At 69.0% G+C, this 83,324-nt stretch carries 71 protein-coding genes and 1 pseudogene; 20 read left to right on the top strand and 52 right to left on the bottom strand.

Annotation, left to right across the window (positions count from 1 at the left end; all coding sequences use genetic code 11):
* Positions 1–225: 225 nt before the first annotated feature.
* From IPN47_22775 to IPN47_22760, 4 genes are all read right to left on the bottom strand, one after another.
* The gene (locus IPN47_22775) at positions 226–564 is read right to left on the bottom strand and encodes a hypothetical protein (protein ID MBK9410821.1); all 339 of its coding nucleotides are present in this window, start codon (positions 562–564) and stop codon (positions 226–228) included.
* 439 nt (positions 565–1,003) lie between these two features.
* Positions 1,004–2,143: an FAD-dependent oxidoreductase gene (locus tag IPN47_22770; protein ID MBK9410820.1), complete on the bottom strand. Its 1,140-nt coding sequence runs from the start codon at positions 2,141–2,143 to the stop codon at positions 1,004–1,006.
* A gap of 95 nt (positions 2,144–2,238) precedes the next feature.
* Positions 2,239–3,486 carry a P1 family peptidase gene (locus IPN47_22765; GenBank protein ID MBK9410819.1) on the bottom strand — a complete coding sequence of 416 codons (1,248 nt, stop codon included), beginning with the start codon at positions 3,484–3,486 and terminating at the stop codon, positions 2,239–2,241.
* 93 nt (positions 3,487–3,579) lie between these two features.
* Positions 3,580–4,902 carry an aspartate aminotransferase family protein gene (locus IPN47_22760; GenBank protein MBK9410818.1) on the bottom strand — a complete coding sequence of 441 codons (1,323 nt, stop codon included), beginning with the start codon at positions 4,900–4,902 and terminating at the stop codon, positions 3,580–3,582.
* Positions 4,903–5,077: 175 nt separating this feature from the next.
* Between IPN47_22760 and IPN47_22755 the strand changes: the two genes are divergently transcribed.
* Together IPN47_22755 and IPN47_22750 are read left to right on the top strand one after the other, a co-directional pair.
* Positions 5,078–5,353 (top strand): hypothetical protein, encoded by a 276-nt coding sequence (locus tag IPN47_22755; protein MBK9410817.1) that lies wholly within the window; start codon positions 5,078–5,080, stop codon positions 5,351–5,353.
* A gap of 83 nt (positions 5,354–5,436) precedes the next feature.
* A complete protein-coding gene (locus tag IPN47_22750) occupies positions 5,437–6,537 on the top strand; it encodes a membrane dipeptidase (protein ID MBK9410816.1) in 1,101 nt (366 codons plus the stop codon).
* Here IPN47_22750 and IPN47_22745 read toward each other — a convergent pair.
* The 13 genes from IPN47_22745 to IPN47_22685 all read right to left on the bottom strand — a co-directional run bounded on the left by IPN47_22745 (position 6,516) and on the right by IPN47_22685 (position 18,676).
* Complete coding sequence (locus IPN47_22745; GenBank protein ID MBK9410815.1) at positions 6,516–7,313, bottom strand: hypothetical protein; 798 nt, start codon at positions 7,311–7,313, stop codon at positions 6,516–6,518. The two genes, IPN47_22750 and IPN47_22745, sit on opposite strands and share 22 nt — an antisense overlap.
* A 145-nt stretch (positions 7,314–7,458) precedes the next feature.
* On the bottom strand, positions 7,459–7,932 hold the full coding sequence (locus IPN47_22740; protein MBK9410814.1) for a hypothetical protein: 474 nt from the start codon (positions 7,930–7,932) through the stop codon (positions 7,459–7,461).
* A gap of 107 nt (positions 7,933–8,039) precedes the next feature.
* On the bottom strand, positions 8,040–10,571 hold the full coding sequence (locus IPN47_22735; protein MBK9410813.1) for a serine/threonine protein kinase: 2,532 nt from the start codon (positions 10,569–10,571) through the stop codon (positions 8,040–8,042).
* Between the two features lie 158 nt (positions 10,572–10,729).
* Positions 10,730–11,659 carry an alpha/beta fold hydrolase gene (locus tag IPN47_22730; GenBank protein ID MBK9410812.1) on the bottom strand — a complete coding sequence of 310 codons (930 nt, stop codon included), beginning with the start codon at positions 11,657–11,659 and terminating at the stop codon, positions 10,730–10,732.
* A gap of 88 nt (positions 11,660–11,747) precedes the next feature.
* Positions 11,748–11,987, bottom strand: coding sequence for a hypothetical protein (locus IPN47_22725; protein MBK9410811.1), 240 nt, complete (start codon positions 11,985–11,987; stop codon positions 11,748–11,750).
* Positions 11,988–12,106: 119 nt separating this feature from the next.
* Positions 12,107–12,712 (bottom strand): sigma-70 family RNA polymerase sigma factor, encoded by a 606-nt coding sequence (locus tag IPN47_22720; protein ID MBK9410810.1) that lies wholly within the window; start codon positions 12,710–12,712, stop codon positions 12,107–12,109.
* A 126-nt stretch (positions 12,713–12,838) separates the two neighbouring features.
* Positions 12,839–14,035, bottom strand: coding sequence for a S8 family serine peptidase (locus IPN47_22715; protein MBK9410809.1), 1,197 nt, complete (start codon positions 14,033–14,035; stop codon positions 12,839–12,841).
* Entirely contained in the window at positions 14,032–14,472 is a 441-nt protein-coding gene (locus IPN47_22710; GenBank protein ID MBK9410808.1) for a hypothetical protein, read from the bottom strand. The genes IPN47_22715 and IPN47_22710 overlap by 4 nt, the downstream gene beginning before the upstream one ends.
* Before the next feature lie 110 nt (positions 14,473–14,582).
* Entirely contained in the window at positions 14,583–15,887 is a 1,305-nt protein-coding gene (locus IPN47_22705; GenBank protein MBK9410807.1) for a tetratricopeptide repeat protein, read from the bottom strand.
* A gap of 71 nt (positions 15,888–15,958) precedes the next feature.
* A complete protein-coding gene (locus IPN47_22700) occupies positions 15,959–16,552 on the bottom strand; it encodes a DUF4331 family protein (protein MBK9410806.1) in 594 nt (197 codons plus the stop codon).
* A 45-nt stretch (positions 16,553–16,597) separates the two neighbouring features.
* The gene (locus tag IPN47_22695; GenBank protein MBK9410805.1) at positions 16,598–17,353 is read right to left on the bottom strand and encodes a DUF4331 family protein; all 756 of its coding nucleotides are present in this window, start codon (positions 17,351–17,353) and stop codon (positions 16,598–16,600) included.
* A 205-nt stretch (positions 17,354–17,558) separates the two neighbouring features.
* The gene (locus tag IPN47_22690; protein ID MBK9410804.1) at positions 17,559–17,951 is read right to left on the bottom strand and encodes a hypothetical protein; all 393 of its coding nucleotides are present in this window, start codon (positions 17,949–17,951) and stop codon (positions 17,559–17,561) included.
* Positions 17,952–18,070: 119 nt separating this feature from the next.
* A complete protein-coding gene (locus tag IPN47_22685; protein ID MBK9410803.1) occupies positions 18,071–18,676 on the bottom strand; it encodes a HupE/UreJ family protein in 606 nt (201 codons plus the stop codon).
* Between the two features lie 232 nt (positions 18,677–18,908).
* Between IPN47_22685 and IPN47_22680 the strand changes: the two genes are divergently transcribed.
* Both IPN47_22680 and IPN47_22675 read left to right on the top strand, forming a co-directional pair.
* A complete protein-coding gene (locus IPN47_22680) occupies positions 18,909–19,511 on the top strand; it encodes a sigma-70 family RNA polymerase sigma factor (protein ID MBK9410802.1) in 603 nt (200 codons plus the stop codon).
* Complete coding sequence (locus tag IPN47_22675) at positions 19,508–20,338, top strand: anti-sigma factor (GenBank protein MBK9410801.1); 831 nt, start codon at positions 19,508–19,510, stop codon at positions 20,336–20,338. Before IPN47_22680 ends, IPN47_22675 begins: the two co-directional genes overlap by 4 nt.
* Positions 20,339–20,424: 86 nt before the next feature.
* Here the strand turns inward: IPN47_22675 and IPN47_22670 are convergent, their stop codons facing one another.
* The 3 genes from IPN47_22670 to IPN47_22660 all read right to left on the bottom strand — a co-directional run bounded on the left by IPN47_22670 (position 20,425) and on the right by IPN47_22660 (position 25,941).
* Positions 20,425–22,491: a S9 family peptidase gene (locus IPN47_22670; protein MBK9410800.1), complete on the bottom strand. Its 2,067-nt coding sequence runs from the start codon at positions 22,489–22,491 to the stop codon at positions 20,425–20,427.
* 151 nt (positions 22,492–22,642) lie between these two features.
* Positions 22,643–24,256 (bottom strand): D-aminoacylase, encoded by a 1,614-nt coding sequence (locus tag IPN47_22665; protein ID MBK9410799.1) that lies wholly within the window; start codon positions 24,254–24,256, stop codon positions 22,643–22,645.
* 107 nt (positions 24,257–24,363) lie between these two features.
* Complete coding sequence (locus IPN47_22660) at positions 24,364–25,941, bottom strand: amidohydrolase family protein (GenBank protein MBK9410798.1); 1,578 nt, start codon at positions 25,939–25,941, stop codon at positions 24,364–24,366.
* A 529-nt stretch (positions 25,942–26,470) separates the two neighbouring features.
* Between IPN47_22660 and IPN47_22655 the strand changes: the two genes are divergently transcribed.
* A complete protein-coding gene (locus tag IPN47_22655; protein ID MBK9410797.1) occupies positions 26,471–26,653 on the top strand; it encodes a hypothetical protein in 183 nt (60 codons plus the stop codon).
* On the opposite strand, the gene IPN47_22650 is transcribed toward IPN47_22655, so the two are convergent.
* A complete protein-coding gene (locus tag IPN47_22650; GenBank protein ID MBK9410796.1) occupies positions 26,631–27,368 on the bottom strand; it encodes an ankyrin repeat domain-containing protein in 738 nt (245 codons plus the stop codon). The genes IPN47_22655 and IPN47_22650 overlap by 23 nt on opposite strands.
* A gap of 168 nt (positions 27,369–27,536) precedes the next feature.
* Here IPN47_22650 and IPN47_22645 point away from each other — a divergent pair, with 168 nt between their 5' ends.
* Positions 27,537–28,079: a DUF4112 domain-containing protein gene (locus tag IPN47_22645; protein ID MBK9410795.1), complete on the top strand. Its 543-nt coding sequence runs from the start codon at positions 27,537–27,539 to the stop codon at positions 28,077–28,079.
* 40 nt (positions 28,080–28,119) lie between these two features.
* On the opposite strand, the gene IPN47_22640 is transcribed toward IPN47_22645, so the two are convergent.
* Positions 28,120–28,398 (bottom strand): hypothetical protein, encoded by a 279-nt coding sequence (locus tag IPN47_22640; GenBank protein MBK9410794.1) that lies wholly within the window; start codon positions 28,396–28,398, stop codon positions 28,120–28,122.
* Between the two features lie 19 nt (positions 28,399–28,417).
* Entirely contained in the window at positions 28,418–29,452 is a 1,035-nt protein-coding gene (locus IPN47_22635) for a zinc-binding dehydrogenase (protein ID MBK9410793.1), read from the bottom strand.
* Between the two features lie 126 nt (positions 29,453–29,578).
* On the opposite strand from IPN47_22635, the gene odhB reads away from it, so the two are divergent.
* The 5 genes from odhB to IPN47_22610 all read left to right on the top strand — a co-directional run bounded on the left by odhB (position 29,579) and on the right by IPN47_22610 (position 35,088).
* Positions 29,579–30,934 carry a 2-oxoglutarate dehydrogenase complex dihydrolipoyllysine-residue succinyltransferase gene (gene odhB / locus IPN47_22630; GenBank protein ID MBK9410792.1) on the top strand — a complete coding sequence of 452 codons (1,356 nt, stop codon included), beginning with the start codon at positions 29,579–29,581 and terminating at the stop codon, positions 30,932–30,934.
* Between the two features lie 252 nt (positions 30,935–31,186).
* A complete protein-coding gene (locus IPN47_22625) occupies positions 31,187–31,621 on the top strand; it encodes a hypothetical protein (GenBank protein ID MBK9410791.1) in 435 nt (144 codons plus the stop codon).
* A gap of 117 nt (positions 31,622–31,738) precedes the next feature.
* Positions 31,739–33,148 carry a dihydrolipoyl dehydrogenase gene (gene lpdA / locus IPN47_22620; protein MBK9410790.1) on the top strand — a complete coding sequence of 470 codons (1,410 nt, stop codon included), beginning with the start codon at positions 31,739–31,741 and terminating at the stop codon, positions 33,146–33,148.
* Between the two features lie 84 nt (positions 33,149–33,232).
* Entirely contained in the window at positions 33,233–33,970 is a 738-nt protein-coding gene (locus IPN47_22615) for an HAD-IB family phosphatase (GenBank protein ID MBK9410789.1), read from the top strand.
* Positions 33,967–35,088: an alanine--glyoxylate aminotransferase family protein gene (locus IPN47_22610; protein MBK9410788.1), complete on the top strand. Its 1,122-nt coding sequence runs from the start codon at positions 33,967–33,969 to the stop codon at positions 35,086–35,088. Before IPN47_22615 ends, IPN47_22610 begins: the two co-directional genes overlap by 4 nt.
* Before the next feature lie 341 nt (positions 35,089–35,429).
* On the opposite strand, the gene IPN47_22605 is transcribed toward IPN47_22610, so the two are convergent.
* Positions 35,430–38,135 (bottom strand): hypothetical protein, encoded by a 2,706-nt coding sequence (locus IPN47_22605; GenBank protein MBK9410787.1) that lies wholly within the window; start codon positions 38,133–38,135, stop codon positions 35,430–35,432.
* Between the two features lie 27 nt (positions 38,136–38,162).
* Here IPN47_22605 and IPN47_22600 point away from each other — a divergent pair, with 27 nt between their 5' ends.
* The gene (locus tag IPN47_22600; protein MBK9410786.1) at positions 38,163–39,119 is read left to right on the top strand and encodes an EamA family transporter; all 957 of its coding nucleotides are present in this window, start codon (positions 38,163–38,165) and stop codon (positions 39,117–39,119) included.
* Between the two features lie 11 nt (positions 39,120–39,130).
* Here the strand turns inward: IPN47_22600 and IPN47_22595 are convergent, their stop codons facing one another.
* The 3 genes from IPN47_22595 to IPN47_22585 all read right to left on the bottom strand — a co-directional run bounded on the left by IPN47_22595 (position 39,131) and on the right by IPN47_22585 (position 42,995).
* Positions 39,131–40,327: an FAD-binding oxidoreductase gene (locus IPN47_22595; GenBank protein MBK9410785.1), complete on the bottom strand. Its 1,197-nt coding sequence runs from the start codon at positions 40,325–40,327 to the stop codon at positions 39,131–39,133.
* Positions 40,328–40,465: 138 nt separating this feature from the next.
* Entirely contained in the window at positions 40,466–41,821 is a 1,356-nt protein-coding gene (locus IPN47_22590; protein MBK9410784.1) for a hypothetical protein, read from the bottom strand.
* 772 nt (positions 41,822–42,593) lie between these two features.
* A complete protein-coding gene (locus IPN47_22585; GenBank protein MBK9410783.1) occupies positions 42,594–42,995 on the bottom strand; it encodes a VOC family protein in 402 nt (133 codons plus the stop codon).
* 173 nt (positions 42,996–43,168) lie between these two features.
* Here IPN47_22585 and IPN47_22580 point away from each other — a divergent pair, with 173 nt between their 5' ends.
* Complete coding sequence (locus IPN47_22580; protein ID MBK9410782.1) at positions 43,169–44,983, top strand: acyl-CoA dehydrogenase; 1,815 nt, start codon at positions 43,169–43,171, stop codon at positions 44,981–44,983.
* An 18-nt stretch (positions 44,984–45,001) separates the two neighbouring features.
* Here the strand turns inward: IPN47_22580 and IPN47_22575 are convergent, their stop codons facing one another.
* Together IPN47_22575 and IPN47_22570 are read right to left on the bottom strand one after the other, a co-directional pair.
* Positions 45,002–46,342: an MFS transporter gene (locus IPN47_22575; GenBank protein ID MBK9410781.1), complete on the bottom strand. Its 1,341-nt coding sequence runs from the start codon at positions 46,340–46,342 to the stop codon at positions 45,002–45,004.
* An 87-nt stretch (positions 46,343–46,429) separates the two neighbouring features.
* Complete coding sequence (locus IPN47_22570) at positions 46,430–47,416, bottom strand: aldo/keto reductase (GenBank protein ID MBK9410780.1); 987 nt, start codon at positions 47,414–47,416, stop codon at positions 46,430–46,432.
* A gap of 254 nt (positions 47,417–47,670) precedes the next feature.
* Between IPN47_22570 and IPN47_22565 the strand changes: the two genes are divergently transcribed.
* On the top strand, positions 47,671–49,338 hold the full coding sequence (locus tag IPN47_22565; protein ID MBK9410779.1) for a serine hydrolase: 1,668 nt from the start codon (positions 47,671–47,673) through the stop codon (positions 49,336–49,338).
* Between the two features lie 1,228 nt (positions 49,339–50,566).
* On the opposite strand, the gene IPN47_22560 is transcribed toward IPN47_22565, so the two are convergent.
* The 8 genes from IPN47_22560 to IPN47_22525 form a co-directional block, all read right to left on the bottom strand.
* The gene (locus IPN47_22560) at positions 50,567–52,081 is read right to left on the bottom strand and encodes a sugar ABC transporter ATP-binding protein (protein ID MBK9410778.1); all 1,515 of its coding nucleotides are present in this window, start codon (positions 52,079–52,081) and stop codon (positions 50,567–50,569) included.
* Positions 52,082–52,107: 26 nt separating this feature from the next.
* The gene (locus tag IPN47_22555) at positions 52,108–53,151 is read right to left on the bottom strand and encodes a substrate-binding domain-containing protein (protein ID MBK9410777.1); all 1,044 of its coding nucleotides are present in this window, start codon (positions 53,149–53,151) and stop codon (positions 52,108–52,110) included.
* 5 nt (positions 53,152–53,156) lie between these two features.
* A complete protein-coding gene (locus tag IPN47_22550) occupies positions 53,157–54,311 on the bottom strand; it encodes an alcohol dehydrogenase catalytic domain-containing protein (protein ID MBK9410776.1) in 1,155 nt (384 codons plus the stop codon).
* The gene (locus IPN47_22545) at positions 54,308–55,651 is read right to left on the bottom strand and encodes an L-fuconate dehydratase (protein ID MBK9410775.1); all 1,344 of its coding nucleotides are present in this window, start codon (positions 55,649–55,651) and stop codon (positions 54,308–54,310) included. The genes IPN47_22550 and IPN47_22545 overlap by 4 nt, the downstream gene beginning before the upstream one ends.
* A 42-nt stretch (positions 55,652–55,693) precedes the next feature.
* Positions 55,694–56,485, bottom strand: coding sequence for a glucose 1-dehydrogenase (locus tag IPN47_22540; protein MBK9410774.1), 792 nt, complete (start codon positions 56,483–56,485; stop codon positions 55,694–55,696).
* A complete protein-coding gene (locus tag IPN47_22535; protein ID MBK9410773.1) occupies positions 56,482–57,339 on the bottom strand; it encodes an amidohydrolase family protein in 858 nt (285 codons plus the stop codon). Before IPN47_22535 ends, IPN47_22540 begins: the two co-directional genes overlap by 4 nt.
* A gap of 20 nt (positions 57,340–57,359) precedes the next feature.
* Positions 57,360–58,337 carry an ABC transporter permease gene (locus IPN47_22530; GenBank protein ID MBK9410772.1) on the bottom strand — a complete coding sequence of 326 codons (978 nt, stop codon included), beginning with the start codon at positions 58,335–58,337 and terminating at the stop codon, positions 57,360–57,362.
* A gap of 293 nt (positions 58,338–58,630) precedes the next feature.
* Positions 58,631–58,948 (bottom strand): antibiotic biosynthesis monooxygenase, encoded by a 318-nt coding sequence (locus IPN47_22525; GenBank protein ID MBK9410771.1) that lies wholly within the window; start codon positions 58,946–58,948, stop codon positions 58,631–58,633.
* 237 nt (positions 58,949–59,185) lie between these two features.
* On the opposite strand from IPN47_22525, the gene IPN47_22520 reads away from it, so the two are divergent.
* Both IPN47_22520 and IPN47_22515 read left to right on the top strand, forming a co-directional pair.
* Entirely contained in the window at positions 59,186–61,663 is a 2,478-nt protein-coding gene (locus tag IPN47_22520) for a TonB-dependent receptor (GenBank protein ID MBK9410770.1), read from the top strand.
* A 13-nt stretch (positions 61,664–61,676) separates the two neighbouring features.
* Entirely contained in the window at positions 61,677–62,552 is an 876-nt protein-coding gene (locus IPN47_22515) for a DUF4249 domain-containing protein (protein ID MBK9410769.1), read from the top strand.
* 17 nt (positions 62,553–62,569) lie between these two features.
* Here IPN47_22515 and IPN47_22510 read toward each other — a convergent pair whose 3' ends face one another.
* A complete protein-coding gene (locus IPN47_22510) occupies positions 62,570–62,962 on the bottom strand; it encodes a hypothetical protein (protein ID MBK9410768.1) in 393 nt (130 codons plus the stop codon).
* Between the two features lie 24 nt (positions 62,963–62,986).
* Positions 62,987–66,424 carry a ThuA domain-containing protein gene (locus IPN47_22505; GenBank protein ID MBK9410767.1) on the bottom strand — a complete coding sequence of 1,146 codons (3,438 nt, stop codon included), beginning with the start codon at positions 66,422–66,424 and terminating at the stop codon, positions 62,987–62,989.
* A gap of 219 nt (positions 66,425–66,643) precedes the next feature.
* On the opposite strand from IPN47_22505, the gene IPN47_22500 reads away from it, so the two are divergent.
* Entirely contained in the window at positions 66,644–69,016 is a 2,373-nt protein-coding gene (locus IPN47_22500) for a hypothetical protein (GenBank protein ID MBK9410766.1), read from the top strand.
* Between the two features lie 33 nt (positions 69,017–69,049).
* Here the strand turns inward: IPN47_22500 and IPN47_22495 are convergent, their stop codons facing one another.
* From IPN47_22495 to IPN47_22485, 3 genes are all read right to left on the bottom strand, one after another.
* Positions 69,050–70,141, bottom strand: a complete 1,092-nt coding sequence (locus IPN47_22495) for a membrane dipeptidase (GenBank protein ID MBK9410765.1) — start codon at positions 70,139–70,141, stop codon at positions 69,050–69,052.
* A gap of 150 nt (positions 70,142–70,291) precedes the next feature.
* Positions 70,292–71,452, bottom strand: coding sequence for an aminopeptidase P family protein (locus IPN47_22490; GenBank protein MBK9410764.1), 1,161 nt, complete (start codon positions 71,450–71,452; stop codon positions 70,292–70,294).
* Positions 71,453–71,526: 74 nt separating this feature from the next.
* Complete coding sequence (locus IPN47_22485; protein ID MBK9410763.1) at positions 71,527–71,838, bottom strand: DUF2834 domain-containing protein; 312 nt, start codon at positions 71,836–71,838, stop codon at positions 71,527–71,529.
* A gap of 104 nt (positions 71,839–71,942) precedes the next feature.
* On the opposite strand from IPN47_22485, the pseudogene IPN47_22480 reads away from it, so the two are divergent.
* Both IPN47_22480 and IPN47_22475 read left to right on the top strand, forming a co-directional pair.
* A pseudogene (locus tag IPN47_22480) lies at positions 71,943–72,744 on the top strand (helix-turn-helix domain-containing protein).
* Positions 72,745–72,782: 38 nt separating this feature from the next.
* Positions 72,783–73,913, top strand: coding sequence for a DNA alkylation repair protein (locus IPN47_22475; protein MBK9410762.1), 1,131 nt, complete (start codon positions 72,783–72,785; stop codon positions 73,911–73,913).
* A 72-nt stretch (positions 73,914–73,985) separates the two neighbouring features.
* Here IPN47_22475 and IPN47_22470 read toward each other — a convergent pair whose 3' ends face one another.
* Positions 73,986–74,435, bottom strand: a complete 450-nt coding sequence (locus IPN47_22470; protein MBK9410761.1) for a hypothetical protein — start codon at positions 74,433–74,435, stop codon at positions 73,986–73,988.
* 306 nt (positions 74,436–74,741) lie between these two features.
* Here IPN47_22470 and IPN47_22465 point away from each other — a divergent pair, with 306 nt between their 5' ends.
* Positions 74,742–75,185 (top strand): hypothetical protein, encoded by a 444-nt coding sequence (locus IPN47_22465; protein MBK9410760.1) that lies wholly within the window; start codon positions 74,742–74,744, stop codon positions 75,183–75,185.
* A gap of 51 nt (positions 75,186–75,236) precedes the next feature.
* On the opposite strand, the gene IPN47_22460 is transcribed toward IPN47_22465, so the two are convergent.
* The 9 genes from IPN47_22460 to IPN47_22420 form a co-directional block, all read right to left on the bottom strand.
* A complete protein-coding gene (locus tag IPN47_22460) occupies positions 75,237–76,904 on the bottom strand; it encodes a hypothetical protein (protein ID MBK9410759.1) in 1,668 nt (555 codons plus the stop codon).
* Positions 76,905–77,097: 193 nt separating this feature from the next.
* Positions 77,098–77,661, bottom strand: a complete 564-nt coding sequence (locus IPN47_22455; protein ID MBK9410758.1) for a DUF4256 domain-containing protein — start codon at positions 77,659–77,661, stop codon at positions 77,098–77,100.
* A 136-nt stretch (positions 77,662–77,797) separates the two neighbouring features.
* Complete coding sequence (locus IPN47_22450) at positions 77,798–78,547, bottom strand: hypothetical protein (protein MBK9410757.1); 750 nt, start codon at positions 78,545–78,547, stop codon at positions 77,798–77,800.
* 150 nt (positions 78,548–78,697) lie between these two features.
* The gene (locus IPN47_22445; protein ID MBK9410756.1) at positions 78,698–79,537 is read right to left on the bottom strand and encodes an amidohydrolase family protein; all 840 of its coding nucleotides are present in this window, start codon (positions 79,535–79,537) and stop codon (positions 78,698–78,700) included.
* Positions 79,501–79,746 carry a hypothetical protein gene (locus tag IPN47_22440; GenBank protein MBK9410755.1) on the bottom strand — a complete coding sequence of 82 codons (246 nt, stop codon included), beginning with the start codon at positions 79,744–79,746 and terminating at the stop codon, positions 79,501–79,503. Before IPN47_22440 ends, IPN47_22445 begins: the two co-directional genes overlap by 37 nt.
* Before the next feature lie 172 nt (positions 79,747–79,918).
* Complete coding sequence (locus IPN47_22435; protein MBK9410754.1) at positions 79,919–80,254, bottom strand: hypothetical protein; 336 nt, start codon at positions 80,252–80,254, stop codon at positions 79,919–79,921.
* Positions 80,251–80,433, bottom strand: coding sequence for a hypothetical protein (locus IPN47_22430; protein MBK9410753.1), 183 nt, complete (start codon positions 80,431–80,433; stop codon positions 80,251–80,253). Before IPN47_22430 ends, IPN47_22435 begins: the two co-directional genes overlap by 4 nt.
* A 930-nt stretch (positions 80,434–81,363) precedes the next feature.
* Positions 81,364–81,708 (bottom strand): hypothetical protein, encoded by a 345-nt coding sequence (locus IPN47_22425; protein ID MBK9410752.1) that lies wholly within the window; start codon positions 81,706–81,708, stop codon positions 81,364–81,366.
* A 15-nt stretch (positions 81,709–81,723) separates the two neighbouring features.
* Complete coding sequence (locus IPN47_22420) at positions 81,724–82,140, bottom strand: amidohydrolase family protein (protein ID MBK9410751.1); 417 nt, start codon at positions 82,138–82,140, stop codon at positions 81,724–81,726.
* Positions 82,141–83,324: the final 1,184 nt, after the last annotated feature.

Genomic DNA, 83,324 nt, shown 5'->3' with positions numbered 1-83,324 from the left:
CCAGCACGGGATGGACGGGGTGCGCTTCTACACGAAGCAGAAGACGGTGACCTCGCGCTGTCCAAAAGGGGGATCGGGGCGGGAGTTCAAGATCCTATCAGTCGCCAAAACCCTCGGACGTAGAGGACTGGGAAGAACGAGAGACGGGAAGACGAGATAGCGACCCTCGACCGCCGCACTCAGCTCCGGGTACGCCCTTCTCGTCTTCTCGTCTTCTCGTCTTCCCTATCTGAGTTCTCGCACCGCACGCCACGCCATGTCGATCGCGGCGTCGGTATACGCGTACGCCGCCGCGTCGGGTTCCGCGATCAGGACATTGCCCGGCCCGGCTGAAGACCCGATTTCGCGGCGACTCGCATGGCGGGCCACGTCCGGGTCCCAGAGCGAGTTGTACTCGTAAGCGTAGCCGTGCGACCAGCGGTTCACGGTGATCGCCGCGATGTCGCGGGCGGGGTCGAAGCCGCCCTTGCCTAACATGCGGGCGAGCTGATCGCGGACGTTGCGTTCATAGGTCGCGTAGGGCGTGGCGAACAAGTTCGCCGCGACCGGCCCGTTGCTGGTCACGCACGGGGATTCCGGGACGCAGGGGTGCGGTGCATGGTCACCGCGACCAGGTCGCTCGGAGCCGACTTCGCATACTGGTGCCGCCCATGCTCACCGAGAAGTCCATCGACATGTCGTAGAAGTAAGACCCGGGGCAGAAGATCGACGTGGTCCTGGAGCTGTTCAGCGCCTTCCAGTTGCAGCGCGACGTTTGGCGTAAACGAAGGCACCTTGGACCCATACCGCAGGGCGGCCGCCTGCCGCGTCTCGACTTCCGGGAACGATGTGCGGGATGATGCAGTTCCAGCAAGCCATCACGCAGCGCGCGCCCTTCACGCGCTCCGCGCGTCCGTTGCGCGCATAGGTCGCACCTGGACGCCGCTGGCCCGAGTTCTGCACGTGCACCGCGGTGGCGCTGAGTCGAGGCGCACGCGTTGCGCGGGCGATCGAGCGCCGTAGTTCACGCCGGCTCACGACGTCGTACATCGTGCGCCCGGGGATGCTCCCGGGGACGAGCCCGCGCACGAGGAGGCGGGCGATGGTCGCGTTGCCGTCGGGGAAGTGGAAGATGTACGGCTCGTCGTTGGAGTGCAGGATCGCCGAGCGTCCCATGCCGGGAGCGGGAGAGTCGTCGAGGCCTAAGCCGGCGAAGCCGGGCAGTTCGAGCGGCACGCAATCGCCGGCGGGCACGGCGTCGATGCCGACGCCGAAGAGGTCGTGCGTGAACGACTGGAAGTATGTGAGCGCCCCCTTGGAGAGGTGGCAGTACTTCGACAGGTAGTCGGCGTAGCTGGTGCGGGCGAGCAGTGCCTTCTTCTCCGGGATGCTGCGTCCGGGGAGGTAGTCGGTGGGGGTGACGTATAGCCGGGCGATCTCCTTCTTCACCGAATCGGCGAGCGGCGTGCGCGCCAGGTACGCGGTGATCGGCTCTTCCTCGTCGTGCAGCACGAGCCCGTCGCTGCCGAAGGTCTCGCGGTTGAAGAAGACCCGTCCTCCATCTGGCGACTGCGAAGAACTCCTGGTCGTATGCCTTGTAGAACGGCTGCGTGTCGATGCCGAGTTCTCGCAGCAGGCGCTTGGCCTCGGGCGAGTACTTGCTCGGCGTGTCGATCGACTGGGTGCCCCCGTACGAGATGAGCGACTTGCCGTCGACGGTGAACTCGTTGCGCCTGGCGTGGCCGCCGAAGTCGTCGTGGTTGTCGAGGATGAGGATGCGCGCCGAGGCGCCGAAGCGTTGGCGGTAGAACCACGCCGCGCTCAGCCCCGAGATCCCAGCGCCGACGACGATGAGGTCGTACGACTCCTTGAGGTCGGCCGGCGTGCTCCACTCCCTTGGCGCCATCCCGTCACGCACGCGATGGGCGTTCTCGAACGCGCCGTCGTGCGAGCCACGCAGCCCCGTCATCGCGGGCGGATAGTCACCAGTCGCGACGGCGGCGCGTTGGTCGAGTCCCCCGCTTCGCAGCAGCTCCGCCGGCGAGAGCGCGCCTAACGCGCCGATCCCGATCGCCATTCCGTTGAGGAAGTCCCGCCGGTCGATCGGCCGATCGAGCCCGAGGTCGCGGTCTTCCGGCGAACGTGTGTGGTGCTCGTCAGGCATCGTCGCGCCCCATGGTCAATGTGAAGCCAGGCGGGGGCCATGCGGTCAGGCGCGGCGTGCCACCGCACCTGCCCCGGCTCCCGTCTCCCCTTCCGCTACTTGATGCGGCCGTACTTCCGCATCGCCGCCATCATGCGATCGACGGGCATGGCGAAGACCCGCAGGTCGTTGGCCCCGGTCGTCGTTTCCGCCGCGAGGAGCGCGTTCGTGATGGCCGCCTCCGTCGCCTGCGCCGTGGCCTGGAAGAGCGGCGAGATGCGGTCGTTGGTCAGCATGGCGAGCGTCGTCGTGGTCTCCGACGACCAGGTCTTCGGGTTCGCGGTCGAGAAGGCGATGAAGATGTCCCCCGAGCCGTTGCCGCCGAATCCGCCTTGCCGTCCGATTCCCAACGAGACGCGCGTCGCGATGCGCTTGAGTTGGTGCGGGAGGAGCGGCGCGTCGGTGGCGACGACGACGATGATGGACCCCTGCTCCGGCGCGTCGTCGTTGCGCGGCGTGGGCTGGCCGCAGCGGCGACGTGCCATCAACTCGTCCAGCGCGACCTCCGGCCCGACGGCATAACACGAGGCGAGGTCGGGGATCTCCTCACCCACCGGGACCCCCGCGATGCGCAGGTCGCGCCGCACGCCGTAGTTGCACTGCACCAGCACGCCCACCGTGTACCCGCCCTGGCCCTCGGGCAGGACGCGCGACGCCGTCCCGATCCCGCCCTTGAAGCCGTGACAGCTCATCCCCGTCCCGCCGCCCACAACCCCTTCCTTCGGCAACCCACCGCTGGCGTTGTCGAGGGCCGCCAGGACGTGCTCCTCCTTCACATGGAAGCCGTTGATGTCGTTCAGCCCACCGTCATACGTCTCGGCGACCACCGGGAGCCACCACGGCTGCAACATGTTCTTGCGCGTCACCTCCCACTTGATGATCGCGTCGCGCACCACGCCCACCGAGTGCGTGTTGGTGATGGCGACCGGCCCCTCGAGGTAGCCGCTTTCCTGCACCCAGGTCGTCCCGGTCATCTCGCCGTTGCCGTTGAGCGTGAACCAGGAGGCAAAGACCGGGTCGTGATTGTCCTTGCCCCGGGGGTGCACCACCGTGACCCCCGTGCGCACTGGCCCCTTCCCCACGACCAACTTGCCGCTGCCGGTGATCAGCGTCGTGTGCCCGACCTCCACCCCCTTCACGTCGGTGATGGCGTCGAGTGTGCCGGGGGTCCCGCCGATCGGGAGCCCGAGGTCGCGCTCGCGCGGCTTCGCCTGCGCGAGGAGCGTGACCGGGACGACGAGCCCCGTGAGCGTCGCACGGCGCAGCGCGCGCGCGCACCGACCCTTGGTTGCAGGTGACGACATTGGTGCGGTGATGGCAGGGGGTGAAAAGGGAGATCGCCGGGGAACATCGTCCCCGGCGATCGGTCCCGCCAGATCGGCCTTCGCCGCCGGTGCCTACGCCAGCCGGTCGAGCGCCTTCCCGAGCTTGTCGATCAGCTCATCGACGTGGGACTTCTCGATGATGAGCGGCGGCGAGAGAGCGATGATGTCGGCCGTCGTGCGGATGAGCAGTCCATTCTTGAAGCAGTCGATGTGGCAGTCCATCGCGCGGGCACCGACCGCTCCGGCGCGGGACTCCAGCTCGATCCCCGCCACCAGGCCGATGTTGCGAATGTCGATGACGTGCGGCTTCCCCCGAAGCGAGTGGATCGCCTCCTGCCAGTAGGGGGCCATCGCCGCGGCCCGCTGGAAGAGCCCTTCCTCGGCGTACACGTCGAGCGTCGCCAGGCCGGCGGCGCAGGCCAGCGGGTGTCCCGAGTAGGTGTAGCCATGGAAGAACTCGATCCCGGCCGGCGAGGCGTTCACCACGGTGTCGTAGATCCCGTGGCGCACGAAGACGGCGCCCATGGGGACGTTGCCGTTGGTGATCCCCTTGGCGACGGTCATGAGGTCGGGGACGACGCCGAAGTAGTCGGCGGCGAAGGGCGCCCCTAACCGCCCGAAGCCAGTGATCACCTCGTCGAAGATGAGGAGGATGCCGTGCTTGTCACAAATGGCGCGCAACCGCTCGAGGTAGCCCACCGGCGGCACCAGCACCCCCGTCGACCCGGCGACCGGCTCGACGATCACCGCAGCAATCGTGTCCCCCCCATGCTGCACCGCGAGGTCCTCGAGCGCGTCGGCCAGGTTGGAGCCGAAGCCGGGCTGCCCCTTGCTGAAGAGATTCTCGGTGATGCCGTGCGTGTGCGGGAGGTGGTCGACGTTAGGCAGGAGATGGTTCAGGTACGCCTGCCGGTTGGGGGCGATCCCCCCGACCGAGATCCCGCCGAAGCCGACGCCGTGATAGCCGCGCAGGCGACCGACCAGTCGCGTGCGCTTGGCCTCGCCGCGCGACTGGTGGTAGGCGATGGCGATCTTGAGCGCCGAGTCGACGGCTTCGGAGCCGGAGTTGGTGAAGAAGACGTGATCGAGGTCGCCCGGAGTGATCTCGGAGAGTCGCGTCGCGAGCTGGAACGAGAGCGGGTGCCCCATGTTGAAGCCCGGCGCGAAGTCGAGCGTCTTCGCCCCCTGCGCGATCGCGTCGACGATCTTCTCGCGGGCGTGGCCGGCGTTCACGCACCAGAGTCCGGCCGTCCCGTCGAGGATCGTGTTCCCGTCGACATCCTGGTAGTACATCCCCTTGGCCGAGGCGAGGAGACGCGGAGCCTTCTTGAACGCCTTGTTGGCGGTGAAGGGCATCCAGAGCTCATCCAGTGAGAGCGCGGTGGTGGCGGACATGTTTGGGGAGGACGGGAGGACGAGAAGACGGGACGCATGCCCCAGCGAACGCTGGGGACGACAGTCTCCGGGCTCGGGGGAAAGTGTCGCGTGCGAGGCGGGGCGTCCAGCGGGAAGTGGGCGTCGAATGCGTCGGCATCTGGGCGCTACGTGCCGTCGCCGTCGCGAGCGCCGCTTGGGTGATGCGCCTCCTCGTCCCCACCGCGCCACCCGGAGGCCCCTCCCCGCGACAGGGTTCCCGAGGCCCCTCCCCGACGCGGAGCTGTGCACCATCCTCTCGGCGATCCTGCTGGGCGGGCTGCTGCTCAACGCACTCGTCGGATGGTGGTGGGCCGACTCCGTCGCCGCCCTGGCGATGGTCCCCCTGGTCACCATCGAAGGGGTGCGTGCCCTGCGCGGTGAGCCGCCCTGCGGCGACAGTTGCGGCGGCGCCTGCCACACGGAAGGTTAGGACTGTCACCAGACGACGAGGCGAACCGGCCGCCAAGCTCTCACTCGTCTTCTCGTCTTCTCGTCTTCTCGTCCTCTGGCCCCATGGACCGTCGCACATTCGTCCTCGCCGCTGCCGCCTCGGCCGCCGCCACGCGCCTCGGCGCCCAGTCCGCATCGCCGGCCCCATCGCCAGCCGCATCGCCAGCCGCAACGCGCCAGCAGCGGCGCAACACGCTGGTGTTCGACGCCATGGGCGAGCTTCGTCCGGAGTACACCGACGACATCCTGCGCGCGATGCTGCGGAGCGGGATGGATGCGATCACCATCACCCTGTGCGATCCCAAGCCCGAGGGTGACGAGGCACTCGCCCTCGCCGTCGACTCGCTCATCGAGCACGACAAGTACCTCGCCTCGCGCCCCGACCTGTTCGTGAAGGCGACGAGCGTTGCCGACCTCGATCGCGCGCGGCGCGCCGGCAAGCTCGCGGTCTTCTATCTCTACCAGAACACGGTGCAGTTTGGCACCTCGCTCGACCGCGTCGACTTCTTCCATCGGTTAGGACTGCGTTCGTGCCAGCTCACCTACAATACGAAGAACCACGTCGGCGTCGGCTGCTGGGAGCAGGGCGGCATCACGCCATTCGGGCGCGAGCTCATCGCGCGCATGAACCAGCAGCGCATGCTCATCGACCTCTCGCACGCCAACGCGCAGACGATGCGCGAGACGATCGCCGAGTCGAAGCAGCCGGTGATCATCTCGCACACGGCGTGCATGGCGGTGCACGAGAACCGGCGCAACACGCCGGACGACGTGCTCAAGGCGATGGCGGCGCGTGGCGGGGTAGTCGGCGTCTGCCAGATGCGCCCCTTCCTGACCGCGAAGCGTGGGAAGGAGGCACTCCCGGCCTACTTCGACCACATCATGCACGCCATCAAGGTGGCCGGTGTGGAGCATGTGGGGATCGGGAGCGACCGCGACCATCGCGTGATCACGCTCTCCCCCGAGTACATCGCCGAGTTGAAGAAGGAAGAGGGGGCCCAGGTGCGGGACAATGAACTCCCCTACTTCATCGACGAGCTCAACGGCCCGAGCCGGATGGAGGTCGTGTGGGACGGCTTGGTCGCGCGTGGGCTCCCGACGCGCGATGTGGAACGCGTGATGGGCGGGAACGTCTCCCGGATCTACCGCGAGGTCGTCGGCTGACCCGGGGTGCCTGACGAGGAGGGGATGCCGGCGGCCGGCATCTCCTCGGTGCGGTCTTCGGCCGCCATCTCGGCGTCTTCCTGTTCCTCGCGCTTCTCCACCTCGCGCTCGATGGCATCGCGCTCGGCGCGGTAGCGCTTGTACCACTCGCGGGTGACCTCGCCGGCGAGTTCGCGATTGCCGAGGCCGAAGGCGAGCGCGAGGGCGAGGGCGACCGCGCCGAAGAGGATCGCGAAAGCCGTGGTGACGATGTCCGAGGCGATGCCCAGCTCTTGCAGCGCCATGAAGACGGCGAGGACGACGACCATCCACCGCCCGATGCGGGCCAGCGTCGGCCCGCCCTGCACCGCCCCGGCGGAGGCCATGATGAGGCCACCGGTGAAGCGTCCGAGCACGATGCCGACGATGAGGATCACGATCGCCGACATCAACGACGGGATGTAGCCCACCAGCTCGGCGAAGACCGACGCCAGCGACTCCATGCCTAACGCGTTGGCGGCGACCATGATCACCGCGAACATCACGAACCAGAACAGGACCTTGCCGATGACGCGCGTCGGGTTGAAGTGCGACCCGGTGCGCTCGACCGCCTCGAGCACCCCACCACGCTCGAGCCACTGGTTGAGGCGCATCTTGCGGAGGATGCGCTCCGCGCCCTTCTCGACGAGCTTGGCCAGCAGGTAGCCGGCAAAGAGGATGACGAGCGCCCCGGCGAGAGCGGGAACGATCTCGGCGAGCTGGGCGAACGAGTCCTGCAGGCGTTCGTAGAACGTCACGGGATTGGCAAGGCGGCTGCTGGGGTCACACGGGAGTCGGGAAAGCCGACTCCGGTGACGGAGAATCTAACGCAACCGTGGATCGCGTGTGGGCAGGCCGGCCTTCCTCCCCGAACGGGGCTCCGGCCTTTACCCAACGGGGCGGCTACGGAGCGACGGTCAACCGCCGCGCGAGGTAGTCCTCGACCGCCCCCTCGCTCGCGCGCTCCGAGAGCACGGTGCCGACGTAAGCGTCGCGCTCGAACGCAACCACCTGAAGGTCCCACACGCAGAACGATTCGCTTCCGCGTGCCGCGCGCCAGGCAGCTCCCGGCGAGTGGTCGCGCACGAAGACCCGGACCGGTAGCTCATTCTCGCGATCCCACCACCCCAACACGATGTAGTCGGCGCCGTTGCCACGGTGCTCGATGACAAATCCGACCCCCACACGGCCGGCGGCGTGCACCGGCGATGGCAGCGCGGCGTGTGCAAGCCGTCGCCCCGGTTCGAAGTCGGGCCATTCGCCATGCGACTCGGAGTCCGGGGCGGTGTGACGCACGATCGTGTAGCGCTTGAGGCGCCATTCGCCGTAGAGCGTCACGCCGCGCGGGTGGATGGGGCGAGACTGGAAGGGGCGCATGCCGGGTCTGGTTGTTGGATGCTGGTGCTCAGGATGAGCTGCCGGGCCACCTGAACTCGTGCCTGCCGTCCGCTCGTGGCGCGCGCCGTCGGTGCGACGAGGGGGCGCTACCGACGCACTGCCGGTCCGGAGTTCAGAAACGCGCGTGCCGAGGCAGTCACCGGGTGATCGAGACCGTAGCCACTTGCCAGCGCCGTGAGCGCGCGCTGCGCCGTGCGTGACGCGCCGCTTCGGTCACCGAGCGCCTGTTGAACGCGAGCATGCAGATAGTCCGCGTGCCCGACAATGGCGCTCCGCGCTCCCGCCAGCGAGTCTACCATCGCCATCGTCCGCACGCGAGAGGCGACGGAGTCGGCGCCCCGCACGTCACCAGCCGCCAGACGCCACTCGCCGAGTGTGAGCAAGGGAAAGATGAAATGCATGCGGGGAATCGAGGCATCGGGCCACAGCGAGTCGATGGCGAAGGCCAGACGCCTCATCGATGGCACGGAATCACCGTCGTGTCGCGCGATGCGCAGGCGCACCCACTCGCGAGTGAGCCAGTGCCAGGGATACAGGGTGCCGGCACGCGCGGCGCGCACGCTGGCCTCCCGCATGCGGCCGCCCTCCAGCGCGGCCCAGGCGGCGTTGACGTCGGCCGTGACTTGTGCGTTCCCTTCGAGAGGGCCCTTCGCTGCTCGCGCGAGCCAGTGACTCGCAGAATCTACCTCCCCCGCGCGCAGCAGGATCGTTCCGTAGAGCAGGGCCAGATACGGCGGCACCGTCTCAGCACCGCCCTGACCTTCCACGCGACGCACGATGGCACCAAGGGTGGCCACGGCCTCGCGCATCTCGCCCAGCTCGAGGAACATGAGCGACATCGGCGCGGCGACGTTCGGCAGGATGGCGGTCCCTGGATACCCCATCGAATCGACCCCCGCGACAATCGTGCGCTGCAGCACGAGTGCATCCCTCGGCCGTCCAGCCCGTTGGAGAACGGGCGCGAGACCGTTCAGAATGGCAAGCCGGTTGAGCGATCGCCTTGACGCACCCTCGAGTCTCTCACCCTCGTCGAAGACGACAAGCGCCTGTTCCAGGCGCGCGATCGCGCGATCCTTGTCGTTGTCCAGCATCGCGAGGTCGCCCTCGGCTTGCAGGCACAGGTAGTCCTCGGCCTTGGGCCCAATCCGCGCCAGCGCCGATCGCCCGTGCTCGACCGCCGCACGGGCGGAGTCGACCATCCGCGTCTTGAGAAAGATCTGGGCGCGTGTGCAGGAGATGGAGGACTCGACGTCGAACAGTCCCGCCCCGTGCGCGATGTCGCGTGACCTCGCGTCCAGCGCGAGCGCACCGGCGGCATCGCCACTCTCGAACAGCTGTGTCGCCAGGTCGGTCATGACCACGGCGACGGTGCGCGGATTGGTGCTGAACTGCGTCTCCACGACGTCCACGGCGTGCAGCAGCCGTCCCCGCGCATCGAGCGGCTTGCCGTCCGGGCCCAGCGCGTCGGTGGCCAGTACCTGCGCGGCAGCGAGAAAGCCCTCCTGATTGCGGAAGTTTCGCTCGGCTACGCTTCGCTGTCGCTCGGCTTCCAATAGTTGGCGATATGAGACAACGGTGGCGGTGACCAGCGCGGCACCAACGACACCAGCGATGGCGACGCCAGTCCGGTATCTCTGCACGAACCTCGTGGCGCGATAGCTCAGGCTATCGGGACGGGCCGAGACCGGTTCGTGGTTGAGCCATCGACGGAGGTCATCGGCCATCGCGGCAGCCGTCTCATAACGTTCGCCGGAGACCTTCCGCAGCGCCTTTCGCAGAATCGCGTCGAGATCCCCCAGACCGGTTGGCGCGGGCTCCCGCTGCAGCGCGCCTTGCGCGAACTCAACGCTGGTGCGCGCGCCGTCCGAGGTCGGATGACGGTCGGTCAGCAGCAGGTACAGCATCACACCCGCGCTGTAGATGTCGGACGCCGGACCAATCGGCTCGCCACGGAACTGCTCGGGTGACGCAAAGGCGGGAGTCAGTGCCTGATGCCCCTGCTCCGTTACCTCCGCGGAGCGCTCGTCGGAGGCGATGAGGCGCGCGATGCCGAAGTCGAGCAGCTTCACCGTGCCGTCTTTCGTGACCAGTACGTTCGACGGTTTGAGGTCGCGATGCACGATCAGGTTGGCATGCGCATGACCAATCGCGGCGAGGACCTGCAACATGAGTTGCACGCGCTGCGCAGCGCTGCCGGTCGCGCGTGCGGCATAGGCATCGATCGGTTCGCCGTCTATGTACTCGAGGACGAGGAACGGCTGGCGCAGCTCGCTCACGCCCGCATCGAGGAGGCGCGCGACATTCACGTGTGAGAGCCGGGCGAGCGCCGTCCCCTCGCGACGAAAGCGCTCGAGCCCCGCGCGTCCCATCAACGACAGATTGAGCAACTTGACCGCGGCCAATCCCTCGAAGCTGCCGTCGGCCCGCGTCGCGAGCCACACGCTCCCCATGCCACCTTGGCCGATGGGGCGATCGAGGGTCCAGGCACCAATCCGCACACCGGCCAAGGAAGGCTCGCCCTCAAGCCGCGGGGGCAGCGGCGGTAGCGACGCGAGCGGCTCCGAACCGCCGCCCTTCCACGTGTCGCCCGACAGCAGAATCTCGCTCAGTGCCTGCACAACACTCACGCTCTCGCGCTGGAGGTCATCAACCCAGCGAGTCCGCTCCTCGGGGGAGAGGTCGAGCGCCTGATCGAGCAGCGGACTCAGTCGCGCGTACAGTGATTCGGACAACGCTGACATGATTCCGTTGTTGAGGAGGTGGTCCGCTCGGCGACCTATGCCACGTCGGCCATCACGGTCTCCCCCAGAATCACCTCGGGAGCGACGGCCGCCAAGTGCCGGGCGAAGAATGCGCCGACCAGTGCCTCGTACTCACGACCGGCCACACCAAACGACGCGAGATGTCGGTTGCCCGGGGTAATCCACACCGCGCTCTCTCCCGCCTGCGCCAAGGCGTGCGCATGATGAACCGGCACGAAGGGATCGCGTTCCGCGTGAATCACTAGCGTCGGCCGGCCGCGCAGCTGCAACATGTTGACGGCCGGCGAGTGATGCAGCAGCGACTCACCGGTGAGGACGCGCGCCGCGAGCAACGCGCCGGACAGCACGCACGTCGGGAGGCGGGTGAGCCGCGCGAACTGCGCGTGCAAGACATCATCGAGCCTGGCGAACGCACTGTCGGTGACCAGGGCGCCGATGGCTGGTTCCTCGGCGGCCGCCGCAATGGCACTCACGCCACCCATCGATGCTCCCAGGATGCCGATGGATCGTGGCTGGTATCCGCGCGCCAACAGGAAGTCGACGGCGCCCAGCACGTCGCGACGCTCACGACGGCCGAAGGTCAGACGTGCCGCTTCGCTTTCGCCATGCCCGCGCAGATCGAGCATCACGACACTCAAGCCCCGTGCGGCCAGTTCCAGCACCAGCGAGACCGTCGTCCCTCGGAGTTCATCGCCACGCGACGCGTCGCGTCCATGGACGAGGATCACCGCCCCCGTCGCGCCCGTCGTGCGCCGATACGATGCGGCGAGCTGCAATGCTTCGTCGCGGGCGCAGAACTGCACGCGCTCATACAACGCCCCAACATGCTCCGGCGACAGCACCCGCTTCGGCGTCGTGAACCGGTGGGCCACCACGACTGCCAACACGAGATACAGCACCGTCACACTCAAGACCGCGCTCGCCACCAGGGCCATGCCCGACATGCTGCCTCCGTCGTCCGCATTGAATCGAAACTCCCGTGCTTGGGAGATCGGAAACGGCGACGGAAAGGCGACACATGTGGCTCGCCGCCTAGCCGCGAAGGCCGAGGGACTGGGGCGAGCCAGGGACGACGTCGCGCAACTGGGCGACAGAACATCTGCCGGCTTCGTCCAGCTCAGGACGCAGCAGCAACTCCAACTCTCGCACAATGGTCGGGCAGTCGGCGCGCATGTCGGCCAACCAGGCGAGGCGCTCCGCCGGCTCGAGGTCGAGCGCGCGATTCAGCAACGGTTGGAGGACGTTCCAGACGTGACGCTTGAGCGTGAACATCTCGGGCTCCGATCTCGGGTCGCGCGTCCGGGGCTGGTGGTCGCGTACCCATGTAATCGGAAACCCGCGCAGAAACCCGACACCGACTGGAAGCGGTTCGGTGGGGCGAGCGGGTGTGCCTAGCGACCGTCCATCTCCTGAGCCGAACCGGTGTTTCCCTCGTCGTCGCGCATGACGCGATGCAGTAGCAGGCGCGCCTTTCGCCAGTCGCGCTGCACCGTGCGCTCGGACACGCCGCGCATCGCGGCGATCTCGCCAAACCCGAATCCGCAGAAGAAGTGAAGGTCCACGAGTTCGGCGAGGGGTGGATCGAGCCGGGATAGCCCCTCCAGGGCCTCGCCGAGCGCCTCGAGCTGCACCGTCCCGTTCGCGTCGGCCGCCACCATCGGCACGGCGTCGTCGATCGACGTGATGTGAAACTCGCCGCCGCGCTTCTGCGCGCGCCGCTGGCGCCCATAGTCAATGATGAGTCCACGCATGGCCCGGGCCGCATACGCCAGGAAATGCGCTCGATCCGGAAACGACGCACCCGACCGGTCGGCGATGTTGATGTACGCCTCGTGCAACAAGGTCGTCGTGCCCAGCGTCAACTGATTCCCGTTGCGTACGAGCTGACGCTCCGCGAGCCGGTGCAGGTCGTCATACAAGGCCGTAAAGAGTCGGTCGGCAGCGGTTCGGTCGCCAGCCTCGGCGTCACGAATGAGCGCCGCGATGCTCGTGTCCATGCCGTCGGGATTCGGGGAGGCGACTGCGCGCACTGCAATGTACCGCACCGTCAGTGCCCGCCGTGGATCCGTCATGTCGTTCCGATCCCGGCCACGCGCGACGTGCCGCCATCCGCGAGTTCGACGTCAGCGCCCCCCGCGCATCCCGCGCGCCGCCTCCACCGCACGCTTCGTGTGCAGCAACCGCTGGCCCGTCGCATTGGTGTCGGCGGTCTGCTCGAGCAGTCGGCGCAGCTCGGCGCCGGTGAGTCGCGGGTTCTCGGCGAGCACCTTGGCCGCGGCATTCGTCACGACGGGCGCTGCCATCGAGGTCCCGGTTCCAAACGCCGGTGCGCCGCCCGGCAGTCTCCCCGGGACGCGCCACCCGTTCGCGAACAGCGTCACCTCCGCCCCGGTGTTGGTAAAGCGCGCGACCTCGCCGTCCCGATTGACGGCGCCCACGATGAGGAAGTTCGGCAGCGCGAAACGCGTGGCGGGGTTCGACTGCGCCATCGTGGTCCCTTCGTTTCCCGCCGCGCCGACGAAGAGCGTCTGCGGTGCGCGCTGCATTCCGGCGCGCAGGACCGCGCGCAGCGTGTCGACGGTGTAGCGGGCGATGGCACGACGTTCCTCGATGGGGAGCGCGGGGGCGCACTGCTCGAGGTTGCGCAGGTAGCTCTGCTCATGGCGCCCCCACGACATGTTGACCACGCGTGCCCCGCTCTCCACGAGATAGTCCAACAGGTCACGCAGCGACTCGGCTTCGCGATGTGCGAACTCGCGCGACCAGCACGGGACCGGAGGATTGCCGTGCCACCACTCCATGCGGGCGATGACGAGGTCGGCCCGCGCATGCCCGGCGAGCGCGGCATCGGCGACCGACGTGCCGTGGATGTAGCCGGCCCAACGATCGAACGCATCTTCGAGGAGTGCACGCTCCGCTGGCGGGAGGGTCTTCTCACGTTGCTGCACCGCGCGCGCCTTGGGGCTGTCGACGCCGGTGTCGAGGTCGTCGTACCCCTGCGTCATCTCGTTCAGCTCATCGCGCCTGACGAGCAGTGCAGCGGGGAGGACTTCCATCGGCGTATCCAGGCGCCGCTTGAAGGCATCATAGCCTCGGATGAGCGCGCGCCCGGCGTCGTCGCGCGCCAGCCGGTCGGCGAAGAGTGTCGTATCGACGCCACTGTCCCAGATACCGACGCGCACCCGCACGCCCCCCGGCGCTGGGGCAATGGTGACGTCGCGGTCGGGCCAGATGTCGCGCGGGGTCGCCTGCGACTGCGCGACGGCGCGGGCGTGGAGCAAGAGCGCGGCGAGCGTCAGCAGCGCGAGCGCCTTCGTCATCGGGGCACGCGCTTCCGGGCCGGCTTCGCCGACTTCGCCGACTTCGCCGGCTTCTCCGTCTTCGCTGACTTCCCTGTCTTCGCCTCTGCCGGCGCCAAGCACCGCCACCCCTCTGTGATGAGGATGCGCAGGTCGCGCACGGTGACGGCGTCGAGACGCACGAGCACCGCTGGATAGCCGTTGTAGTGCGGCTCGGTGAAGAAGCGCACGGGGTCGGAGGCGAGGATCGTCTCCTTCTGCCCTAACGAGGCGACACGCACCGCCAGCACCGTCGCGTTGGGGACGCGGGCCTTCTTGGGTGCGAGTCGTTCCAGCCAGACCCAGGCGAAGCCTCGCATCTTCCCCTTGTACGGCACTTCGAAGGCGAATCGCCCGGTCGCCTCGACGGCTCCCGGGAGTGCAAGTGCGATGCGACGAACGTCAGCCTGGGTCGCCATGCGCGAGCGGTGAGAAGTGGTCGACTGCCCTCGGGAGAGGAGCTATCGCTCCCCCCGCGAGCGGGCAAGGGGCGCGCCACCCACCGTCACACCGGACTGCCCCGCGTGGATCAGCGGGGTGACGGCATTTTCGTGGGCCGCGCGCCCTCCCCCTCGACCGCAACGGGATGTCCGATCGCTCGCTCGATCGCCGCCGCATGCGCGAGCAGCTGCGGATCCTCGGTCTGTTGCGTGAGCGCCTGGCGCATCGCCGCGGCGGCCGCGGTGTGGTCGCCCGTGCGGTGCAGCGCCCACGCCAGCAGGTCCAGACCATACACATCGCGGCGCTCGCGCAGCTCGTCGCGCGCCCTGGCGAGCACCATTCGCGCATCGCGCGCCGTCCCGTGGTCGAGCAGGAAGAGCCCCCACGCGCGATGGATCGGCCCCGGCTGCTGCAACGCCGCCGTCGCCATCGCCTCCGCAAACGCCGTCGCCTGCGCGCTGTCGCCCATCGCGCCGTACGCTTCGCTGATCGTCCCGAGCGTCGCGGGATCGAGCACGATCGCCGTCGCGCGTTCGCCGAACGAGACGGCCTCGGCGTGCTCACCTCGGGCAAGCGCTGCGCGCGCGAGTGCCCCCAGGATACGGTAGTCATCCGGAAAGATCTCGAGCCCTCGCCGGAGCGACGAGTCGGCGGCCGCGTAGCGCCCCGACCGCAGGTCGAGCTCCCCCAGGCGCAAGTGAAACCAGGCGACCTGTTCCCGTGGGAGATCGTCGCGTCGCTCCACCGCGCGCACCGCTCGTTGCAGGAGTGCACGCGCCTCCGCCGTGCGCCCCATGATCTCGTGCCACCGCGCGACGCGCGCGGCGACGGTGAACTGGTCGCGACCGACCCACACGCCGGCAAAGTGTGTGTTGGCCGAGTCGTAGTCGCCCATCTCCAGCTCGATCTCGGCCAGCTGTGCCAGCGCAGCGGCGTCGCCCGGACTGAGCTCCACCGCGCGTTGCGCTGCCTCCCGCGCCTCGCCGAAGGCGTGCCGCGCCAGCAACGCCGATGCGAGCAGTCCGTAGGTGTGCGCGTTGCGCGCCGATCGCAGCGCCAACGAGCGGCGCGCGAGCCCTTCCGCCCGCTCGAAGTCCTGGAAGGAGGCCGTCGCGCGCGCCCGTGTCATGTACAGCTGTGCGACCATCGCATGGTCGCCGGCACTCTCGGGGTCGTTCGCCAGTCGCGTTTCGTAGAACGCCAGGTCGGCGTCGAGCACGGCGGCTTCCGATCGCACCGCATCCAGTCGCCCCGCACCACCCGCCGACGTCGCCGGGCCCACCGTTCGCGAGGCGGTGCGGGACGAGGCACCACCCAGATACCACGCCGCGGCCCCGGTGGCGACGAGCGACGCGGCGACAAACCAGACAATGGCAGGACGGGGGGCACGCATGTGCATTCTCGTTAGGGTTGGCGCCCGCCGCGCGCCGGGTCGTCCGGCGCGCGACGGGGGCGACCGTGGGACTACCGCCCGGTGTGCGGCGCGGCGAGGTACGGGAAGCTCCCCAGGAACGCCTTGTCGTTGACGCCCACGTTGTCGGTGCAGAGGGGCAACGTGAAGGGCGCGCAGAGGGCGTCGTTAGGGTCGAGGAAGCTGCTGAAGATCGCCGAGAGTCCGAGGTCGACGACGTCGTCCGACAGGTTGCGCCCACCCCAGCCGCCGGCCAGCGCCCAGCTCAGCCACCCGGATGTCGACGGGCTCTTGGACGGATCGACGATGAGCATGTCGGGATAGAGGACGCTCCCGAGCGTGCTGGCGAGCCCCTGCGAGCGTCCGAAGCTCTTGATGAAGGCTTCGGTCTGCGGGCGATAGACGCCCGACGTGTACGGCATCGTCTCGTTGTAGCCATCGTGGTTGGCCTTGACGATCGTCACCTCGGAGACCAGCGGGTTGCCGAGAAACTCGACCTGGTCGTAGGTCACGTTGTTCGACTCCACCGCCGCCTCGTTGGCGTCGGGCGCCAGCAGCGCGGTCGAGTCGCCATCGTTGCAGCCGACGATAGTCACGGCGAGCAGGAGGGCACCCAGTCCGGTGCGGCCTCGAAGAATCCAGTTCATGTGAGCGTGCTCCTTGGGATGTAGGAAGAGGGTCGCGTTTGCGTGTTACTGCCCACGGGGACGGCTGGTGGTCCCCCACACGCCGAACTTGCCGGGGTTCTTCGGGTCGGCGACGAGCATGCTGGTGGGAAGCTCGATCACGATCGCCATGTCGTTGAAGCCGCGGAGGTAGTCCTTCGCCTGCCCAACGGCCCGGAACGACGAGGCGCTCGGCGTGCTCGGCAGGGCGGCGAGCGGCCCTCCCACCGGCTTGCGATCGGGGACGATGCGGAAGAAGTACTCGAGGTCGAGGAAGAAGGGATCGTCACGCGGCCCCGCGAACAGCTGCACCCCGTTCGGCGATCCGAGGACGGTGTTCGTCCGGCCGTAGAGCGTGGATTCGCCCCGCAACATCGTGTTCGCGGTTCCCGTCTCGTTGGGCTTCATCGGTCCCTTGAGCCGCACCATCTGGTTGCGTTCGGGGCCGGTGAAGGTGACCTGGAAGACGAGGTCTTCCACGGCATCGCCGTTGTTGTCGATCTTGAGCTGGTATAGCTCCTTGTCGCGCGTGCCGAACGTCGCGCTCGGCGTGCGGGCCGGCGTGAGCGGGGAGGCCGTGCTCAGGGCGAGCACCGTTCGTCCGGCGACCGGCGACGGGAAGGCATACACGTCGTTGACGTCGTAGCGAGGACTGAGCTCGACCGTCGGTGTATCCTGGTGATCGGAGGCCTTCACGACCCCCGCAACGGTCAGTCCGGCCACGACGACCGCCGCTGTGATGCCTGGCACGATCCAGTCGCGCCGGAATGTCCACGTGTGCATTGCGCCTCCTCATTGAAGCGTTGTGGGAGCGATCGGCGGGCGTCTCCCCTTCCCGGACGTCGCGCCATGGGTGACAACCCTCGCCCTGCCTGTGCAGGGGTTCGGCTGCCGTCGCGCGTGTCGCGAGGAGTACGTCGGGCGGCGTGCCACTGGATCTGTGTCGCGTGCACGTCGCGTCAATGCGCCGTGTTCACCCGCGCACCGCCTAACGGGCGCCCAGCACCATCGGCTTGCTGCTCGCGGTGAAGACGTGCGTGCGGCGCGCCGAGGCACCCTGCACCTGCACGATGTTCACCTGGTCACGGTGCACCTCCGTGAGCAGGAGGTTGCGGGCGCGAAGGGTGGTGACGCCTGACGGCACGCGGGCACGAAAGCACAGGAGGTAGGCATCGGCGGTGCGCTGCACGCCGCACGGCTCGAGGCGTACGCCATCGATGGTCAGGCGCGCCTGCACGTAGCGCGTGACGTCGTCCGCCGTCACCGTCGAGTCGCGAGGCGCCGGCTTCCCGGCAGCGCGCGCCACCGCCGCGGAGAAGTCGTCGGCGAACGCGCGAATGCTCACGTCGATCGTCCCACGCGCCACATCGTGCGACAGCACGGTGAGCGTCGTGTGAATCGGGTGCGCGCCCGCGACGGCGCTACCGACGGACAGCAGGACGGCACTTCCCGCCGCCGCGACTCGGGCGACGTGCCCAACGCGCGTCCAGCGCCCCCCCCTCAACCCGGCCATCGTTCCCAGGCCCACACCACGGCGACCGCGGTCACGACCGCCGACACCCCGACGAGCCGCGCCTGGAACGGCGCCCCGCGCACCACGCGATGCGGCGCGACGGCGAGCAGGCGGTCGCCTACCCAGAAGCAACCGAACGCGACCGCGAGCACGACCAGCTGCCCGCATTCAATCCCGACGTTGAACCCGAGGAGCGGGAGCGCCAGCTCATCGACAAACAGGCTCCGCAGGTAGTCCGCGAAGCCGGCGCCGTGCACCAGGCCGAAGATGCCGGCGAGCACGGAGCGATGCCCCGAGGTGCGTCCCGATTCCGCGCGTTGGCGCGCGAGCAGGTTCTCCATTCCCGTGAGCACGATCGTCACGGGGATGAGGAACTCCACGATCTCCCTCGGAAGCACGAGCTGCGTCGTGACCGCCAGCAGGAGCGTCAGCGAGTGGCCGACGGTGAAGGCGGTAACGACCCAGAGCAGCGCGCGCCAATCGCGACCGCGGTAGATCGCCGCGAGCGCGAGGAGGAAGAGCACGTGATCGGCGGCATCGAGCGCCACGATGTGGCGAAAGCCGACGTCGACAAACGCGAGGAAGTCTGACATCGTCTCCAGATCGCTCCGTGAACGCGAGGGGATGCCGGGAGTACGACACGACGCACGGAATCGGATCTCTCGGCGCGGGCGCGCAGATCCGACGGGCGCGTTGCCAGCGTAGGACGGGACAACCCGGAGGGTCGTCTTGTCGCTGCAAGCGCCGGGGGTGTATGTTGCCGGTCGCATCGCCCACGGGGTGTCGATGCGAGCGTCATGCGCCTCCACTCAACCATCGTACCCAATGCCTGACGGGGCCCCGCGCGTGGCGCGGAGCGATGCGGAGCTCGTGTCCGCGATGGCGCACGGCGACGAAGGGGCGGCCGCCGCGTTCTACGATCGGCACGCACCGACGGCGATGGCACTCGCATTTCGCCTGTTGCGCGAGCGCGCCGACGCCGAGGGGGTCGTCCTCGAGGCGTTCATGCAGGCGTGGCGAGACGCGGCGCGTTTCGATGGTACGCGCGGCTCACCGGTGAGCTGGCTCCTCACGATCACTCGCACACGCGCGTTGGACCACCTGCGCAGGGCAGGTCGCCTCGCCAAACGCACGGCGGCCAACGTCGAGGAGGTCCCGGCGGAATTGCTCGCCGCGCCCGAACAGGCTGGCCACCCTGGCTTCGACGTCGAGGAAGCAGAGCAGCGTCAGGCGGTCAAGCACGCGGTGCAGGCACTCCCCGACAACCAACGCATTGTCATCGAACTCGCCTACTTCGCTGGATTGTCGCAGTCCGAAATCGCCGAGCGACTCTCCGAGCCGCTCGGCACCGTCAAGACACGTGCCCGCCTCGCGATGATGAAGCTGCGAGAAGGACTTCGGGCCTTTCGGGAGGACGCACGGTCGTGAGCGACTACACGCGCGAAGAACTGCTCGACCTCGCGGCCGCGTATGCGCTTGGCGCCGCGTCGCCTGACGAGCGGGCGGCCGTCGAGGCCGCGCTGCCGTCGATGCCCGAGTTGGCCGCCGAGATCGCCGCCTACGGTGACGTCACGGTCCAGCTGGCGCAGCAGCACAGCATGCAGCCATCACCGGACGTGCGTGCGCGCTTCCTGTCGAGCATCCAGGAGGACAAGGCAGCGACACTCCCCGTCGCGCCGCGCTCGGCCGGGCCGTCGTCTCAGCCCTCACAGCAACCGTTCCAGCGGCCGTCCCGGTGGCCGCTGGTCGCCGTCTCCATGGGGCTCGCCGCCTCCGTCGTCTTTGCCGTGCAACTCTCGCGCGAGGTCTCACGCCTGCGCGCCGATCTCTCCGAGCGCGATCGCGCGGTCGCCTCGGCGCTTGCCGAGGCCACAAAGCGCGACCGTCAACTCGACGTCATCCTCGAAGGGGAGCGCGACCTCGTCGTCGTGCACCTCAAGAGTGCCGACTCGCTGGCCGGCCCCGGGTTGCAGCTGTTCTGGAACCGGAAGCAGCAGCTCGCCATGGGGCATGCCTTCCGCCTCAAGCCCGCCGCCGCCGGACGCGCCTACCAGGTCTGGTTCATCGTCGGGGGCAAACCCGTCGGCGTCTCGGTCTTCAATTCCGACCCTGACGGGCACGCGCTCTTCGAGAACTTCACGCTCCCCGCGGGACTCGACGGGGTGACCGACGTCCTCGTGACGGAGGAGCCGGCCGGGGGCTCACCTCAGCCCACCTCGACGCCGTTCATCGGCGGCCGCGTGTCGGCGCTGTAGTCGCACCGGCCACACGAGACGTCGCGGTCGACCGATGCGCGTCCCCCTCGAGGAACGCGCATCAGCCCCGCGACAGCTTGGCGCCCCTAGTTCATCGCTGCCTTCTCGCGCTTGTGCTGCTGGTACCACGACATCATGTAGAGCTGCGTTCGCATGAAGTTGGACGGCTTGGATCCCGTTCCGTGGAACTCGCCCTGGAAGCGCAGCAACGCGCTCGGGACGCCACGCTGCTTGAGCGCCATGTAGAACTCCTCTGACTGCGCCATCGGCGTGCGCAGGTCGAGTTCACCGGTCATGATCACCGTCGGCGTCGTCACGTTGCCCACGTACATCAGCGGCGACTGCTCGAGCCACGGCTTGGGGTCTTCCCAGTACGGCTTCTCGAACCAGGCCTGCGTGAAGTAGGGAACGTCGGCGGTGCCGGCAAAGGAGATCCAGTTCATCACCGGACAGCGCACCGCGGCCCCCGCAAACCGGTTGGTGTGGCCGATGATCCAGCTGGACAACACACCACCGCCCGAACAACCGCCGACGTACATGCGCGACTGGTCGACGTATCCACGCCCCACGACCGTGTCGACCGAGGCCATCAGGTCATCGTAGTCGACGCCGGGGTACTTCTTCATGATCGCATTGCCGAACGCGGAGCCGTACCCCGTCGAGCCGCGCGGGTTGGTATAGAGCACCACGTAACCGTTGGCGGCGAAGTTCTGGTACATGTAGCTGAAGCCGACGTTGTACATCCCGTGCGGCCCGCCGTGAATCTCCATGAGCAGCGGCCACTTCTTGGACGGGTCGAAGTTCGGCGGCTTGATGAGCCACCCCTGCACCTTGGTTCCGCCGCTCGACGTGATCCACAACTCCTCGATCGCGCCCAGCTTCTTGTTGGCGAGGATGTCGGCATTCACGCTCGTCAGGCGCGTGAGCTGTGACGGGTTGGTGAGCGGGAAGCGGACCACATCGGCCGGCTCCTGCGCGGTGGAGCGCGTCCCGACCACCGTCCCGTTCGACGCGATGGAGCCGAGGGAGAACATGTGCTGCCCGGCGGTGATGGGGCGTACGACGCCGGCCGCGCTGGCAAAGAAGAGCTGGTTGGTCCCGCGATCGCTGGCCGTGAAGTAGACGCCGCTGTTGTCGCGCGCCCACGTGAGGTCGCCCACGTCGCGGTCGAGGTTCCCGGAGATCTTCTTCATCCCCGAGCCGTCAGCGGCCATGACGAACAGCTCCGCGGTCTTGTAGGAATCCCGGGTCGACGCGTGGCCCGCGAAGGCGATCCACTTCCCATCGGGCGAGACCGCGGGCGACGACCAGGATCCGCGCTGCGCGGTGAGCTTGCGCATCACCCCCGTGGCGATGTCGACGACGTTGAGATCGCTGTCGCGGTAGTTCTTGTCGCTCGTCTCCTCCATCAAGCCGTCGAAGACGATCGACTTGCCATCGGGCGTGAAGTCCCATCCCACCGATCCGGGCTGCCCGTCGAATCGCGACCCCGCATTCCACTCGCCCTTGGTGAGCTGGCGCGGCGTCCCCCCGTCGGCGGGGACGATGTACAGGTGCACGAAGCCTGGCTCCAGAAAGCCCTGCCGGTCGGCGCGATAGTGCACCTTGTTCACGTAGCGCGGCGGTGCCGTCCACGTTGCGCCTGGCGGCGGTGCCGGCAGGTCGATGGCCCACGAGTCGGGCTTGGGCTGGTACATCGCGAAGCCGATCGACTTGCCGTCGGGCGACCACTGGATGTCGGCCGGCGCGTACGTCGCGCGCGTGACCTGCGACGTGGCCCCCTCGGCGTTCATCCAGCGCACGTACACTTGCGCCCCACCCGGCGCCCCTTCGGCGAGGTAGGCGATGCGCGTCCCGTCGGGCGACCAGACTGGACTGCCCCCGCGCACCAGGAACCGGTTCTCGCTCCCGTCGGCGTTCATGATCCAGAGCGATGACTCGAACGAGTCCTTCTGCTTGTCGACGAAGCGGCGCGTGTAGATGATGCGCCCGCCATCTGGCGAGACCTGTGCCCCCGAGACCGTCTCGAAGTCGAGATAGTGATTGACGGTGAGGAGCGAGTCCGACGGCTTCTCCTGCGCCGTCAGCGGCAAGGCGAACGATAGCGCGAGCAAGGTGGCGGAGAGGATCCGCAGCGAGTGGAGTCTGGGCATGGGCACCATTCCTTGGGGGCGGGAGACGGAAGAGGGGAGGCGGGAGATTTCGCTGCTGCAGTGTGGGGGCACGTGGCTCGCGCCCTGGCCGGTGTGAAGCAATGAGACGGCGTGCGGGAGTTCGGTCATCCCAAGCATCGCCTCGCGATGTTCATGGTCGCGCCCCGGGGCCCTTGAGGACCTGGCCGGGGCGGGCGCCGGTGTGCGTTCCGCGATCGATGACGAGCGCCCCATTCACCAGGACGTAGCGCACGCCTTGCGAATAGTGGTGCGGCGACGTGAAGGTCGAGCGATCGATGATCGCCGCCGCGTCGAAGATCGTGAGGTCGGCGGCCATCCCCTCGCGCACGAGCCCACGATCCTGCAGCCCGAGTCGTGCCGCCGGGAACGACGTCATCTTGCGCACCGCGTCCTCCAGCGACAGCACGTGTCGCTCGCGGACGTAGCGTCCCAGCACCCGCGGATACGTGCCGAAGGCGCGCGGATGCGGGGCCCCGTCGCCCAGCCGGGTTAGGCTGCCGTCGGAGCCGATCATCCCAAAGGGCGACTGCATCAGGCGCTCGACGTCGGGTTCGTCGTACGCGTGGAAGATCGCGCTGCAGCCGCCCTTGAGCTGCAAGTCGATCACCATGTCGGCCGTCGCCGACTGCGTCAGCGGACGCCCCGCCGCGGTGAGCAGGTCGGCGATCGTCTTGCCGCCCAGCGACGGATCGAACGAGCAACGCGCGAGCTGGATACGCGCCGGATCGTCGCCGAATCGTTCGTCGATGAAGTCGAGCATCCCGCGCTTCACCTCGTCGCGCACCTTCGGGTCCGTCAAACGCGCATTGAGCCCGTCGTCGGCCATCGCCCAGCGCGGAAAGATCAGGCTCAGCCCCGTATGCGACGCGGTGTACGGGTACACGTCGAAGGTCACGTCCACGCCGCGCGCGCGCGCCGACTGGATGAGTGCGAGCGTCTGCACGCTCTGTCCGAACTGGCGCCGCCCGCCGACCTTGTGGTGGCTGATGTGCACGGCGATGCGCGCCGCCTCGCCAATGCGAATCGTCTCCTGCACCGACGCGATCACCCCGCCCCCCTCATCGCGCATGTGCGAGGTGTAGATCCCGCCATGGGCGCGCGCGACCGCCGAAAGGGCGACGACTTCGTCGGTGGGGGCAAAGGTGCCCGGGACATAGGCGAGCCCGGTCGACAACCCTAACGCCCCCTCGCGCATGGCCGTCGCCACGAGCGCCTTCATCGAGTCGAGTTCGGCCGGCGTCGCCTTGCGATTGGCCGAGCCCATCACCTGGTCACGCACCGTGCCATGCCCCACGAAGAGCGCCACGTTCGGCGCGAAGTGCGCCGCCGCGGCCCGCGCGAGGTAGGGAGCCACCGGGAGCGGCGAGCTGCCGTCATTCCCGTCCACCACGGTGGTGATCCCCTGCAGCAGGTACCCCTCGGCGGTCGGCAGGTCGAAGAGTCGCTCCCGCGCATGCGCGTGCGGGTCGATGAAGCCCGGCGCGACCACCAGGCCGGTGGCATCCACTCGGCGCGTCGCCGCTGCCCCTGCAAGCGCGCCGACGCGCACGATGCGACCGCCGACGATTCCGACGTCGGCGGTGAACCACGGCGCCCCGCTTCCGTCGACGACGCGCCCGCCCGTGATGATCACGTCGTAGGTCGCGCCCTGCGCCAGCACGGTGCTTCCTCGCACATCGATCGCGGGGCACAGCGCAACGCCGAAGACGCCGCCGAGCAAGAGTGCCCCAATCGCGTTAGGCATCAACCGTCGTCGCAACGCAGTCCCCCTGTCGGTGGTCCGTCATCCGTCCCCGTGTGTGGCCTGCACTCGACCCTGCCAGAGTGCCGCCCTTGCCCTGCGAGCCGGCATCAGCGCGCCGGGAAACGACTCCTCCCCCAGAACCCCTCGGGCGTCGCCGTCAGCGATTGCAACCCGGTGCGCGCCATGGCCGCATCCGCCTCACGCTGGGCGAGCGTCAGCACCTCGGCTTCGTTCACCGTCAGCACCGTCCGGTCGCGCATCACCACGCGCCCGTTCACCAATACGGTCGAGACGTCGTTGCCGTTCGCGAAGTAGGCCACGCGATAGAGCGGCATGTTCATCGGCATCATGTGCGGCCTGAACCAGTCGATGAGGATCAGGTCGGCCTTCTTCCCCGCCTCCAGTGAGCCGATCTCCCGCTCCATCCCCAGCGCGCGCGCTGCGTCGATCGTCACCATCTCCAGCACCTTTCCCGCCGGGAGGACGTTCGTGTCCCGGAAGTGGAAGCGATGATAGTGCATCGCCTGGAACATGTGGCGGAACATGTCGAAGCTGCGGTCGGGCGCCACGCCGTCGGAACCCAGCATCACCGTCACGCCCGCGTCGAGCAGCTCGACCAGCTGGAACCGGCGACGGATGGCCGCGTTCGCGCTGGGGTTGTGCACGATCTTCGTCCCCGTCTTCACGAGGATCCCGATCTCCTCGTCGGTGAACTCGGTCGCGTGCGACAGGATCGCGTCGGGGCCGAGGATCCCCAGCTGCTCGTGCGCGAACTTCACCGTCCCGGTGGTGTGGCCGTCCTGCGTGAAGACGAGCTTGTAGCGCCTGGAGAGCTCACGCGTGGCACGCGCCTGGGCCTTGAGCTCCGCGAGTGCGGCGCCAGAGACCGGCGTCTCATCCTGATGATGCGTGGCGAAGGTGACGGCGAGGTTGATGCGCCCATCGCCCGCGCCGTGCCACTTCTTGATGAGCGCCTCCGACACCTCGAGCTGCCGCTCGAACGACACGTCGCGTTCGATTGCCGAATCGCCCTGCCATTCGGTGAAGCGCTTGGGAAACGGCGGACGCCGCGGCCCCACCGCGAGGAAGTAGCGGAGCCCCACCTCCTGCGTGGCCTTGAGATAGGCGTCGCCGTATCGCACGTCGTCGGTCCGCATCACCATGTCGCCGCCACCGAAGAGCGAGAGTGCCGTCGTCACGCCGAACCGCACGCGCTCGACCCCCGTCAGCAGGGCCTCCGCCCGCCAGAAGTCGACGGTGGATCCGTGCGCGTAGATCTTCTCGGTCGCCGGATACCACTCCTCGGTGTCCATCCCCAGGCTCTTCACGAGACCGTGTCCGGCGTGCCCGTGTCCATCGATGAGGCCAGGCATCACGATCTTGCGCCTGGCATCGATGGTCTCGGTGGGGGCGAACCTCGCCGCGAGTTCGCTCGAGCTGCCGACAGCGACGATGCGATCGCCGCGGATCGCCACGGCGCCATCCTCGATGACGCGCCGGGTAGGGTCCATCGTGATGACCGTTCCGCCGGTCACCAGGATGTCAGCGCTCTCGCGCCCCGACGCCCCACCCCCACCCTCCGCCTGATCGCCGGCCTTTGCCGCCGAGCAGGCCAGCAAGCCCAGAGAGGCACACACACCGATCAGGACCGACGACTTCACGAACCGCGTCACGAACAGCGTCATGGACGGGGAAGAATGAGGGGGAGAGGGGAGGCGAGAGAAACCGGCGGGGATCGATGCGGCTGACGGTACGGCACGAGACGCCGGTCCGGCCAGCACCAACGGCAGCGGACGGGCGAATCCTCTGATCGGACTCGAGTCATAAAAAAGGCTTCAGTAGGACTCCCGTTCCTATCGCACACCCACCACCTTACGCTCGAAGTAGGTGGAACGCGGATTCATGAACAGTCAATCGCGACCTGACATGTGCATGGCGCGAGGAGTCTCGTGATGGCACGACCACCGAACGGGGGGACAGGGTGAGCGACTCCGACTCGCACACCGCGCAGGCGTTGCCCGACGGGCCGGCGAGCGCCCCCCTTCGCCGAGCACCGCCCCCTCGCCGAGCACCGCCCCCTCGCCGAGCACCGCCCCCTCGGCGAGCACCGCCCCCTCGGCGACACCGCCCCAGAGCGGGACGAAGTCGCCGGCGGCGACCCCTCCCAAGGGGCCCGGCTCAAACCGACTCGACCACGAAAGTCGCCGCAAGCTCTTGTCGCGGATTGCGGCGACCGCATCGCAGCGCGAGTTGCGGGAGATTCAGTCCGAGGTGATCGCCGCGTACCTCGGCATGGTGATTCGACGCACGGGGGCCGACGAGACCGTCGAGCAGGTGCGCGATGCCGCGCGGGCGCGGCTGCGGCTGATCGACCCTAACGTGCCGTCGGGCGAATAGCGCCCGCCGACTGCAACCACGAGACCAACTCGCGGTTGCCGCTCTCGTACGCCACGTCGAGTGGCGACTTGTGGTCGTGCCCGATCCAGTTCACGTCGCCCCCTCGCTCCGCCAACAGCACCGCGACCGCGTGTTGACCACCGCGGCAGGCGTGCCAGAGTGCGTTGGTGATGGCCTCGGCCGACGGCGGCGTCGCGCCGTGGAGGGCGAGCTGCACGCGATCGATCACCCCCAGGGCCGCCGCCTGCCAGAGCGTCGTGGAGGCGCCGCGGTCGACCAGCCGGCGCGCGGCGCGCCACTGCGCGAAGACGACGGCGTTCGACATGGCCGTCCCTCCCGTGAAGGGTGCGCCAGGCGCCTCGATGTCGGCGCCACCGTCCAGCAGGGCGTCGACCACGTCGACATCGTCGCTGCTGGCGGCCCAGTGCAGCGGTGTTTCCCCGGGCGGTGCGGGGGGCGCCGGCACGAGCCGGACGTTCGGGTTGGCGCCAGCTGCAACGAGTACGGCCACGCACCGGGCGGCATTGGGAAAGTGGCCTGGCCAGTCGGCGACGACGTGCAGCAGCGACCGCGACACACCGCGCGCATCGACGATTGACGCGGCGGCGAGCTCGGGGTGTTCGCGCAGGTGGCGTTGCAGCGTCTCGAACTGGCCGGCGCGAATCGCCGTCGTGAGCGCGATGGCGCGAGGATCGTCGGCGTGAATGGTCGGCATCGGTATCGGCCTGGCGGTGAGGCGGGAGCGACGAGAGGAGAGCGCTCGCGCGCCGATCCGCAAAACGAATCTGTGACCAGGGAGCGAGGCAAGACAACCGACCACGATGTGCGGGGTATGAGCACCTTCGCGCACGTGCCCACGGCGTCACCCACGGCTTATCGTTGCATGACCGACACCAGCGGCGCCACGCCCGTCACCCGTTTCTCCATGAAGAGTGCGACGCCAACGCGCGTTCCCCTGCCGTCGAACCGGCTGCAACACCTTCGTCGCCTCGCCTACTGGCTGGACGAGGGGATCGGGATTCCCGGGACGCGCTTTCGCATCGGACTCGACCCGATCCTGGGGCTCATTCCCGGGGTGGGCGACGCGGCTGGGGCGCTGCTCGGCGCGGCGATCCTCATGGAGGCGGCTCGACGCGGCGTCCCGCGCGGCGTGCTCGTGCGCATCACGGCCAACCTCGTGCTCGATGCCGCGTTAGGCTCCGTTCCGCTGCTCGGCGACCTGTTCGACATGGCGTGGAAGGCCAACGTGCGAAACCTTGCGCTCCTGGAGCGAGAGGCGCTCGGGGCGCCGGCTACCGCGCGAGCGGACACGCGGCTGGTTGTCCTGCTGGGCGGCGCGGCCGTCGTGGTCGTGGCGACAGTGGTGGTGGGGGGCGCCATGCTCACGTGGCGACTGCTGCGGGGTGCGCTGGGCGGGGCGCCGTAGCGCGACGACCGGGAGCCGTCGACCGCTGGTGAGATGGCTCCTAGTTCCGCGTCCCGCGCTTGAGATCGAAGATCACCGACCGGTGGCACGAGGGGCAGAGGAACCACTCGCGCCGCCGCGCATACCCCAGCCCGAACGACCCACCCCCGATGGAGCGGCGTGTCATCCGCACCGCGCAACGGGGACAGGTCGCCCCCTCCCCGGCAGCGACCGCCGCCCGCACCGCCGCCTCTTCCTCGGTGGAGTACTTCGCCCCCTCGCTCACGAACGCCCCCCTCCCAGTGGTAGGGCGGGTGGTGTACGTCGGGGTCCCTGCCACGCGGCCAAGGTCGCTACCACTAGAGGGAGACCACGACCTTCCCGAACTGCTCGCCCGACATCAGGCGCGCGTATGCATCTGCGCCGTGCGTGATGTCGTGGACGGAGTCGACGATCGCGTGCAACTGCCCCCGCGCAAACTCGCCCGCCGCCGCCGCAAACTCCTCTTCGTTCCCCATGGTCGAGCCCATGATGGTCCACTGGTTCCAGAAGAGGCGCCGCACGTCCATCTGCAGCATCGGCCCTGACGTCCCGCCGCAGGTGACCAGGCGTCCGCGCTTGCCTAACGCGAAGAGCGACTGCCCCCAGGTCTTTTCCCCCACGCTGTCGATCACGACGTCCACGCCGCGCTTGGACGTGCGGTTGCGGACCTCCTTGCCCACGTCGACCTGTGCGTGGTTGATCACCTCGTCGGCGCCTAACGCCTTGGCACGTGCCAGCTTGTCGTCGCTTCCCGAGGTCACCCAGGTGTGCGCGCCGAGCGCCTTGGCGATCTGCAGCGCCTGCAAGGCAACGCCGCCGCCGATCCCCCAGATGAGGACGTGCTCGCCCGCGCGCACGCGCGCCTTGCTCACCATCATCCGCCACGCCGTGAGCGACGCCAGCGGAAAGGCCGCCGCCTCGGTCATCGGGATGTGCGCGGGGATCGGGACGACGTTCCATTCGGGGACGACGAGCTGCTCGCAGATGGTCCCCGAGTAGTGCTCGCCCATGATCCCGTACTTGAGGCACAACGGGGAGTCTCCGCTGGTGCAGTACTCACACTGCCGGCAGCTCTTCCCGGGGTTGAGCACCACGTGGTCCCCCACCTTCACCGACGTCACGGCGTCGCCGACCGCCTCGACGACCCCCGCCCCGTCGGAGCCCACGATCCAGGGCGGCGCGATCTTGATGTGGGGGAGCCCACCGAGCATCCACAGGTCGAGCCGATTGAGCGCCGCCGCCTTCATGCGAACCCGCACGTCGGAAGACGCCGCGATCTCGGGGGTGGGGAGGTCGTCGCGGAGCTGGAGTTGTTCCAGTCCGCCATGTGCCGATATGGTCAGAGCGCGCACGTGGTCCCGTAGGGTTGAGTGGTCGGGGCGAAAGCACTGGAATAGATTCCGGCACCCTTACTGCGGCATCTCGCCGTCGTGGCCAGCCGCGGGCGTGTCACCTCGTCCCAGTCCGGAAATCAGGCAATGCTCTCGATCAAAGTCCCCGTGCTCGGTGAGTCCATCGTCGAAGCCACGATTTCCCGATGGCTCAAGAAGGAAGGGGACCGTGTGAACGCGGGCGACACGCTGGTCGAACTGGAGACGGACAAGGTAACGGTCGAGGTTCCGGCGCTGAAAGCAGGTGTTCTGGTTCGCCGCGCCAAGGCCGAGGGCGATGTGGTGGCGGTGAACGACGTCCTGGGCGACATCGACGATGCCGCCGCCGGCGCCGCGAGCGCGAGCGAACCCGCGCCCGCCCCCCTCGCGGTGGCCCCCGCTGTGGCCCCCGCGCCGGCACCGGCCGCTGCGGCGCCAGTCGCGGCCGCTGCGCCCGCGGTGGTCGCCCCGATCGCGACGTCGTCGGCAGAGAAGAGCTCGCCCGCCGCCCGCCGTCTGGCGGCCGAACAGGGCGTCGACCTCTCCCAGGTCGCCGGCACCGGCCGCGGTGGCGTCGTGAGCAAGCCGGACGTCGTCGAACACTTGGCCGCAGCGTCGACGTCGGCGATGCCGGCCGTCTCGGCTCCGGCCGCGGCTCCAGTCGCGGCGCCGGTCGCAGTGCCTGCCCCGCCGACTCCCGCACCGTCGGCCGCCGCAGCGCCGGCGCCGGCCAAGGCGTCGACACCGGCCCGCCCTGCCGTCGGTGGCCCGCGCGAATCGCGCGAGAAGATGACCACGCGCCGACGTCGCATCGCCGAGCACCTGCTGGAGGCGCAGCACGCCACGGCGCACCTCACCACGTTCAACGAGATCGATCTCACCGCGGTCGAGTCGCTGCGCGCGCGGATCAAGGAAAAGGTCGAGAAAGAGCACGGCGTCCGCCTGTCGATGATGCCCTTCTTCGTGAAGGCGGCGTGCATGGCGCTCAAGCAGTTCCCGGTGGTGAACGCCAAGGTCGATGGCGATCACATCCAGTATCACCACTATGTGAACATGGGGATCGCCGTTGCCTCCGATGCCGGGCTCGTCGTCCCCAACCTCAAGGATGCCGATTCGCTGAGCCTGCTCGACATCGCGCGCGCCATCACCGCGGTCGCGAAGAAGGCGCGCGACGGCAAGCTGACGATGGATGATCTCACGGGCGGGACGTTCACGATCACCAACGGCGGCGTCTTCGGCTCGCTCATCTCCACGCCCATCATCAACTTCCCACAGGTCGGCATCCTCGGCCTGCACAAGACGCAGGATCGCCCGATGGTGGTGAACGGCGAGATCGTCGTGCGCCCGATGATGTACGTCGCGCTCTCGTACGATCACCGGATCATCGACGGTCAGCAGGCGGTGCTCTTCCTGGTCAAGGTGAAGGAGTTGATGGAGGATCCCGCCTTGATGGTGGTGGAGTAGTCTCAGCAGCCGGACGGGCGAGTCGACGAACAATCACTTGAACACGCAGCGGGGGCGGCGCCGAATCTGGCGGCTGCCCCCGCTTTGCACGTTCACCCGTGGCAGTCACCTGGCCTGCGCGCCCGCTTCACCTCCGCGGGGCACGTAAACCATTTCTCTCGTCGGGGCATCAAAAGGAGCAGCGAGTGAGAAATGCGCGGATGCGAAACTCCGCCGCCGCCGCTCCCGTACGACGATCAGAGGACCCGCCCAATGACCAACTACGCTTTCACCCCGCTTCCGCCTTCTCGCCACGACCCGCGTGTGGCCGCGGCCATCGGCGCGCTCGCCGGGAACTGGCGTGGTGAGATGGTCATCGATGGAACCGGAGAGAAGGTGCCGTTCACCCTCCTTCGCGATCACTCCAGCGATGCCGCCGTGGCCGGGCGCTTCCTCTTTTTCGCCACCAGGGACGTCGCTCCGACTGGGATGAAGCTGCTCGAGGCCGCCAACGCTGTCTTCGTGGCGCTCGTGGGTCCGTACTACTGTCCGCGTGAGAACGCCGACGTCATGACGGTCTTCGAGGGAACGCGCCAGGGTGAGAGCATCGAGGGGACGTTCTACACGCGCGTCCAGAATTGGCGGAACACGTTGCGCAGTGGACGATTCTCGGCCACACGCGCCGACAGCTCCACGCGAGCGGCGTAACACACGACGGATTGGGGCACCGCAGGGGACCGCGGTGCGGGGGCGGGTGTGGTCGCGATGAGCGGCCACACCCGCTTAATTTTCGCCCTCCCCTCCTCTCACAGCCCAAGCCTCCAGATGGCGAACGAACTCCTTGCCGCCGACGTGGTGATCATCGGCGGCGGCCCCGGCGGCTACGTCGCCTCGATCCGCGCGGCGCAGCTCGGACTCTCGACCGTGTGCGTCGAGATGGACAAGACGCTCGGCGGAACCTGCGTCAACGTCGGGTGCATCCCTTCAAAGGCGCTGCTTCAGTCGTCGGAGCACTACGAGTTCGCGCGCTTGCACGCCCACGAGCACGGCCTCGCGTTTGACGGGCTGCGCTTCGACCTGGCGACGATGCACAAGCGGAAGGACGAGGTGGTCTCGGCCAACACGCGCGGGGTCGAGTTCCTGTTCAAGAAGAACAAGGTGACCTGGGCCCGCGGGCGCGGGACGCTCAAGGCGGGGAACGTCGTCGATGTCACGGCGCATGACGGATCGGTGACGAGCTACCAGGCCAAGCACGTCATCATCGCCACTGGCTCGGTCCCGTCCGAGCTCCCGTTCCTCAAGTTCGACGAGCGGCGCGTGCTCTCCAACGTCGGTGCGCTCGCGATCCCCGAGGTGCCGCGCCACCTCGTCGTCATCGGTGGCGGGGTGATCGGGCTTGAGCTGGGTTCCGTCTGGCGGCGGTTAGGGGCCAAGGTGACGGTCGTCGAGTTCATGCCGACGATCCTCCCCGGCAACGACGACGACATCACCAAGGAAGCCGACCGCATCTTCCGCAAGCAGGGGCTCGACATCCGCACCGGGACCAAGGTCACGGGGGCGACGGTCGAGGAGTCGCGCGTGTTGGTCACCATCGAGAAGGGTGGCACCCCCGAGGTGCTCGACGCCGACTACGTCCTCGTCTCCGTGGGACGGCGCCCGGCGCTGCACGGGGTGAACGCGGCCGCGTTAGGCCTGCAGATCGGGCCGCGCGGCGAGGTGATCGTCGATGACCAGATGCGCACCAACCTGCCGAACGTCTTCGCCATCGGCGACGTGGTGGGGGGAAAGCTCCTGGCCCACAAGGCCGAGGAAGAAGGGGTGGTGGCCGCCGAGGTGATCGCGGGCAAGCCGGCGCACATGCACTATCGCTCGATGCCGGGCGTCGTCTACACCTGGCCCGAAGTGGCGACCGTGGGCCTCACCGAGCAGGAAGTGAAGGCCTCCGGCCGCAAGTACAAGGTCGGGAAGTTCCCCTTCTCGGCCAACGGTCGCGCGCGCACGATGGCCGAGACCAATGGCTTCGTGAAGATGATCGCCGATGCCGAGACGGATGAGTTGTTAGGCTGCCACATGATCGGCGCCAACGTGTCGGACCTGCTGGCCGAAGTGGTGCTGGCCTTCGAGTATCGCGGTTCGTCGGAAGACATCGGGATCACGGTGCATTCGCACCCGACGTTGTCGGAGACGACCAAGGAAGCGGCGTTGGCGGTGCTCGGGCGGGCGATACACATCTAGCATGGGGAAGACGAGAAGACGAGAAGACGAGAAGACGAGATGGACGGGCGCTGAGTTGCGGCGTTCGGCTCGGAGACTCGTCTGATGTTTCGCACGGTTCTTTTCGACTGCGACACCACCCTCTCGGCCATGGAGGGGATCGACGAGCTGGCGCGTGAGTATCGCGACCAGATCGTCCCGCTCACCGAGGCGGCGATGCGCGGGGAGGTGCCGCTCGAGTCGGTGTACGCGCGGCGGCTGGCCATCATCAAGCCCACGCGCGGCGAGATCGAGCGCATTGGCCGCATGTACGTCGAGCGGCTGGTGCCGGGGACGCGGGAGACCGTCGACGGGCTGCATCGTGCCGGCGTCGACGTACACATCATCTCGGGCGGGTTGCGCCCGGCGGTGCTGTACGTCGCCGACGCACTCGGCATCGCGCATGACAAGGTGCACGCGGTGGATCTCTCCTTCGACGAGGCGGGACACTACGCAGGCTTTGACGAGGGGTCGCCGCTCACGCGCGACGGCGGCAAGCCGGCGGTGATCCAGGCGTTAGGCGCGCTGGCGCGACCGGTGATGCTGGTGGGTGACGGCAACACCGACCTCGATGCCAAGCCGATCGTCGACTGCTTCGTTGGCTTTGCCGGTGTGGTCGCGCGCCCGCGCGTGGTCGCGGAGGCGCATGTGGTGGTGCACGCCAACTCGCTCCTTCCCGTGCTGGCGCTCGCCCTGGGCGACGACGGCGCCGCGCAGCACCCAGAACTGCTTTCACTCCTCGACGCCGGGCGAGCGCTGCTCGCGGCGTCGGTTCACCTTCCGCCGGACCGGGCTGCCTCATGAGCACCGTCATCGAACCCACCGCCACTCCCGCCGTGAGCGTCAAGGCGCCGCCGTTCGGGAAGTTCTTCCTCCCCGGCCCCACCGAGGTGCGCCACGACGTGCTGTACGCGATGACCCAGCAGATGATCGGGCACCGCGGCAAGGACGTCGAGGACCTCATGGCGCGCGTCGCCCCCAAGCTGCAGGCGGTCTTTCGCACCACGCGTCCCGTCTACACGGTGACGTCGTCGGCCACCGGGCTCATGGAAGCGGGGGTGCGCAACGCGACGCTCAAGCGCGTTCTTTGCCTCGTGAACGGCTCCTTCTCCGAGCGCTTCTACAAGGCCAGCGTCAATTCCGGGATCGCGGCCGACAAGCTCGAGGTGCCGTTCGGAGAGTATGTCTCGCCCGAACTCCTGGCCGACACGCTCAAGCAGAAGGAATACGACGTCGTCACCATCGTGCACTCGGAGACGTCGACCGGGGTGCTGAATCCCATTCGCGACCTCGCGGCTGCGGCACATGCGTCGGGCGATGTGGCGGTGGTCATCGACACGGTGTCGTCGCTGGCGGCCGGTGCGGTGGAGAGTGACGCGTGGGAGCTGGACTATGTGCTCACGGGCTCACAGAAGGCGCTGGCGCTCCCGCCGGGGCTGGCATTCTGCACGGCGAACGAGCGGGTCTTCGCGCGTGCGCGGCAGAGCGAGCGTCGCGGGCTGTACTTCGACCTGCTGGAGTTCGACGAGTACTTCAAGAAGAACCAGACGCCCAACACGCCGGCGGTTTCGCTGCTGTACGCGCTCGATCTGCAGCTCGACCACATGATGGCCGAAGGGGTGGAGGCGCGGTGGGCGCGCCATGCGGAGATGGCGGCGTACACCTGGGGGTGGGCCGAGCAGCGCGGGCTCAAGGTGTTTGCACCTGCCGGCTACCGTTCGCCTGGTGTCACCTGCATCCTGATGCCCGAGGGGACCAAGGGGTCTGTCGTGGTGGGGGCGATGAAGGCCAAGGGCTTCGTGCTGGCCACCGGCTACGGCGCGCTCAAGGACGACATGGTGCGCGTCGGGCACATGGGCGAGCACACGTTAGGCGAGGTGCAGGGGGTGCTGGAGGCGTTGGGGGAGGTGATGTCGCCGTAGCCCTCACCCACCTCGGCGTGACGGACACGACAACACCCCTGGCAGCTTTCGCTGACCAGGGGTGTGCCGTATGTGGCGCTCCCCCCAGAGACGCACACATCCTTGCGACACGATCAGTATCGTCGCCTAACGTCCGAGCCGTCACCTGCACAGCTCGAGCATGGCGGGTTTCACAGGATCTTCACACGGCAGGCCGCATCAGCCGACCGCACGAATTCCCCACTTGTTCTGGCCACGGCACGGCGTCGTCGGTCCTTCCACTGCATCAGACGTCGTCGCTCCGTTCGTGTTAAGGGACACGCGATCGCGTGTCCCCCCCTACACCCCGGCGCGTTCCCGCGTCAGGAAGCTGCAAAGACGAGGTCGAGGGAGACAAAGCCGTCGGCATCGCCCCCTTGTGAGGGGAACTCGACGGTCAGGTTCACCCACCCGGCGTGATCGGGATCACTCATGCGGAGCGGCATCATCGCCTGCTGGGCCGGGAGGACAGTGACGGCCGACGGCGCGCCGCGCGGGGCGCGGAGGCGCAGTGTGTACACCTGCCCGGCACGTCCCTCGACGCGTACCACATAGCGCCCCCCCTGCACGCGTTCGCGCACGATGCGCAGCGCTGCCGATCGGTCGCCGATGCGCGGGGCCTGCCGCGGCGGCGTGACCTCCCATCCTCCCTCCCAACGTACCGCCAGCTGCACTGCGTCACCGAGGGCCGCCGAGTCGCGGGGGATGACGGCGCCGGGCAACGCCTGCGTGGCGAGCGACGCCCCGTCGCGATCGCGCACCACGGTCGCTGCCCCGAGCGGGAGCGCCGGCGCGAACTCGACGGTGATGGGTCGCCCCTTCTCGATCCCCTCGCGCGCCACCGTCAGCGTCACCGTGCGCCCGTTGCGCACCAGCTGCAACGAGAGCCTGGCGTCGCCCACCGCCAGGTGCTCGACCCGCACGGTGTCCCAGTCGGCGGGCAGGTGCGGGGCCACGCGCAGGCGCCCCGCCGGCGCGTCCACCTCGATCCCGAGGAGCCCGCGCACGAGCGGCGTGAGCACCATCGAGGTTGCGAAGAACTGGTGCGGGACCGCCGTGTCGAGCGGCTTGTAGACGCGCCCCGAGATAACCTCGGGGTTGCGCCCCAGCGCCTCGTCGAAGCCGGTGCGCGCGATGGCGTCGAGCGCGAAACGCCCGGCGTGGGCGTTGTGATAGCGGTACTGCGCCAGCGCCACCCATCCGGTCACAAAGGGCCACACTGCACCATTGTTGTAGTGCAGCGGATCGAACAACGACGAGCGCGCCGAGAGCGGCCTCGCCCCCCAATCGGTCATGATCTCGTTACTCGCCAGGCGCCCCACCATCTCGGCGCCGCGCGTGGCATCGAACACGTCGAACGACAGCGCCGTCGCCGGCCACGACGTGAGGTTCTCATTGACCTTCTTCCCCTCGAGGATGGCGAAGGCGTACTGCCCTTGCTGCGGCATCCAGAGCGCCTGCTCGAGCGTTGCCAGCGCCTTGCTGCGAATGGCGCGCGCCTCGCTGGCGAGCTTGGGTTCCTTCATCGCGTCGGCCATGCGCGCGAAGCGATCGAGCGCCGCGATCCACACGCCACTCAGGTAGACGTCGGAGACGATCCCCTCCTGCAGGTCGCCCACTTCGAGCGCCCCTGCCCCGGCAATCGTGTTCTCCATCAAGCCGTCGCCATCGCTGTCGGCCGCGCGCGACCACTCGAATGCTCTCCGCAGGTTGGGCCACAACTCGCGCACCAGTGCGGTGTCGGCGGTCTGCTTCCAGTACTCGCCGAATGCCAGCACCCAGAACGGCGTGGTGTCGCCGTGATAGAAGGCGTACGGGTACTTCCCGAACCAGTCGACCTTCCCCGCCCCCTGCGAGATCTCGTGGGTGATCTTGCCGTCGGCGCGCTGGTACTTGGCAAAGAAGCGGAACACCCCATCGCGCACGAGGTCGCGCTGCCCGACGCCGCTCATGCCGAACGAGTTGATGGCCGCGTCGCCACCGAAGAACCAGCCGAAGCCGGGGCGATCGCTCGCCGCCCCGGACAGGCCGTAGCCGGCGACGAGTCCGCACCCCAGGTCGGGGTTGCAGACCATGGCTTCGTCGAGGTTGACCTTGGCCCACTCGAAGGCGCGATTGAGCGCCTTGTCGGGGGTGACGATACGAGTGGTCTGCGTTCGAATCGAATCGAAGTGCGCCACGCGCTTGCGCCACTCCCTTTCGGCGGCGCCAGGGGCCACGAGCCGGTTGTACAGCGCCCGCGCCGAGTCGCGTGGCATCTCGCCGCCAGCCATCACGATGGGGATGAACCCCTCGTGGATGTTGATGTTGCCGCCGGGGGGCTCGCCCAACCGCGGCTCGGTGTAGCGCTCCGTCGCGCTCCCCACCCCAATGACGAACTGCGGCAGCGCCGCCGAGAGCATGTGGGCGGGGACGTCCGACGCCTGGGTCACGTTGGGCGATCCGAGGAAGCCGTTGACCTGGCGGCGGGACTCGGAGAAGACGAAGGCCTTGGCCGGTGCATTCCACGCGATGTACTGCCCCCCTAACGACGCCGGCCACGCCAGGTGGATATCGGGGGAGAAGGTCGCGACGATTTCCATGGGGCGGATGGCGTCGACCTCGAGCAGCATGATGGTCGCCGGCTGGTCGAGTACGGCAAAGACGTGCTGCTTCACCGTGAAGGTCTCGTACGCGTACTCGATCGTGACCCCTTCCGGTCGCACACTTACCCAGCGCGCCACGTCCTTGCCCGGGATGGGGGCCGTGTACTTGGGGACGCGAAAGGACAGCTGGAAGTCGTGCAGCCACTTGTAGGGCCACGACCAGAGTTCGAAGCGTCCATCCTCGGTCCCCATCGCCACCGACTTGCGTCCCACCGAGGCAAGGTAGACGCCCGGGCGCGCAGGGCCGCGCAGTTCGAGCGCCGAGCGACCGAGGTCGAAGAAGGTGTTGCGGGGGAGCGGTTGGGTGGGCGGCTGGGCCGGCTGCTGCGCCTGCAGCAGCGTGGGCACGAGTGCCGCAAGCGGAACGAGATGGCGAACGCGCATCGTCGGGATCGTCGGGATCGAGTGGGGGTGACCGGCTGGAATGTGGGCGTGCGCGGCGAGGCTGTCGAGGAAGCGCCGGGCGGGCGAGATTCCCCCACCATGCCGCTGAGCGCGATTGCCCTCGTCCTTCTCTCGGCGCTCCTGCACGCCTCGTGGAACCTCCTGCTCAAGCGCGCCGGCGGGACGCAGGAGGTCGTGGCGCTCAGCAAGATCGTCGAGGTCGTCCTCTTCGCCCCGGTCTTCGTCTGGGGCTTTGCCGCCGACCTTCCCGAGGCGGCGACGGTCGCCTGGTTCACCGCCGTCGCGGCCACCGGTGTCGGGCTGAACTACCTGTTCCTCGCGCGCGCCTATCGCCACGGTGAGCTGTCGGTGGTCTATCCCATCTCGCGCGGGGCGATCCTTGCCTTCCTCCCGGTGGCGGGGTGGTTCGCGTTAGGCGAACGGGTCGCCCCGCTGGGCGTCGCGGGACTCCTGGCGATCGTCTGCGGGATTCTCGTCCTCAACCTCCCCGAGTGGTCGCGCTCCGCCGTTCGCGGGCTCGCGACGTCGCTGCGCGGGCGGGCCACGCTGTACTCGATCGCGGCGGGCTTCGTCGCCGCCGGTTACACCGTCTGGGACAAGCGCGCAGTGGCCGTCATGGCGCCGTTCGCCTACATGTACCTCTACACCGTCCTCGTGGCGCTCGGCTACGGTGTGTGGCTGGCCACGCGGGTTGCATCTGGCGCGACTCGACAGGCGTGGCGCGCACACGCGCCGAGCATCGTCGGCATCGGGGCGATGAACACGGCGTCGTACCTGCTCATCCTGCTCGCGTTGCGCACCGGCGTCACCAGCTACGTGCTGGGGATGCGCCAGGTGAGCATCGCGGTCGGGGTGTGGATGGGATGGGCGCTGCTGCGCGAGCGGATGTCGGGTCCACGCCTGGCCGGGGTCGTCCTCATCGTGGCCGGGTGCCTCGCGGTGACGCTCGTCGCGGGGCGCTAGCGGGCGACGCGCTAGAAGATGTTGGTCTCGATTGCGACGGACCGCCGTGTGAAGCGCGAGATGCGCAGCTCGTCGATGTCGATCGTGTGCGCCCGTCCATCGAGGATCTCCTCGGCCATCAGCAGGCCGGTGGCCGGAGAGTGCATCACCCCGTGCCCGCTGAAGCCGCTGGCATCGATGTAGTTGAGGAGGTCGGGGTGCCGGCCCAGCACCGGCATGTGATCTGGGGTGACTTCGTACAGCCCGGACCAGCACTTCTTCTGCGACAGCTGTGCGTCCTGCAGCTGCGGAAAGCGCCGCACGCCGTGGTGGAGCACCGTCTCGAACCACTCCCAGTCCACGTCGAGCCGTTCGCTCGACGGCTCGTTAGGGTTGGTGAGCCCGAAGATCAGCCCGCGCCCTTCCTTGCGCATGTAGAAGCCGCTCGCCACGTCGAACGAGAAGGGGATGTCGTCGGGGAGTCCGGCAAACGGCTCGGTCATGTAGATGGTGCGACGATACGGCTGCACCGGGATCGACAGGCCGGCGAGGGCGCCTACCTGGCCGGCCCAGGCGCCCGCGGCGTTGACCATCACGTCGCAACCGATCGTCTCGCCTCCTGCCTCGACCGCGGTCACGCGCCCGGCCGTGACGTGCAATGCGGTGACGGGCAAGGAACAGCGGACCCGCGCGCCCAGCTCGCGTGCGCGCGTGAGGTACCCCATCGCGATCCCGTACGGATCGCAGTAGCCGTCCCGCGGGCAGAACGTGGCGCCGACGACGTCGTCCACTACCGTCCCGGGGACGAGGCGCTCGGCTTCAGCCGCCGTCAGCAGCTCCGTGGGGACGCCGAGCCGTCGCTGGAGTTGCACCTGCTGCTGGTAGCGTCCCCAGGTATCGCCATCCGTGATGAGGAAGAGGTAGCCGACCTGCCGGAGCTGGGCAAAGCCGCCGATTTCCTCCGTGAAGTGCCGCAGCCGCTCGATGCCGTACTGCGACAGCCGGATGTTCACCTCGGTGTTGAACTGGTGCCGTACCCCCCCGGCTGATCGGCCGGTGCTCCCCGTCGCGGGTGACTCCCAGCGCTCGAGGATGAGGATGTCGCGGCAGCCGCGTACCGCGAGGTGATAGGCGATGGAGGCGCCGACGATGCCGCCGCCGATGATGACGACGGCCGCGCCGGACGTGCCGGCGGTGCGCGGGGCACCCGGCGCAGCGGGTGAAGGCAGGGGAGTGGTCACAGCGAGGAAACTTGCATCGCTCGAGGCCGCGTAGCGAGGGTTGCGCGCGAGGCCGAGCGCCAACGAGGGGCGGCCCTGGGAGCCGCCCCTCGTTGTACCAACGTTCGACGGTGACGCGACGGTCGCCTAACGCACCGTCACCGTGACCACCGACGACGTGTCGGCCGCGCCCTTGGCGTCGGTGACGATGAACTTCACGCCGTAGGATCCGCGCGCCGCGTACTTGTGGCTCAGTGTCACGCTCCCGGCCGTCGTCCTGGTCCCGGACGAGGTGCCGTTCCCCCAGACGAACTGGTAGCTCCACGGGCCGTTGTCGGGATCGGTGAAGCTGCCGCGCATGGTCACCTTGCCCCCGGCCCTGATCCGCGTCGAGGTCGTGGCGACGAGCGTCGCGTTAGGTGCGGTGTTCCCGACGGGCGGCGGGGGCGGCGGGCTCCCGGTCGTGACCTTCCACAGCAGGGCGTGCATTGGCCCACCGGGAACGAGCGGCCCCTCGCCGACGATCTCGCCGTTGTTGTTGATGCTGCGCGCCATGGTCTGCGTAGCGCCCGGCCATGCCGGCAGGAGGTAGCCCACCCCGTTGCGCCAGAACGCCGAGGCGTAGAGCACTCCCGCCGCGCTCGACGTCCCCCAACCGATGATGTCGCCCGCATCGTTCACGTCCACTGGCTGCGGCTGGATCACGCCGGCCGGAACGGGGAGGGATTGGATCGCCCCGTTGACCCAGCGTACGGGGAAGCCACCGTTGCTCGTCCCGACGACCGTGCCGGTGTTGTTGACCGCGGTCGCGCTGGACGCGGCTCCGGCCACCAGCGCGCCGAGGTTGGTGAAGCTCCCGTTCTGCCAGGAGAAGGCGGTCGAATTGAAGTTGGTGGTGCTGGTCGAAATCCCGACGACCTGCCCGAGGTCGTTGATGTCCTGCGGATTGGTCGACTGGAAACCGGCCATCGCCCCGAGGTCCTGCACGAAGGCACCATTCTGCCAGAGAACGCCGTGCGTCGTCATCGCGAGGTTGGGCTCACGCACCATGCCAGCGATCGAGCCACCGGCGTTCATGCCACGCGCATAGACGCGCAGCACGTCGCCGCCGGGAAACGGCGGGAGTCGGTTGAATGTCCCGTTAGGCTGGCGCCAGATGGCGTAGTTGATCGACGTCCCGCCGATGGACTCGTTGAGGATCATGTCCCCGCCATCGTTGATCCGGACCGGGATCAGCAGTCCGGACGGGTCGAAGTTGGGGATCGTGACGAAGCTGCCGCCGGTCCACAGCAGGGGAGCCAGTGCCCCCGCCGCGTTGGACGACATCCCGGCAACCTGCCCGAGGTTGTTGATCGCGTAGGCGGAGGAGTAGGTCCCCCCGGTCGGAACGCCTAGATCGGTGATGGTGACGGTGTACGGGCCCATCGCCACCGTCGCAGCCGCCTGCACCGCCGCCGAGGGCTGGTCCAGCTCGTCGGGTGACAAACGAACCGGAGACGGCATGGTCGGATCGGCGCACGCGGCCACCATGGCAGCAAGCGCCACCAGGCTGAGTGCACTCGCGCTGTTTCTTCGGAGCATGAGGGTCGGCTCTCTCGTTTGGTGTCGCGGATCAGCGGTGCGGCGCGGGGACTGCGTCCGCGCGGGCGAGGGCACCATGACCGCCCAACAGGTCAACACCCATGCGCCGGATCGGGGGGAGGGCTCGGTCACCGTCGCCGAGTCGGTCTCCAGCATGGCAGGGGCAGGGCGCGTCGTTCCGATCAGCACGGGACGAGTCGCCGGGGAACTATGTACCGGCGGAGCGCAGCTGCAAGTGTCGCAGATCACGGGAGTGCATTGCAGCATTCGCATGGCGGGCCTGTCAGCTGCAACGATTCGCCTCGTCCCGACGTGCGCCGACGACAGCCACGTCGCCGGGGACCGCTGCGAGCGCTGCCACCTCAGCGACCTCTCTGCATCATGGCGATACAGCGTTGCAATGCCCTGCATCGGCACGCGTCGCCCCCGTCAGGCACTCCGGAGCCAGAAGTCGCTGTCGTGACTGGACTTGCCTGACGGTCGCGCGTGGGCCCCTCGATTGCACTTCCTCGTGGCGCGGACGAACACCGCTGGGCAACGAGGTGTCAGTACAACGGCGATCCGGGGGGATCGTGGGAGTGTGCTGGCACCGCGTTGTCCGGCACGACGCCGCGTTAGGCCCGCGCGACGCGATCCACGTCGCACGCATACGCACGCGCGCGCTGACACGCGCACGGGCGCGCACAGGCACGCGTCACACGGCGCGCGGCCCGAGCAGGTCCCACGCGTTCCCCTCGCAGTCCCGAAAGACCGCGACCATCCCATAGACCTCGCGGCGCGGGGGCGACACGAACGTCACCCCCGCTCCCTGCATGCGGGCGTACGCCTCGTCGAAGTCGTCCACGCGCAGGAAGAGCCCGACGCGACCCGCGAACTGCGCCCCGACCGCCGCCGACTGCGCCTCACCATCGGCGCGGGCCAGCAGGAGCCCCGTGACCCCACCCGGGGGGCGCACCACGACCCAGCGTTTGGGACGCCCATCGTTCGTCAGCGATGGCACATCCTCGACGAGATCGAAGTGGAGGACGTCGACGAAGAAGGCGATGGCCGGGTCGTAGTCCCGCACGACGAGGGTCACGAGGTCGAGGTATGCCATGCCGGATGCTACCCCTCGCACGCGCCCGGCGCGAGCCGTCACCTCCCAGGCCGTCACTCCGCACGACGCTCGGCGTCGCGCGCCCGGGGTCGTGCTTGAGAACCGGGGCCGGGCGCGTACGTTTGCCCCGCGCGCGCACTCGCGCTCGTGCCCCCCCTTCCCCTGTACTCCGCATGTCGATCTCCCGTCTCAATCCGCGCGACCTCGAGTTCCAACTGTACGAAGTCCTGGACGTCGAGACGCTGACGGCGCGCGCGCGCTACGCCGACCATTCGCGGGAGACGTTCGATGCGGTCCTGACCACCGCGCGCGCCCTCGCCGAGTCACACTTCCAACCGCACCACCGCGAGAGCGACGAGCACGAGCCGTTCGTGCACGACGGCCGCGTGGTCACTCCAGACGCCGCGCACGCAGCGCTGCGGGCGATGGCCGAGGCGGGGTTCATCGCGGCGACGCACGATGAAGCGTCAGGGGGGATGCAGCTCCCGCGCGTCGTCGCCTCGGCCGCGCTCCTCTGGTTCGACGCCGCCAACGTCGCGACCGCGTCGTACGCGCTCCTCACCACCGGCGTCGCCAACCTCGTCGCGACGTTCGGCACGCCGGACCAGCGTGCGCGCTACCTCGATTTGCTCCTGACGGGGCGCTACTTCGGGACGATGGCGCTCACCGAACCCGATGCCGGCTCGTCGCTCGCCGACCTTCGCACCCGCGCCGTCCCAGCCGGGGACGGCCATCCCCCCGGCACCTACCTCATCAGCGGGACGAAGATGTGGATCTCCGGCGGCGAGCACGAGATGTCGGAGAACATCGTGCACATGGTGCTCGCCCGCATCGAGGGGGCGCCCCCGGGTGTGCGCGGCATCTCGCTCATGCTGGTGCCACGCTATCGGCGCGACGATGGCGGCGCGCTCGTCCCCAACGGCGTGCGGCTCGGCGGCCTCATTCACAAGATGGGATGGCGCGGCACCACGAGCACGATCCTCAACTTCGGTGAGCAGGAGCCATGTGTCGGCGAGTTGGTGGGTGAGCCGCATCGTGGGCTCGCGTGCATGTTCCAGATGATGAACGAGGCGCGCATCGGCGTGGGGCGCGCGGGGGCGGCGATGGCCGCGGCCGCCTATCAGCACGCGCTCGACTACGCGCGCACCCGCCGGCAGGGGCGCCTCGCGGGTGAGAAGGACCCGTCCCGCCCGCCGGTGACGATCATCGAGCACCCGGACGTGCGCCGCATGCTGCTCGCGCAGAAGGCGACGTCGGAGGGGGCACTCGCGCTCGTGCTGCAGTGCGCGCGGCTCGTCGACGAGGAGCGCACCGCCCCCGACGAGTCGTCACGGCGCGACGCCTCCGCCCTGCTCGAGGTCCTGACCCCCATCGCCAAGGCGTGGCCAGGCGAGGCCGGGCAGGAGTCGATCTCGCTCGCCATGCAGACGTTAGGCGGCTACGGTTTCGCCCGCGAGTATCCCATCGAGCAATTCTACCGTGACAACCGCCTGAACCCGATCCACGAGGGGACCAACGGCGTGCAGGCGCTCGACCTGCTCGGGCGAAAGGTGCGGCAGGACGACGGTGCCGGGTTCCGCGCCCTCGTCGCGCGCATGCGCCTGGCGGCTCGCGACGCCGGACAACTCGAACCGCTCGCCACACTCGGCGACCAGTTCGGCCAGGCCATCACTCGGCTCGAGCGCGTGACACAGACGCTGCTGCTCTCGGGCGCGACGACCGACCCGTCGCTCGCGCTCGCCAACGCCAGCGCCTACCTCGACCTCGTCAGTCGCACCGTCATCGGGTGGCTCTGGCTGCGCCAGGCCACCGTCGCTTCGCGCGCCCTGTCGTCCGCGCGTTCGGCACCCGAGGACGCGTTCTATCGCGGCAAGCTGCAGGCGGCGCGCTACTGGTTCGGCTGGGAGCTGCCGCGCACCGAGCAGTTGGCCACGCTGCTCGAGCGCGGCGACACCACCCCGTTCGACATGCAGGACGCCTGGTTCTAGCGAGCCGCGCGCCGACTCCTACTTCGCCGCGCCACTCCCGGCGCGCTCCAGCTTGGCGTAACTGCGTCCCAGCCACACCGTCAGCAGCAACCAGAGCGCGGCAAACGGCACCATCGTGAAGGCGAGCCCCGAGGCACCCAGCCCGAAGACTGCCATCCCGGTGTACGACCACGCCCCTACCTGATCGCCCAAACGATAGACGAAGGTGTCGCTGAAGTTCTTCGCCTTGTACTTGTCGGTGCGCGGCAGGACGGTGAACAGCGCCTCGCGACCGGGGCGTTGAATGGCGAAGTTCCCGGCGCGGCGCGCCACCTGGAAGACGATCAGCACCGAGAGCACCGGCGCGATCCCCAGGATGCCGAAGCCGAGCATCGTGAGCACGGGGAGGAAGGCCAAGGCCGCGCCGACGCCGAGCCACTTCATCACGCGACCGGTGAGGAAGAGCTGGGCGATGAGCGTGAGGCCGTTGGTGATCAGGTCCATGTTGGCGAAGACGCGCGTGCGCTCGTCGCGATTGTCACCGAACGCGGCCGCCACGATGTCGGCCTGCTGGAAGTACAGGAAGGTCGACGAGATGGTGTAGAAGAGGATCAGCGTGGCGATGCCGAAGAGATACGGCGACGAGAAGGTGTGCTTGATCCCGTCGAGGATCCCGCCACCGATCACCTCCTTCGACGTATCACGCGTCGCGTCGGAGGCCCGCTCCCCTTCGGCCAGCGCCGCGCTGCGCATCGCCCCTTCGTGCTTGTCGATCACCAGCGCGGCCTGTACCGCCAGCTCGAGGATCACGGCCGAGACGAGCATCAACCCGACGCCCCCCACGACGCCGACGAGCGACGAGGTGATGGTGGCGCCGAGCATCGCGCCTAACGTGCCGCCGACGGCGACGAAGCCGAAGAGGCGCTTTCCCTGTCCCGGGCGAAAGAGGTCGGTCGTGAGCGACCAGAAGACCGAGACGACGAAGAGGTTGAAGACGGACGTCCAGATGAAGAAGATGCGCCCGGCCCAGATGGCCTGCGCCGGGTCGGCGCTGCGGAAGTAGAGGTAGAACGCCACCAGGTTGAGGGCGAAGAAGCGATACGCCCACGAGACGAAGCGCCGTCGCGTGACCTTGGCCACCACGGTCGTGTACAGCGGATGCGCGAGCAGCATCCCGGCCAGCGTCCCGGTGAAGAGCCACGCCAGGTTCTCGGCACCGCTGGCCGCGCCGATGTCGTCGCGGATGGGGCGGATGACGTAGTAGGCGCAGAGGACGAGGAAGTAGTAGGCGGTGGACCAGAGGAGGACCGCCCCTTCGCCGTCGCGTGCGCCGACCGCGGCGCGCAAGCGCGCCGACAACCCGTTGGTGGTGCTGGTCATGTCTGGTCCCGAGTGTTCGTGAGGGGGGCGATACGGCGGGAGGGGGGCCGACCCACCGCGCGGCGGTGCCGGCCCGCCGCGTGGTGCCTAACGGCCGCGCGGCGGTGCCGGCGGAAGTGCATCGACAAACTCGATGATGCGCTGCCGTGTTGCGGCATCGGGGAGGCGACCCACGCCGCCGCCGATGTTGTCGAGCATGTGCCGGGCCTGGCTCGTGGCCGGCGTCACCGCGGTGATCGCCGGGTGCGAGATGACGAACTTGAGCAGGAGCTGGGCCCACGTGGTGGCGTCGAAACCGGCGGCCCAGTCGGGGAGCGGTCGGTCGCCGATGCGACGGAAGAGCGAGGTGCGGCCGAACGGCGCATAGGCGAGCACGGCGATCTTGCGCTCCTGCGCCAGCGGGAGGATGACCTCCTCCACCTGCCGGTTGTCGGCCGCGTAGTCGATGCCGATGAAGTCGAGCGGCTCGTTGCGCATCACCTCGATGAGCCCCGGGTACTGTGGCTCGAAGGTCGTCGTCACGCCGATGTAGCGCACGCGCCCCTGCTTCTTGTAGTCCTTGAGGATGCCCAGGTGCGTGGGGACGTCGGACATGTTGTGGACCTGGATCAGGTCGATCTTCGGGCGCTTGAGCAGTTCGAAGGAGCGCTCGACCTGGGCGCGCGCTGCCGCCGGGTCGGTCGTTGCCCCCGCGCCACGTCCGGCGGCGTTGAGCTTCGTCGCCCAGAACATCTTGTCGGCGATCCCCAACTCGTTCACGATCTGGCCGGCCACCTGTTCAGAGGCGCCGTAGCTCGGCGCCGTATCAAAGAGCGTCGCGCCGCGATCGACCATCGCACGAAAGACCTCCTTGAGCGCGCTGACCTCTTCGCTCCGGGCCACGCTGGCAAAGGTGGCCGAACTCCCGAGCCCGATGACGGGGAGCAGTTCTCCGGTCGCCGGAATCGCCTTCTTGAGGAGCGTCCCCTGCAGCGGGGACAGCAACGGCTCCAGCGCCTGCAGCAGGCGAGGGGCGAGGGCGAGCGCTGCGCCGCTTCCCGCGGCCGATCGGAACCACGCGCGACGGTTGAGCATCTCAGGTCTCCGAGGTGTGCGTCTGGTGTGCGTGCCGACGGCGTGCCGTAGACGTCCGGCGGGAAGCAGCATGTCGGCGCGAAATACTACGCATGGGAACAGTCCCGCGCTGCCCCGGCGGGACCGGTCGCCGTCACGAAGTGCACGGCGTCGGAGGTACCACTGACGAATCGTCGGATCGGAAGCGAACGTAGGGATCGCCGTGCAGTTTGCCACGTCTCGCCCGCCCCACCACCCTCGCGCCATCGCCCGCCATGCGCCCGCGCCCCACTCCCTCGCTCGTTGCCACCTGCATCGCCGTCGTCGCTTCACTGGCGACGCTGGCCCCTATCGCCGCGACCGCGCAGTCGCTCCCCGACTCGACGGTCCGTCGCATCGACCAGCTCTTCGCGCGCTTCGATTCGACCACCCCGGGGTGCATCGTGGGCGTCGGGCGAAACGGGGCGGCGGTCTTCAAGCGGGGGTACGGGATGGCCAATCTGGAGTACCGGGTCCCGCTCACCGGCGAGTCGATCTCCGAATCGGGATCGGTGGCCAAGCAGTTCACCGCCGCGGCGGTGGCGTTGTTGCAGCTGGAGGGGAAGCTCTCGCTCGACGACGACATCCGGAAGTACCTCCCCGAGCTCCCTGACTTCGGGCGCCCGATCACCATCCGCAACATCCTGACCATGACCAGCGGGCTGCGCGACCAATGGGCGCTGCTCGTCCTCATGGGGCGCGGCCCTGGCGAGGAGGTGCATACCAACGCGCTGATCCTCGACCTGGTGAAGCGGCAGCGCGAGCTCAACTTCGCTCCCGGCAGCGAGTACCTGTACAGCAACACCGGCTACGTGCTGGCGACGCATATCGTCGCACGCGTGAGCGGGATGCCCTTCGCCAGGTTCTCCGAGGAGCGCCTGTTCAAGCCGTTAGGCATGCGACACACGCAGTGGCGCGATGATTATCGCCGAGTTGTCCCGGGGCGTGCCACGGCGTACGCCTTCGAGCGCGGGGCGTGGGTGCAGGACATGCCGTTCACCATGGTGCACGGCAACGGCGGGTTGCTGTCGTCGCTCGACGACCTCCTCAAGTGGAACGACGCGCTCACCGACGGACTGCTGGGCAAGCCCGAACTGACGCGCCTCCTCGAGACGCGGATGACGCTGAACGACGGGCGCGCGCTCACCTACGCGCTGGGCCTGCAGGTCAGTCCGTGGACCGCGGGGGTGCGCGAGGTGTCACACTCCGGCTCCACCGCGGGCTATCGCACCTTCCTGGCGCGCTATCCCGAGGCCAAGGCATCGGTCGCCGTCTGGTGCAACGCCGCACCGGCCAACGCCGTGCAGCTGGGGCGGCAGGTGGCGGCCCTGGTGGTACCGCGGACCGCGCCGGCGCGCGGGGCCCCGGCGCCGATTGCCGCGGCCGAACGCGGGCTGATCGTCGGGCCGTACCGTGATCCGCGCACCGACGACTGGCTTTCCATCAGCAGCGTCGGCGAGTATGCACGCGTCATCGGCCCCTCGGCCGACTCTCTCCGGAGCGACGGCGCGCCCGGACGCTACATCGCCGGAACCGGGATGAAGCTGACCTTCACACCGGCCGGTGCCAAGGCCACCGCGCTCCGCATCGAGTCCCCCGATGGCGACCTCACCGAGATGGTCGCGTCGCCGCCCCCGGCGGCTGCCTCGATACCGTTAGGCGACTATGCCGGCACGTTCCGCTCACCGGAACTCGATTCGCGGATCGTGATCCGCCTGGACGGCGCGAACCTGCGGGCCCGTATCTCGACGGACGACGAGTTGGCGCTCATCCCGTTCTACGCGGATGGTTTCCGTGTCGGCGGGGCGACGCTGCGCTTCGTGCGCGACGCGGGGGGGAAGGTGACCGGGCTGCGGGCGTTCGCCGGGCGCGCGAGGAACGTCCGGTTTGATCGGGAGGGGTGACGCCACGGGGACGCCCCGCCGGCCCCGTCGAAGGGGCCGGGGCGCCGGGCCGCGAGGGCCCCCCCCGGCGCCCCGCCGGCCCCCGCCCCCCGCGCGGGGGGGGGGGCCGGCTGGCCCGCGTGCGCGGGGGGGGCCGCCCGGCGGGGCTGGCGGGGGGTCTGCCCCCCCCCCCCCGTGGGCGCCCCGCGGGGCGGGCCGCGGGGCCCGCCCCGGGCCCCCCCCCGGTCTCCCCCGGCCCCCCCCCCCGGCCCCCCCCCCCGTGCCCCGCCCCCGGCCGGCTCGCGCCCTGGGGCGTGGGGCCCGGGGGGGGGGGGGGGTGGGGCGGGCTCGGGCCGCGCGCCCGCGGGGGGCGGGGGCCCGCGCGTGCGCTCGCGCGGGCGCGTGCGGGTGGGCGGGGCGCCGGCGGCCCCCCCCGTCCCCTCCCCCGTCCCGGGGGTCGCCGGGGGGGGGCCGTCCTCTCGCCGGCGCTGTTCCGGCCGGGGTGGGCCCCGGGGGTCCTCGGGTCCCCGGCCGGGCCGGGCCCGCGGTGGGCGTTTCCCGGTGGGCGCGGGGGGGGGCGCCGCCGGCTGCTGCCGGGCCGTCTGGCGGGGGGGCCCGTCGGGGCGCGGCTGTCCCTCTTCCGGCGTGTCCCGCTCCCGCCCACGCCCCCTCCCGGGGGCGGGGCCCCTTGGGCTGCTGTCCGTGCGCGGTCCTCTCCTGGGGGGGGGTGTGCGGGGGGCGCTCCCCCCTCCGGGGCCCCCCGGCGGGGCCCCGCGGGGCCGGGGGGGGTGCGGGGGTGGGGCCGGCCGGCTGCGGGGGGGGGGCCTTTGGCCCCCCCCCCCTCCGGCCGGGCCGCCCCGCCCGGGGGGGGGTGGGGGGCGGGCGGCGTGGGCGTCCGCTTGGCGGGCGCTTTCGCCCCCCGTGGCGGCCCCCCCGCGGGCGGCGGTCCCGGCGCTGGGTCGGGGTGGTCTTCTCCCCCGCCCCCGCCGCCCGGGCGCGCCCCCCCCGGGGCGTGGCCCGCGGGGGGGGGGGGGGGGGGGGGGCCGCGCCCGGGGGGCGGGCGGCGGCACCCCCCCCCGCCCCCCCCGCCCCCCGCCGCGGCGCCCACCCCGTGTACCCTGGCTGCGACAACAGCGCCGAAGCGGGGAGGAGACACGCCGCCAGCGCACACGTGGGGGTTCGCAGGAGTCGCGCGATCATGGAAGTCTCCGTTCGATGGGGAATGAAACGGCGCCGTTCGACCGCCGGCTCACGTCGAGTCGCCAATCGCCGTCGCGAGCACCGACTCTGCCGTCCACGCGCCGACGGGGCGCGCCTCGCTCAACCGGCCGCGGCACATCACCGCCAAGCGGTCGCACATGCCAAACAGCTCCGGCAGGTCGGAACTGACGAGCAACACCGCACACCCTGCGGCCGCCTGCCGCGCGATCACGTCGTAGACCTCGGCCTTGGCCCCGATGTCGATCCCGCGCGTCGGTTCGTCGAGCAACAGGACGCGGGCCTCGCCGTGCAGCAAGCGAGCGATCGCCACCTTCTGCTGGTTGCCGCCCGAGAGCGCGGTCACCCGCTGCCATGGCGATCGCGCCCGCACGTGCAGTTCGCGCATCCAGTGGCGGCTGCGCTCCGCCATGCGCGGCAGGTCGAGGATGCCAAGCGCCTCCACGCGCCGCTCGGGCCGCGTGGCACAGACGTTGTCGGCGATCGACCGCGTGACGGACAGCCCTTCGCCCTTCCGGTCCTCGCTCACGTACCCGACACCAGCACGCACACGCGCGGCGGTCGTCGCCCCCGTGATGGCGCGCCCGTCGACGTCGATGGTCCCGCGCGCGGCACGATCGAGGCCATACAGTGTGCGCAGCAACTCCGTGCGCCCGGAGCCTAACAAGCCCGCGATGCCGAGTATCTCGCCGCGTCGCAGGGTGAAGGTCGCCTCGTGCAGCTTGGGCGGCGAGGCGAGGCCGTTCACCGCGAGCGCGACCTCGCCCGCGGCAGTTCCGGCGCGCACCGGGTAGAGCCCGCGCGCGGTGCGCCCCACCATCGCCGCGACGAGCGCGTCGTTGTCGGTATCGACGATCGCGCCGGTGGCCACGCTGCGTCCGTCGCGAAGCACGGTGTACCGGTCGGCGATGCGCCGCACCTCCTCGAGGAAGTGCGAGATGTAGAGAATGGCCACCCCGCGCGCCTTGAGCCGTCGAATGAGTGCGAAGAGATGCTCGACGTCGCCGCCCTGCAACGAACTGGTGGGCTCGTCCATGAGGAGGACACGCGCATCGGCCGCCAACGCCCGGCAGATCTCGACGATCTGGCGCGCCGGGAGGCTCAGCTCGCGCAGGGGGCGATCGGGGTGGATCTCGGGGTGCGGGAGTTCCTCGAGCAGGGCACGCGCGCGCGCACGCGAGGCGCGAGCGTCGATCCATCCCCAGCGCGACGATTCGCCGCCTAACAGGATGTTCTCCGCCACCGTGAGATGCGGGCAGAGCGACAGCTCCTGGTGAATGAGCGCCACCCCGCTGCGCCGTGCATCGAGCGGGTTCGCGGGCGCGTACGGCGCCCCGTCGAGCGTGAGCGTCCCGGCGTCGGCACGAAGCGCCCCCGCCAGCACCCCCATCAACGTGCTCTTTCCGGCCCCGTTCTCTCCAATCAGCGCGTGCACCTCGCCCGGGCGCACCTGCACATCGACGCCGTCGAGCGCGAGCGTGGCCCCGAAGCGCCTGACGATTCCCGTCACGCGCAATCCGTCGCCAGTTCGCCCCCGGTCGGCCATCGTCGACGCGGCGTGCACGCGCTCGCTCAGCTCCCCTTGAGGTACTTGTCGATCGGTGGGTGGATGATGTCCTGCACCTCGGGCCGGTCGAGCGTCTCAGGCGTCACCATCGTGACCCCGGTGTCGATCTTCTTCTCGAACGGCTGCTGCCTTAGGTGCGCGACCATCGTCTTCACGCCCAGGTAGCCCATGCGCATCGGGTTCTGCACGGCGATCCCGTCGAGCTGCCCCGCCTTCATGGCATCGATGAGGACCTGCGTCGCGTCGAAGCCGACGAAGCGGATCTTCCCCGCCTTGCCGATGTCCTGCAGGGCGAGCAGCATCCCGACCGTCGACGATTCGTTGGCGGTGAAGATCCCCTGCAGGTCGCCTCCAAAGCGATTGAGCAGGTTCTCCGATGCCTGCTTGGCCGTCTCGCGCGTCGCCCCCGCGTACTGATTGGACGACACCACGGTGATCCCGGGGTACTTCGCCGCCAGCTGCGCCAGGAATCCATCCTCACGCGCCGTGGTACTCGCCGAGCCTTCCTGGAGGCGCAGGACGAGCACCTTGCCCTTGCCGCCCAGCAGTTCGCCGAGTCGGTCGGCGGCGAGTTCGCCCCCTTTCGTGTTGTCGGTCGCGACGTAGCTCACGATCGCGTCGCTCTCGAGCCCGGAGTCGATGATGACGGTCGGAACGCCGGCCGCCTGCGCTTCCTCGACCGGACGCGACAGCGCGCGCACGTCGAGCGAGGCCAGGACCATCCCGTCGACGTGCTGCGAGGTGAACCCTTCCACGACTTGCACCTGCTGGTCGCGATCGTCCTCGCGGAGCGGCCCCTTCCAGATGAGCGTGACGGTGTCCCCGGCGGCGGCCAGTTCCTGCCCCGCCTGCTCGGCCCCCGCATGAATCGCCTTCCAGAACTCGTGCGTCGTCCCTTTCGGGATCACGGCGATCGTCAGCCGCTTGGTGGTGCCCGTGACCGCCGACTGTTCGCCCCCGCCTCCACCGCCACCGCACGCGGCCAGGGAAACGGCGGCGAGGAGCACTCGTGCGGCGAGCGCGAAACGCCCGGCGTGACGGAACGGCATGTGGCTCATAACGTGAGAACTCCCTTCACGAAGTCTGGGTGCCGGTAGGCGCCGGCGAACACCGCTGGCAGCGCCTCCAGCGACGAATATCGGTGAGTCACGATCGGCGCAACGTCGATCACGCCGTCCTCCAGCAGCTGCAACGCCCGCACGTACGTCAGGGGACGCCCATCGGCGGCATGCCCGCCAGACGCACCCACCGGCGAGACGAGCGTCGGCTCCATGAATTGCACCTGGTTGAGCACACTGAGATCATCCCCCGCGTGGCCGTGTCCGTAGAGCAGGATCGTCGACTGCTTGCGCACGAGCCCAGGGATGAGGGCGAATATCCCGCCGGCGCCCGACGCTTCGATCAGCAGCTCCGCCCGGCGCCCCCCCGTACGCGCGCGCACCTCCTCCTCGAGGTCGGCGGCGACGGGATCGATCGTCTCGGCGCCGAACCGTTCGGCGAGCGCGCGGCGCACGGCACTCGGTTCGCTCACGATCAGCCGTCCGTCGAAGCCGGCCACGCGGCGGAGGTACTGTACGAAGAGCAGCCCTGCCGGTCCGCCGCCGCACACGAGGATCGTGCGCACCGCGCGATCGCCCGCCGCGCCGATCGCATAACGAGACGTCGCGCGCGCGACGCAATCGGTCGCGTGCAGCACGCACCCCAGCGGTTCGGCGAGCGCGGCGAGATCGGGAGCGATCGCCCCGCGCATACGCACCGCATTGACCGCCGGAACCGTCACGTACTCGGCAAACCCGCCGGGGAGCCCGGTGATCCCGTGCTCGCGGTACGACTCGCACTGGTGCGAGTCGCCGGTGAGGCAGTACTCACAGCGCGGATCGCGCCCCTCGCTCACGCAGCAACGCCCCTGATCCACGACCACCCGGTCGCCCGGCGCCAGGTCACGCACCGCGCTCCCACACTCCGCCACGACGCCGGCGATCTCGTGTCCGAGGATCTGCGGGGCCTCCGTCAGCGGGCGCGGGCGCCCGTGCTCGTCGGCATTGTAGTTGGCGTGCCCCGCGACGATGTGAATGTCCGTCCCGCAGAGCCCCACCGCCTGCACGCGTACCAGCACTTCGTGCGGCGCGGGAGGGATGCGCGGCACGTCGCGCACCTCGAAACGATTCACGTCGATGAGCACCGCCGCCTTCATCGTGGCGTTGTTCATGACGCACCCCCTGCGCGGGCGCCTGACGCCCGCGCGCGTTCTCGCCACACGCCGCCATCGGGATAGGCGTGCTCGGCCAGGCTCGCCGCCTTCATCGTGATGCTGTACCCCGGTGCGGTCGGCGGGAGGTAGCGTCCGTGGCGCATCACCACCGGGTCGACGAAGTGCTCGTGCAGGTGATCGACATACTCGACGATGCGATCGTCGAGCGAAGCGCTCACGCACAGGTAGTCGAAGATCGCGAGGTGTTGCACGTACTCGCACAGCCCCACGCCGCCGGCGTGGGGGCAGACCGGAATCCCGAACTTGGCCGCCAGGAGCAACACCGCCAGCACCTCGTTCACGCCGCCCAGGCGGCACGCGTCGACCTGGCAGAACCGAATCGCCTCCGCCTGCATGAGTTGCTTGAAGACGACGCGATTCTGGCAGTGCTCGCCCGTCGCCACGCCAATGGGTGCGACCGCGCGGGCAATCGCCGCATGACCCAGCACGTCGTCCGGTGACGTGGGCTCCTCGATCCACCACGGATCGAACTGCGCCAGTACCTTCATCGATGCGATCGCCTCGCCGACGTCCCATACCTGGTTGGCGTCCATCATCAGCTTGCGCTCGGGGCCGATGACCTCGCGGATGATCGCCGAGCGTCGCACGTCGTCGGCCAGGTCACGCCCGACCTTGATCTTGAAGTGCGACCATCCTTCGGCGATGCCGTCGCGGCAGAGCTGGCGGATCTTCTCGTCGGGATAGCCCAACCATCCGGCAGAGGTCGTGTAGGCCGGATAGCCCTCGCGCGCGAGTTCCGCCTCGCGCTCGCCGCGCGTGGCGTGGTGGCGCCGCAGGATCTCCAGCGCTTCGTCTGGCGTGAGGGCGTCGGTGATGTAGCGGAAGTCGATGCACCGCACGACCTCCTCGGGCGACAGGTCGGCGAGGAGCTTCCACAGCGGCTTCCCTTCGACCTTGGCCCATAGGTCCCAGACGGCATTCACCAACGCCGCCGTCGCCAGGTGGATCACCCCCTTCTCCGGCCCCACCCAGCGCAGCTGCGAGTCGCCGGTGATCCGCCGCCAGAACGCCCCCATGTCGGCGGTGATGTCCTGCAGCGACATGCCACGCACCAGCGGCGCCAGCGCCTCGACCGCGGCCACGCACAGTTCGTTGCCGCGACCGATGGTGAAGGTGAGTCCGTGCCCCTCGATCGCGTCGCCGGCGTCGGTCTGGAGGATGGCGTACGCCGCCGAGTAGTCGGGGTCGGGGTTCATCGCGTCTGAGCCGTCCAGTCCCTGGGAGGTGGGGAACCGGATGTCATACACATCGACGCGGGTGATGGTGCGTGCAGGCATCGTCAGCGCGCGCCCGTTAGGCAGGAGACATGCATCGCACCCTCACATCTTGAGCGACACGAAGCCGCCGTCGATCGGGAAGTTGCTCCCGGTGATGAACGCGGCCGAGTCGGAGCAGAGGAAGAGCGCCAGTTCGGCGATCTCTTCCGGTCTCCCCATTCGCCCGATCGGCTGCGTGCGCGAGAGCGCCTCGAACATCTCCGCCTCGCGCCCGGGGTACGACTTGGCGAGGAAGCCATCGACGAACGGCGTGTGCACGCGCCCCGGCGCCACGCAGTTGCAGCGAATCTTCTCGTGCACGTAGTCGCGGGCCACCGAGTACGTCATCGTCAGCACCGCCCCCTTGCTCATCGAGTAGGCGAAGCGGTCGGCGATCCCGACGGTGGATGCTACGGAGGCGATGTTGAGGATCGCCCCGCCACGCCCCTTCATCGCCGCGACTCCGGCGCGCAGGCAGTTGTAGACCCCCTTCACGTTGACCGCGTACACGCGATCGAGATCGGCCTCGGATGTCTGTTCGATGTTTCCCACGTGCGCGACGCCCGCGCTGTTGACCAGGATGTCGACCGGCCCCAGGCGCTCGGCCACCTCGCGAAAGGCGGCGTCGACCGCGTGCTGATTGGTCACGTCGCACGTCAGGTGCAACGCGTGCGCGTGGTCGGCTCGGATGCCATCCGTTGTTTCGCTCGCGTCGGCGAGGTCGAGGATGGCCACGCGGGCGCCGCGGCGCGCGAAGAGGCGGGCGATGGCCTGCCCGATCCCCGACGCACCGCCCGTGACGACGGCGACGCGCCCGCTGAGGTCGTGAATGGACGAAGGCTCGGTGGCTGTCATGCCGGCGTATTGATGGAAAGTCGATAGGCGCGAACCGCGGTCCCCCCGAAGATCTCGTCGCGTTCGTGGCGCGAGCAGAGCCCGCCGACGATGTCGCTGACGATGGTGTGCCAGTCCTCGGCGCTCCCGGCGAGGGTGCACACGGGCCAGTCGGAGCCGTACATCACGCGCCGCGGACCGAAGGCCTCGACCACGTGCTTCACGTATGGACGCAGTGTGTCGGCGTCGCATCGCCCAGGACCGGCCTCGGTGAAGAGCCCGGAGAGCTTGCAGCAGACGGTGTCGAATTCGGCGAGTGCATCGATCCGGTGGCGCCATTCATCGAACGAACCGCGGGCGATGTCCGGCTTGCCACAGTGATCGAGGATGAAACGAATCTCGGGGCAGCGCTTGACGAGCGTCGTCACCTCGGCGAGTTGCGACGCGGTGATGCACAGATCGAATGGGAAGTCGGACACCGCCAACATGCGCACCCCGTTCACGAACGCCGCGTGCGTGGCGTAGCCGGGCGGATGCCCCTGGATGTTGTGGCGCACCCCCACGACGTGACGGTAGCGCTTGAGGTTCCTGACGGCCCACTCGCAGGCGATGGGGTCAGGCACGTCGACGAACGCCACGATCCCCGCGAGTCGACTATCATGGCGCGCGACCTGCTCCAGCCACGACGCCTCGACGCTTCCCGCCCCCGCAACGACGTTCGCTTCCACCACCACCACGGCATCCACCGAGCGCGCGTCGTCCCGACCTAGGCCGGGATAGTCGTGCATCGCGAACGGGCGCTGCAGCGCAGGAATCCCGTCGAGCCACGGATACGCAAAGAGCGCGGGGTCCCACAGGTGAACGTGGGCATCCACTCGCGGCACGCGCGCCGACATCACGTCGCCGCACTCCGCTCGGCCCACGCCAGTCGCGCCCGGTCGAGCGCCACCGCGAGCACGATGATCACCCCGATGATGATCTCCTGGATGTAGTTGGGCCATCCCATCTGCTGACAGCCGTTGCGCAGGAAGGCCATGATCAGCGCGCCGATGAGCGAGCCGGCGATGCTCCCTTCACCACCGTTGAGGCTCCCGCCGCCGATCACCACCGCGGCGATGATGTCCAGCTCCACGCCGTTGGCCACCGTGGGATCGCCCTGTCGCAGGCGGGAGACCTGCATCACCCCCGTGAGACCAAACAGGCACCCGGCCACGCTGTACATCGCCAGCTTGAGACGCGTCGTGTCGATGCCACAGGCTCGGGCCGCCGCTTCGTTGGAGCCCAGGGCGAAGATGCGCCGCCCAAACACGGTGTAGCGCAACATCAGGGCGGCAAGGATCGCCAGCACGATCACCACCCACACACCGATCGGGAGGATGAGCCACGCGGGCTTGGGCATCGTCACCACGAGGTCGTTCACCCACGACGGCGGGACGTTGACCGTCTGCTCGTTCGCCAGCCACTTCGCCGTTCCGCGCGCGGTGCCCAGCATCCCCAGCGTGACGATGAACGGCACCACGCGAAGCGTCGTGATCACCGCCCCGTTCACCAATCCGATGAAGCCGCCAGCCGCAACCGCCGCCGCCACCGCCAGCGACGGTGACCACCCGTCGCGCAACCCGAGTGCCGCTAGCACCCCCGTGAGCGCGATCGCCGCGCCCACCGACAGGTCGATGCCGCCGCCCACCACGATCATCGTCATCCCGATCGCCCCAAGCGCCGTGATGACCGTCTGCGAGAGGACCACCCGCAGGTTGAACGCCGAGAGGAAGCGCCCTGGCTCGTCCGCCAGCACGGCGAAGATCAGGACGACGGCGACCAGCCCCAGCACCGGGGAGAGTCGCGCGACGAGCCCGCGGGCCGAGGCGCGCACAGCTGGTTCGGCGTCACCACGCGGCGCGGGAGAAGACGTGTCGAGAGACAACTGGGACAACTGAGGTGGGACTCGGGAGGGCCAGTGGACGGTGACGCAGCCGGCCTCGACTCTCGCGCCGGCTACGCGCGCACGATCATATCGCCTCGGCCAGCGCTTCCGCCAATTCCCTGTCGGTCAGCAGGACCCGATTCCCCTGGATGATGCTCGCCGAGCGCGCGTCCCGTCCCGTCCCGTCCGCGCGACGCGGCCCGACGGGAGCCACTGCGCGGTGGGCGGCGCCGAGCGGAGCGTCAGCGCGGGTACTCCCACCCCTCGGGCCCGGGGGCGATCTCCCGGTACTTCGTGCTGCGCCGCGGCTCGGCCATCATGGGCTCGACCGCATCGCGCCATGCCGCGTAGTGCGCGGTCGCCTTGTGCTGCGCCGGGGCGTCGGGATCGCGATAGATCTCGACCAGGACGAAGCGCGCGGGATCATCCTCCTGCTGAATGAGGTCGAACCGGACGACCCCCGGCTCCTGAACGCTGTGGCGCGCGTTCTCGAGCGAGGCCGCCACGAAGGGGTCGACGCTACCGGGAAGGACGTGGACGAAGACATGGACGATGAGCATGACCGGGTCGGTGAGAGCGACGTGGGGTGGAGCGCACGGGCCGGAATCTAGGACCCAAGACCGCGGACGACCCATGCCACGGGGCAGAATCCTCCCGTGTCCAGGACCCGTAGGTGGACCAGCCCTTTCCGTCGAGCGGATCGTCCGTGTCCGGGCGGGGGTACGAGTGACGCCACGTACAGTGCCGTCACCTGCAATGTACGGGTCACGCTGCGCGCTCCCCCAACTCCACGTCTCGTGTCGCTGCCGTTCCGCACAGTACGTGCGTTCCTCAACATCCTGCAGAGCCCGCTCGTCTTTCCGACGCTGCTGGCTGTCGCCGCACCCCTCGTCGTTTCCCGCGCGCTCAGCGCACAGGCACCCGCAGCGCCCCGTCCGACGCCTGCAACCGGCACCCCGCTCCGTATCAGCGGCACGCTGCGCAGCGCCGAATCGCGGGAAGTCGTTCGGCACGCGCGCGTCGTCGCCGATCGCACGGTGTCGGTCGAGAGCAACGAAGAAGGGGTGTACTTCCTCACGCTCGCCGCGGGCACACACCGGCTGGCGGTGCGCGCGATCGGCTTCGCCCCGTTCGACACGACGATCGACCTGCGTGCTTCGCAGACGCTCGACATCGCCCTCCAACGCTCGCAGGTCACGCTCGCCACCGTCGCGGTGACGGCGACGAGCGAACAGGCCGACATCGATCCCAAGTCGCTGGACATGAGCATCGCGCGACTGGACGTGACGACGCTGCGCCAGGTGCCCGCGGCGCTCGGGGAAGTGGACCCGATCCGCAGCCTCACCCTGCTCCCCGGCGTGTCGTCGTCGAGCGACTTCACGACGGCCATCAATGTGCGGGGCGGCGGGGCCGACCAGAACCTCATCCTCCTCGACGAAGCCACGATCTACAATCCGGCCCACATCCTGGGCTTCCTCTCGGTCTTCAACTCCGACGCCGTCGACGACGCGACGCTCTACAAGGGGGCAATCCCGCCGCGCTTCGGGGGGCGCCTCTCTTCGGTGGTGGACCTGCGCCAGCGCGAGGGAAACGCCAACGACTTCGCCGGGAGCGCGACAATCGGGCTCCTGGCGTCGCGCCTCGCGGTCGAGGGGCCGCTCAAGGGGAAGGGGTCGTGGCTCATCGCCGCGCGCCGTTCGTACGCCGACCTCTTCGCGAAGGCGTCGAGCGACCCTGATATCAAGAACTCCATCGCCTACTTCTACGACCTCAACGCCAAGGCGACCAAGCCGTTAGGCGACCACGGCACGCTCGTCGCCTCGGGCTTCCTCGGGCGCGACCGCTTCGGCGCCGGCGACATGTTCAGCGCCGGCTGGGGGAACAAGTCGGGGACGCTGCGCTGGAACGAGATCGTGCGCGAGCGCCTCTACTCCAAGGTCACGCTCGCCGCCAGCGACTACGACTATCGCCTAATGTTCCCCATCGGGCGCGATTCCGCGCAGTGGGTCGCGCGGGTGAAGAGCCTCGACTTCAAGGTGGACGAGTCGTTGCACCTGTCCGCGGGTCATCGCCTCGAGTTCGGGTTGCAGGGGACGCTGCACGGCTTCAATCCCGGCGAAGTCTCCCCGCGGGGGAGCTCGAACATCTCGCGCAAGCAGGTCCCCGAGCGCAGCGCGACCGCGGGGGCGCTCTACCTGGGTGAGGAGCGCGAGTTCGGCGAGCGGTGGGCGCTGCGCTACGGCGCGCGCCTCTCCGGCTTCGTGCGCACCGGGACGGCGACGATCTTCCAGTACGCCAACAACGCTCCCGTCGTCTACGACTCGCTGCTCGGACGCTACGAGCCCGGCGTGGTGGTCGACAGCACGCGCTACGGCGCGGGCGACAAGGTCAAGGCGTACGGTGCGATCGAGCCGCGCGCCTCGGTGCGCTTCTCGCTCTCGGAGGGAACGAGCGTCAAGGCGAGCTACGCCCGCACGGTGCAGTACCTGCACCTCGCCTCCAAGACCAACTCGCCCACGCCGCTCGACGTCTGGGAGCCGGCGGGGCCGTACCTCCGCCCACAGCGCGCCGACCAGGTGGCGTTCGGCGTCCAGCGTATCACCCCGGGTCAGGCGTGGGACCTCTCGGCCGAAGCGTTCGTCAAGCGCTCGCACGACGTCGTCGACTTCGTCGATGGCGCCGACGTCATCCTCAACGAGAAGCTCGAGACGCTCATGCTGCAGGGCGAGGGGCGTGCCTACGGCCTCGAACTCTTCGCCCGCCGGCAGGTGGGACGCACGACGGGATGGGTGAGCTACACGCTGAGCCGCGCCGAGCAACGCTTCGGCTCGCGGGCCGTCGCCTCGTCGAGCACCAGCGCCCCCGGGATCAACGGTGGCAAGTGGTACGCCTCGCCATACGACAAGACGCATGACCTCTCGGTCGTCGCCATGCGCCCGCTCAGCCGCAAGTGGAATGCAGGGGCGACCTTCACCTTCGCCACCGGGCTCCCCGCGACCTACCCCGAGTCGCGCTACGTAGTCGACGGCCTCATCCTCGCCGAGTACGGCCCGCGCAACGCCGCGCGCCTCCCGGCCTACCATCGCCTCGACCTGGCCTTCACCCGCAAGACGAAGCGCGGGGAGTTGCAGCTGGGGGTCTTCAACGCCTACAACCGTTTCAACGCGCAGTCGATCTCCTTCCGGCAGTCGGAGAAGAACCCGCTCACCTCGGAAGCGGTGCAGCTGTCGGTCTTCGGCGTCGTGCCGAGCATCTCCTACACCCGCCACTTCTAGCCGGGAGCCCAGCATGCGCCAGAACCATCGCGTGCGCCTGACGGCGCTTCTCCTCCTGTCGCTCGTCCTCACCGCGTGCGAGCGCGTCGTCGATGTTGACGTCGCCGCAGGCGACCGCCTGCTCGTCGTCGAGGGGCGCCTCGAACGGGTCCTGGGAACGGCCGCCGTGCCGCAGCGCGTGCGCCTGACGACCACGGATGCCTACTTCAGCAATGCCGCGCCGCCGCCGGCCGCCGGGGCCGCGGTACGCGTCACCGACGACGTCGGCACCACGCTGACCTATGCGGCCTCGCCCAACGAGCCGGGCCTCTACCTGTCCCCCCCGTTCGCGGCCCAGGTCGGGCGGCGCTACACGCTGCACGTCACCTGGGAGGGCGAACAGTATGAGGCAAGCGACCGGCTCGAGTCGGTCGCCCCGATCGACTCGCTGTACTTCATGGAGCGCAACAGCGTCATCGGCCCCCGCGAAGGGCTGCGCGCCACGATCGACACGCGCGACCCGGCGGGGCAGCGGAACTACTACATGTGGGACCAACTCGTCGACGGCGTGCGCCTCATCGCAGCCGACAGCGCCTTCAAGGCCCGCGTGATCGCCAACGACGACCTGGTCGAGGGGAAGCAGGTGAGCGAGTTCCAGCCCTACGGCGGGATCTCGGTCGCCCCGGGGCAGGTGGTCACGGTGCGCCAGATCGCGCTCTCCGACGCGGGCTATCGTTACTACGTCGCGCTCACCGATCAGGTGGTGAACGACGGCTCCCCCTTCGCGGTGGCCACGGCCAGCGTGCGCGGCAACGTCGCCAACCGCACGCGCCCGGCGCGGCGCGCGTTAGGCTACTTCATGGCCGGTGAAGTGTCCGAAGCGACGCGCACGGTGCCGGCCACGAAATGAACCGGTCTTGAGGCAGTCTATTCGACTGCCTCGCGCACCTGGATCACGTTCCCCTCGGGATCGTATCCGTCGCAGGCCCGAAAGCCGCGCGCTTCCCACTCCTGCTCAGGCAACTTGAGTCCGCCTCCCAGCAGGGACGCGGTCGTCCGCGCCGCGGCAATGCTCGCGACGGGGAGGGCGAGCTTCCAGTACGAGTCCTCCCGCAACGCCGGGCGGCCGAGGGTATCCGTCGTGACCGGAGGCTCCCCCCGCAGCTGGTGCACGACGAGCTCAAGGCCATGGGTCGCGAGGACGACGTGCGCGTCGTCCTGGTGCAGGAGCGTCATCGACGCCAACTCGCGATAGAAGGCGCTCACGCGTGGCACGTCGACGACGAACAGGACGACGGATGGTACGGGAAGACGAGGCATGTCGGTCGGACGTCGGGGTCGGTATCAGCGTTCGAGGTGTAGTGTCGAGAGAAAGAACAGCAACTGTCCGCTCGCCGCCTGCGTATTGCGGAAGATGAGGTACACGTCGTGCACCCCCGGCGTTGGCGGTACCGGCAGGCGCAACGTGTCGAGTCGCTTGTCGCCTTTCGGGCGCAACGCCTCCGTCGTGCCGAGCAGCGTCCCTGTGGGCGAGTCGAGCCGGACCTCGATCGTTCCGCCAGCGGCATTCTCCGGGGCGAGCGCTACGCCGGTGATCAGCAGGCTGCCGACGGCCGTCAGGTCGATGCCCCTGATCCGCGCGTGGGCGCCCGACCGACTCGCCGCCACCAGATCACCAGGAATGTCGGCAACCTCCCGCACCGCCGCCCCTTCCGACAGCTCACCCTCGGCCAGCGACAGCGTGGGCGCACGCAGCAGCAACGACGTCTCCGTCGTCACGCCAAGCCTGCCGTTGGCGCCGTTGTCGGTGTATGCCGTACGCAGGACGATGGCCCCGGACGTCGCACTCGCCGAGTCGGGGGGGAGGTAGCGCCCGCGCACGGGGAGCGGAGTCGCCTCGCTCGGCTCGCGTTGCCCCAACCCGAGGATGTAGCGCGCCATCAGTCGCGCGTCGCGATCGGAGAGCTGCGCGTGCGCCGGCATCATCACCTTTCCCCACACCCCGGTCCCGCCGGCGCGGATCTTCGCCGCGAGGCGCGGGAGGGCCGTGGAGTCGCGCGCATACTTCGCCGCGACCGCCGCATACGCGGGGCCGATCGACACCTGATCGACCTTGTGGCAGCCGAGACAGTCGCTCCCCTCGATCAACGCCAACCCGTCGGCGTTAGGCACCGCCCCCGCGCCGCCCCCCATCGCCGGCGCCTCCGCGAGATACTGTGCCGACACGCGCACGCGCCTGGCGGCGATGCGCCCGCTCTTGAGTGAGCCATCCTCGCGATCGGTCACGCGCACCGCGTAGTGCACCGGCGTGTGCGGCCAGTAGAACGTCGTGTTGTCACCGGCGACGTCGATGGCCACCGCAGGCGGCTCGTTCCCCGCCGTGAGGTAGAGCTGCGACGTGGAGGTCGCGCCCCGCGCGTCGCGGACCGTCAGCGTGGCCGAGTAGGTGCCAGGGACGGGCAACGTTAGCGACGGACGCTCCCCCGTCAGCCGGCGCACCACCCGACCGCCGGCCCCGGTGATGGTCCACGCATACGTGAGCTCGTCGTCGTCGGCATCGGTCGTCGCGGAGGCGTCGAGCGCCACGCGCATCGGCGTCGCCCCGATCGTCTTGTTGGCACGTGCCACCGCCACCGGCGCGCGATTGCCCGCGTTGAACTCGATGCGGACCAGGCGCGCATCGTCGTTTCCCTTGAACCACGTCGTCCCGTACTCCATCACGTACAGGTCGCCGTTAGGCCCGAACTCCATGTCGACCGGGTTGGCGAACTTCGCACTCGGGAGGAAACGCTCCATGGACGCAAAGTTGCCAGACGAATCCATGGTCACCGCCATGATCCAGCCCCGCATCCAGTCGTAGGTGAAGAGCTTCCCCTGGTACCACGCGGGAAAGCGGCGTGCCGCACGGGCGAAGTCCTCCCCGTAGAACACCGGCCCCGCCATCGCGGTGCGCCCGCCGGCGCCGACCAGCGGAAAGTCGCCCGAGGGGCCGTACGGATACCAGATGAACGCCTTCTGGGCCGGCGGCAGCTCGGTGAGCCCGGTGTTGTTCGGCGAATCGTTATGCGGACGCTGGGGATCGAACGGCGGTCCGATGTGCATCGTCGCGTAGTCGACGTCGCGGTACGCCTTGTTGTCGCCGACGAAGTGCGGCCACCCGTAGTTGCCAGCACGCGTCGCTCGCCCCACCTCGTCGTAGCCGGCGGGGCCGCGATCGACCGAATCGACCGAGGCATCGGGGCCGACGTCGCCCCAGTACAAGACACCCGTGTGCTTGTCGACCGCGATGCGATACGGGTTGCGGTGCCCCATTGTGTAGATCTCCGGGCGCGTCTTCGCCATCCCGGGGGGAAAGAGGTTCCCCTCGGGGATCGTGTAGCTCCCGTCAGGCTCGGGATGGATGCGGAGGATCTTCCCGCGCAGGTCGTTGGTGTTGGCCGACGACTTCTGCGCGTCCCACGGCATGCGCCCCGGGCGCTCATCGATGGGGGCGTAACCGTTCATGAACGGGTTGGAATTGTCCCCGGTCGACAGGAAGAGATTCCCCTTGGCATCGAAGGCGATCGACCCGCCGGTGTGACAGCACTGCTCGCGCTGCACCACCACCTCGAGCATCACGATCGCGTTCGACGTGTCGACCGAGTCGCCGCGCATGGTGTAGCGGGCGAGGACGTTCTTCGGCTCGGCCCCAGCCTTCGAATAGAAGAGGTAGAGCCAGCCATTGGCGGCGAAGCCCGGATCGATCGCCAGGCCCAACAGCCCGTCCTCGGCCTGCCCGCCATCGAGGTAGGTGAGATTCACGGGGATGAAGCCGACCTGCTTGATCGTCCCCGTCGACGGCGTGTAGAGCTGGATCGCCCCCTTTCGCTCGATGAAGAGCACCCGCTCGTCAGGCAGGACCGCCATCTCGGTCGGCTCGTTGAGCTTCTCCCCGAGCACGACCCTGGTGAATCGATTCTCCTCGGGGCGCGCGCGCCGATAGTCCATCGCCCCGCTCCCCATCGCGTGGCGAATCCCGCCTAACAGGTGCCGCAGGAAGAGCGGCTCGGCGAACGTCGCCTCCGTGTGTCCCATGTTCGTGTACCAGGCACGCCCGCCATCGAAGTCGTGGTACCAGCTCATCGGGTGATTCGCGCCGTTCGTCCCCCCTTCGTAGCTCGTCTCGTCGATGTCGACCAGGACGTGTATCGCCGGATTGATCGACTTGAACGAGTAGAACTCGTCCTCGCGCTCCCATCGCGCCGGGAGCCCCTGGGTCGAGGCGTGCCCGCCATCGCGCACGCGGAACGTCCCCTTTCGCACGTTCGGGTTCCCGGGGTGCCCGTCGAAGTAGGCGCCGGCGAGCTTGCCGTACCACGGCCAGCCGTACTCGGTGTCGGTCGCGCTGTGAATGCCCACGTAGCCGCCGCCGGCCTGGATGTAGCGCTCGAAGGCGTGCTCCTGCGTGGGGTTGAGGACGTCGCCCGTGGTGCTGAGGAAGACGACGGCGCGATAGCGCTTGAGGTTGCGGTCGGTGAAGGCGGCGGCATCCTCGGTCAGGTCCACCGCGAACCCGTGCTCGGCGCCAAGCCTGGTGATCGCCGCCGCTCCAGTCTCGATGGACGCGTGGCGGTAGCCGGCGGTCTTGGAGAAGACGAGGATGCGCGGCGTCTCTGGCGCGCGCGTCGCGCGTTGCGCGAATCCCGGCGCCGGTGCACCGCTCATCGCGAGGGCAAGCGCAAGCACCGCGATGCCTGCAGGGCGAAGTCGTGCCACGCGGTTGGGAAGAGAGGCGAAGCGCATGCGAAACTCGTCGGCGAGAAGCGCGCGGCACGGACCACGCGCGGCGCGAGGGGGGATCGAGATTGCGTCGGGAAGAAGCTACTCCTCGAGTCGCCGCGAGCGAGGGGGCGCGGCAGAGCGAGCGCGGCGGGACCGGCACCTCCTCTCGCGCCAGGGTACTGCCCGAGCGATACTCTCGCCGCAGCCGCTCGATTCCTTCGTCACTCCCGGAAAGGCCCCATGCGCCGCACCGTGCTCCTTTTGCTGGCCCTGGCTCCACCCCTGCTGCAGGCGCAGGTCACGCTCACCGCCGGCTCGCTCCGAGTGGCCATCGACGGCCGCGGCACCATCACCGCGCTGCACGGCGGTGTCGCCAGCCGCAACCTCCTGGCCTCCGACACCACGGCGTCGCTCCTCACCGTGGTGAGCGACGGCAGGCGCGTCGCGCCCACCGCCCTTGCCGTGCAACGGCGCGACGGTGCCACGCAGCTCACGCTCAGCTACGCTTCCCTCGGCGCTCGCATCGTCGTGCGCGCCCGCGAGCGCGCGAGTCATCTCACCCTCGAGATCACCAGCGCGACCCCCGCCAGCCGTATCGATGCCGTCATCTGGGGGCCGTATCCCAGCACGATCGGTACGACCGTCGGCGAGGTGATCGGCGTCGTGCGCGACGGCACCACCGCCCTCGGGCTGCAGGTCCTCAACGCGAGGACGCTCGGCGGCGCCCTCCCCAACCGCGAAGGGAGCACCTGGGCACGCGGGATCGCCGCGACGCCGCGCCCGTGGGGGAGCACCCTACAGGCGTACAGCATCAATCGCGCGAAGCCCCGTACCGTCGATGCCTGGGGGGGTGCGCACCGCGACATGCCCGTCCCCCCCATCCCCGGCGAGACGGTGGTCGGGAGCGCCATCGCCCTCTTCTCGGCCGCCGAAGCCGAGGTGCTCGACGTGCTCGAACGCATCGAAGTCGCCGAAGGACTGCCGCACCCCACCATCGACGGCACCTGGTTCAAGCGGTCGCCGCGATTCGGACAGTCGTATCTCATCTCGACCTTTGGCGAGGGCGAGGTGGACGAGATGCTCGCGCACACCAGGCGCGCCGGCCTCATGTCGCTCTACCACGAGGGGCCGTTCAAGAGCTGGGGGCACTTCATCGTCGACTCGGCACAGTTCCCCAGCGGGCGCGCGGGGCTCAAGTCCGCTGTGGAGAAGGCGCGCGCGCTCGGGCTCCACTTCGGCGTGCACACACTCACCAACTTCATCAACACCAACGACCCGTACGTCACCCCGGTCCCCGACCCCAGGCTGAGCGTCACCGGCACATCGGCGCTCGTACGCGCCATCGACGCCACGGCGCGTACCATCGAGGTGCGCGCTCCGACCTTCTTTTCGGATACGGCCAACAACTCGCTGCACACCGTCCGCATCGGGGCGGAGCTCATCCAGTACCGCGCCGTCTCCGCCGTGCCGCCGTATCAGCTCCTCGACTGCCAGCGCGGCGCCTTCGGGACGACGGCGTCGGCGCATGCCGCCGGTGACTCCGTGGGGAAGCTCTTCGACCATCCGTACAACGTCTTCTTCCCCAACTTCGCCATGCAGCGGGAGGTGGCGCGCAACCTGGCCGACTTCCTCAACGAGACCGGCGTCGACCACTTCGACTTCGACGGCTTCGAGGGAGGGCTCGCCTCCGGGCAGGGGGACTACGCCCTCGAGGTCTTCGCCAACGACGTGCGCACTCAGGTGCGCCATGAGCTGATCTACGGCACCAGCATCAGCAAGTCGTTCTACTGGCACACGGGCTCGTACTACAACTGGGGGGAGCCGTGGAACGGCGGCTTCACCGAGAGCATGCAGCAGTATCGCGTCGACAACCAGGCGTTGTTCGACCGCAACTACATGCCACACATGCTCGGCTGGTACCTGCTCACCGAGCGCACCACGCTCGCCGAGATGGAGTGGATGCTGGCGCGCGCGGCCGGATACGGCGCGGGCTTCGCGATGGTCGCGCGTCCCAAGGCCCTGCGGGCCAATCCGCTCACCCCCGCCTTGCTCGACGCGATCCGCGAGTGGGAGCAGGCGCGCCACGCGGGGGCCTTTTCCACCGAGCAGCGCGCACGGCTCAAGGACGCGCGCAACGAGTTTCACCTCGAGGCCACCGGCGCGGGGACGTGGGCGCTGTCACAGCTGCTCGAGTCGCCGCCCTTCTCGCATGCGGCAGTCGAGCGGCAGCCGGGCGAGCCGACGCACGCGAGCTTCACCTTCGAGCAGTCGTGGGGCGCGCAGCCGCTGCAGTTCCGGCTCGCGGCCCTCGGGGGTGATGGGTCGGCCAGCCGAATCGAACTGCGTGTCGACGGTTACCTCACCGTCGAACTTCCGGTACAGCTGCGCGCCGGCGAACGGTTGGCCACCGACGGTGCCGGAGGGGTGCAGCTGTACGATGCCAGCGGCAAGGTGCGCGAGCGGGTTACCCTGCGCAGCGCGCTCCCCACGCTCCCCTCCGGGCGACACACCATCACACTGGATGCGCGCTTCGCCGGGGATGTGCCCCCCACCCTGGAATTGCGCCTGCGCGGCTCAGGGACGCCCGAGGTCGCGCGCGCTGCCTCGCGTTGAGCGCGCGACCGGCGCATGGCCGGTCGCACGCGCTCACCCCGTCACGCGCTGCAGCACCCGCACCATGTTCCCTCCGGCCAACTTCTCCACCTCGGCGGCGCTGAAGCCGCGCGTGCCGAGCGCCTTGATCCAGTCGGGGAACTGCGTGTACGTGGCCAGCACGGGGCGCAGGTTGGCGTCCATGTCGGTCCCCAGCCCCACGTGGTCGACTCCCACCACGTCGACCAGCCGCTTGGTGTTATCGACGAACTCGTCGAAGCTCGCGTTGGTGGCGCTGGGCCACGCGCCGATCACCCCGCCGGTCTGCGCGACGAGCTTCGCATGCTCCGGCGAGATGGCGCGCACGTTGAGCGGGCGCGCGTCGTCGATCTTGAGGATCGAGTGCGAGAGCATGATGGGCGCCGACGTGAGCGAGACCACGTCCTTCACCGTGGCGAAGGCGGCATGCGCGACGTCGATCACCATCCCCTTCGCATTCATCCGCTTCACCATCGCCTTGCCTAACGGCGACAGGCCGCCGTGCGCAGCGGGCTGCGTCTGCAGGTCGCCGGCGGCGTTCGGGACGTAGTGCACGACCTGGATCGACCGGACCCCGTCGGCGTACACGCGGTCGATGCGCTCCGGGTCACCATCCAGCACTTCGCTCCCCTCGCACGACAGCCACGCCCCCACCAGCCCGTCGGCGTGCGCCCGTTCCCACTCGGTCACCGACGTCACGATGCGCGCCTTGCCCTTGGGGAGGAGGTCGCGCAGCAGCGCGAGCTGTCGTTCGTACTCGCGCACCGCCTCGCCCGGCTCGAAGGCGCCGCGCACGGTCACGCCGTTGGCGCCGATCTGGATGAGCGGCGCGTCGGACACGACGCTCATGAAGCCGCCGTGCATGCCGCCGGCGCGCATCTCGGCCAGCGTCTTCATCACGAAGTCGTCGCCGGCGTACTGCGGCGCCCCCTTGTAGAAGAAGGCACCGGGGTGCAGGTGCATGTCGAACGTCAGCGCGTCGGCGCTGGGCATGAGCGACGGTCCCGACGCCGCGTGCGCGCGCGACGCGCCGGCGACGAGCGGAAGCAGCGTGGCGCCGGCAACGGCGGCGAGGGAGCCGCGAACGAAGGTGCGGCGCGAGTGCATGGTTTCCAGAGAGCGAGTGGGCGAGCGGCGCCTCAAGGTTACCGCACCCGACGCACGCCGGCGAGCGGTCGCCGTCACGATCGCTACCGTGGGCGAGGGAACGCGCCCCCTATCCGATTCCTCGCGCGAGCGACGGACTTCCACCACAGACTACGCGATCGTGAGCGCCTCTAGCGTCTCGGGCGCCTGCGTCAGGCTCACGCAGCCGTCAGCCGTGATCAGGACCGTGTCCGAGTGGCGGAAGCCCCCACGTCCGGCAACGTAGATCCCTGGCTCGATGCTGATCAGCATCCCTTCTCGCAGCGCCCGTTCATCGCCGAGCGCCACATAGGGGCCTTCGTGGCCGGTGATCCCGAAGCCGTGGCCTGTGCGATGCAGGATGCAGTCGCCGTAGCCATGTCGCGCGATCACCGCTCGCACGGCGCGATCGATCTCCGCGAGAATCGCCCCTGGGCGCGCCATGGCGTACGCCGTCGCCCGCGCCTCCAGCATCGCGGCGAAGGGGGCCGCCGCCCACTCGGGGACGTAGCCGAGGAAGAAGGTGCGCTCCAACTCCACGCCATAGCCGTCCACCTGTGCCGTGACGATCGACTCGTGCGGGCCGCCGTTCTCCATCGGCATTCCTAACGATGGGATGCGGTGCGGGTCGAACGAGATGGACGGCGGCCACACCGCGGCCTTCGCGTTGGTCACCATGATGTTCGCCGTGGGGATGTCGCGAAACACCATCGCCATCATGAACTGCGTCACGCCACCGTAGATCACCGCCTCGGGGACGCCGGGGCGACACAGCTGCAGCAGCTTCTCGTGCCCCGCCGTCACGATCTGGCAGGCGTGCACGTTGCGCGCGATCTCGTACGGTGTCTTCACGAGTCGCGCCTCCTCGATCACGTCGACCACAACCTTCGTCCCAGGCGTGCGCTCGAAGATCCCGATCGGCATCGCCGACTCGACCCCCACCCGCGCTTCCGTGGGAATCAGCGTTCGGAACACATCGAACCAGTTCGCGCCCGCCGGCGCGGGAAACTCGGCGTACGTCGCATACGCCAGGTCGCAGCCGGCGCGAGCGCGCACGTGGCTCGTCTCGAGGAGCGGCGCCACCATGACCGGGAGGCCGTCGAGCGGGATGACCAGGAGAAAGGGTCGCTCGTGGACGTAGTTGGCGAAGTTCGTGAGGTAGTAGATGTTGACCGGTTCGAAGCTCACATACACGTCGACGGCGGCGCTGCGCATGCGCGCGCGCACGCGGTCGAGGCGCTCGGCGAGTTCCGCGCGCGACGGCGCCGCGGTCGTGGCGACTGGAACGGTCATGGCGACAGGCCTTCGAATGGCTCGGGCGATCGGTGGGCGTGACGTCCAGAAGCTATGCCCGTCGCCGAGGGGCGTTAAGGGAGTTTTCCCTGAGCGCGCGCGCGCGTGTCGCTGCGCCGTGTGAGCAGGTACACGAGCGGGCCAAACGACCCGGCGATGAGCGTGGCCACCACCCAGGGGAGGGGATTGCGCCCCGTCGCCTTCGCGTCGCGCCACATCCAGGTGATGACGAGCGTGAGAGCGATCACCAGGTCGGCGAAGACCTGCCCTGCCCCCCAGCTCTTGAAGTGCGGTGCGATGATCCCCCAGAAGCCGTGGTGCCAAAGCGCGATGCCACTCAGCACCGCAAACGGGAGGAGGATCGCGAGCAGGATGCGCCTGGACATGGTCAGTCTCCGCGGAAGGGTTGCCGCAGGGTGACGCCGCGCGCGCGGCGCGGCAATTACGTCGGAGGTCATTGCCGTCGCGCCATCGCGGGCAAGATTTCGTCATGCCGAACGAGACACCTCCCCTCAGGCGTGCCCTCGTCGCCGCACGCAAGGCACGCCGACTGAGCCAGCTGCAGCTCGCGCTCAGGCTCGGCGTGTCGCAACGCCACGTGAGCTTCGTGGAGAGCGGTCGTGCCGCGCCCAGCCGCGAGCTGCTGGCGGGGTGGCTGCACGAGCTCGAGGCACCACTCGTCGTCCGAAACGAGGCGATGCTGCAAGCCGGCTACGCCCCCGTGTATTCCTCGGCGCCGCTGCACGACCCCGCGCTCGCGCGCGCGCGTGAGGCACTCGATCGTCTCGTGCAGGCGCACGATCCCCTACCCGCCCTCCTGCTCGACGCGGAGTGGAACGTGCGCGGGGGGAACCGCGGGGGCCACTGACTCGCGTCGCTCCTCGTACCACCCGCGCTCCTCGCCGCGGCGGCGCCGCTCAACCTGCTCGACGCCTTCGTGCATCCGGACGGAATCGTCACACGTGTGCGCAACCTGGCCGAGGTGGGCCCCGCACTGCTCGCGCATGTCCGACACGAGGCGCTCGGCGTCCCTGCGCTGGAGGCTCGCGCCGAGGCGCTGGCACGTGTGCTGCGCGAGCGCCTGGGTGAGAAGGGGCTGCGCGGGCGCGTGGGGACCGCACCGGCCCCCGTGCTCGCCGCCACCTACACAACGGCAGCGGGCAACCTGTCGTTCTTCAGCCTCTTCACGACCTTCGGCACCCGCAGGACATCACCTCGCGTCGCTGCGCGTGGAGCACCTGATTCCGGCTGACGCATCGACGCACCAGGCCGTGGTGGCGAGCGTCGGCTAGCGACGCGCATATTCAGCACGCCCCCGCACGGAGCCTCCCTGGCCGAGCCGTTCAAGCACCTCATCAAGCCCGCGCTGGTGCACACCGCCGCGCGGCAGCTGCAACGCGTGTGGCCCGCGTTCGACGCACCGCGGTTCACCGCGCTCAGCGTGCGCGGGCTGGAATCACTCGAACTCAAGGCGCGCGCCATGCAGGTCGCCGACGCGCTCGAGGCGACGCTTCCTGACGATTTCGCGCAGGCGGCCGGCATCCTCGAGGGCGCACTCGCGCCAGCCGAGTTGGGGGATAGCATGGCAGGGCTCCAACTCGCCGATGACGGCCTCAAGGGGTGGATCCTCTGGTCGGCGGGCGAGTACGTGGCACGTCGCGGCCTCGCCCAACCGGAGCGCGCACTGCAGGCGTTGCACGCCTTCACGCAGCGTTTCACCGCCGAGTTCGCGATCCGCCCGATCATCGTGGCCCATCCCGAACTCGCCTTTGCCACGCTCAGGCGGTGGACCACCGACCCCAGCGCCCATGTGCGGCGCCTGGTGAGCGAGGGGAGCCGCCCACGCCTCCCGTGGGGGTTGCAGCTCAAGGCACTCATCGCCGACCCATCGCCCACGCTCCCGCTCCTCAGCGCCCTGCAGGATGACCCGAGCGAATACGTGCGACGGAGCGTGGCCAATCACCTCAACGACATCGCCAAAGATCATCCGGCCATCGTTGCGCGGTGGCTCGAGGAGCACCTGAAGGATGCCAGCGACGAGCGGCGCGCGCTGTTGCAGCACGCCAGCCGCACCCTCATCAAGCGCGGCGATCGCCGCGTACTGGCAGCGTGGGGGCTCGGGCGGGACTTCAGGGGGACGGCGGCGCTGACCATCACGCCGCGCCGGGTGGCCGTCGGCGAGTCGTTCACGATGACGCTGACCCTGCGCTCGACCGCCCGGTCGCCGCAGCCGTTGGTGATCGACTACGTGGTGCATCACCAGAAGCAGGACGGCCGCACATCACCCAAGGTCTTCAAGGGATGGCGCGTGACGCTCCCCGCCGGTGGCGAGTTGCACCTGACGAAGCGGCACTCCCTGAAGGTGGTCACCACCCGGCGCTACTACCCCGGAAAGCACGCCGTCGACATCAACATCAACGGCACGACGGGCGCCAGCGGGCACTTCACCCTCACGCGGTGACGGAGGCCGCGCCAACCAGGCGCGTCGCGCCCCACGCGCGTCGCGCCCCACGCGCGTCGCGCCCCTGACGTCCTAGTCCTCGTCCTCCACCCAGAGCAGCGCCGTCACGCCGTCGCCCACGCAAATGATCCCGGCGTCGAGCGCGGCATCGGAGATCGGATCGAAGCCGACCGAGTCGAGCGACTCCAGGTTCTCGCTGAAGGCCTCCGCCCAGTCGCCGTTAGTGAAGCACGTCATGGGCTGCGGCACCTGCGACAACAGCTCGCTCGCCAGCTCGGCGGCCAGCGCCAACGGCATGATCTCCGTGTGATAGGCGAGGTCGCGGTGCAGAATGCCGGTCGCGATCGACTCCGCGTCGCTCTCGCTGATCTCGAGCCAGGCGTCTCCGAGCGCTCGCAGGCCAACGCTCTGCACCGCGAGGTCGGCCAGATCGGTCGCGCTCGCCGCGCCGGCATGCGGCAGAAGCACGCACGAGACGCGGCCCGACGTGCGATGTTGGCGAATGGCATCGACGGCGTTCATGGGAGACGGCTCCGGTGGTGAGCGAGGCGTGGGTCGAGCCCGCGCGGTCGAGTGATCGCGCGTCGCGCACGGCGAAATCTCATGCGGCACGATCTGGCAGCGAGCAGCGAGCAGCGAGCAGCGAGCAGCGAGCAATGTACGTCGGCGGCGAACTTCTGCGCGTCTCGCCCAGCGTTGGACGGTCGCCCATCCCCGCCGCTCGATCGTCAGGATCGCCCTCGCGGGGGGGAGCCGTCGCCGTGGCCGTGGGGCACTACCTTTGGAATCGTCGTGCGTGAACCGCCGAGTCGATTCAGGCCCATCATCATGACCGAGTCACGACCGCCCGCGCGCCGCACCCTGCTGCGACGACCGTGGGTCCCCGAGTGCATCGGCTTCTTTGCCGTCCTTTGGCAGGAGGCCGTGCGCCTGGAACTCAGAACCGCGCATCGGGTGCTCCCCTTCTCGCCTCGCGTCACCGCGGCGTACTACTACCAGTTCGGCGATTTCGCGAACGGATACGTCAACGCGTTTCTCATCGACGGGATCACCGAACTCGCCCGTCGGTGGCTTTCCCCAGACGCACTCCGTTCACCACGATCCCGCCAGCGGCAAGCGGTCGTCGCGTCGCTCCTCTCGGCGCTGGGCATCATCGGCATCGAGCTGATTCCCTCCGCGCTCAACAGCCCCGATGTGCGCGACATTCCCGCCGGGGTACTCGGCGCCGTGCTGTACCTCGCGATTCGGGTCGCCGCGCTCAAGTGGCAGTAGCGTGCGCGGGTGAGTCGTGCCTCGGAGTGCCGGTGCCGACGCAGCCTTCGCTCAGTCCGGTGGAATCGTCGGCAGCGGCTGAATTCGCGGCATCGCCGGTAAGGCCGAAAGGGACTCGCGTCCACGGGGCCGCGGCGACACGGCCGTGCGGCGCGCGGGCTTCGCCTGCGTTAGGCCAACGGTGACCACACCTCCCGCGCGCTCAATCTCCCCGCCGCCGAGCGTGGCCAGGGCGGCCAACAGGCTGTCGGCTGGCTCGAGCGGGACGTCGAGCGTGACCCGCTCGCTGGAGGCACGAGGCGAGGCGAAGCGCACCTCGAGGCCATACCACTGCTGGATGCGCTCGCGCAGCTGGAGCATCGACGCGTCGCGCAGCTGCAATCGCCCGCGTTGCCAGGAGAACGCTTCGTCCTGCGCCGCGCCCTCGACCGGAACGATGGAACCGTCGGCCGAGACCGCGACCGTGCGTCCGCTCTCGATCGATGTCCGGTTCTTGCCGGCGACGAACGTGACGACTCCGCTGTCGACCTTCGCCAGCAGGCGCTCACCGTCAGGCGCAAAGGCGACCACCCCTTCGTGCATGACCCAGCGATGCGCTCCCGTGCCGAAGGCGACGGGTGCACCCTCGCGATCGGCCACGGAGACGCTGACGGGCCCGGCGATCGTGAGCGCACGTGCACCGTCTCCAAAGGTGGCACTCGCTTTGATCGACGCCCCCGCTCCCAGCCGGGCGATTGAGCCACCTGGGAGCGCCAGCGTGAGTTGTTCCCCGTCCTTGGTCGCCCCGGACGCTCCGCTCGGTGCGTCGAGCGCGGCGATCGCGACCGACTCGGCCGAGTCACCGCCCAGGGCCTTCCATGCCAGCACCGCGCAGACCGCCACGAGGGCGAGGGCGCCCGCCACGACGCGCGGCCGAAAGCCCTTGCGGTCTTCGTGCGTGATGAACGATGCCGCGCGCAGGTGCGGACGCTCGCGTACGGCAGACGAGCGCCTAACGTCGGACGGTCGCGCGACTCCCGCCCCGACCGCCGGCTCGGGCGTCGCAACGATGCGCCGCGGTGCATCGGTAACCACCACGGGCGCGGGCGCGGGAGTCGACCGCCCTCGTGCCACGCGAGTGGCGTCGACGTGAGCAACGGTGCTGGACGATGCGTGCGCGCTCGCCGATGGCATTGCGAGGCTCGGACCGCCGGTGACTTCGGATGACCGCGCCGCCGATGCTCCGGGTGAAAAGCTCGCTGCCGGTGACGCCGATGGTGCCGATGCTGCCGATGCTGCCGGTGCTGCCGGTGCTGCCGGTGCGAACGCCGGAGCGATCGTCGGCGGCGCTACGACGCCGATACCAGTGGCCGACCCATGCTCCACCAGTCGACGATGCACCTCGACGGCCGACATGGCATGCAGGTCTCCGGGCAACGGGAGCATGCGCTGCGTGTCATCGTCGAACTTCGTGACGTCCAGCCGACGTTCCGCCTCGCGCGCGATCGCGTCGCGCGCCGCGTCGCGCGCGTGCCGCAGGAGCGCGTCGGCGGTCGCGAATCGATCGCGCTCGTCCCACGCGCGGCGCAATACCCGTTCGACCAGGCGCGATGAGATCGCGGCATCGCCGAGCTGAATCGTTGCTTCCCAGGCGAGCGAGGCGTACAGCCCCTCCACGAACCGATCGGCTGTGAAGACGGCGATGCTATCCGCGGCGGCGGTCGAAGTGGTGGTTTCCATGTCGCAACAGTCTGGACCGGCCAGTCTCGACCGATACAGCAGTGTCCAAGCTGAGGCGATCACGTTACGAACCGTGATCGCGGCCGTGCGCGACCGACACAATTCCTGACGCGCCACCACGCGCTGCCGCGCTCTTCGTGCTGCGGCGTCGCCGGCACACCGTTCATGGATCGGCGCACATGGCGCCGGGCACTCACACCGTGAGCAGCCCTCGGAACCCCCGCGCGGCATAGTACGACTCCGCCCCGTTGTGATACACGAAGACCGTGTCGTAGCGGCGATCGCAGAAGACCGCGCCGCCGAGCGCTCGGATGTTGGCGGGAGTCTTCACCCAACTCGACGTCTTCCGGTCGAACTCGCCCAGCGCCTGCAGCGCGCGATACTGCGCCTCCGTCAGCAGCTCGACGCCCATCCGGCTCGCCATCTCCGCCGCGCTCCCCTTGGGCTTGTTCTCCTTCCGCGCTTCCAGCGCCTCCTGATCGTAGCACAGACTTCTCCGGCCACTCGGGCTCTCGGCCGAGCAATCGACGAAGTGGTACTCGCCCGTGGTGGCGTCCACTCCCACCACATCAGGCTCGCCGCCGCTCTGTTCCATTTCGTTGAGCGACCACAACCGATCGTCTGCGCCGTCCAACTTCGCGTACACCTTGGCCCACGCGAGACCGGCATGCCGCTGCATGTGCTGCTCGAAGCGGGCCTTCAATACGCTCAGCAGCGCCTCGCGCTGTTTCGCGGTCAGGGACTTTGCCTTTGCCATCGTGCAACCCGCCTCTCCCGGGAGTTCGTCAGCGCCGCTCGCCGGACGTTCGTCGCGGTGCGCGCGTCCGCACTACGTTAGCCGCCGCCTCAGCCTTCGCAACCAAGCCGCACGCAACGAAGCGCGGGAGCGGGGATCACCCGCCCCGAAGGTAGCGGTTAGGCACATTGAGATCTGAAGGGATCCGGCGACCGGCAGCGCCGAGCATGGCGATCACATTGGCGGCAACGTCGGTCTCCGCGCGCTGGAACTGCGGCAGCGCGCCCAGCTGCGCGTACGCGATCGGCGTGACGTCGAAACAGGTCGTGGCCCACGGAAAGCCGTGTCCCCAGGTGATACCGGGGAGCAGAAGGTCCGTGCGGGCCCCGTGCGCCAGCAACAGCTCCATCACCGGCGCCGACCGGTTGGCATTGGCATTCACGGTGTGGAACAGCGGCGTGTGCCCGTTGAGCCCGTCGGCATCGACCGCGGCGCGTGCGTTTACGTCAGCCCCGTGTGCGATCAGAACTTCGGCGGCGGCGCGGTGCCCGTACTCAGCCGCGACGTGCAACAGCGTGGCACCGATGAGCGGCGTGAAGGCGCAGCGAAGCGAGGTGCGATGGGACACCAACTGCGGATCGCGCGCGATCGCGTCGGCCAGCATCGCCGCGTCGTTCAGGAGCACGGGGGCGAGCCGCGGATCCTCGAGCTCGGCGCCGGCGCCGAGCAACAGCGCGAGACAGTGGGGAAAGTGATCCGATCGGAAGTACATCTCGACCAGCTGCATCACGGGACTCGTCCCGTCGATCGGGGCGTGGACATCGAAGCCGGCGTCCAGCACCGCCCGCAGGCGCGATGGCGAGTGCATCTCGCAGGCGATCAGGAACTCCTGGGTCAGCGCATCCATCACGACAATCCTCCGAAATCAGCCGTGTTGATGCGGCGACGCCTCACAGGTCAACGAGTGAGCGCGCGCCACCGTTCACGGCACCACCTTCTTCGGCGTCTGCTGCTCGATCTTCCAGGTACTTCTGGAAGAAGAGCTTGTGGATGTCCATCATGTTGATCTCGCGCCCTGGATGTACGACTGGATGATGTTGCTCGTCATGTCCAGCGGCGTCCCCGTCGTGATCAGCAGCGTCGCCTCCTTCCCGACCTCCAGCGACCCCACCTTGTCGGACACCCCGAGAAACTCGGCGGCGTTGATGGTCACGGCCTTGAGCGCCTCCTCTTCCGGCAACCCGAAGGCAACCGCAACACCGGCCTCCCACGGCAGGCGATTGCTGTAGAGCCCCCCCGAACCGCCGGAGATGGCGAACCTCACGCCCGCTGCATGCAGTTTGGCCGGCGTCGCATATGCCCCGTCGTACCCTTCGTAGTCCCGATCCGGGGCCGACATCGTCGATGTGAGAATCACCGGGACGTTCTCCGCCTTGAGCCGGTCGGCCACGAACAGCGCGTCGCGCCCGCCGCGGATCACCAGCTTCACCCCCTCGGCCTTGGCCCACGTGATCGCGTCGTTGATCTGCGCCGCCCCTTCGGCCGCCACCACCACCGGGATCGCGCCGTTGAGTGCCGGGACCATCGCCGCATAGCGCGAATCGGTGCGCACGTCCTGCCCCGACTTCACCGCATCACGATACGCCCGCGCCTCGCCGAACCAGTCCTTGATCTGTTGCACCTGCTCGGCGTAGCTCTTGGGGCGGACCGCCGGCTCCGCGACTGCCCGGCCACCACCAAAGCCACGGCGTGGCTGCGCGTTGGGGTCGGGCCACTTCACGTTGAGCGCCGCGGCCCCCTTCATCGACATCTCTTCCCACGTCCACCCTTCCAGCGACAGCGCCGACGACAGCCCGGAGATCACCCCGCCCTCCGGCGTGCTGAAGGCGACGAGCACGCCGGCGGAGCGAGTGGTGCCGATGTGCCGGCTCGGCGTTCACCGCGACTTCGGCGCGCACGTTCGGGTTGAAGTCGCCGGAGTTCGTTGATGTCGTTGGAGACATCCACCGCGCCGATCTCGGTGATGCCGACCGTGCTGTAGGCGTCGACCAGTCCGGGATAGATGTGCTTCCCGCTCACATCCACCACCTTGGCGCCCGTGGGCACCACCACCTCGGCGCCGCCGATGGCCGTGATCCGGCCACGGTCAAAGACGATCGTCCCGTTGGTGATCGTCCCCTTGGTGACGGTGTGGATCGTCGCCCCGCGCAGTACGAAGGGCCGATCCTGCGGGGGACGGTCGTATGCGCTCCGCGCGCAGCAGCGACCGGCGCGAGCGTCATCGACGCAGCCAGCGCGAGCAGAGCGCTGCGCACGGTGCGCATCGAGGGAGAGGTCGCGGTGGAGCGCGCATGATGCGCAGGGTTAGGCGTCGGAGAAGGAATGAGCGGATCATCGGCGCGAGCCCTCCGTGCCACGGGGACGCGCGGGGCGCCAGCCCAGGCGCGTTCTCCGCAGGCGCTGCCGCCAGCACCGCCTGGATGATCTGCGCGCGCTGCCGGGTGATCTCCTCGCGCAGCACCTTGTCCTCGTCGAGCGAGAAGTAGCGACGGCCTTCCACCCACGTCTGCTCGGCCTTGGTGAACTGCGACAGCGGGTTGCCGTTCCAGATCACGAAGTCGGCATCCTTCCCCGATTCGAGCGACTGACCTGACTGTCGATCGCGATCGCCTTGGCCGACTGGTTGGTGACGGTGGAGAGGGCGGCGATCTCGTCGACGCCGGTGCGGAGCAGCTCTGCCTCCCAGTTCATGCGCGTCGAGATCTCGGCGTTGTCCGAATGCAGCGACGTCACGACGCCCCGCTTCCATCAGCAGGCGCGCGTTGTACGTCGTGTGTCATACGCCTCCATCTTGAACGCCCCCAGTCCAACCAGACCACGGCGGCAACGCCTGACGCCTTGAGCTCACTGGCGATCTTGAACGCTTCCACGCCGTGCTGCAGCGTCTGGATCCGGAAGCCGAACTCTCCGCCAGGCGCACGAGCGCCAGGAACTCGTCGGCGCGATAGCCGTGCGACGACACCAGCAGCTTCTGGTCGAGGATGTCGAGGATCGCCTCCATGCGCAGGTCGCGGCGCGGCGGGATCCCTGCCCTCCTTCTCCCAGCGCTTCCATTCCTTCTGCAGTCGCGCGCAGCCAGGAAGTGGTCGCGAATGATCTCCTGCACCCCATGCGCGTGTTGGGATAGCGCGTGGGGAGCGCTTGGGTTCTCCGCCGAGCGCGAACTTCACCGTCCGCGGCGCCCCGGCAATCTTGTACTCGTCAGGCAGCGACCCCAGCGGATCTTCACGTACACGTTCTCGCTGCCGATCGGGTTGGCCGAGCCGTGCTTGATCATCGTGGTACAGCCCGCCAGCGAGCCGGCGATAGAACCAGATGTTGTTGTGCGTGATCACGTCCCCCATCTGCACCTCGGGGACAATGGCGAAGCCGCTCTCGTTCACCGCGCTCACTCCTGAGTGCGTATGCGGATCGATGAGCCCAGGGGTGACGTGCTTCCCCGTGGCGTCGATCTCGACCGCGCCGGTGGGGCCGAGAGCTTCTGCCCCACGCGACCAACTTGCCGGCCTGCGCCAGCAGGTCGGCGTTCTCCAGACGGCCCTGCCCCCCCTGCGTCCACACCGTGGCGTTGCGCACCACCACCGCCGCCGGCTGCACCGGCGGCGCCGTGCGACCGAACCCCATGGAGGGTCGCAGCGAACGGCAGGTCGAGCTTGGGGACCTTCACCGCGACGGCGCCGCGGGCAGGCCCTTCGTACGTCCCGGTGCGCGTCCCCGATACGTGGCGTCGGTCCCGCTAGGCAGCGACAGCCAGGCGAAGAACTCCGCCTCCCGCACCGACCCCGCCAGCAGCATCGCCCCTTCCAGCCCCACCGCCTCCCCGGGGAAGGTCGCCTCCAGGCGCCCCGTCTCGGCGGTGATGCGCGCCGACGTCAGGTTCACCGGACGACGCCCGGCAATCTCGATCGTCCCGCGAATGCGATTGAGTGGCTCTTCCAGGCGCAGCGTGGCGCTGTTGAAGGTCCCGGCGTCGGACGAGGTGATCGTCCACGTCCTGCGCGGATCCACCTGCGGTGGGCACGCCTAGCGCGTCCCCTGCACCCACACGTCTCTGGCACCGCCGGACTCCTGGGGTGAAGAGGTCCCCCCGCTCACCACCAAATTGGCCGCCTTGCCGACCGCGATCGTTCCGTGCGTCTTCTCGATCCCCAGCCATGCCGCAGGAATCGTCGTGAGCGCGGCCAGCGCCTTGTCGGGCGCGAGCCCACGCGCAACGGCAGTCCGCAGGTTGGGGAGGAACTGCGCCAGCGACGAGAGACCATCCGCCGTGATGGCGAACGGCACACCGGCCGCCGCAAGCTGCGCCGGGTTGGTCGGGGCCAGGTACCAGTGCCGCAACTCCGCCAGCGTCGCGTTGGCCGCCGCCTCGGGACCCGACACGTTAGGCGCATCGGGGAAGGCGAGCGGCACCACCAGCGGCTGCGTGCGCCCCTTGAGCACGTCGATCAGTCGGTATTCCTGCCCGCTCCCCCGAAACCACGGGGTGAGCTTGTAGTCCTGCGCGAGCTTGTACGCGCGGAGGTATTCCTCCTCGCTCCCTGTCTCGAAGAAGACGGGCTGCTGCCTTCACCGCCTTGCTGAGCGCGGCGCGAGCGCCTCGCTCGTCTCCGGCGGAGCAACGCGCGCCCGCTCCCCTCGTACGCCCCCAGGCGCGGATGTACCACTCCGCATCCATGAAGGCCTGGTTTCATCAGCGCAACTGTCCCCATCGCCGAGTTGGGGTGATATCCCGCCCAGCGCGAAGGAGCGCTGAAACCGATCGCCTGCGCGAGGTCGGGGCGCATGGATCGCTTGCGCGCGCCAGCATCGCTGAGGTTGAGCACTGAAGCGTTGCCGCGGGAAGATCCTTCGCCTCGGCACCGCGAGCGCGGCGCCGGAGGCCGAGCGAGCGAAGCGCGATGCGCCGCGTGGAATCGTCCCTTGAGGTTGGCCGTCGTGTCTGAACCAGGCGCGTACCCGTGGATTCCAGTGCGGGGGCCCACGTCGTTTCTGCGGCGGCGCATCGCCACCGAGGTCCGCCGAGGCGTCGATGAAGCTGGGATAGACCGGTGAGCCCCTTGAGGTCCCATACCGGGCACCGGCGGCGCGCTCAGGCCGGCGCCCACCTGCGGTGATGACGCCGTTCCGCACGACGATCGTCGCGTAGTCGAGCGTCGGCCGGGGCAGTGACGACGCGCGGCCCCCCACCAGGGCGTGGTAGCCCGTGGCTGTTGTCGCGCAGCCCGGTGACCGGCCGCGGGACGACTGTTGGGCCTCGGAGCGAGCCGGCGGCGAGCGCCGATGCCGAGGGATGAAACGAGACGCTCTCACGAAGGGCTCCGGGGATGGCCGGTGTTGTGGTCGTCGGTGGAGATGTACGGGGAATAAAGCTTGCCGCGCGCTGGAGGCGGGACGCGTGGCGGAACGCACCCTGATATTGTTGGCGCCGATCGCGGCGCGGGGCAAATGGCTGCGGCGGCGGGCGAAACCAGAATGAGCCGGATTGCCGGGAACCAACGCTTGTTGGGTAGACACCCCGCCTCTCACGCTCACCGGAGTGCCCACATGCCCCTCTCCCCCTCCCCTCGTGGCTTCGCGCTCGGCATCGCGTTGCTTGGCGCACTCGCGTGCTCCGGCGGCGACAA

Source organism: Gemmatimonadota bacterium, from assembly GCA_016719105.1.
In the GTDB taxonomy this organism is placed as follows: domain Bacteria; phylum Gemmatimonadota; class Gemmatimonadetes; order Gemmatimonadales; family Gemmatimonadaceae; genus SCN-70-22.
The sequence above is the reverse complement of the archived record's forward strand: the minus strand, read 5'-3'. Positions and strand labels throughout refer to the sequence as shown.

Excerpts from the sequence above, each read along its gene's own strand:
- IPN47_22540 (MBK9410774.1), bottom strand. The coding sequence starts at position 56,485 with ATGACAGCCACCGAGCCTTCGTCCATTCACGACCTCAGCGGGCGCGTC.
- IPN47_22670 (MBK9410800.1), bottom strand. The coding sequence starts at position 22,491 with ATGCCCAGACTCCACTCGCTGCGGATCCTCTCCGCCACCTTGCTCGCG.
- IPN47_22720 (MBK9410810.1), bottom strand. The coding sequence starts at position 12,712 with ATGGACACGAGCATCGCGGCGCTCATTCGTGACGCCGAGGCTGGCGAC.
- IPN47_22470 (MBK9410761.1), bottom strand. The coding sequence starts at position 74,435 with ATGAACGCCGTCGATGCCATTCGCCAACATCGCACGTCGGGCCGCGTC.
- IPN47_22625 (MBK9410791.1), top strand. The coding sequence starts at position 31,187 with ATGACCAACTACGCTTTCACCCCGCTTCCGCCTTCTCGCCACGACCCG.
- IPN47_22460 (MBK9410759.1), bottom strand. The coding sequence starts at position 76,904 with ATGGAAACCACCACTTCGACCGCCGCCGCGGATAGCATCGCCGTCTTC.
- IPN47_22550 (MBK9410776.1), bottom strand. The coding sequence starts at position 54,311 with ATGAACAACGCCACGATGAAGGCGGCGGTGCTCATCGACGTGAATCGT.
- IPN47_22505 (MBK9410767.1), bottom strand. The coding sequence starts at position 66,424 with ATGCGCTTCGCCTCTCTTCCCAACCGCGTGGCACGACTTCGCCCTGCA.
- IPN47_22715 (MBK9410809.1), bottom strand. The coding sequence starts at position 14,035 with ATGACGAAGGCGCTCGCGCTGCTGACGCTCGCCGCGCTCTTGCTCCAC.
- IPN47_22565 (MBK9410779.1), top strand. The coding sequence starts at position 47,671 with ATGCGCCCGCGCCCCACTCCCTCGCTCGTTGCCACCTGCATCGCCGTC.
- IPN47_22555 (MBK9410777.1), bottom strand. The coding sequence starts at position 53,151 with ATGCCGTTCCGTCACGCCGGGCGTTTCGCGCTCGCCGCACGAGTGCTC.
- IPN47_22660 (MBK9410798.1), bottom strand. The coding sequence starts at position 25,941 with ATGACGCTGTTCGTGACGCGGTTCGTGAAGTCGTCGGTCCTGATCGGT.
- IPN47_22680 (MBK9410802.1), top strand. The coding sequence starts at position 18,909 with ATGCCTGACGGGGCCCCGCGCGTGGCGCGGAGCGATGCGGAGCTCGTG.
- IPN47_22455 (MBK9410758.1), bottom strand. The coding sequence starts at position 77,661 with ATGGCAAAGGCAAAGTCCCTGACCGCGAAACAGCGCGAGGCGCTGCTG.
- IPN47_22610 (MBK9410788.1), top strand. The coding sequence starts at position 33,967 with ATGAGCACCGTCATCGAACCCACCGCCACTCCCGCCGTGAGCGTCAAG.
- IPN47_22585 (MBK9410783.1), bottom strand. The coding sequence starts at position 42,995 with ATGGCATACCTCGACCTCGTGACCCTCGTCGTGCGGGACTACGACCCG.
- IPN47_22700 (MBK9410806.1), bottom strand. The coding sequence starts at position 16,552 with ATGAACTGGATTCTTCGAGGCCGCACCGGACTGGGTGCCCTCCTGCTC.
- IPN47_22490 (MBK9410764.1), bottom strand. The coding sequence starts at position 71,452 with ATGACCGTTCCAGTCGCCACGACCGCGGCGCCGTCGCGCGCGGAACTC.
- IPN47_22710 (MBK9410808.1), bottom strand. The coding sequence starts at position 14,472 with ATGGCGACCCAGGCTGACGTTCGTCGCATCGCACTTGCACTCCCGGGA.
- IPN47_22615 (MBK9410789.1), top strand. The coding sequence starts at position 33,233 with ATGTTTCGCACGGTTCTTTTCGACTGCGACACCACCCTCTCGGCCATG.
- IPN47_22560 (MBK9410778.1), bottom strand. The coding sequence starts at position 52,081 with ATGGCCGACCGGGGGCGAACTGGCGACGGATTGCGCGTGACGGGAATC.
- IPN47_22515 (MBK9410769.1), top strand. The coding sequence starts at position 61,677 with ATGCGCCAGAACCATCGCGTGCGCCTGACGGCGCTTCTCCTCCTGTCG.
- odhB (MBK9410792.1), top strand. The coding sequence starts at position 29,579 with ATGCTCTCGATCAAAGTCCCCGTGCTCGGTGAGTCCATCGTCGAAGCC.
- lpdA (MBK9410790.1), top strand. The coding sequence starts at position 31,739 with ATGGCGAACGAACTCCTTGCCGCCGACGTGGTGATCATCGGCGGCGGC.
- IPN47_22525 (MBK9410771.1), bottom strand. The coding sequence starts at position 58,948 with ATGCTCATCGTCCATGTCTTCGTCCACGTCCTTCCCGGTAGCGTCGAC.
- IPN47_22500 (MBK9410766.1), top strand. The coding sequence starts at position 66,644 with ATGCGCCGCACCGTGCTCCTTTTGCTGGCCCTGGCTCCACCCCTGCTG.
- IPN47_22510 (MBK9410768.1), bottom strand. The coding sequence starts at position 62,962 with ATGCCTCGTCTTCCCGTACCATCCGTCGTCCTGTTCGTCGTCGACGTG.
- IPN47_22765 (MBK9410819.1), bottom strand. The coding sequence starts at position 3,486 with ATGTCGTCACCTGCAACCAAGGGTCGGTGCGCGCGCGCGCTGCGCCGT.
- IPN47_22580 (MBK9410782.1), top strand. The coding sequence starts at position 43,169 with ATGTCGATCTCCCGTCTCAATCCGCGCGACCTCGAGTTCCAACTGTAC.
- IPN47_22705 (MBK9410807.1), bottom strand. The coding sequence starts at position 15,887 with ATGCGTGCCCCCCGTCCTGCCATTGTCTGGTTTGTCGCCGCGTCGCTC.
- IPN47_22665 (MBK9410799.1), bottom strand. The coding sequence starts at position 24,256 with ATGCCTAACGCGATTGGGGCACTCTTGCTCGGCGGCGTCTTCGGCGTT.
- IPN47_22695 (MBK9410805.1), bottom strand. The coding sequence starts at position 17,353 with ATGCACACGTGGACATTCCGGCGCGACTGGATCGTGCCAGGCATCACA.
- IPN47_22760 (MBK9410818.1), bottom strand. The coding sequence starts at position 4,902 with ATGTCCGCCACCACCGCGCTCTCACTGGATGAGCTCTGGATGCCCTTC.
- IPN47_22485 (MBK9410763.1), bottom strand. The coding sequence starts at position 71,838 with ATGTCCAGGCGCATCCTGCTCGCGATCCTCCTCCCGTTTGCGGTGCTG.
- IPN47_22590 (MBK9410784.1), bottom strand. The coding sequence starts at position 41,821 with ATGCCGTCTCCGGTTCGTTTGTCACCCGACGAGCTGGACCAGCCCTCG.
- IPN47_22465 (MBK9410760.1), top strand. The coding sequence starts at position 74,742 with ATGACCGAGTCACGACCGCCCGCGCGCCGCACCCTGCTGCGACGACCG.
- IPN47_22750 (MBK9410816.1), top strand. The coding sequence starts at position 5,437 with ATGGACCGTCGCACATTCGTCCTCGCCGCTGCCGCCTCGGCCGCCGCC.
- IPN47_22725 (MBK9410811.1), bottom strand. The coding sequence starts at position 11,987 with ATGTTCACGCTCAAGCGTCACGTCTGGAACGTCCTCCAACCGTTGCTG.
- IPN47_22570 (MBK9410780.1), bottom strand. The coding sequence starts at position 47,416 with ATGCTCAACCGTCGCGCGTGGTTCCGATCGGCCGCGGGAAGCGGCGCA.
- IPN47_22740 (MBK9410814.1), bottom strand. The coding sequence starts at position 7,932 with ATGCGCCCCTTCCAGTCTCGCCCCATCCACCCGCGCGGCGTGACGCTC.
- IPN47_22645 (MBK9410795.1), top strand. The coding sequence starts at position 27,537 with ATGACCGACACCAGCGGCGCCACGCCCGTCACCCGTTTCTCCATGAAG.
- IPN47_22605 (MBK9410787.1), bottom strand. The coding sequence starts at position 38,135 with ATGCGCGTTCGCCATCTCGTTCCGCTTGCGGCACTCGTGCCCACGCTG.
- IPN47_22495 (MBK9410765.1), bottom strand. The coding sequence starts at position 70,141 with ATGCACTCGCGCCGCACCTTCGTTCGCGGCTCCCTCGCCGCCGTTGCC.
- IPN47_22450 (MBK9410757.1), bottom strand. The coding sequence starts at position 78,547 with ATGGATGCGCTGACCCAGGAGTTCCTGATCGCCTGCGAGATGCACTCG.
- IPN47_22545 (MBK9410775.1), bottom strand. The coding sequence starts at position 55,651 with ATGCCTGCACGCACCATCACCCGCGTCGATGTGTATGACATCCGGTTC.
- IPN47_22770 (MBK9410820.1), bottom strand. The coding sequence starts at position 2,143 with ATGCCTGACGAGCACCACACACGTTCGCCGGAAGACCGCGACCTCGGG.
- IPN47_22575 (MBK9410781.1), bottom strand. The coding sequence starts at position 46,342 with ATGACCAGCACCACCAACGGGTTGTCGGCGCGCTTGCGCGCCGCGGTC.
- IPN47_22685 (MBK9410803.1), bottom strand. The coding sequence starts at position 18,676 with ATGTCAGACTTCCTCGCGTTTGTCGACGTCGGCTTTCGCCACATCGTG.
- IPN47_22650 (MBK9410796.1), bottom strand. The coding sequence starts at position 27,368 with ATGCCGACCATTCACGCCGACGATCCTCGCGCCATCGCGCTCACGACG.
- IPN47_22730 (MBK9410812.1), bottom strand. The coding sequence starts at position 11,659 with ATGTCGGGCATGGCCCTGGTGGCGAGCGCGGTCTTGAGTGTGACGGTG.